The sequence below is a fragment of the Alicyclobacillus acidocaldarius subsp. acidocaldarius Tc-4-1 genome (assembly GCF_000219875.1).
Taxonomy (GTDB): domain Bacteria; phylum Bacillota; class Bacilli; order Alicyclobacillales; family Alicyclobacillaceae; genus Alicyclobacillus; species Alicyclobacillus acidocaldarius_A.
Genome location: NC_017167.1, coordinates 57672 through 173014 on the forward strand (window position 1 = coordinate 57672; position 115343 = coordinate 173014).

Consider the following 115343-nt stretch of genomic DNA (forward strand, 5'->3'; position numbering starts at 1 on the left):
CGAGGTGGTGCATCTTGGTGGCCCCGACAATCGGGGCGGTGACGCCCGGCTTGTGCAGGAGCCAGGCCAGCGCAATCTGGGCGCGCGGAACGCCGTGGCGCTCCGCGAGCTCGCCGACGCGATCCAAAATGGCCTGATCGACCGATGCCATGCGGTCGTACTTGGCGCGCTGCACCTCGTCGGTCTCGGATCGACGCGTCGTCTCAGACGGCCTCCGCGCCAGACGGCCACCTGCGAGCGGGCTGTAGGGGATGACGCCGATGCCCTCCTCGCGGCAGAGCGGCATCATCTCGCGCTCCTCCTCGCGGTAGATGAGGGTGTAGTGGTTCTGCATGGAGACGAACCGGGTGAGCTCGCGCCGATCCGCCACGGCCAGCGCCTTCATGAACTGCCACGCGTACATGGCCGACGCGCCGATGTAGCGGACCTTGCCAGCCTTGACGAGATCGTGCAGGGCCTCGAGCGTCTCCTCGATGGGCGTCTGGTGGTCCCAGCGGTGGATCTGGTACAAATCCACGTAGTCCGTGCCGAGCCGCTTCAGGCTTTGGTCGATGGCCTCCATGATAGCCTTGCGCGACAGGCCGCCGGCGTTCGGCCCTTCGCGGAGCGGGAAAAACACTTTGGTGGCGATCACGACCTGATCCCTCGGCACCGCTTCCTTGAGGATCTTGCCGACGATTTCCTCGCTCGTGCCGATGGAGTAGACGTTCGCCGTGTCGAAGAAGTTGATGCCGAGATCGAGCGCGCGGTGGATGATGGGCCGCGCGTCCGCCTCGTCGAGCACCCAGGGATGGTGCCAGGTGCCGGGCTTGCCAAAGCCCATGCAGCCGAGGCAGATGCGAGAGACCTCAAGGCCAGTTCGGCCGAGTTTGACGTATTCCATCGCTGAAACCTCCTCGTATGAATTGATTTAGACCAAGCTCTTACGTCAACTACAAACACGCAGGGTTCAAGGGTTGAGTCGCTGGGGTATCCCCAGAGACAATGACCTTAAGCGTAGGGTCCGGGGCAGTTCTGGTTCCTCCTGTCGTCACCGCCTGGGTGAACTTCTCGCAAAGACTGTCTCCCCGATGCGGGTGTGTGATCTTTGACTCGCAGGCGGTCCCCCGTCCGTCTTTTGTGCCGTGGGTGTGAGTCCTCCTGGTGCGCGGATGGCTTGGCCTCAGACGTCCAGGTGGCGCGAGCACATCCACTTGACGATCTCGGGGTCGGTATGGGAGAAAAACAGGCTCTTGCCCGTGTCGAGCGCCCGGATTTTGTCCATCTCTTCCGCGGAGAGCTCGAAGTCGAACACGTTGAAGTTCTCCTGAATGCGCTCGGGGCGAACGGACTTGGGGATGACGACGACACCCCGCTGAATGAGCCAGCGCAGGACCACCTGGGCGACCGACTTTCCGTGCCGCTTGCCGATCTCGGCGAGCACGGGGTTTTCAAACAACCCGTTTCTCCCCTCCGCAAACGGGCCCCAAGATTCGATTTGCACACCATACGCCTGCATGATCTTGTGAGCCTCAATTTGTTGGCAGAAGGGGTGCGTTTCCACCTGATTCACCGCGGGCGTGATCTCGTGATGCATGATGAGATCGATCAGCCGATCCGGCGCGAAGTTGCTCACGCCGATGGCGCGGATCTTCCCGGCTTTGTACAATTCTTGCATGGCGCGCCACGCGCCGTACACGTCGCCGAACGGCTGGTGGATCAGATACAGATCCACGTAGTCGAGCTGCAACCGGTCGAGCGATCGCTGAAAGGCCGCCAACGTCGATTCGTAGCCCGCGTGCTCGACCCAAAGCTTGGTGGTGACAAAGAGTTCTTCCCGCGGGACTCCGCTCTTGCGGATGGCTTCGCCAACGGCTTGTTCGTTTTGGTACGATGCCGCGGTGTCAATCAGGCGATAGTCTACGCGGATGGCGTGGAGGACCGAGCGCTCGCACAGGTCCAAATCCGTAATCTGGTACGTCCCGAAGCCCAGCATCGGCATGCGAACGCCGTTGTTCAACGTCACATACTCCATGGGCGGACCTCCTTTCCGTCTATGGAGATTGTCCCACACAGACCGCATCCCGGCGACGCACATTCTCGCGCGGGCTTGCCAGATCCTCGCGCGTGTGAGTAGGAACCGAGCGGCGGAGGTCGAATGCTCATAACAGCAGGTGAGGTGAAGATTATGCAGGAGGTCACCCAACGAGGCGCGAGCGCGCCTGGAAGCTCCGAGCTCCTGGGCCGCATCAGGGCGGTCATGGCAGAAGCTCTCTGCGAAGACGGCGTCCATTCGACGCCTGTGCCGGGTCTCACGCTGTACCGCTGGTCCGAGACGTCCTCCCCGCGGCACGGGGTGTATCGCCCGTCGCTTTGCGTGGTCGCCCAGGGCGAGAAGCAGGTGTGGCTCGGTCAGCAGGTCCTCACGTACAATTCGGCCACGTACCTCATCTCTTCCATCCACGTGCCGGCGCAATCGCGCGTGAGCCGCGCGTCTGCCGCACAGCCCTATCTGGCGCTTCGCATCGAGTTTGATCCGCAGGAGTGGCTGGACCTGTTCGAAGGGGGCGCGTTGGGCCGCGAAGACGAAGTCGAGCCCGAGGCGGGTCTCTGGGTTGCGCGCATGGAGGAACATCTCCTCGATGCCATCGCTCGCTACGTCGATCTGGTGCGCCACCCTGAGGACGTGCCGTATCTCGCGCCCCTCTGGCGCCGCGAAATCTTTTATCGCGTCATTCGCGGCGAAGGCGGCCAGCGGTGGGCGCGCCTCCTCGCTGCGGCCGGCCAGGCCAACCCCGCGCACCGCGCCGTTCGCTATCTCGCGGAGCATTTTCGCGATCACGTCCGCATCGACGATCTCGCCGCTCTGGTGAACATGAGCCCTTCCACCTTGCACCGCCACTTCAAAGCGCTCACGCACATGACGCCCATCCAGTATCAGAAGCGGCTGCGATTGCTGGAGGCCCGCAGGCTCCTCCTCGGCGGCGCGCAATCGGTGACGGAGGCGGCGCTCTCCGTCGGCTATGAGAGCGTGTCACAGTTCACCCGCGAGTACGCGCGCCTCTTTGGCTTGCCGCCGAGCAAGGACGTGGAGCGCCTCCGCCTCGCGCCGTGACGGACAGGCCCGCTTTTCAACAGGCCCGCCGTTCACGCGGCGTTCATCTTGGCGAGGTATCCTCGCGCGTGAGGTGATGAACATGGCGACCATCCTTGTGGCCGACGACGAGCCTCACATCCGCGAACTCGTGCGCAGCACGCTCGAGCGGGAAGGGCATCGGGTGGTGGAGGCGGCGGACGGGCGCGAGGCGGCGGATGCACTGGCCCGTGAGCCCGTGCAGCTCGCCGTGATCGACGTGATGATGCCCGAGGTGGACGGGTTCGAGCTGACGCAATGGTTGCGCGAAGAGCGCGATGTGCCGATTCTGCTCCTGACCGCGCTCGGGGAGACAAGCCACAAGGTGCGCGGCCTTCGGCTCGGCGCGGACGACTACCTCGTCAAGCCCTTCGCCCCCGAGGAGCTTGTGGCGCGCGTCGAGGCGCTTCTGCGCCGTTACCGCATGCGGGCGGACGGCGCGCTCGATCTCGCCGGACTCCGCCTCCTCTCGGACACGTATGAAGTCGAGGCGAACGGGGAGCGCATGGCCCTTCCGCCGAAGGAGTTTCAGCTTCTGTTCACGCTGGCCGCGTCGGCGGGCAAGACGCTCTCCCGCGACAAGCTGATTGAAGAGGTGTGGGGGTACGACTACGCGGGGGACGAGCGGACGGTGGACGTGCACATTAAGCGGTTGCGCGACAAATTCCCCGAGGACATCTACCCGTTTCGCATCCGCACCGTGCGCGGGTTGGGGTATCGCCTGGAGGTGAACGCGTGAAGGAGCGAGCCGCCTCGCGGGGGTATGACGACTTCCGCGCCCGTCACGTGCGCTGGCAGTGGCGCGAAGCGTTGGATAGGCTTATCTGGATGTCGTGTTGGTCGTTCATATTGCTGAGCGCCTCGTACGGCGTCGTGCGCCTCATCGGGCGCGCATTCGGGTGGCGGCCCGTGCCGTACGGCCAGCTGATGATGATTGGCGGCGTGGGCGTGGTGATGCTCGCGCTCGTCGCGCTTCTCTGGAATGCGCTTGGGTTTGATCGCGATGATCGCCTCTTTTTCCGCATTCTCGACTCCTTGCGCGAGATTGGCCGCGGGAATTTCAGCGCTCGCGCCATGCTGGAGGTCCGGCGTGGCTTTCCGGATCACCCCATGAACCAGCTGGTGCTGCACGTTCGCGAGATGGCGGAGGGGCTCGAGCGCATCGAACAGATGCGCCAGGAGTTTGTGGCGAACGTTTCCCACGAGATGCAGACGCCGCTCACGTCCATCCTCGGTTTCGTGAAGGCGCTCAAATCGGAAGGGCTGTCGGAAGGCGAACGGCGCCACTATCTCGACATCATTGAGGCGGAGAGCGAGCGGTTGTCCCGCCTGGCGGACAACCTGCTCAAACTCACCTCGCTCGAATCTGGCCATCACCCGGTGACGCTCAAGCGCTTCCGTCTCGACCGCCAGCTGCGCGAGGTGGCGATTGCGTGCGAGCCGCTCTGGACGGAGAAGGGTCTCCTTCTCGACATGCAGGTGGAGCCCGTCGAGTTGGAAGGCGATGAGGACCTCCTCGGCCAGGTGTGGATGAATCTCCTGTCCAACGCCATCAAGTTCACGGAGCCGGGCGGCCGAATTCAAGTGCGCCTCGAGAAGGAAGACACAGGCGTCTGCGCCTTGGTTGCGGACACGGGCATCGGCATCCGTCCGGAGGATATGAGCCGCGTATTCACTCGCTTCTTCAAGGCGGATAGGTCGCGCGGCAAGCCGGGCAATGGGCTTGGCCTTGCCATCGCCAAGCGCATTGTGGAGATGCACCACGGGGACATCTCGGTCGAAAGCGAGCCAGGGCGTGGGTCGACATTCAAGGTGCACCTGCCGTATACTCAGGGTGGAAGATGAGGATTGGCGTTCCATCGCCGAAGCTCATGAATTCGGGTGTCCTTCGGGGAGGCGTGATGCGTGCTCGCCACCGAAATTCTCCTTCTTCTCCTGTACGCGGCGATTGAATTCGCCGTCGGACTGTTCTTTGCCTGGGCGTTTGCGCGCATGTTTCAGGTGAAGTTGTCGAAAAGGAAGAGGCTGTGGATAGCGACCGCCTGGGCTGTTCTCGGCGTGATTCCCACTGTGCTTGGAATCAACGGAGGATTATGAATCGGTTGAACGAACGCCGGAAAGGAGTTTCGCATGGTCGGCGCGTTTTGGCACGGCCTGATTTTGGCGTTCGCGCTCATCCTGCCGATTGGCATGCAGAACGGATTTCTCCTCAGCCAAGGCGCGCTGCACCGGCGATGGCTGGCGGCCCTGCCGGCCGTGGTAACGGCGGCTCTCTGTGACACGTTTCTCGTGGCGCTCGCGGTCTTTGGGGTGTCGGGCGCCGTCTTTCACATCGTTTGGCTGCGCGTCGCGCTTGGCATCGTGGGCGTGGCCTTTCTGTTGTACATGGGCTTTCAGACGTGGCGCGAGAATCCTGACCATGACGCCGTCACATCCGAGGTCTGGTCGCCGCGTCGGCAGATGGGCTTCGCGATGTCGGTCTCCCTTCTGAATCCGCACGCGCTCATGGATACGCTCGCCGTGATCGGCGGGAGCGCGGCCGTGTACGGCACTTGGGGCGAGAGGGCGTCGTTCGCGGCGGCGTGCGCACTTGTCTCGTGGGTTTGGTTTTTCTTCCTCATGACGCTCGGCCATGTGGCGGGCCGCGCCGCGGCGGGGGTGGGGCTGAAGCGGGTCATCAACCGCATCTCCGCCCTCATGATGTGGTTCTCCGCGGGGCTCCTCATCCACATCCTGCTCACGTTCCGCTGACAGAAGGTCCGGTCTTCGCCCGTCGCGGCGAGCGCATGCCCGTGGGCGACGGGCCCGATGCGCGCATTCGCGCGACGGCAGGAAGCCCGGACGCGCAGATGGCGCCCTTGCGGGCGCCATCCGGCAATGGCCGGGGCGAGCGGGTCAGCTCACGACAAAGTTGACCACGCCGCCGTTGGTGAAGTAGCAGTTGCCCGTCCAGTTGCTCGTGTCAAACGCCTGGAAGTTGAGCGGATACGTGCCTGCGGTCACCGACGACGGCACCTGCCAGGTGGCCGTCACGGTCTGGGTCTGGCCGGGAAGGAGCGTGGTGCTCGGCCAGTACTTTTGGAAGATGGCGCCGCTCTGTCCGTCCACCTCCACGTCGATGAGCCCGTTCTGGAGCGCGTCGGTCGACGAGACGTTCGCGAACGTGGTCTGGATGGTCACCGTGTCACCCGGCGCAATGGAGATGTTGGTTCCTGACGGATAGTGGCCGTTCGCGTCCGGCGCCGGCACGGTGTACGTTGTGCCGTTCACCGTGATGACCGTGTTCTGCGTGACAATGTCGCCGTACTTGGCCGCGGGCGGCTGATTCACGGTCAAGGTTGCGCCCGCCGTATCGGCGTCGTACGTGGCGCCTGTGGCCGGATCGAAGGCGAACGCCTCGACGCTGTAGGTCCCGTTGGCGGATGGGGCCGCGAAGCTCCAGGATTCGCTCGCGGGCGCGCCTGGCGCGATATCCACTCCTGTCACCTGGTGGCTCGCGACGAGATCGCCCGTCGAGTCGTACAGCTCAAGTTCCACCGTCGCGCCGTGCACGGGCCTATCCGAGTTGAACGACGCGGTCACGGTCTCCGAGCCGCCGGCGGTCACGGTGGGCGAGGAGAGCGCCAGGGTGTCCGTCACCGACGCAGCGGCGTGCGGCGCGGGGATGAGCGGATGCAGGACGAGATCCATGCCACTGTACGGCATGAGTTTGACCGAGTGGGCGGTTGGCAGCGTCAGCGCTGGGGTGACGGCACTCGATCCTTCGCCGTACACGAGTGCCTTCGTGATGGCGTAGGGCCCCACGCCGAGCACGTTCAGATTTGCGCTGTAGATGGTCGAAGGGCTGCGGTTGACGAGCATCAGGGAGATGTCGCCGTTTGGTTCCCGCACCGCGTGCACGTCGATGTCGCTCTGGGACGATGCGGAGCCCAGGAAGGTGTCGCCCGGCCGTGCGAAGTCGGACACGAGCTGGAAGCCGTAGTACGGCGGCAGCGGGGTGTACTCAGGCGGCTCCTGAACGCCCTTGGGCGTGGTCTGCCCGGACGACAGCAGCCCGTAATCGCCGAACAGGTTCTGCCCGTAGAGGCTCGGACTTGTGTAGTTGTCCTCGGCGCCGTTCAGGAGGTCCCACCAGTCGACGTTGGCCGCGCCCGCCTGCACGAAGCCGGCGAGATCGTCCGCTAGGAACAGCGCCTCGGGCAGGTTCGTCGACTGCTGCCCCGGATTGTAGGACACGCTGTTGGTCTCGGTCACGAAGATTTGGATATTTTTGCGTTCGATCCGGCGTATGCGTTGATCTCGCGATTGAGTTCCGCCACCATGGCGGGGATCTGATCCGTGTCGGCGAGGAGCCCGGGCGTCGGTCTCCTGGCCGGGGGTCTCAGGGTACCAGTGGACGTCGACGAAGTCGATGTACGGGCCGAGCGCCTTGAGCACGACGGTGTTCCAGTCGTCGTTGCCGTTCACGGTGGCGCCCCAGGGCCAGTTGTACGGCATGGTGAGCACCGCGCCAATTTTGATGTTGGGATCGACGGCGCGCATGGCCTGGATGAACTGCAGGGCGTTCTGGGCGTAGGCCTCCGGGCTCAGGCCAGGGTTGCCCTTCTGCGGCTCGTTCGGGACGGCGTGATCGTCCGCCTCCCAGCCGTTGCCGTTGTAGTAGCCGTTCCCGTAGACCTCGTTGCCGAGCTCCCAATAAAGGACGTTGTCGTGATGGGTGACGTCGGCGTACTTGACCCAGTCGGCTGCGAGTTGGGGCGTGCCGGTGCCGTAGTTGACGGTGATGATGGGTGTGGAACCTACGGCGTTCACGAACTGCATGAAGTTGTCAAAGGTGTCGTTGGGGTTGACGTAGCCGCCGTCGTTGCGCGTGTTGGTCTCCCAGTTGTACACGTCCGAGATGGAGCCGCCGGGCCAGCGGATGAGTGCGGGATGGAGCGCCTGCACCTCGGAGATGACGGTCTGTGAGTTGAGCCCGCTGTCCCACACGGCCGCGTTCAAGCCAAAGGCGGTGGCGGGGACGGTCCGGAGGCGGGCGGCTGCGTTCACGGTGATGTTGGCGCTCGCGGTGGGCGCGCCGAAGCCGAGCGCGTTCGTGCAGATGCGGGTCATGAGCGCGGTCTGCGCGGCGCCCTGCGGATCGACCTGCGTTTCAAAGCTCGACCAAGTGCGGGCGAGATCGGACGGAGACAGCCCATTCTGGCGCAGGTAGGCGGAGATGGTGGGGGACAAGGACGCGGCTTGCGCGAGCGCGTTGCCCACGGTCGAGCTTGAGGCTTGGCCGGCCAAGATGGCTTTGGACGATTGGCCGATCACGGTCAAAAACGATTGATAGAAGAGGCCGACGGCGGGCGACGAGAGCAAGGGAGAAATCGACTGAAGCGTCTGTAAAATCTGTGCGGCGTTGCTCCCGCGAGTCGACACGGCGCCGTACGTGGCCAGGTTGAACAGGTTGGCGACGGCCTGCGCAGCCTGGGACTGCGCGCTCGTCGCCGGGGACGCATTCGGATACAGCCATTGGAGCCACTGCGACGTCGACAGGTTGGACGCTGCCTGCGCTGCGGCCTGGACGGCGTCGAGCTCGGGCACCGTGAGCGCGTCGTGAATGACCTGCATCTCCATGGTCATGGACGTCGACGCGAGGTCGTCGGCGCGCACGCGAGAGGCGAGGCTCGGGCGATGTTGCGAGGCCAGATGGGCCGTGGGATGGGCCGCGGCCCATGTGGGTGACGCCCCGGTCCACAGCGTGATGACGGCGGCGAGCGAAGCGGACCAAGTCTTCTTCAACGTGATCCCTCCATGGACGAAAGCGGTTTCACCAAGATCAAAACGATTTAGTAAAATCGATTTACTTTCGTTATAGCTTCGGTTGTCTATAATGTCAATGAGCATCTTTTTCGCGATTCCAACAGCAGCGGTTTCCGCATTGCATCGCATTCGAGCACCGGGAGGGATTGAATGTGGCCACGGTGAAGGACATCGCGCGGCTGGCCGGGGTCTCGCCCACGACGGTATCCTGGGCGCTGAACGGCAAGCGCGTGAGCGAGGAGTCGCTGCGCAAAGTGCTGGAAGCCGCGCGCGAACTCAACTATCACCCGAAGATGAGCGCTCGAAGTCTGCGCGCGGGCAAGGTCTTTTCCATCGGATTCTACATCGTCAACCCAAGCCTGGATCCGCGCTTGAACGGGTATTTGTTTCCCATGCTCGCAGGCATTTCGAAGGTGCTTGCCGAGGACAACTATGCAATGCAGTTTGACATCGTCACACCCGAGACACTCGATATTTTAGCGAAGAAAGCGCTCGAACATTCTGTCGACGGGATGCTCGTGCTGCCCCAGTTTAGCGGCGTGACGGAGCGGTTGTTGAAGGAACTGCCCGAGAAATTCCCTGTGGTCTATATGCAACAGGACCCGGCGGCGAGCCCCGGGCACTGCGTCGTGATCGATCAAGCCGCGGGCGTGGAATTGGCCATTCGGCACCTGCATCATCTCGGCCATCGCGCCATCGGCGTCATCGCAGGCCCGGCGGAACACGTGGACAACGTGCTTCGCTTACAGGCGGTGCAGGCGGTGTTTCGCGATCTCGGCCTCAGCTGGCGCGAGGAGTGGGTGGCGCACGGGCAGTTCGACATGGAGAGCGGCGAGGCGGGCATGCGCCGGATCTTGGAGGCGCCGGATCGCCCCACGGCGGTCCTTTGCTTCAACGACTATATGGCCATCGGCGCGCTGCGAGCGGCGGCGAGTGCGGGTCTACGGGTCCCAGACGATATCTCCATCCTGGGTTTCGACGACACGGACGTGGCCGAGGCGAGCACGCCCGCGCTGACGACCATTCAGCAACCGGTATTTCAGCAGGGCCAGCAGGCGGCCGCCATGCTCATGCGGCTCATCAAGGGAGAGGAGTTGCCCAAGCAGGTGAAGCGCATCCGGCCTGTGGTGATTGAGCGGTCGTCCGCGGAGCGGAGGCGGGCATGAATCCGTTCGAGGGCCGGCGCGTGCTTCCTGCGGTGCGCAGCCCAAAGGATTTCGAGGAGCTGATGCAGGGGCCGCATCCGGTGGTGGTGCTCTTGGAGACGAATCTCACCGCGCTTCCGAGCCTGATGCGCCTGGCGAACAAGGCGGGAAAGCGTCTCATCCTCCATGCGGACCTGATTCAAGGGTTGAAGCACGACGAAGCGGGGACCCAGTTTCTGTGCCAGATGATCCGGCCGTACGGCATCATCTCCACGCATGCGAGCGTGATTGCGACGGCGAAGAAGCAGGGCGTGATCGCCATCCAGCGCGTGTTTCTCATCGACTCGCACAGCCTGCGCACGAGTTACCGCGTTCTGCAGCAGGCGAAGCCGGATTACCTGGAGGTCCTGCCGGGCGTGGTGCCGCAGCTCATTGCGGAGATTCGCGAGCAGACGGGCCTGCCGGTGCTTGCGGGAGGGTTTGTGCGGACGAAGGAGGACGTGGAGCGGGCCGTCGCGGCTGGCGCGACGGCGGTGACCACCTCCGTGAAGGAACTGTGGCAGATGTAGGTGGGTTGTACGTCGGCCTCACTTGGCGATGCGCTCCGCTTCGCGCGTCGGCATGGCCTGCGGCTCTTGGTACGTGCCTCGAAATATCGAGGCCACTGCGCCAATCACCATGAGGATGGCGGAGATGACAAACGCGAGCGCGAGGCCGGTGTGAAACGGCGACGAGATGAGCGTCGGGAAGAAGTACTTGCCCGTGATCACGGCGGCCTGGGACGCGGGCAGCTTGTTCAGGATGTTGAGGCCGCTTGGGCCGAGCAGGGACTCGAGTGGATTGTACCCGAGGAGCGCCGCGAACAGCGACGAGGTGGGTGGAAGTTTCGCGATGGCCTCCGCCGCCTTGACGGGCACGCCGTGCGCCGTGAGCCCCGACACGAGCGCCTGTGGCAGCTTCGCCGCGAGCCCGGCCACCACGATGGAGAAAAAGATCCCCATGCTCATCATTTGCCCCGCATTGTTGAAGGTGGAGCGCATGCCGGACGCCACGCCCCGGTACTGCGCCGGTACGGAGCTCATGATGGAGGCGTTGTTCGGCGACGCAAACAGCCCCATCCCCACGCCGATGACGAAGATGTCCGCCCAGAACGCAAAGCGGTTGAAATCGATGGGAAGTGCGGCGAGCAGCAAAAATCCCACTGCACTCACCAAGAGGCCGCCCGTCGCGAAGGCGCGCTGCCCGAACTTGTCGGACAAGTAACCGCTAAGTGGCCCCGCGGCAAGAAATCCCACCATCTGTGGCAGCGTGTAAAGCCCCGCGATAAGCGGTGTGTTCTCATACGACACGCCATGCAATGGCAGGTAGATCCCCTGCAGCCAGATGATCAGCATAAAGCTCAGGCCGCCTCGCGCGAGCGATCCCATGAACAGCGCCACGTTACCCAGCGTGAACGGCCGGATCCGGAACAGCTCGAGGCGAAACAGCGGATCTGGCATACGCCGCTCGATCACGGCGAACACGCCGAGCATCACGACGCCACCGACAAGGAGCGCAATGACCATCGGCGACGACCAGCCCATGCTGTGTCCCCCGTACGGCATAATGCCATAGGTCAGCGCGAGCATGAGGGCCAGGACGCCGAGGGCCAAGGTCGCGTTACCCGGGATGTCGAGTTTCGCGTCGCGCTGCGGTTTGGCAATCTCCTTCAGCATCAGGTACGCCCACACGGTCCCGACGATCCCGATGGGCACATTGACGAGGAACACGTAACGCCAATGCCCGGTCGAGGCCAGGATCCCACCCAGCACAAGGCCCACGACGCTGCCCGCCACTGCGGCGATTTGGTTCAGGCCAAGCGCAAGACCGCGTTGGTTGTTGGGGAACGCGTCGGTCAGAATGGCGGCACTGTTGGAAAAGAGGAATGCACCGCCGATGCCCTGGATCATGCGGAAGATGATGAGCTCCAGTTCTCCCGCCCTGCCGTGGCTCCACGTCAGCGAGCAGAGCACCGAGCCGACGGTGAACACCAGGAATCCCAGGTTGTACAGGCGAACGCGGCCGAACATGTCGGAAAGTCGGCCGAACGTCACGAGTAACACCGTCGTCGCAACGTTGAAGCCCATCAGGACCCAGAGCAACAAACTCGTCTGCCCGCTCTGCAGCGGATTGACCTGAATCCCCGCAAAGATGACCGGGAGCGCGATGATGAGAATGGTACCATTGATGGAAGCCATCAACACGCCAAGCGTGGTGTTGGAGAGCGCAATCCACTTGTATGCGGAGCTTCGCGCGTCCAAGGCCATCACCGCCTTTCTTCATCTTCTTGTGCCGCTTGGAGCGCCGATTGTTCGCGCTGAAGGCGATCCCGAATGCGCGTCAACCGATCGACGTAACGCTCGCGCATCGCCGCGAGGCGCGCCATCTTCTCGTCGATGTGGCGGACGACGTCTTCAAGCAGGCGCACCGATTCAGTGAGCATGTGCAAGTTGCATTCGGGCTCGTGTCCTGAAGCGATGCGTTCCCGGTATGCCTTCAGTTGGTCTTCGGTCGCAAGGATGGATCGGATCTCCTGAAGCGAGTAACCGAGGGCGTCCTTGAGGCGAAGAATGTGTTCCATGCGCTCGATGGTTTCCTCGTCGTAGAGCCGGTGGCCTCCCGGGGTGCGGCGGACCTCCGGGATGAGGCCCATCTCCTCGTAATAGTGCAGTGTGCGTGGCGTGACGCCGAGTCGCTCCGCCGCGGCCTCCACGGTCCACAGTTTGTCGCGATCCATCTTCCACCTCCTCGCACCTTGCCGTTCACCAGTCTACGCCGTTTAAAATCTAACGTCAACGTGAGGATTGGATTTGGGGGCGGACTCGAGAACGGACGGGGCGTGGGAGAGGTTCGAGGCTTCCATGCAGACGAAGGGCCAGCTTTGCGCTGGCCCTGTCGCTCACTTCGACATCCAGATGTAATTGTAGAGCGGAACGCCTACCACAGGGTTCATCACGTCGTCGGTGACGTTGTGCACGTTCTTGGCGACGACGCGGATGCCAGCCGGGACGTTGACCCAGAGGACCGGGAGGTCCTTCGCCGCCAACTCCTCGTAGGCGTAGAAGTCGTTCAGCGTTGCCTGCAGCGAGGGTTCGGGACTTGTCGTCTTGTCGATCAGTTTGTCGAGCTGCGGATCGTCAAACCCGAAGTTGTCCAGTCCTCCGGGTTTGAAGAGCAACTCGCCGGATGGGTACGAGCCGCCGTAAATGATGCCCGTGCCGGACGCGGCCTCCCACTTCTTCGGATCGGAGCTCGCCATGACGCTGAACTCTTCGGAGAGCGGCATCTCCTTCAGGTTGGCGATCACGCCGATGCTCTTCCAGTCCTCTTGGATGAGCTCGGCCTCCAGCAGCGCCGTTTGTTCGCCGGACGGCACCAGCATGTCGAACGACAACTGCACCCCGTCCTTGGTGCGAACGCCATTTTGCAGCTTCCAGCCCGCCTGATCCAGGAGTTGAGCTGCCTTCGTGAGATTGAACGGATACAAAGGCTTGGACAGCTTCGGATCGAAGAACTGCGTCCTTGGCGTCGACGGGATGGGTCCGTAGAGCGGAGGCGCGTAGCCGTGGTAGATGTCTTTGTTGATGCTGTCTTGGTCGATGGCCATCTCGAGCGCCTGCCGCACGCGCAGATCCGAGAACGCGCTGTAGAGAGGCGATCCCTTCAGCATGTTCAACTCGATAAAGTCATAGGCAAACGAATAGGCGGGTTGCACCGTGTACCCCTGCTGGATGAGCTGCTGCCTGGCGTTCCACATGCTCCAGTCGAGGTAGCCAATGCCAATGGTGCCCGAGCGGAGGCCGGCGAACTCGGCCGCGGTCGACGCCTCGTACTGGAAGATCAACTTATCCAGTGTGCTCTTGTGGCCCGCGAACGTGGGGTTGGGCACGAGCGTCCAGGCCTGATTTTGTTTCGCGCTCTGCAACATGAACGGTCCGTCGACGACCTTGACAAAGTTCGGATTCTGTGCTTCTTTGCCGAGGTACGTGATCTCGGCGGTCATGTCGTTCGGATACTTGTCCCAGGCGTGCTTTGGAATCGGTCCGAACAGTCCTATGCCGTTGTAAATGAACCACTGCTGGTTGACCGGCTTCTTCAGTGTAATTTGAATGGTGTAGTTGTTCAGCTTCTTCACGCTCTTGATGTTATCCGGAACTCCGCCAGAACCTGCCGCAGTGTTGGGCCAAGGCTTCGGCGCGTTCGGTGCGCTGGTCGCCGCAAACACGTCGTAATCGAAGATCACGTCGTCGGCCGTGACCGGTGTGCCGTCCGACCACTTCCAGTTCTTTTTCAGGTAGATGGTGTAGACCGTGCCGGCAGCGTTGTACGTGATCCGGTCCGCAAACGAATCCTGCCAGTCAATTTTGTATTGGTCGTTGATGTAAAGGAGCCCCGGGTATAGGCAGCTGATGAGCCGAGAGTTGTACAGGCTGTTGTTCGACGCGTTGACGATAGGAATGTACCATGTGATGGAGGCTCCTGCCGGAAGTGCAATGATTAATGTTCCGCCCTTTTGTGGTGCAACCGTGTCAGCGGCAGCCCGAGCAGAAGTCTCGGATGCGGAAGCATTGCCTGCAGAATGCGGGCTTGAACCCGCCACGCCGCAGCCCGCTGCGAGGCCTGCAGCAGTCACTACAGATAGCGCGGAGACCCCCCATGAAAACCGTCTCTTTTTGGACACCTACCAACGACCTCCCTTTGAGATGTTTTTGAGATGACCTCAACGCCATGATAATTATGGTTCATAGTCTTGTAAAGATACTGAAAAAAATAAGATTTCAGCTGGAATTGGCGAGATCGCAGAAATGTAGCGGGATCTCAGGCGCTTGTTCCAAAGTTAAGAAAGATCTTAGAAATGCAGGCGGCATGACCGAGTCGGGGTTGCACCATCTCGAAAAAACCCACGTATCAACTCACGAAAAAACCTTACCGAACGGACGGGCGATCACTCATCATAGAATCTAACTTTCTCCCTTTCTCCTTTCCCAGGAGTGGGAGGGGTGAATGGCCGAAGGCCCGAGGGGAGGAGCGAAGCGGCTTCCCCTCATCGAGCCTGTGGAGTTGTGGGCAACCCGTAGGGTTGTCCATCAAATCCACAGGCCAACTCCGATGGGCAGCGCGGAGGCTCTGGCGTGATCAGAGCCCCATCGGGCCCTTGCGCGACCAGCGTCACGCACCCTTCGGTAAGATTTCGAGATGAGTGATTCAGACCCCTTTCGGTTAGATTTTAGGCGAGTGATTGCGACATGTTCTCAAGTTCACCATGGCGCGCTATAATGTATCTTCTACTCCCAGTCTCAACGTCGTGAGATCTAAGGGGGTGGCCAATGGGTGAGTGTTCTCGTGGTATACGCGCTCGTAGCGGTTTTTGCGGCGCTCTCGGGATTGAATGATGGAGGAAATTTGCTCGCGGTGCTCGCGAGTTCACGAATCCTGCCAGTGGCGGTCGTGATCGCCGAGATGGGCACGTGCATGGCGGCTGCTCCTTTCCTCGTCGGCACGCGCGTGGCTCATACCATTGGCGCTGGCATCCTGCCGCTTCCAGAACTGAGCCTACCGGTGGTGACGGCGGCACTATTGGCGACGCTCCTGACGCTTGCCGCGTGTTACGTGTCAGGGCTGCCGACCAGCATCACGTTTGCGCTCGTAGGCGCAATGGGCGGAGTGGGAGCTGTGATGCTGGGGATGGATCGGGTTCACTGGTTGAGCGTCGGGCGCGTGGCAGGATGGCTCGTCTTGAGCGTGGTCCTGGCAGGGGGTGCGGGATATGCAGTTCACTATGTCGCCAAGGTCCTCCTGGGACGTGTGTCCGCGCGAGCGGGCCGGGCGGCGCTGTGGACGGAGATTGCGACATCGGCTTGCGTATGCATAGGATACGGCGCGAACGATGCGGAGAAGACGCTGGGCCTTTTGGCGCTCGTGACGGGCGTGTCGAATCATCACGTGACTTTTCGCGTGGCGCCGTGGATGGTCGGATTCTCGACCGCAGCCTTTCTGGGGGGGCTTCTCGTGGGCGGCTGGCGCGTGGCTCGCACCATCCAAGGTCACGTCTTTCGTATCCGCCCTATCCACGCGGTCATGAACGAGTTGGCCACTGCGGCGGTCGTGATCGCGGCCTCAAGCCTGGGCGGGCCGGTGAGCACGACGCAGGCGCTCGACAGCTCGCTCGTGGGTGTGGGGGCGAGCGCGCACGCGCGGCGGGTGCGGTGGCGCGTGGTGCGGAAGATGGCCGGGGTGTGGCTCATGACCATGCCGCTGGCATTTCTCGTCGGGTGTGTGACGGGACAACTGTTTGTTTGGGGGGGATACCGATGAGCAAACTGGCGCAGTGGCTTCGCCCGCATGAGTCGAGGTTCTTCGCGCTTCTGGAGGCGCAGGCGCGGCAGGCACAACGAGGCGTGCATTTGCTCGGCGAGATCGTGGAGATGAAGCCGGGTGAGGCCGAGCTGCGCCGGTATGCGGAGCGGATGCGCGCGCTGGAGCAGGAGGGAGACGCCATTCGGCGGAACGTCATTGAGGAACTCATCCGCAGCTTCATGACGCCGATGGATCGGGAGGATATTTACGATCTCTCCCGCAGCCTGGACGACATTCTCGACTATGCGCACACGACGGTGCAGGAGTTTCTGGTGTACGCGATTCCGTTTGAGCCCGCCATTCATGAGATGGCCGAAGCGCTGAAGGAAGGCGTGGATGCCTTGGCCGAGGCGGTGGCCGGGCTCGTGAAGCCGGGGCCGTCTGTGCACGCGGCGATTGTGCGCGCGAAGAAGATGGAGAATCGGATGGAGGAACTGTATCGGGAGTCGAACGCCGAGCTGTTCATGAGCCAGGACGTGCACCACATCTTCCGCATGCGCGAGGTGTACCGGCACCTGAGCAATGCTGCGGATAGGCTCGATAGGGCCGCGGACATGGTGGGGAGCATCTTGATCAAGGGGCTGGGGTGAGGGGGTGGCGCGCGACGGCCCGCAGTCCAACTGAAACCCTTTACAGAATGCGTGCGGCACGGTACAGTGGAGGCAAGTTGAAAGGTTAGCCTCTGAGCGTCTGAGACGGCGGCAATGACGCGTGGTTCGCCATGCGGGCTTTGTCCGCCGTCTGTTTGTATCGACCGCAGACTCGTTTCTTGTGGAGGGTATTATGGGCGCACGAACGTTCATCCTCGCCTTCGATCAAGGCACAACCAGTTCCCGCGCGATTTTGTTCGATCGCGCCGGGCGCATTCACAGCATCGCCCAGAAGGAGTTCACCCAGATCTATCCGAAGCTCGGCTGGGTCGAACATGACCCGATGGAGATCTGGGGAACGCAGAGCGGCGTCGCGCGCGAGGTGCTCGAAAAGGCGGCCGTGTCCCCGGAACAGGTGGCGGCCATCGGGATCACCAACCAGCGCGAGACCACTGTGGTATGGGAAAAGGAGACCGGCAAACCCGTCTACAACGCCATCGTATGGCAAGATCGCCGCACGGCCGACATTTGCGACCAACTGAAGGTGGCCGGGCACGCCGATTTGATCCGCGACAAGACGGGCCTAGTCATCGATGCCTACTTCTCCGGCACGAAGATCAAGTGGATTCTCGATCACGTCGAGGGTGCTCGCGAGCGCGCTGAACGCGGCGAGTTGCTTTTCGGCACCATCGACACCTGGCTTGTGTGGAACCTGACGCGCGGCAAGGTTCACGTAACGGACTACACGAACGCGTCCCGCACCATGCTCTTCAACATTCACACGCTCGACTGGGACGATGATCTCCTGAAGCTCCTCGGCATCCCGCGCGCCATGCTGCCCGAGGTCCGCCCTTCCTCGTCCATCTACGGCCACACCGACGAGCACACGTTTGGCGGCGCGAACATCCCCATCGCTGGCATTGCAGGAGATCAGCAGGCGGCGCTCTTTGGACAGACGTGCTTCGAACCGGGGATGGTCAAGAACACGTACGGAACGGGCTGCTTCATGCTCATGAACACAGGCGAGAAACCCGTGGCATCGCCGTCTGGGCTGTTGACGACCATCGCCTGGGGGCTCGAGGACAAAGTCACGTATGCGCTCGAGGGAAGCGTCTTCATCGCGGGCGCGGCGATTCAGTGGTTGCGCGACGGGCTGCGCTTCTTCGACTCGGCGGCCGACTCGGAATACTTTGCGAGCAAAGTGGAGGACACTGGCGGCGTGTACGTCGTGCCGGCGTTCGCGGGGCTCGGTGCCCCGTACTGGGACATGTACGCTCGCGGCGCCATCTTCGGACTGACGCGCGGAACTCGCAAGGAGCACATCATTCGAGCCACGCTTGAGTCGCTCGCGTATCAGACGAAAGACATCCTGGACGCGATGCAGCGGGATTCCGGTATTGAGCTGAAGTCGCTGCGGGTGGATGGCGGTGCAGTCGCGAACAACCTGCTCATGCAGTTCCAGGCGGACATTCTCGGCGTGCCGGTCGAGCGCCCGCAGATCGCGGAGTCCACGGCTCTTGGCGCCGCGTATCTCGCGGGGCTAGCCGTGGGATTTTGGACAAAGGACGAGATCGCCCGCAGTGGAGACCTCGACCGCAGGTTCGACCCGCAGATGGACTCCGAAACCCGGGCGCGCCTGTATCGAGGATGGCAGCGCGCCGTGGAGCGCACGATGGGATGGGCGCAGGAGGACGTGTGACGGCTCGTAGATCCGCGCCTTCGCGTAAGATATAATAAACTTGACAAGTTCATCAAGCATGGTTGAGACGATGAGAAAACCACAGGTCAGGTGCCTGAGAGAGGCGCTTGGTTTGTGGTTTTTCTCTTGTTCGGAGGTAAAGGAGGCATACAACATGGCGGAGGCGCGGTTTTCGACGATGGCGAGATCGGTCATCAAAGCGGAGATGGCTGGCGAGCCGTTTGATTTGCTCATCATCGGCGGGGGCATCACGGGGGCGGGCATCCTGCTCGACGCGACGGCGCGGGGCATGAAGGCGGCGCTCGTCGAAATGCAAGACTTCGCTGCGGGCACATCCAACCGGTCGACGAAGCTCGTGCACGGCGGCTTGCGGTATCTGAAGCAGTTTGAGATAGGGCTCGTTGCCGAGGTCGGGAAGGAGCGCGCTATCGTCTACGAGAACGGCCCGCACATCACGACCCCCGTGTGGATGCTGTTGCCCATCATCGAGGGCGGCACGTACGGCTGGCTGGCGACGAGCGTGGGCATCTACGTCTACGACAAGCTCGCGGGCGTCAAGCGCTCCGAGCGGCGCAAGATGCTCACCGCCGAGCAGGCGCTTGAGATCGAGCCGCTGCTCCGCCGCGATGGCCTGAAGGGCGCCGGCTATTATGTCGAATACCGGACAGACGACGCCCGCCTCACGCTCGAGATTCTGAAAAAGGCGGTAGAGATGGGCGGTATCGCGCTGAACTACGCGAAGGCCACCGGTTTTCTCTACCATGAGGGCCGCGTCGCGGGTGCCGAAGTCGAGGACGTGCTCACCGGCGAAACGTTCGCCGTCCGAGCGAAGAAGGTCGTCAACGCCACCGGCCCCTGGGTCGATGAGCTCCGGGAGAAGGACGGGTCGAAGTCCGGCAAAACCCTGCATCACACCAAAGGCGTGCACATCGTGGTGGACGGCAAGCGGTTTCCGCTCCGAAATTCCGTGTACTTCGACGTGCCCGACGGGCGCATGGTCTTCGCCATTCCACGAGACGGCAAGACCTACATCGGCACTACCGACACGGATTACCACGGCGATCTCGTCCATCCCCGCATGACCAAGGCGGATCGCGACTATCTCATCGACTGCGTCAACTTCATGTTCCCAAGCGTCAAGCTGACGGCGGCGGACATCGAGAGCAGTTGGGCGGGCGTTCGGCCGCTCATCCACGAAGAAGGCAAAGATCCGTCCGAGATCTCGCGCAAGGACGAGGTGTTCGTCTCGCCGTCTGGGCTTCTCACCATCGCGGGCGGCAAGCTCACCGGCTACCGCAAGATGGCGGAGAAGGTCGTTGACATGGTGGCGAGCCATCTCGCCCACGAAGGGCAGCGCTTCGGACCGTGCACCACGGACAAAATCCCTTATTCGGGCGGGGATTTCGGCGGATCAGACAAGATGCCGGCGTTTGTCGAGGATCGCGTGCAGCGCGGCGTGAAGCTCGGCCTGGCGGAGGAGGATGCGCGGCGCCTCGCCCGCCGCTATGGCACCAACGTGGATGTCGTCTTCAACCTGCTGGTGTCCGGGCGGGATCGCGCAGAGGCGTATGGGCTCAGGCCCGATGTGTACGCGGAATTGGAGTACGGCCTGCGGCACGAGATGGTGGTGACGCCGTCGGATTTCTTCGTCCGGCGAACGGGCGCGCTTTACTTCGACATCGACTGGGTGAAGGAGAATCAGGATTCCGTCATCCGTTACATGGCTGCGGCATGCGGCTGGAGCGATGAAGAGACCGAGCGGCACGCGCGGGAACTTCAGGCGCGCGTCATGGAGGCAACCACGGTGGAAGAAGACATTCCCGCATCGGGCAACCTCGTGGGGGCGTGAGGTTGGTTTGGCGAGTTTTCGCCTAGATCCTCGGCGAGATGGGACGGCGGCGCAAAGTCGAGCGAGTTGCGACTTGCGCCGCTTTCCTGCTTTTTCTACAAAAATCGATGCATTTCGTGGCAGGAATCTTGGCAGGCGTTGCCGAATCCATCCCGCGCAAGCTTCGATTCGGATGTCAGGGGGCGTTCTCGTGGGACTGTGGAAACAACTTGCTTTCGGGCTGCCTGCCGCGCTCGGCATGCTGGCCGTCGGGGTGCCGACCATGGACGCGGACGCTGTGCAGGCGGCGCCGCTCGCCAATCCGTCGACGGAAAACGCGCAGGATCTGGGGCCCGCCAACGCGAGCCAGACCGTCACGGCGTCGGTCATTCTGCGCGTGCAGAACCCGACGGCTTTGCAGAACTATATCCAGCAGACAGAGACGCCGGGCAGCGCGCAGTATCACAAGTTTTTGACGACGAGCCAATTCGCCGCGCAGTTCGCGCCCTCGTCTCAGACCATTCAGCAAATCGAGCAGGAGCTTCAGCAGTACGGCCTGCAGGTGGTGAACGTCAGCGCGGATCATCTGGATCTCCAGGTGCAGGGGACCATCCAGCAGTTTGATCACGCGTTCAACACCGTGATCGACTTGTTCAAGGCAAACGGCCAGGTGTTCCGCGCGCCGAAGAAGCCGCCGCAGATTCCGGTGGCGCTCCTCACCAACGTGCTCGCGGTGGTGGGCCTCGATACGGCGAACGCGGCGCAGTCGCTCACCGTAAAGACGCCGAATGTGTCGGGGATGCCGTCTCCTAAAGCGGTGCTGCCGCAAGGAGGCAGCACGGCGACGGGCACGCCGGGGAGCTACACCGTCGGCGACACGGCGAATCGCTACGACATCAATCCACTCTATCAACAGGGCATCACGGGCAAGGGCGAGACGGTCGGCATTGTGACGCTGTCGAGCTTTAACCCACAGGACGCCTACACCTACTGGAAGGGCATTGGCCTGCACGTGGCGCAGAACCGCATTCAGATGGTGAACGTTGACGGCGGTGGCCAGATGGACGACGGCTCTGTCGAGACGGCGCTCGACGTGGAGCAGGCGGGCGGCATCGCACCGAGCTCCAACGTTGTGGTGTATGATGCGCCAAACACGGATCAGGGCTTTATCGATGCGTTTTACCAGGCCGTTTCCGACAACCAGGTGGACTCGCTGTCGGTAAGTTGGGGGCAGCCGGAGATCGACTATTTGCCTCAGATGAACCAGGGACAGTCGTACGTCGATGAGTTACTCGCATTCACGCAGGCGTTCATGGAGGCGGCGGCTCAAGGCATCTCCGTCTATGCGGCAGCCGGGGATTCTGGTGCGTACGATACGGCTCGGGACTTCCCGCCCTCGCAAGGGTTTTCGACGCCGCTGACGGTCGACTTCCCGGCGTCGGATCCGTTCGTCACGGCGGCGGGTGGCACGACGGTGCCGTTTTCCGCCACCTTCTCGCTCGGCACGGTCAACATCACGCAGGAGCAGCCGTGGTCGTGGCAATACCTGCAGAACCTCGGCTACCAAGGGCTTTTCCCCATCGGTACAGGGGGCGGCGTAAGCGTTATTTTTCCGCGCCCATGGTATCAGTTCGGCGTGAGTGGCGTGCAGAACAGCGCGGCGAATCAGGCCTTCACCGACTCGCAGGGCATATTATACGGTTCTCCTTTCACCTACAACCTGCCGAGAAACTATCCGGGCCGGAATCTGCCGGACCTCTCGATGGACGCGGATCCGGAGACGGGTTATCTCGTGTATTGGAGCGCAGGGGGCGGCTGGCTGGCGGGCTACGGTGGCACGAGTTTTGTGGCGCCGCAGCTGAACGGCATCACGGCGCTCATCGATCAGTACGTCGGCGGCCGCGTCGGCTTCCTCGACCCGGTCTTCTATCGACTCATGCAGCAGAACGGGTATGGTGCGAATCAGCCGTTCAACGACTTGACGACCGGGAACAACTGGTATTGGTCCGCGGTGCCCGGGTACGATCCGGCCTCCGGAATTGGTACGCCGAATGTCGCCAACCTGGCGCAGGCCATCAAGTCGATGGGTTGAGATGGATCACCTCGGGGGCGCCGCTGGCTCCGGAGTCGGCGGCGCACCGCACCGGAGGGTGAGCTATGCGGCGTTTGCTAGGGTATACAAGTATACGATACAATGTCGATCGACTTGAGACTGCGAGGAGGTGGAGGCGTGATCGCGGGTGTGACCTACGGTGTGGCCAAGAAGACGCTCGGAGAACAGGCGTATGAGGCCATCCGCGAGGAGATTTTGTCGCTTCGGCTGCATCCGGGGCAGACGGTCTACGAGTCGGATTTCACGCGCATGTTGAACATGAGCCGCACGCCGGTGCGCGAAGCGGTGCGCGCGCTTGCGATGGAGCGGCTGATTGAGGTGCTGCCCCAGCGGGGCATGAAGGTGGCCCTGATTTCGGAACGGCAGGTGGAAGAGACCCGATTCGTTCGGGAGAGCCTGGAGCTCGCGGTCGTCCGCCGCGTCGCCGAGGACGTCTCGCGGGACGCGTCGGTGCGTGCCCGGCTGGAGAGGGAGATGGCGAGATCGCTCCAGGACCAGCGGGAGGCGGCCGAGGCGGGGGATGCGCTCCAATTTATGCACGCGGACGATGCGTTTCACCAGATCTTTCTGCAGCACTTCGACAACGAGACGCTCTCGGCCATCGTGGCGCAGATGCGGGGGCATCTGAACCGGGTGCGGATGCTTTCGCTCTTCGAGCCGGAGCGGATGAAGCGGCTCGTCGGAGAGCACGAGCGGGTCGCCGAGGCGGTGCTTTCGGGCGACGCCGATAAGTCTGCGGAGGCGATGCACCATCACCTGGCGAAGCTGATGGAGGATCTGCCTGGGATTAAAGCTCGCCATCCGGCGTTCTTTGGCCCCTGACCGGCGCGTGAGGAGGTTTGAACATGCGGTTACAAGATAAGGTGGCGCTCGTGACGGGCGGCGGGCGGGGTATTGGCGCCGCGATTGCGCGCCGATTCGCGCAGGAGGGCGCCGACGTCTGCCTCGTCAGCCGGACGGAGGCCGAGCTCGAGGCACAGGCGCAGTGGATTGCGTCGCAAACGGGGCGCGCCGCGTTGCCTGTGGTGTGCGATGTGTCAAATCCGGCGGACGTCGAGCGCGCGGTGGCGGCCGCCGAGGAGCGCTTTGGCCGGATCGACATTCTGGTCAACGCGGCGGGCATCTCCGTCGCGGCCCCTTCCACGGATCTCTCCTTCGAGCGATGGAAGGCGTGCTTGAACATCAATCTCGACGGGACGTTTCTGTTCTGTCAGGTGGTGGGGCGCGGGATGATTGCGCGCGGGCAGGGCGGAAAGATCATCAACATCACGTCGATTGTGGCGCACGCAGGGATCCCGGAGCGGGCGACGTATGCGGCGAGCAAGGGCGGCGTGCGGCAGCTCACGCAGGCGCTCGCGGTGGAGTGGGCGAAGCACAACATCCAGGTGAACGCCATCAGTCCGGGCTTCATCATGACGGAGATTGTGCGCGATTACATCCAGCGCGGCATTCACAAGCCCGAGAAGCTCGTCGCGCGCATCCCAGCCGGCCGTATGGGCCAACCCGACGACATCGCGGGCCCAGCGGTGTTTCTTGCCTCAAACGATTCCGACTACGTCACGGGCACCATTCTTATCGCCGACGGCGGGTTTCTCGCCAACGGCTACGTGTGAGGTGACGCACCTTGACGAACACCTCTCAGGGCGATCTCGACTACTGCGCTTGGTTGCAGGAGAGCCCTCTGACCCACGGTGTGCCGGAGGCGGCGCGGCGGATGGCGGTGTACGGCCCAGCCGATGATCCGGTGCTTCGCATCGCGGCGGCAGAGTGGGCGCGCGCGGTTCGCGCGGCGTTTGGAGAAAGCCTGGCGCCCTTGGCGGCAGATCCAGGTGGTGTGCCGAGTGCCCCCTGCGTCGCCATAGGGCTTTTGTCGGCGATGCCGCGCGGGCTTCGCGAAGCCGCGCAGGCTGCGCTCGCCGGCGTGCCTTCGGACGAGGCCTACGCCATCTTGCCGGTGGACGGGCAGGGCACCGCAGTCGTGTCGCGGACGCCCGCCGGTGTGCTGTACGGCGTGTTCCACCTGATTCGCCGCCTACGGCTTTGTGAATCGCTCCACGAGCCTTGCGTCTCCTCACCCAAGAACGCCTGGCGGATGCTGGACCACTGGGACAACGCCGACGGCACGATTGAGCGCGGATACGCGGGGAAATCGCTGTTTTTTCGCGGAGGACAAATCGATTTTGACGGGGCGCGCGTGCGGGACTACGCGCGGCTTTTGGCGTCCATCGGTGTGAACGCCATCGCCATCAACAACGTCAACGTGCACGAGACCGAGACGCGCTTCCTCACGGAAGCGCATCTGCCGAGCGTCGCGCGGCTGGCCGACGTGTTTCGTCCGTACGGCATCCGGCTGTTCCTCAGCATCAACTTCGCGAGCCCCGTCGATCTCGGCGACCTGCCGATCGCAGATCCGCTCGATCCGCGTGTCCAGGACTGGTGGTCTGCGGCGGCGGATCGCATCTATCAGCACATCCCGGACTTCGGCGGCTTCCTCGTGAAAGCGGACTCCGAGTTCCGCCCCGGTCCCTTCACCTACGGGCGCGATCACGCCGATGGCGCGAACATGCTCGCCCGAGCGCTGGCGCCTCACGGCGGCGTGGTCATCTGGCGTGCTTTCGTGTACAACTGCCTCATGGACTGGCGGGACAGGCGCGCCGACCGCGCCCGGGCGGCGTACGATCACTTCGTGCCGCTCGACGGCCGCTTTCTGGACAACGTCCTGATTCAGATCAAAAACGGGCCGATGGACTTTCAAGTGCGCGAGCCGGTCTCGCCGCTCGTCGGCGGGCTTTCGGCGACGAACGTGATGCTCGAATTTCAGATCACGCAGGAGTACACCGGCCAGCAGCGCCACGTGTGCTATCTCGCGCCGATGTGGAAAGAGGTGCTCGACTTCGATACGCACGCGCGCGGACCGGGATCGACCGTGGCTGAGATTGCGAGCGGCAGGCTGTTCGGGCGGCCGCACGGGGGCGTGGCGGGCGTCGCGAACGTGGGCGACGATGTCAACTGGACGGGACACTCGCTGGCGCAGGCCAACCTGTACGCGTTTGGCCGCCTCGCCTGGGATCCGTCGCTTGACCCGGCCGAGATCGCGCACGAGTGGGCGCGGCTCACGTACGGCGACGATCCGGATGTCGTCCGCGCGGTGGTGGGCATCCTCATGGCCTCCTGGCCGGCGTACGAGGCGTACACGGCGCCGCTCGGCGTGGGCTGGATGGTAAACCCAGGCCACCACGACGGGCCCAATCCGGAGGGGTATGAGTACTCGAAGTGGGGCACGTACCATTACGCGGATTGGCAGGGCGTCGGCGTGGATCGGACGATGGCCACGGGCACGGGCTACACCGGCCAGTACCACGAGCCGGTGCGAAGCCTGTACGAGCACCTGGAGACGTGTCCCGACGAGCTGCTCCTCTTCTTTCACCACGTGCCGTATACGCACGTGCTGCACTCGGGGAAGACGGTCATTCAGCACATCTACGATGCGCACTTCGACGGCGTCGAGGCGGTGGCCTGGATGATGGAGGCGTGGCGGCGGCTTCAGGGGCGGATCGATCCCGTCCGCTTCGAGCGCGTCCTCGCGCGGCTCGAGGATCAGATGCAGCGCGCCATCGAGTGGCGGGACGTGATCAACACCTATTTTTATCGAAAGTGTGGCATTCCTGACGAACGGGGGCGCCACATCTACCCGTGAGCAGGGATTCAAGCCATCGGCCGAGAAGGATACGGCGGATCTTGGCCGATGGAGGGGTTCTGTGGCGTCGTCTCGAATGAGGAAGAGGTTTGGGTGGGTTGGTGGAGCGGTCTTCTTGGCGGCCGCGCTGTACGTGGTGTACATGGCCTACGAGAGCTTCATCGCGGATCCGGGGGATGTGTCGTTCCTCGCGCACAAGACGGGCCTTCACCGCCATCTGTCGCACGGGGCGTGGCTCGTCGCCCTTCATGTTCACGTCGCGAGCGCACTCGTCGCCATCCTGGCTGGCGCGCTGAATTTCGGCTGGACGCGGGCCCGCGCGCACCCGGTGCTGCATCGCGCCTTGGGCTATGTGTACCTCGCCGGTGTCCTCGGCGTAGACGGGACGAGCGGTTATCTCGCGCCCGAGGCGACGGGCGGAGAGGTGGTCACCGTCGCCTTCAATTTGCTGAACGTGTACTGGTTGGTGACGGCGTTTCTGGTGTACTGGATGGCCCGAAAGCGCCGCCCTGACGCGCACAGGCGATGGACTGTAAGGAGCTACGTGTTTCTCGACACCAACGCGCTGAACCGCGGATTCACCTGGCTCGGCGTGCACGCCGCGGGGCTTTCGTTTGGTGCGGCGTACACCATGGCCGTCTGCCTGAGCATTGTGGTGAACGTTGCACTGGGCGAGGTTCTCGCCCGAACGCTGTATCCCTGCACTTCCACGCGGCGCGTATGAGTTTTGCACTTGCAGAACGAAACGGGGCCCAATGCGGGCCCCGTTTTGCGTGGTGGGTTGTGGCCACCCGATCACGCGGACGCATCCACGTCCAGGCGGTAGTCGGACGGGCTCGTCTCGTCTTCGCCGTTCGACAGGCCCATGGCCCGGAAGATGGCGCTGAGAACGATCACCACGATGACGTTGGCGATGAGCGCCCAGATGCCAGCGTAAGCGGTCACGCCGCCCACCGCGTAGCTTGTGGACTGGTACCCGGTGCTCGCCCACATGAGGAAGCCGAGCACGATGCCCACCAGCCAGCCGAGGAAGAGCCCACGGCGGTGGAACCAGCGCGTGAACAGGCCAAACACGACGGCCGGCAGCGTCTGTAAGATGAGGATGCCGCCCACTTGCTGCATGCTGATGGCGTACTGCTGCGGGAACCCGAGGATGAACACGAGCGCCAAGAGAATGATGATGAGCGACACAATCTTCGCCACGCGTGCCTCGTTTTCATGCGAGGCGTTCGGCGCGAAGAACGCCTTGTAGATGTTGCGCGTGAACAAGTTGGCCGACGCAATGGACATGATGGCCGCCGGAACCAGCGCGCCGATGCCGATGGCGGCAAAGCCAAAGCCTGCGAACCAGGTCGGGAACTCCTTCAGGAACAGGAGCGGAACGGCCTCGCTCGTCGATTTGGTGTGAACGCCCGCGGCGAGCGCCATGTAGCCAAGCAGCGCGATAATGCCGAGCGCAAACGAGTAGGCCGGCAACAGCGCCATGTTCCGCTTCACGACGCGGCGGCTGGACGCGCTGAACACGCCGGTGACCGCGTGTGGGTAGAGGAACAGCGCGAGCGCGGAGCCCAGTGCGAGCGTCCCGTACGTCGCATATAGCTTCGGCGACAGCGCGATGGACCCCGGCGGATGGTGCTTGGCGAGCGCCGCGGCCGACGCGTGGAAGATAGGCCCGAAGCCGCCCAGCTTGATGGGGATGAGGATGACCGCCACGATGATGGTGATGTAGATCATGAGGTCCTTCACGATGGCGATCATCGCCGGCGCGCGCAGGCCGCTCGTATAGGCGAACAGGGCCAGGATGATGAACGCGATGATGAGCGGCCAACTGCCTGGGATGCCCATGGCCGTAATGACGGCCTGCATGCCCGTGAGCTGCAGGGCGATGTACGGAATGGTCGCGACAATGCCCGTCAGCGCTACGACAAACGACAGCAGGCGATCTCCGTAGCGCCCTTGTACGAAGTCGGAGGCGGTGACGTAGCCTTTGGATCTGGCGACGGACCAGAATCTCGGGAGAATCAACAGGAAGATAGGATAGACGACGGTGGTATACGGCACGGCGTAAAAGCCTAGCGCGCCCTTGCCATACATGAGTCCCGGCACAGCGATGAAGGTATAGGCCGTGTACAGATCTCCACCGACGAGGAACCACGTGATGAGCGTGCCAAACCGGCGCCCCGCGAGTCCCCATTCTTCTAGGTGAGACAAATCGCCACGCCGCCATCTTGCCGCGACAAAGCCGAGAACGGCGACAAAGAGAAAGAAAATAATAAAAATAGAGAATGCAGTCCAGTTGATCTGCATGAATTCACCCCCCTACCCTCAGTCGTCTTTCAGGATGTTGTACAGAAATGCGGTGATGATGGCCGCGATGATGATCCAGAGCATCTGGTACCAGTAGAAGTACGGGATGCCCCACAGCTCCGGCTTGAGCGATCCGTACAGGCCCGGAAACAGCGATCCGATGACGGGTGCGAGGATGAGCAGGTACCACCACCGCTTCGCTTTGGTGGACGGCTTCTGGGTGTCGTTCACCGTGTGCACCTCCCTTCCGAATGGCTGGCGCTTGCCCATGTAAACAACCGATTGTTTTGTCTCTCCGGCTGTCAGCGCTTACAGATGGGCAGTGCGACACTATTTATAAGCTACGACAGGCTTGTTTGTCAAAGACATGCATTGGAAAGATGGCGGCAGCCGTGCACGCAAGGTGTGCTCGGCATCCGGGCCACGCGCCTTGCCCAATGTGCGGAAAAGGCGCGTGGCAAAGCGAGTCATCTCCGGAGCGTCGGAAGGTGCACTTCCACCACTGTGCCCGTGGGCGCCTCGGTGCGGCGCAAGTGGATCTGGCCGCCGTGCAGTTGCACGATGCGATGCGCCACCATCAGCCCGAGGCCTGTCCCCTTTTCCCTCGTGTGGTACAGCGGCTCGCCCAGGTGCTCGAGCACGGAGTCCGGAATGCCGGGCCCCGTGTCCTGGATGTGCACGATGGCCTCGGCCTCCGTCGCCGTGACCCACAGAACCACCCGTCCTCGCGTTTCTGCGGCCGCCTCGATGGCGTTTCGCAGGAGGTGAACCATCATTTGCCGCAATTGGCCTGGGTGGCCGAAAACCTGGGCCGGCGGCAGCGGCCCGAGATCGACCGGCACGCCTCGTTCGAGGGCGAGCGGTTCGCACACGCCGGCGGCGGTGCGGGCCATCTCGGCGAGATTGCACGGAATGGGTTTGACGGCCTCGGGTCTGGCGAGCACCATCAGGGCGTCGATCACGTCCTTCATCCGCTCGAGTTCGCCCCAGATGGCCTCGTATGCGCCAGGCGCAAGCTCGTCGAACTGTGAGCGAAACAATTGCACAAAACCCATCACGGTCGTCAAAGGGTTGCGAAACTCGTGCGCGATGCTCGCGGCGAGCTGGCCGACGGCTTCGAGCCGCTCCTCACGACGGCGGGCGGCTTCCCTGCGCAGGCGCGGCGAAAGGTCGCGGGCCTGGAGGATGTAGCTCGCGGAATGGGACGTGCCCGAACGGATGAGGGTGAGGCGCAGCGCGACGTCGACGCGCACACCGTCAATCTCGAGCGCCAAATCGTGCTCCTGGCCGTTTGCGCCGGCCGGCGTGAACAGCTCGTCGAAGCGGGCGAAGTCTTCGGGCGCGACGAGATCGAACACGGAGCGGCCGACGAAGGATTCGCGGCTGAAGCCGGCGGCGGCGAGGAAGCCGGGAGACGCGAAGGTGATTTCGCCGCTCGACGCGGCGATGAGGACGAGATCGGCCGAGTGTTCCGCGATGACGCGGTACGTTTGGCGCGCCGACTCGCATTCGTCGGCGAGGCGCGCGTGGGCGCGGGATAGCCAGAGGAAGCTGAACAAGAGCGCCGCGGTGGGAAGCGTGACGGCCCAATCCGCTTCGTGCGCGGAGAGAAGCGAGGCGAGCGACGCGGGAATGATGAGCGCGACTAGGTGAAGGCTGCGAAGCGCCGCGATCGCCGAGCCGAGTCGGCGCATGGCGCCTTGACCGCACGCGAGCGCGGCGAAGCGAACGAGCTCGAACAGGACGGCGGCGAGGGCGGATCGAATCAGGTAGGGCAGGGAAAGCGCGTCGTGAAGCACGGCGTAAGCTGGGACGAGCGCGAGTTGGCGCGCGCCGAGCGAGATGAGAAGGTGTCTCAAGTGCGTGCCTGTGAGCTTGCCTTCGACAGAACGAAGGAATGCGGCGATGACGCTGAACAAGATGGTGGTGCTCGCCGCCCAGAAGCCAAACTGATGGGCCGCCCACACGTAACAGAAGACAGACGTGGACCACTGCCGCCCGCCGGGAAGATGAAGGGGAAAAAGTTCGAGCGCGCACGCGGCGGCGATGAGCATCCAGATAAGGCTGTGGGTTTGCCCGTACAGGCCCCAGGCTGCGCAAAAAGGCACCGTCATCCCGATGATGAGTAGGGCATAGGGATAGGCGCGGCGAAAGACGTGGTTCAACGCAACAAGCGCTCCTTTGCGCGACGAGAGATTGGGCGCATGGGCGGGTTGTCGACAAGCCCCTGAAAAGCACAGAAAGAATCGGGACGAAGCCCCGATTCTTCCGCGCCGGCCAAGATGTCGAGTGATGCCAATCCCCCATGCATGTCGAAGTGTAGCGCATGGCGGCTGCATTGGAAAGCGAAACATGTCGAAACAAAGGGACAGGCGTCGAGATGAGGTGCAGACGTTCGGGTGGGAACGCCGCCTATGCGGGGTTCAGGCGCCGCGCGGCAGTCTCCACAAGAGCCTGAGCGCGAGCGCAATGGCGCAGCCGAGCAGCGTGTCCCATAGCCGAGCCTGGACGATGGCAGGCGCGCCGAGGCTGGCGTGTCCCGTCTCGGCAATGAGAATGGCGAGCGGCGTGATCAAGATGACCGCGAGGCCGTAGTTTCGCGGAATGAGGAGTTCAGCAACGGTCTGGAGTGCGAAGAGCACGAGCGCCAACTCCATCGGGCGGGGATGGGCGCGCAAGATGGCACCTGCGAGGACGACGCCGAGCGCGCTGCCCAAAGCGCGCTGGATGGCGCGGTGCAACGTGCCCATCACCGTCATGCCGACGAGGGTCGCCGCGCACCCGACGGCCGCCCAATAACTACGAGGACTGCCGATGGCGTGCGCAATCACGGCAGAGGCGAAGAGGCCGACCGCCATCCGGAGGGCGCCCATGAACGCCGTATCGCGGACTCGAAGATGCTTTCTCAACATTGGGGCGATCCGCCGCGCGCTCACGCGGCGAAACCGGCTCGCGTGCACTGGCACATGGCGAGGCCACGTGATGGCGAGGAGGACGGAGAGCAACCAGGCCACGGCCGCTCCGGCGAGGACGAGCGCTATGGACGGGGCTATGGCATGTCCCAGCGGCTGTCCACTCGCGATGGCGGCCGCCATCACAAAAAGAAAGGCCCCGGTGGCGCCATGGCGAGGGCGACGGCGACGTAAGTCGCGACAGCTCCTACGCACGCGAGTGCAGCGGCGCCCCCGTACGGGCTGAAGCTTGTCGCGGCGCCAATGGCAAAGGAGGCTGTGAGCCCCAGGCCGACGGCGGCCAGTTTGGCGGCAAGTCGAACGGCGGGCAAATCCGTCGCATAGATGCCGGTGAAGGCTCCAATGGACGCCAGGAGCCCATCCGCTGGGTGGTGGAACAGCGCGCCGAGCGCCACCACGGCAAACAGGCTGAGGCCGGCGGAGAGCGCTCGCCGCCATGGCCAAGGTGCCTTGCGCAGGAGAAAGGCGTGGTACACGCGCGCTTCGCCCGCATTCCGCGCTTCTGTCGCAAGCTGGGGCGGTGTGCCCCGGCGGATAGGTTGCCGAGCGTCCAACGCGGTCCTCTCCTTTCCCGTCCGGCGCTATGGCGCCGAACGCGTGATGCATCTCGCGCGATGAGACTCTCTTTCAATTTTCGCCCAGGGGCGGAGAGAGCGGCGCATGGTGAAAGCGGTTTGAGGTTGACATTTCGATGAACATCTCTTATGGGCGGCGCATTTCGTACGGCCGCCCCTTCCAGTGATCTCCTGTATGGAACCAGAACCGCCTGGCGGAATCGAGCGTCATGAGCGTGTACAGGAAGCCTGCCACGGGAAGCAGGGCGGATCGCGCCGGCGACAGGTGGTACCAGCGGAGCATCGGCACGAAGGTCGCGGCGAGAATGGCGTATGCGATTCCGCCAAGGCACAAAGCGTCGAGTCCCCCCTGCGCGCCCGCCAGAAGACCTGCGAGGCCGGCGATAAGAGCTATGGGGGGCACGGCGTACAAGAGCAGCATGCCGAGGGCGGTGCCCACGAGCAGCCAGGCGGAAAACCGCAGCTGCACGAACGCGGTGCGCGCAATCATCCGCCAGATCTCGCCGAGGCTTCCGTAGGCACGCACGCTCACCACGTCGTCGCCAAGCCCGAGCCAGAGGCGCCCGCCGCCATCCGCCACGAGCCGAGCGAGCGCACAGTCGTCGATCACGGCATTGCGAATGGGCTCAAGGCCCGGGGGCATGGGCAACAGGCGGCGCCGGACGAGCACGCATCCGCCCGCCGCGGCCGCGGTCCTTCGCCTAGGGTGGGACACCCACGCGAACGGGTACAGCTTCGCGAAGAAGTACACGAAGGCCGGAATGAGGAGCTTTTCCCATGGGCTCTCGGCCCTGAGCCGGACCATGAGCGAGACGAGGTCCAACCCGTCTCGCTCGGCCCGCGCCACGAGGGCCTGGACGCTCGTCGGTGCATGCGAGATGTCCGCGTCCGTGAACAGCACGTACGCCGCATCGTCCGGCACGTGCCTGAGCCCATTCTGCATGGCCCACACCTTGCCCGCCCACCCGGGCGGAAGCGCATCCGCGCGCACCACGCGCAGCCGGTCCGCCAGGCCAAGCTCCGCCGCAATGCGCTCGGCCACCTCCGCCGTGCCGTCTGTGCTGTGATCGTCCACGAGCACGACGTGGAACTCACCGGGATACGCCTGCGAGAGAAGCGTCGGAAGCGTCCTCGACAGGACGTCCGCCTCGTTGCGCGCGGGCACCACGGCCCACACGGCCGGCCACGCGTCGGGCGCCCTCGCCTCGGCCGCCATTCTTGCGGTATTCATGGAGAGCGCCGTGCGCCAATAGAAGCCGCGTCCGACAAGCAGAAAGATCCACGCCACGAGACTTACGGCCGCGGCCCAAGCCAGCGCCGTCATGGGGCAACGCTCCTTCCTTCGCGGCGCCTATCGCCGCGTTGTCCAACGATGCCTGTACAATTGCTTCTGAACTCAGTATACTGATTAGAAACTTGCGTGCGGGGACGGATGCCCGTGAGTCAAATTCGCTTTCACCTGGATCGGCTCCTGTCTGAGCGAAACTGGAAAGTTCCCGACCTGGTGAAACGGTCCGGTGTCAACAAGAACACGCTTTACGCCATGAAGAAAAACGCCATCACCCGCGTGGATCTCCGGGTGTTAGAACGAATTTGCGACGCGCTCGCGTGCAAGCTGTCCGATCTCATGACCTACGAACCAGAGGGGGAGACGCATACGAAGGGCCTGCTCTTCATCCTGTCCGGGCCGTCCGGAGCAGGAAAAAACACGCTCATCAACGCGCTCCGGGATCGGTACGATCTCGGCCTTACGTTCATCCCGTCGTTTTCGACGAGGCCGATGCGGCCGGGTGAGACGAACGGCAATCCCTACTACTTCGTGTCCCGCGAAGAGTTCATGCGCATGGCCGAGCGGGGCGAATTCCTCGAGTACGAAACCATCCATGGGAACTTGTACGGCACGCACCTGTTGAGTTACGAGCGGGCCCTCAACGAGGGCCGCATGATCATCAAGGACATCGACGTAAACGGCGCGCTCAACATGAAGCGCGTGTTTGGCGATCGCGTCATCCTGATCTACGTCCGCCCGACGTGCCTCGACGATCTCGAAGGAAGGCTTCACCACCGCGGCGACAAAGAGGAAGACATACGCATCCGCATGCAGCGTCTCAAGTACGAGGAGTCGCTGTCGGATCAGTTCGATTTCCTCATCTTCAACGATGACGTCGCCACCGCCACGGCGGAACTCGCCCACATCATTCGCACCTGCACGAGAAAGCACGCGTAAAGGCGGGACAGCATGCAGGTCAACGTTCATCCCCGCGTGCGCTTTTCGCTGCGCTACAAGATCATCGCCATCCTCTTTGGCGCCATGCTCGTGGTCCTCGCGCTCGGCGGGACGCTGTTTTACAGCGTCGCCAGGCAGCAGATGCTCAAGAGCGCGGACAAGCAGGCGCAGCTCCTCGCGCAACAGATTGAGCTCGAGGTCGAGTCGAGCGAGGCCGGGCAAGCCTACATCGACAACCTCCTCGGCAACGAGCTGCGCATCGCCTCCATCGCGATTGAAAAGCAACTCCGGCCCCACTGGCGGGACGTGACCAACGCTCAGTTGCGCCAGTTATCCGCAGAGCTCGGCGTGAGCGGCATCACGCTTCTCGCGCCCACGGCCGACGACATCGTGGGCGTGCGCTCGTCGGATCCGCGCGAGATTGGCCTTTCCACGCGCGGCATGGGCAAATGGTACATCGCTTTCCGCGATCTTCTCGCCGGAAGGCCCCAAGCGTCCACGTACGGCACCGCAGAGAAAAACTACTGGTCCGGGCCCTTCGCCAACGCCGCCTCCGATCCGTCCAAGGTCGACAAGTGGGGCTACTACTACGACGGCACGACGGACTACATCATCGATCCGTTTTACGTCCAGACGTCCATCCCCGGCTACGAACAGGTGGTCAGCGTCAACAGCACCATCCGCCACATCCTGGCGACCGAGCCTGACATCCTGTCCATCGCCGTGCTGAACAAGACCTTTGACGAAAAGCCGATTCGTTACTCGTACAAGGGCCTCTCCTGGATCGATATCGCCAATCAGCCCGTCATGTACGGCGCCTATCGGTATGCCGATCACGACCTCGACGTCAAGCTCAAAGACCGCGCTTTGTCCACGGGCCACATGCAGACGGCCCTCGATCACATCGACGGCACGACGGTGATGAAGGCGTTCATCCCCGAGTCGGAGCAGGGGAGTCGATACGTCGTCGAGATCGTGATGAACTACCACCTCATCACGGCACAACTGGCGGATCTTCTGCACGACATGGCCATTCTGGGCGGGGCGCTCCTCGTGCTGACTGGCGTGCTCTCGTTCGTCGGCGCGGAGCTCATCACGCGCCCGCTCAAGCGCATCACCGAGGCGGTGGACGAAATTGCCGACCGGAATTTCGCGGCGCACGTCGAGGTGGCGCGATCGGACGAGATTGGCGTGCTCGCCGCGCACGTGAACGAGATGTCGGAGAAGCTGGTGGAATATTTGCGCGAACTCACGCGCCGGGAGCGCGGCAGGGGCGTCGATTACCTCGTGATGGCTACCCAGGCGCTGGTGCACGAGCTCGGCACGCCGCTCGCCGCCATGCGGCAGATGGCGGAGCTCTTGCCGAGGATCGAGCCGAACCTCGGAGAGAAGGCGCGCGAGATCCTCGAGCGGATGCGATCCGCTTCTGAATACGCGAATCGAATCGCACGAGACTTCACGGCGTTCTTGCGCAACGGCATGCTGACCGTGAGGCGCCGCGACGTGGTGCGGCTGGTGTCGGACGCCGTTGGCCTGTGTTCGTCCATGGCCCAGGCCCGCCATGTGAAGCTCTCGTTTCGAAACGAGACCGGACATCGGCACGTGTACCTCGATGTGGATGAAGACAAGCTGTTTGGCGCCATCGTGAACCTCGTGAGAAACGCCATTGACGCCATTCCGGACGATCGCGCCCGGCGCGAGGTGGACGTGACGGTGAGAATAGAAGCCGAAGAGCTGCACATCGACGTGATCGACAGCGGCGTCGGGATCCCGCGGGACCGCTGGGACCGGATTTTTGTTCCGTACAGTTCCACGAAAAAGGGCGGGCTGGGCCTTGGGCTCACGTTCTGCGGCCTCATCGCCATCGCGCACGGCGGGACGGTGGGCGTGGTCCAGTCCAGCCCTCAGGGCACGCACATCCGCATGCGCCTGCCCCTCAAGCACGAGCCGATTCAGGTGGACGCGTAGATGGTGATGCGCGTGGTGAGCTTGTGCGTCTCGTCGAACAGGGTGGGCGGCACGTCAAACCACGCGTCCTGGGCGGAGCCCCAGGTGGGGTCCACCAGGATGTACCGGTCTTGGTTCGGAATCCACACCTCGTTCCACGCGTGGGACCCTTCCACCCCGCCGGTCACCGCCACGCCCTCGTCGATGCGCACGGTCAGACCCACGGCATGCGCCATGTCCGCATAGAGGAGCGCGTAGTCGGCGCACACGCCCTTTCCGGTCTCGAGCGTGGTGAGCGGGGACTGAGCGTCCCATTTGCCATCGTAGACATAGTCGTCATATTTCTTCCAGTCGTAGTGGATGTGGTGGATCTCCCACTCGTACAAGGCGCGCGCCTTGGCGTACGGAGAGGTTAAGCCGCGCGTGATGGCAAGGGCTTTTTCGGCCACCGGCTTTGGAACGACCAGGATGCCTGTCTCCTCGCCGGGGCCCGTGGGCACGACGAACAGAGAGATATCGGCTGCCACGGTCTGCGCCGCACCTTTGGCCAAAATCGGCATTTCCCGCTCCGCGACGGGCCGAAGCCATGGCGTGTAGACGTGATGCGAAAGCCAGCGGTACGCGGGCGACGCCTGGGCGGCTCGCGCGAGGGCCGGCGCCGAGACGTACTGGAGAACGAGAAACACGCAAGCGCCGGCGGCCGCGGCGCGAACGGCGCCGAGCGCGCCGCCGACCACGAGCCCGCCGGCGCGGCTCAAGGCGCGGACGCGTCCCCGCGGCCGGATCCACCTGGCGAAAAGTGGCGCGAGCAGCGCTCCGATGGCGGACGAGACGATGAGATACGCGGCGAGAAACGCTATCCAGTTGCACAGCCTCGGAGATTGCTGCCAAAACGCGGCGAGATGCGCTAGCCAGCCTGGCACAAAAGCGCGCTGGCCATCCTCCAGGACGAAGTTGCGGATGGAGCGGCTCGCCGCAAAGGCGGATGCGGACGAGGCGACCACCTCGGCGACAAATGCCGCGGTCTGTACAAGCCTCCGCGACTCTCGTTCAAATCCGCGCCGCAAGCCCGACAAGGCCGAAACCGCCACAATCGCCCACAACACCCACTCTAGCCAGTCGTTCACCGGAACACCTCCAGGTCTTCAGTCTATCCCGATTCCCGCCGATGGAGTAGTATGAGGGATAGACATCGGCTGGCGCGGGGGGATGCGTGTGGCATGGACGGCGGATCAGATTCCGAATCTCAAGGGGAAGTGGGCCGTCATCACGGGATCGAATAGCGGCATCGGTTGGCAGGCGGCGCGTTGGCTGGCGAAGCGCGGCGCGCGGGTCACGCTTGCGGTCCGCAACCGCGGGCGCGGCGAAGACGCCAAGGCCCGCATCCTGGCGGAGGTGCCGAGCGCGGAGGTGGACGTGCGCCTGTTGGATCTGGCCGATCTCGACAGCGTTCGGTCGTTCGCGGAGGCGCTCGTGGCGGACGGCCGGCCGCTCGACCTGCTGATCAACAATGCGGGCGTGATGGCCACCTCATACGGCACCACGCGCCAGGGCTATGAGCTTCAGTTCGGTACCAATCACCTCGGCCACTTCGCGCTCACGCTTCAGTTGCTCCCGATTCTCGCCGGGACCACGGGCGCGCGCGTGGTGACCGTAAGCAGCATGGCGCATCAGATGGCGAAGCGCCTCGATCTCGCGTACGTGCGCGGGAGTGGGCGCTATAGGCGATTCCAGAGCTACGCGCAGAGCAAACTCGCGAATCTCCTCTTTGCCTACGAGCTTGACCGGCGCCTCAAGCGCCGCGGACTCCCCTTGAAGAGCATCGCGTGCCATCCCGGGTTTGCCGCAACGTCCCTCGTGGAAAACGGCATGCTGAAGAGTTCCTGGGCCAAGCCGCTGGCTCGGGTGGTGAACCGCTTTGCTCAGCCGAGCGAGATGGGCGCGCTTCCTACGCTGTACGCCGCTACGCATCCGGACCTCGAGGGCGGCGAGTACGTCGGTCCTGACCGGGGATCTCGGGGATATCCCGTCGTCATGAATTCGTCCCCGGCTTCTCGCGATCTCGCCGCAGCGCGCGAGCTTTGGAGCGCCTCGCTCGACATGGCCGGCATTCCGCGCGATGCCTGGTACGCGCTCGAGGACGAATGAATCCGCGCCATCCTGTGCTCCCGGGAGCCAGAAAGAGGGATACACGTGGCGAAGTTGTACTTTCGCTTTGGGCAGATGAACGCCAGCAAGTCCATCCAACTGTTGACCGTTGCGCACAGCTACGAGGAGCAGGGCAAAAGGTGGCGCTTTTACGCCTGCCATCGACGACCGGTACGGGCGCGGCGTCATCGCATCCCGGGTGGGCATTTCGAAGCAGGCCCTCGTCGTCGAGGAGGACACTGACCTCTTCGAGAGCGTGCGCGCGCAGATGCCCGACTGTGTGCTGGTGGACGAGGTTCAGTTTCTCCGCGCCTATCACGTGCAGCAGCTGGCGCGCGTGGCGGACGATCTCGACATTCCCGTGATCATGTACGGCCTGCTCAAGGACTACCGCAACCGCCTATTCGAGGGCAGTGAGGCGGCCATCCTGTGGGCGGACCGGATAGAAGAGATCAAGACCATCTGCGCGCATCCCGGCTGCGACCGCAAGGCGACGATGATTCTCAAGGTCAAGGACGGGCGCCCGGTGTACGAGGGCGAGCAGATTGAAGTCGGCGGGAACGATCTCTACAAATCCGTCTGCCGCAAGCACTACTTTCACCCGGACGTGGAGGGCCTGATGCGCGCCACGGGCCCGTGAGGCAAGCGTTCAGCGGCGCAGTGCTCCGCCCCGGCGCCTCGGTGTCACAGTTCGAGCGAAAGCTGGATGGCGGGCGCCTTCGCCAGGTCCTCTTCCGCCGCGCGAAGACAAGCGGTAAGCGTATAGACGGGCATGTTCAATTGGCATGCCACGTACACTTCCAGTCGGGCGCCGCGCGAGCGTTCCCATCCGGGAAGGGTCACGACGGCGTCCGCATCCATGAGCATGCGGATGTCGCGGCGCATGGCGGCATACCAATCGTCTTCGGGCGAACCATACTCGGCCGGGTTGATGACCTCAAGGCCCCGCGCTCGGAGCGCCTTTGCTGCCTCCAGGAACGCCGGACGATTCCCGTGCGGGAGCCCTGTCATGGGACCGGACAGATAGACGCGCTTCACGTGATCTCGCCTCCCCAGCATCTTGAGTCCAGAATATGCGAACATGTGTTCGGTGTCAAGAGGGTGGCGCAATCTCCTTGGCGAACGTTTTGTCTTTATATACAATGAACGTTCGGATCACGGGGGGCGAAACGGTTCGCCTCAGGCCGCGATAACGAGGAGGATTTCGCATGGCTGAGCACTACGACGTGATCATCGTGGGCGCGGGGCCCGCCGGACTCTACGCCGCCTACGAGTTGGTGGAGAAGGCGCCGAAGCTCAAGGTGCTGCTCATCGACAAGGGCGTGGAGGCGCGGTTTCGCCACTGCCCCATCATGGAGGGGCGGATCGACAAGTGCCCGCCGCCCAACAAGATCAAGACGTACGCGAGCTGCTGGCCCGCGTGCGGCGTCATCAACGGCGCGGGCGGCGCGGGGAGCTTTTCGGACGGCAAGTTCAACATTACCGCCGAATACGGCGGCTACCTGACGGAGTACCTGCCCGCGAGCGAGGTGCTCGGGCTCATCGAGTATGTGGACGCCATCAACCTTCGGCACGGGGCACCCGACGCCGTGACGGATCCGTCCACGCCCGCCGTGGCTGCCATCGAGCGGCGGGCCATGGCTGCCGGGCTCAAGTTGCTTCGCGCGCGAGTCCGCCACATCGGCACCGACAAGAACCTGGAGCTCATCCAGTCGCTGTTCGAGCACCTCGGCCGTCACATCGATCTCCGGTTTCGCACCTTCGTCGAGGACATTGTGGTGGAGGGCGATCGCGTCGGCGGCGTGATCCTGCGCGGGGGCGAGATGGTCCGAAGCCGGTACGTGCTGCTCGCGCCGGGGCGGGACGGGGCGACGTGGCTGTCCGACTTGTTCCGTCGCCACAAGCTCAAGATGACCAACAACCAGGTGGACATCGGCGTGCGCGTGGAGACGTCGAACGTGGTCATGCAGGAGTTGAACGAGCACCTGTACGAGGCCAAGTTCCTGTTCCAGTCGCCTGCGACCGGCCTCATGGTGCGGACGTTCTGCGCGAACCCGTCCGGCCACGTCGTGATTGAAAACCACACGGGCGTCATGGCGGCCAACGGCCACGCGTATCACGATCCGGCGCTGGGATCGCAGAACACGAACTTTGCGCTTCTCGTCAGCCATCGGTTCACCGAGCCGTTCGACAAGCCGAACGAGTTCGCCAAGAGCATCTGCCGGCACGCGAACGAGCTGTCGAACGGGTCCATCATCCTGCAGAAATACGGCGATCTGCGCAAGGGCCGCCGATCCACCCCTCAGCGCATTCGCGAAGGGTTTGTGGAGCCGACGCTCAAGGAGGCCGTACCGGGCGATCTCGGCCTGGTGCTGCCGTACAAGACGATGGTCGCGCTGATGGAGATGATGGAGGCGCTCGACAAGGTGGCGCCTGGCGTCGCGAGCGATCACACGCTGTTCTACGGCGTGGAGGCGAAGTTCTACGCTGCGCGCGCCGAGGTGGGGCCGGATCTGCAGACGAAGATCGACGGGTTGTACTGCGCGGGCGACGGTCCGGGCATCTCGCGCGGAATCTCGCAGGCGGCCTCGTGCGGCGTGCACGTGGCGCGGCAGATCGCAAAGCGCGAGGCGTGATGGGCAGGCGGCGCGTGCCTGACGCGCAAGGGAAAGGCCCAGGGTTGTCTAGGGTCCTGGGCCTTTTCGCCGTGCGCCGGTGTCATCGCGAGACGTGCACCAGCTTGCCGTCCTGGAAGTACAGCCGCGCGCCGTTCGGATACGTCCAGACGGTCTCGGGCCTGCCGTGGTACGTGGTGGACGAGATGGACGACGGCGGTCCCCACTTCGCCCGCGCCTCCGACTCGGAAATCCCGAGCGGCAAGTAGGGATATGTCCTGCCTGAGCTCGCGGACTTCCCGCTTCCGGATGTCCAGGTGTCGGACGTCCCGGATGCGCTCGACAACGGCTGTGCCTTCTGCCAATAATGGGAAAACCATGCCTCTGCCTGCGCACGCACGAGGGGCTGGGTGACGACCATGCCGACCTCCCGGTTGTCGTTGAGCGAGTTGGCGGAGAGGTTCTCGCTGCCGACGAAGACGGCCTCCGTGCCCGCAATGAGTTTCGCGTGCACGTAAGGCGACGACAGAAGGCGCACCTGCACGCCGTGGTTCGCGAGCATGCGCGCGTTCGCCATCTCCTCGCTGTCGATGGAGGACGGGAGCAAGAGCTCGAGCTGGCGGCCTTTCGCCTCCATGGCTGCCATGACGTCCGGGGCGTCGTACAGCTCCTCCTCGGCCATCATGACCGGGCCGGGCTGGCGGATCTGATTGGCGAGCGCCTCAGCCGATCCCGGCGACACAATGAGCGCGGGCGGGAGGCTCGGCCGTGGGCGGCCCGACCAGTCCGCCTGGAACAGGGCGTCGAGATCGGCTGGGAGGATGCCGCCGTCGATCTCGACGTTGTCCTCGAGGTTGGCGCCGCCATCGAGAGCCGAATACGTGGCGTTGGCCGAGCCGACAATGGCGACGCGCCCGTCCACGACCAGGTACTTGGCGTGATCGTAGCTCGTCGCGGAGGGCGACCACGTCTTCACCTGCACCTTCGAGCCGCGGAACATCGCGAGTTCCTTCGAGACAGCGTCCGGGAAGTCGTAGGGGTGGCTGTCCAGGATGACGCGCACCGCCACGCCGCGCGCGGCGGCCTGCTTGAGCGCGTTGGCGATGTTTTCGTCGGTGAGCAGATAGACGTTGTAATCCACGCGCTGGCGCGCCCGACTAATCGCCTTCACCCACGGCGCCGATCCGGCCCCGGGCTCCCCAATCCAGGTGAATTGGCTGGCGGACGCCGCGATGGAAGCGACGCCTTTCGAGGGCGCGGCGCCTGTCGACTTGCCATGGGCAGGTGCGCTGTTCACCGCGTTTTGGGGCGCGACGTTTGCCGGGCCGCACGCCGTCAAGAAAAGCAGGGCGGGTGCCAGCGTGGCGGTCAGCCTGAGCCGAAGCCGACCTTTGTTCACGCGCATCGCTCCCTCTGTGAAATGGTGATCCGATTGTAACAAATCTCTCCCCTGCCATCACGCGGAGGGCGGCGTGGGCGACGGGACAGCCTTGGTGACGGTTTGCCTCAGCCGGAGATCGTCCAGAATGATGCCAGACACCCGGCACGCAAGCGCCCGGTTCACGGCCATCTCGTCCTTCGCGGTCCACGCGTACACGGCGAGGTGGTGGGCTTTGGCCTCGGCCACAAACAGCGGATCCAGGTGTTCGATGTCGGGGTGGAGGCTCTGCGCGCCGAGGCGCTCCGCGAGCTGAATGGGCTCGAGCAGGCGCCCGGTAAAGAGCACGCCGAGGGCGATGTCGCGGTCGAAGCGGCGGATTTCGGCCAGCGCGGCGTGATCGAAGGAGGAGAGGAGGACGCGATCCCGCGCGTTGTGGCGGTAGATAGCGCCAAGCACGCGGCGGATGAGCTGGCGGGTGTGCGCGACGGGACTCGTCTTCAGTTCGATGTTCAGGCACATGTTCGGCACGGTCGCGAACACCTCGTCGAGCGTGGGGATGAGCGTGCCGCGAAAGCGGGCGTCAAACCACGATCCGGCGTCGAGCTTGCGCAAATCTGAGAGCCGCATGTCGGCTATCAGGCCGCTGCCGTCGGTCGTCCGGTCGACCGTCGGATCGTGCAGGACCACGACGCCGCCGTCGCCCGTCAGGCGGACGTCGAGCTCAATCATGTCGGCGCCCAACTCCGCCGCCCGCACGAAGGCGGGCAGCGTGTTCTCCGGGCACTCGGCGGACGCGCCGCGGTGGGCGATATAGAGCGTGTCGTCGCGCATCAGGAGTTCTCGGATCATGCGAAAACCTCCTTGCCATCCAGCGCGGTCATCATCCGAGATTTTGATCGGCGGCTTCTGCGGCCTGATGCATGGTGGCTGCGACGGGCTTACCCTCGTCGAAGATGCCTTGCAGCGCCTGTTGCACCGGCTGCAACACGGCCAGGTACGCGGGGGACGCCGGCGAAGGATGCTCGTACTGAAGCTCCTCGATGGCGGTCCGGTACTGCGGGTGCTGCTTCAGATATGCCTGGTAGACGGGATCCTTCAAGTCCGCCTTTTGCACAGGCAGGTAGCCGGTCTCGGTGGACCATTGGACCGACTGCTTGGGCGAGGTCCACCACTGAATGAACGTCCACGCGGCTTTCTGCTGCGCAGGTGTGGCGTCCTTGAAGATGGCGAGATCGCCACCGCCCGGCGGGACCGCGAGCGTCTTGCTGCGCGGCAGGAGCGCGGTGCCCCACTGGAACTTGTCGCCCACGCCCTTGGTCACCTTGCCCGCGCTGCCGATGGAGTCGATGTCCATGGCCACCTGGCCGTTGATGAAGTCCTGCGTCATGAGGTCCCAGTAGTTCGGCCCCGTCTCCACCTTCGCGTAGCCCTGCTTCACGAGCGACTGCTCCGTCTCCAGGATGGAGAGCGCGGGCGGCTGGTCGAACGTGGCGCGCTTCAAATCGGCCGACAGAATGGAGCCGCCGCCGGACTCCACCGCGTACTCCCACGGCCACCAGTCGACGAGCGGCTCGAAGCCGTAGATTTTGTTCGATCCGGCCCCGCTCGTGAGCTTCTTCGCGTCCGCCGCGAGTTCGGTCCAGTTGGAAGGCGGCGAGGCGATGTGCGCCTTCGCGAAGAGCGTCTTGTTGTAGTAGAGCACCGGAACGCTCCGATTGAACGGCACCCCATAGTACCGGCCCTGGTACTGCGTCGAGACGAGGATACCCGGCAGGAAGTTGGACGGCTTGTCGATGCTCGACGACTGCATTAGGTTGGTGAGATCGAGCAATTGCCCGCTCGCCGCGAACACCGGCATCGCGTGCACTTCAATCTGCGCGATGGTGGGCGGATCGCCCGCCTTGATGGCCGCGAGCAGCTTCTGCTGTTCCTCGCCGCCGCCGGAGTAGCTGCCCTGGTACGTGGCCACGACCTTGATGCCGGGGTGGGTCTTGTTGAACTGCTGCACCATCTGCTGAATGTCTTGGCTGAGCGTCGTGCCGACGCCGTACCAGAAGGTGATGGTCACGGGCTGACTGGATGCCGCTGCCTGGCTGGCACTCGTCGCTGTCTGCCCGCCGCCGTTTGCGGCGGTGCCGCACCCCGTTGCCACGAGTCCGAGCGCCAGGAGCGCGCCGGATTTCCACAGTCGATCTCGCTTCATGTTTTCCCTCCCAATGTATGCGCCTCGAGCGGGCGCCGTGTTTATCCCTTCACGGCCGTCTGGGCCACGCCCTGGACGAAGTAGCGCTGGCCGATGAGGAACAGGATGACGACGGGCGCGATGGCGAAGATGTCAAACGCCATCGCGTAGTTCCACTGCAACGTCTGGCCGGCGTCCTGGGTCAGGAAGTACGACAGCGCCACGGGCACCACGCGCATGTTGGTGGAGTTGGTGGCCACGAGCGGCCAGAACAGGCTGTTGTAGTGGTAGACAAAGTTCAGCAACACGAGCGTCACGATGGTCGGCTTGTTGTTCGGCAGGACGATGCGCGTCAAAATCCACCACTCGCTCGCGCCGTCCACCCGCGCGGCGTCGACGATGTCCCGTGGCAGCGTCAGAAAGCCTTGGCGCATGAGGAAGATACCGAAGGCTGATCCGGCGTACGGCAGGATGAGCGCGCCGTAGGTGTTGATGAGATGCACCGCGGACAGCATGGTGTAGACGGGAACGAACGTCGCCTGCATGGGCACCATCATGGCCACGAGCACGGCGAAGAACAGCCAGCGCTTGCCGCGGAGCGGGATGAAGACGAGCGCGTACGCGGCGAGCGAAGACGTGACGACCTGCAGCGCGACGATGGCGCCGTTGGTGAACACGCTGTTCCACAGGTAGAGGAGGAACGGCTGGGCGCGCCACGCGGCGGCGAAGTTGCTCCACGCGGGGTGCGCGGGCCACAGCGCGGAGGACAAGAGACTGCTCGTCGGCATGAGCGACGTGCGGATCATCCAGTACACGGGCGCCAGGCAGAGCAAGGCCGCGATGGTCAACAGCGCGTACGAGACGCCCTTCAGCAGGGGGTTCGCCTTCACGATTCCTCCACCACCCATCGGCGGCCGAGGCGCATCTGCAGGTACGAGAGGCACGCGAGCACCAGGATCAGAATGACGCTTGCCGCCGAAGACTCCCCGATATTGAACGCCTGAAAGCCTTTCTCGAAGATGTAGTAGGCAAACGTGGTGGTCGCGCCGTCTGGACCGCCTCCCGTCATGACGTACACCTGATCGAAGGTCTGGAACGTCTGGATGAGGCAGATGACGACGGCGAAAAACAGGCTTGGCCCGAGCGCGCGCAGCGTCACGTGCCGAAACACCTGCCAGCGCCCGCCGCCGTCCACCTGGCACGCCTCCATCAGGGACGTCGGCACGCTCTGCAACCCAGCCAGGAAGATGATGGCGTAATATCCGGTGAACTGCCACGCGGTGAGGATGAGCACGGACAGAAGCGCAGTGCGCCCTTGGCCGAGCCAGTTGACCGGCGCCAGGCCGAGGCGCTGCAGGGCCAGATTCACCGGTCCTCCGTCCGTGGAGAAGAGCAGCGAAAAGATGAGGCCTGAGCTCACGAGCGGGATCACGTACGGGCCGAAGATGGCCGTTCGGAATATCGCCTGCCCTCGGATGCGCTGGTTCAGGAGCACGGCGAGGAGGAGCGCGGCGGGTAGCGACAGCGCCATCATGCCGACCGCCAGCCACACCGTGTTCGACGCCGCCTGCCAAAAGTCGGGCGCGGCGAGCAGGTGCGCGTAGTTGGCAAATCCGGCGAACACCGGTTGCGGTGTGTACAGCGTCGACTGGTAGAGGCTCAGGTACACCGCGTAGCCCATCGGCACAAAGACAAACGCGAGCAGAAAGAGAAGCGCGGGCGCCATCATCGCGACGCCGGTGAGTTGAAGCGACACCCGGCTTCGCGCAAAGCGCCTCTCCTCGATGCGCTCTGCGATCACGGCTTCGGCGGCCTTGGCCACGATGGCCCTCCTTTCCAATGCGGGATATTCAAGCGGATGGGCTTCAAGGTGAGTGTAAGCGTCGTCTGTGAATCGCCTGCGAAGGAAGTGTGTCCCTTGTGTGAAGCTCTCGTGAACTCGCGCGATTTGATATAGTGGGGGAGGAGCGTTCGTGCAGAATCGCATTCATGGCTGACAAGGGGAGCGAACGACGTGATCGAACCATTGCGCAAATATGCAGAACTCATCGTGCGGGTGGGGGTGAATCTGCAGCCGGGCCAACCGCTCGTCATTGGCTTCGGATCGCGCCAGGTGTATCCGGACCAGGTGCCGTTTGCAAGGCTTCTCGCGCAGGCCGCCTACGACGCGGGAGCGAGCTACGTGCACATCGACTGGGGCGACGAGTGGTGGCTGCGCGAGACGGTCAAGCGCGCGGATCTCGCCATTCTGCGACAGCGCGCCAAGTGGCAAGTCGAGTGGGTGGAGCGCCTCGCGGAGATGGGCGCTGCGTACATCGCCATGCCGGCGAGCGATCCGGCGCTGTTTGCCGGTATCCCGCGCGATCGCGTCGAGCAGGCGGAGCGGGCGGTGCGAGAGGCCTTCCGGCCATTCGACAATGAGCGCACAAGCGACAAATATCGCTGGACGCTCGCCTCGGCGCCGACGCAGGCTTGGGCCGACGCGGTGCACCCGGAGTTGCCGCGCGAGGAGCGGTTCGAAGCGCTCTGGCGGGATATCCTGCAGGCGTCAAGGGCGACGGGCGAAGATCCCATCGCGGACTGGGAGCAGCACATCGCCAACCTGAAGCGCCGAGCGGCCTGGCTGAACGGCCTCAAGATTCACGCGCTGCACTATCGGGCGCCCGGCACGGATCTCACCATCGAGCTCGCGGAGGGCCACTACTTTGAGGCGGCCGGCCATCCCGACGTCCAGGGACTTCGCTTCGTCGCGAATATCCCGACGGAAGAGGTGTTCACGGCGCCCAAGAAGACCGGCGTGAACGGCACGGTTACGAGCACCATGCCGCTCAATCACGGTGGTTCGCTCATCGAAGGCATCCGCCTGCGCTTCGAAAACGGGCGCATTGTCGAGTACAGCGCGCAGAAGGGCGAGGAGGCGCTCAAGGCCATTATCGAGGCGGACGAGGGCAGCCACTACCTCGGCGAGGTGGCGCTCGTGCCCGTGGACTCGCCCATCGCGCAGATGAACCGGATCTTCTACAACACGCTGTTTGATGAGAACGCCAGCTGCCACTTGGCCATCGGCCGCGCGTATCCGCTCATCGAGGGCGGCCACCAGCTCGCGCACGAGGACTGGGAGGCGCACGGCTTGAACGACAGCCTCATGCACGTGGACTTCATGATTGGCTCGCCTCATCTCGACATCGACGCGGTGCTTCAGGACGGCCGCACGGTGCCCATCTTCCGCGGCGGGCGGTGGGCGAGCGAGGTGTAAGGCCGCTTGCGGCGGAGAGGGGGACGAGAGATGGTAAAGCCTCATTGGGATGCGACGACGTACGAGTTTGCTTCGCGGCGCACGGTCGTGTTCGCCAGGCGGGGGATGGTTGCGACGACGCAGCCGCTCGCCTCTGAGGCGGGGCTCGAGGTCCTTCGGCGCGGCGGCAACGCCATCGACGCGGTGGTGGCGGCTGCGGCTGCTCTCGCCATCGTGGAGCCGACCTCCAACGGCATCGGCAGCGACGCGTTCGCCATCGTTTGGAAAGCTGGCAAGTTGTACGGCCTCAACGCCAGCGGCCACTCGCCCGAGCGGCTGACGCGGGAGGAGCTTGAGCGCCGCGGACTGCGCGAGCTGCCGACGCACGGCTGGCTGCCCGTGACCGTGCCCGGCGCGCCGGCCGCGTGGGCGGCCCTCGTCGAGCGATTCGGCCGGCTGCCGCTCAAGGACGTGCTCGCGCCCGCCGCGGCGCTCGCCCGCGAAGGCTTTCCGGTGCAGCCGGTGACCGCGAAGAATTGGCGCCGCGCGATGGAGGCGCACCGCGGGCGGCTGACGGGAGCAGCGCACGAGCCGTTCTTCCGCCTCTTCGCGCCAGAAGGCGAAGTCCCCGGCCCAGGAGATCTCTTCCGCAATCCGGACGGCGCGCGCACCTTGGAAGCGATTGCTTCGTCCGGCGGGCGCGCATTTTACGAGGGCGAAATTGCCGACGCCATCGACGCGTTCGCACGCGAGACAAGCGGGCTTTTGACCAAGGCCGATCTCGCCGCCTACGCTCCCGAGTGGGTCGATCCGCTCTCGGTGCGCTATCGCGGTTTCGAGGTGTGGGAATTACCGCCGAACGGCCAGGGCATCGTGGCGCTCATGGCGCTCGGTGCACTCGATGGGCTCGATCTCGCCCGCATGGATGAGGCGGATCGCGCCCACGCCATGCTCGAGGCCATCAAGCTGTCGTTCGATGTGGCGCTGCGCGAAGTGGCAGACCCCCGCTTTATGCGCGTTTCGCCCGCGTCGCTCGTGTCAAAGGACCACTTGGAGGCGCTTCGCGCGAAGATCGGCGATGAGGCACACCTGCCTGAGGTGGAGCGCCCGTACTACGGGGGCACCGTGTATCTCTGCGCCGCGGACGGCGAGGGCAACATGGTGTCGTACATCCAGAGCAACTACATGGGCTTTGGCAGCGGCATCGTCGTCCCGGGGACCGGCGTTTCGTTGCAGAACCGCGGGCACAATTTTTCCATGGACCCGTCGCACCCGAACGCCCTCGGCCCCCGCAAGCGCCCGTACCACACCATCATCCCCGGCTTTCTCACGCGCGGGGGCGAGCCCGTGGGGCCGTTTGGCGTCATGGGCGGTTTCATGCAGCCGCAGGGCCACGTCCAGGTGCTCGCGCAGATGCTCGATCTCGCCCGCAACCCACAGTCGGCGCTCGACGCGCCGCGCTGGCAGTGGCTGCAGGGGAAGCGCGTGCTGGCGGAGGCGGCCTTGGGCGAGGACGTGATCGCCAAACTGCGGGCGCGCGGCCACGAGATCGAGGTGACAGACGACGGCACGCCTTTTGGCCGCGGACAGGTCATCTGGCGCCTGGAAAGCGGCGCTTTGGCAGGGGCGACCGAGCCTCGGGCGGATGGGGCGATTGCCGCGTGGTGATGCGCAGGGGCGCGGGTGGGGACTTGGAGGCGACTTCTGTCCCCAGCCCGCGTCCCGCTAGCACTTCGGCACGCCCGCCGGCCCGAGCGCCGAGGCGACGACGGCAAGCGCAGTCCGGACGCCTGCCACCAGGGTGGTGAGCGGCAGGGACGGCGCCTGTTTGTGAAGGACCTGTTCAGTCATGTACGGCACGTGAATAAAGCCTCCGATGATGCCCGGCGACTCTGCGGCGATGAAGTGCATCAGGCGATAGAACGTGTCATTGCACACGAAGGTCCCCGCCGTGTTCGAGATGTACGCGGGAACGCCGGCGCCGCACATGGCTTTGACCATGGCGCGAATCGGAAGCGTCGAGAAGTAGGCGGCGGGCCCGTCCGGCGCGATGGGTTCGTCGATGGGCTTTTGGCCCGCATTGTCCGGGATGCGCGCGTCCATGATATTGATGGCGATGCGCTCCGGGGTCACGTGCGTGCGGCCGCCGGCTTCGCCCAGGCAGACGACGGCGCGCGGCCTGACCTCTCGGATGGCGCTCACGAGTTCCTCTCCGGCCCGGCCGTACACTGTGGGCAGGCGCCGCGCAATCACCCGATAGTGGACGCCCACGGTCTCGCCCGCGAGCGATCTCGCCACCTCCCACGAAGGGTTGAGCGCCTCGCCCTGAAACGGTTCGAATCCTGTCACCAATATCGCGTCCATGGGCCTTCCCCCATCGCCGACCAATTTCCGCGGTGTCGCCGCGGTGTCCTGCGCTAAACTGTTCGCCCTCGTGTCGAGGAAATCCTGTCGGCCGGCGCAAGCGATGCACTTGCAATGACCAAATGACTAAATTAGAATTTTGGTCAGAGCGCCACAGCGCGCAGAAAGCGAGGGATGACCATGCGGGATCGCATTGAGGAGGCCGCCAAGCGCGCGTTCTCCGAATTTGGCTACAAGGGCACGACGATGGATCAGATCGCCCGGCTCGCGGGTGTGAGCAAGGGGGCCATTTATCTCCACTTCCCGAGCAAGGAAGCGCTGTTTCAGCACATGCTGCGCGGGGTCATCGCGCAGGTGCGGGACGCGTTCGAGTCGGCCCAGGTGGATGGCGACGACTACTTTCGCAATCTCGAGCGAGGTCTGCGCGCGCTCATGCGGTTTCGCGCCGATCACGCCATGCTCTCGAAGCTCGTCCAGGAGGTCCGTCAGTTTGGGACGGCGGAGGCACGCGCAGGTCTGCAGGAGCTTGAGACCGCCATCCTAGATTATCTCGCGCGTCATCTGAAGCGCGGCGTGGATCTTGGTGTGGTACGGCCGTGCCGGCTGGACCTCGTGGCGTTCGTCCTGTTGCGCGCGTACACGGCAGTGTTGCGCGACTTTTCGCCTGCGGAAGGTGCGCTCTCGGAAGAGGAGCTGTACGACCTTTTCACGGGCCTGTTTGTCGACGGTTTGCGCCTGAGGCCCGGCGATGGCGAGCCCGCGACCGCGCAGACTGAGCAGGAGAGGTGAGGCGGATGACCAGTGCTTCCGAAGGCGCTGCGCGCGGCAATGTCTTTCAGGAGTTCGCGAGGCTAAGAAAACCCAAGATGATGGTGCAAGCCGTCGGGATCGCGCTCATCCCGGTGTTGTACGCGAGTGCGTTTCTCTGGGCGTTCTGGAACCCGTATGGCCATCTCGACCGCCTGCCGGTGGCCGTGGTCAACGAGGATGCGGGCGCCTCGTTTCACGGCGAGCGCTTGAACGCGGGGCGAGACCTCGTCGAGAAGTTGAAAAGCGATCACAGCCTCGGCTGGCATTTCGTGACGCCGGCCGAGGCCTCGGCCGGGATGGCGGACGGGGCGTACGCGATGGAAATCGTCATCCCGCGCGACTTTTCGAAGCGCGCCGTCAATAGGGCCGAACATACCGGTGCGCCCGCGCCGGAGATCACGAGCGTCACGAATGACCGGTACAACTATATCGAAGGCGTCATGGGGCGGAACGCGGCGGTGAAGCTCGCGTCGGAGACGGCGCTGGGACTTGCGAAGTCCTACACGGCGTCGCTGGTCGATGCGCTCGAAAGCTCGGGCGCGGGGCTTCACAAGGCGGCGAAGGCCGCGGATGCGCTCGCCTCCGGCGGGCGAGAGCTTGAGGCGAAAGGCGAGTTGCTCGTGAGTGGAGCGTCCCAGTTGGCTGCGGGCGCGAATCGCCTGGAAGGTGGACTTTATCAGGCGTCTCAGGGCGCGGGGGCGCTGGCGCAAGGTGCGTCGCAGGCCGTGTCCGGTGCGGACCGCTTGAACGCGGGCCTTTCGCGGCTGAACCAAGGCGCCGAGGCGCTCGCGCAGGGCGCTTCGTCCTGGGCCAACCAAGCGCGCGCCTTCGGCGAGGCAGGGGAGAAGCTTGGCGCAGGGGCTCAACAGGTCGGACAGGGCGCTTCCCAGCTGGCCGCGGGCGCGGGCAAGCTGACGACCAGCCTAGGCCAGTTGGATACCGGCGCGTCTCATCTCGCGTCTGGTGCCGAGTCGCTCGCGCAAAACGCGTCCCAATTTGCACAGGCTGCGAATCAGACCGCGGCGGGATCGCAACAGGTGGCATCCGGTGCAGCACAGTTGGCGGAAGGACTTCAGCAGTTGGCGAAGGCCAATCCGGCGCTCGCCGGGACGCCTGCCTTCCAACAACTCCTCACGGCGAGCGCCGAAGTGGCATCCGGTGCTTCGAAGACCGCGTCGGCCAATCAGCAACTCGCGGCGGGCGCGGAAGGGCTGTCGCAAGGGGCCGCGCAGGTGGCTTCGGGCGCATCGTCGCTTGCGTCTGGGCTGACGCAGGCGGAAGCCGGCGCGGCCCCGCTGCAACAGGGGCTTCAGCGGTTGGCGCAGGGCGCAAGCGGCGTGGCGGAAGGAGGCGCACGGTTGGCGGCGGCGTCCGGCCAACTCGCCTCGGGCGCCGGCCAAATCGCGCAAGGGGCGAAGGGTCTTGCGGCGGGCACAGGCCGCGCGCAGCAGGCTTCGTCCGCGCTGCACGACGGGTTGTTGCAGCTTCAGGCCGGTGCCACCAAGCTCGCGGATGGAAACCACGCTCTCGCGGGCGGCGCGGCCTCGCTCGCAAGCGGCGCCGAGAAGCTTGCAAACGGCCTCGGCGCCTATCAGGCGGGCGTGGGCAAGCTTGCGAGCGGTTCCGCCGATCTCGCTTCGAATCTCACAAGTGGCGCGTCCAAGCTACAGGCGCTCCACGGCGGCGCCGTGCTGACAGCCGTGGCGCACCCGGTTTCCCTGCGCCAGGTGGAGCTCGGCGACATTCAGACGTACGGGAACGGCTTGGCGCCGTATTTTCTATCGCTCGGGCTGTACGTTGGCGTGCTGATGATGAGCGTCATCTTCCCGTTCCGTGAGCCTTACGGCGAACCGAAAAACGGCGTCGCGTGGTTCTTCTCCAAGTGGCTGCTCGTCGTCGCCATTGCGTGGACGCAGGCGCTCATCGCCGACGCTGTCGTGCTCGGCCTCATCGGGGTACACACGGCGCATCCTGTCGAATTTGTGCTGTTTTCGCTGCTTGCGAGCACGACTTTTGCGTCCATCTTGCTCGCGCTGGTGGCGCTGCTCGACAATCCCGGCCGCTTCCTCGGCGTGGTGCTGCTCATTCTGCAGCTCACGTCGACATCGGGAACCTACCCCGTGAACCTGTCCCCCCGCTTCTTCCAGGCGGTGGGGCCCTGGCTGCCGATGAACGCCACCGTGAGCGGATTCCGCTATCTCATCGGCGGCGGCAATCCGCCCCTGATGGCGCGCGATCTCGCGGAGCTCGCCATCTACACAGTGGCGTTTATCGTCATCGGCGTGGTCATTTTCGCGGGTTTCTTCCGCCGCCTTGGGCGCGCGGAGCCCAAAACGGTGTAAACTGATACGGAGAACTCCATCGAGGCGCTCCCCCGCTCCTGACGGGAGCGCCTCCGTCTGTTGAGACGGCGTCGCGCGGACCGCGAAGGTCGTCGCGCCGTTCGCAGAGCGCCACGCCGAAGGAGGAACATCGCATGGAAGGACAACCCTCAGCGCAACACCCAGCATGGCGGGCGGAACAAGCCTACGTCGATCGCGTCGTGGCCGCCATGCGCGCCAAGCTCGCGGAGCTTGAAGGCGTCTTGCGCGGCGTGCGCGGCGAGATCGTCGAATTTCGCCGGCACTTCTGGGACGATGTCACCATCAACCTGAGCACCTTGGACGATCTCGTCGAAACCCACTTTGCCATCCGCCAGCAGGCGGAGGTCCTCGGCGAGCGGGAGCGGCGTCACCAACAGGCGGCGCAGACCAAGCGCACCCTGGAGCGCCAGATTTCGTCGCCGTTTTTCGCGCGAATTGACTTCCAATACGAAGGCGAAAGCGAGGCCGAGCCCATCTACATCGGAATCGCGTCGTTTCGCGATGAGCGAGATCATACCTTCCTCGTGCACGACTGGCGCGCGCCCATCTCGAGCGTGTACTACGACGCACTGCCGGGGCCGGCGTCGTTCAAGGCGCCGGCCGGGATAGTGCGGGGCGAGCTCAAGCTCAAGCGCCAATTCGTCATCCGCGGCGGCACCATCTTGGCCATGTTTGATGCAGGGCTGACCATCGGGGACGAGCTCCTCATGTACGCCCTGTCGCGCCGCTCCGATGCGCAGATGCACAACATCGTCGCGACCATCCAGCGCCAACAGAATGTCGTCATCCGCGACGACGAGTCGCCGGCGCTCCTTGTCACCGGCGCGGCCGGCAGCGGCAAGACGTCGGCCGCTCTCCAGCGCGCCGCGTATCTTTTGTACAAGCACCGGGGCGATCTCGACGCGCGCCAGATGCTCTTTTTCTCGCCGAATCCGCTTTTCATGTCGTACGTCTCGAACGTGCTGCCCGAGCTCGGCGAGGACAACATCGAACAGGCGACATTCTACGACTATCTCTGCGCCAGGCTTCAGGACGAGTTCGTCGTCGAAGATCCCTTCGATCAAATGGAGCGCCTGCTCGAGGCGGGCGAGGACAGTCGCATGGCGAGGGCCGTGCGGTACAAGGCGTCGAAGGCCTTTGCGGACGAGATGGATCGCTACGTCGCCGGCCTCGCGCCGCGGATGCGCTTCCATCCCATTCTGGTGGAGGGGCGCGTCATCGCGACGGCGACCGACGTCAAGGCGGCGTTCGATAGGACGGATCCAAGGCTTCGCCTCCCGCTTCGCGTGGATCTCGTCAAGGACGAACTCTTGCATCGCCTGCGCCAGTTCGAGCGCGACGAGGCGCTTTCCGACTGGGTGCAGAAAGCCGTGGACGGGCTGCCGGACGAGGCGTACCGGCGCGCGGAGCGCACGGCGGCCAAGCGCAAGCGCGAGCGCCCGGAACTGGACGAGCAGGAGGAGGCGCGCCGGCTGCTCGGACGCGAGGTGCTTCGCCGGATGCTTCGGCCCGTGCGCCACTTCGTGGAGACGCTTCGCTTCGTGGACACGGCGGGGATGTACCGCGCTTGGTTCGAACAGGCGGCGTCGAACCCGCCCGAGGGCTTTCATCCGGACGATTGGGCTCAGATCTGCCGCCAGACCGTGCGCGAGATGGACGAGGGCACGCTCTGGTACGAGGACGCGACGCCGTACCTGTATATGAAGGAGCAGATCCTCGGCCGCGCGGTGAGCGCGCCCATCCGGCACGTGTTGGTGGACGAGGTGCAGGACTACTCCGTGCTTCAGTTGCGCCTCATCCGCAGCCTCTTCCCCTACAGCCGCATCACCATGCTCGGCGATCCAGAGCAGCTCGTGTCGCCTCATCTTCCCGGTATCCTCGAGGAGGACGAGATGGCGCGGCTCTTCCCCGGGCTTGTCCGGGTGGCGTTTGGGCAGAGCTATCGCTCGACGAAGCAGATTGTGCTCTTTACGCGCGGCATGGCGCAAAAGGGCGCGGAGATTCAGCCGTTCGATCGCGACGGCGCGCTGCCGCAGCTGGCGGAGGTGTCCGGCGAGGCGCAGCAGGCCGGCGTGATCGCGCGGTGGCTCGGCGAGTTTGCGGATGCGGGGTATCAGACGACGGCGGTGCTGACCAAGACGCAGGCCGAGGCGGAGCGGCTGGCGAAAGCGCTGGAGCGGCTCGGCGTGAAGCTTCGGCGCCTCGACAAGCGCGCGGTGAGCCTCGAGCCGGGCGTCGTGGTGGCGCCGGTGTATCTGGCGAAGGGCGTCGAGTTCGACGGCGTCATCGTCGCCAACGCGTCGCGGGAACAGTACCAAACGGCGTTCGACCGGCAGCTTTTGTATACGGCCTGCACGCGCGCGATGCATGATCTGCGCATGGTGTCCGTGGGGGAGGCGAGCCCGTGGGTCCTCTCGCAGCCCGCAGAAACCTATGAGCGCGTGGACGCAGCAGAGGTGAACGCCACGTGAAGATCTACTTGTTCCGCCACGGGCAGACCGTGTATAACGCGGACGGCGAGCGGTTCTGCGGTACCTCCGACGTGGGACTAACCGCGCTCGGATGGCAGCAGGCCCGCCGCGCCGCGCGGCTCATCCGCGGCGTCCGCCCGGCCGCTATCATCCACTCCGGCCTGCGCCGATCGCTCGAGACCGCAACGGCCATCCGCGAGTCGCTGGAGGGGGCCGAGGACTGCCCGCTTGTCGCCCACGAGGGCTTTCGCGAGGTCGGGTTTGGCGCCTGGGAGGGGTTGACGCGGGCCGAGGTGAATCGGCTGTACCCGGAACTGTACGCCGAGTGGCTCGCACACCCGGAGGAGGTGCGCATTCCTGGAGGGGACAACTTGTACGAGCGCCAACAGGAGGCCGTCGACGCCTTTTTGGACGTCGTGGCGCGCTATCGCGAGGGCGATCTCGTCATCGTCGCCCACAACACGCTCAACCGGCTGCTCATCCTCGGCCTTTTGGGGCTCGACGCGCGCCATTACCGCCGCATTGTCCAGGAGAACGCCTGCCTCAACATCCTGGAGTATCGCGAGGAGGAGGGCGTGCGGCTGCACGCGCTCAACCGAGTGCCGGAGCGGGACGAATAGGCGGCGCGGAATGGTTTGTCCGCGCGTTGTGGTAAGATACTTTCGGAGATTCGCGACGCTAGGAGGGGAAGACGTGATCGAACTATCCCTGGAGAAAGCGAGAAGATGGTTCACGGAGGAACACGAGGCGCGGCTTGCGCCTTTGGCGGAGTTCGCGCTCGGCGAGTTGAATAACCCGAATCGCGACGCCTTCGGGAAAGGGTGGATCGACTGGCCGGCGGCGGATCATAGCGCGCTGTACCGCGATGTGGACGCCATTGCGGCCGACTTTCGCGCGAAGTCGAATGCGACGGTGGTCATTGGCATTGGCGGGTCGTACCTGGGTGCGCAGTCGGCCCTGTCCATGGCGAAGCCCGCGTTCACGGGCGAGGGCGAGGGCGAGCACCAGGTGATTTTCGCGGGCCAGCAGCTTAGCCCGACGTATCACGCGCACCTGCTCCAATACCTGGACAAGCGGGAGGTCACGCTGGTCGTGGTCTCCAAATCGGGCACGACGCTCGAGCCCTCCGCGGTCTTCCACACGTTTCGCGAATACCTGGAGAAGCGGTACGGCGCCGAGGAGGCCAATCGGCGCATCTGCGCCATTACGGACGCCGAGAAGGGCAGTCTGCGCCAGTTCGCGGACGAGCGGAAGTACGTGACCCTGCCCATTCCGGATGACATCGGCGGGCGGTACTCGGTGCTCACAGCGGTCGGGCTATTGCCGATGGCGCTGGCCGGGATCGACTACAAGCGCGTGATGCAGGGCGCGGCGCGCATGCGCGAGGAGCTCTCGAAGCTCAAGGTGGCGGATCACCCGGCGGTGAAGTACGCGCTTGCGCGCCACGTGCTGTATCAGCAGGGCTTCGTGGCGGAAGCGCTTGTCACGTACGAGCCGCGCGCCGCAGATTTCGCCGGTTGGTGGCAGCAGTTGTTCGGCGAGAGCCAGGGCAAGGACGGCACGGGCCTTTTTCCCACGATGCTGCGGTACACGACGGATCTTCACTCCATGGGGCAATACGTCCAAGACGCGCGCAAGATCCTCGTGGAGACGGTGCTCGACGTCCATTTCTCGGACGAGCCGGAGCTCGTGGTGCCGCACGGCCTCGACGAGAAGAACGCGTATCTCAACGGCGTCTCGTTCTCGCGGCTGCAGGAGGTGGCCGTGGAGTCCGTGATGGTGGCCCACAGCGAGGCCGGCGTCCCCAACATCCTGATTCGGGCGAAGGGCGATCCGGAGTCGCTCTACGGGGAACTCGTGTACTTCTTTGAAGTCGCCTGCGCGGTCGGGGGATACCTCATGGGCACCAACCCGTTCGATCAGCCGGGCGTCGAGGCGTACAAGAACGAGATGCGATCGCGCCTGAAGGCGTAAGGGACTAGAGGAGAAGGGGCAACGGATGGAACAGAAGCTTGCGCTTGGCATCGATATTGGCGGCACAAACGTGAAATTGGCCATCGTGCGAAGCGATGGCCGCGTGTTGGCGGACAAGTCCATCCCCACGGCCCCCGACCGGGGGCCGGAGGCCTTCTCCCGCACGGTCGGCGCAGAGGCTCGTGCCATGGCGGACGAGGCGTCCGTGGCGTGGGACTCCGTCGTGGGAGCGGGTGTGGGCATGGCGGGCTTCCTGGACGTGGAGCGCGGATGGGTGGAGGAAGCGGTCAACCTGCATTGGCGAGACGTCCCCCTAGCGGATCTGCTCCAGGCGTCGCTAGACAAACCTGTCCGCGTGGACAACGACGCAAACGTCGCGGCGCTCGGCGAAGTGTGGCTCGGCGCGGGTCAGAACGCGCACACCGCGCTCTGCGTGACGCTCGGCACCGGTGTCGGCGGCGGCATCGTCATTGGCGGGCGCATTCACCGCGGCGCTTCGACCATGGCGGGTGAAATCGGTCACATCATGGTGAAAAACGGCGGGGAACTGTGCAACTGCGGCCACCGCGGCTGCCTGGAGACCCTCGCCTCGGCCACCGCGCTCGTGCGCCACGCTGTGGCGGCGGGCGTCAAGAGCCCGGACGGCGGAGAGCTCACCGCGAAAGACGTCTTTGCGCTGGCAGCAGAGGGCCATCCGGCCGCGCGCGCGGTGGTTGACGACATGATTCATTGGCTTGCGGTCGGGCTGGCGATTGTCGCCAACATCCTGAACCCGGACGTCATCGTCGTCGCGGGCGGGCTCGTGAACGCGGGAGATCAGCTGATGGCGCCGCTCCGCGAGGCATTTCAACGTGAGGCGCTGGCCCGCGTTGCGCGCGCGTGCAGATTGGTTCCGGCGAAACTCGGGGATCAGGCGGGCGTCCTGGGCGCCGCCCGGCTCGTGTTGCAGGATATCGAAAGCCTGTGAGGCAGGCGTTTTCCCCTGCCTCACGTTTGGGCCAACGTCACGCGAAGTCAGCGGAGGTAATCCTTGACGCGATCGTACACGGCTTCAGGCGAAAGGCCGTCCGCGGAGATGACGGGGACCTGCTGGATGGCGCTCTGCATGCCCATGAGGTTCTTGTCGAGCCCCGTGATCACGACGGCGCCGACCGACGGCTCCATGTGGGAGGACATGTCGACCACCTGACAGCCTTGGCGTTGAAGGTACTCTTTGACCGGCGTCAGACCAGGTTCCACAGCCACGGCTTTCATGAAGCATCCCTCCTTGGGCGTTCGTTCACGGCATAGTGTTTGAGGGCGGCTCGAAAATATGCGGGCGGGGTATTGCCTTGGAAGGAGGTGTCACCCAAGTGGGACACGTGCACATGATCTTCGGCGTCATCCTCATCATTCTGGCCATCCTGGCGACGGCGTGGGAAATTGCGACGCAGCGCGGGCTGCCTCGAGCGCTGCGCGGTATCGTCATCGGACTCTTTGACCTGCAGGTGTTGCTCGGCATCATCACGTGGATTGTGCGTAGGCCGAACTGGTCGTTTGTGTTTCACCCCATCATCATGATTGTGGCGGTCATCATCCTGCACGTGATGACGTCGCCGTCAGCGCCGAGGTCTCGCCGGTTGACCGGGTGGGTTGTCGCCACGGTGCTGTTCATCATCGGCGCGGCCATTTACCATCACTGAGGGTCTTGGCCGGAAAGTGGATGGCAGTTCGCGGCCATGCGATCCCGAGAGGCAACAATCACCAGCAGACAATCGGTTCAGATCTTTGTAAAATCGATAGAGAATGGAGATTGGCTTGCCGACAAGGGGCTTGACGCATGGCCGACCGACTGCAGTTGCAAATCCGATACCCGGAACAAGGGCTCACCGAGCGCGAACGACAGCTCGTCGTCTGTCTGGTTCAGCGCATCTGCGTGCACCATCTTCAGCGGCGGCGAGATCGCTCGGTTCACATTCGGCCAGCGAATGTGGATTCCATCCATCTACTCGTGAATCAGGTGATTGAGGTGAACCCGGCTTTGGCCGAAGACGAGCGCGGCGAGATCCTGCGGGCGCTCGTGGAAGACGTGAATCACACGCTGGCGCTCTGCGACATCCGCGGTGACGACATTGTGCGCGTGCACCTGGCGTAGCCAGCCAAACTGGCGCGGAGGGGCGGGCTGGAGTAGAATCGGGATGGGGAGTGAGTGTGGTGAAACTTCACATCTCGACGTTTCAGATGCCCGACGGCATGTACCTGGCGACATGCGCAGAGATCCCTATGTGCCGGGCGCTGCGGCAAAACAAGGGGCACGCGGTACAGGACGTGAAGCAGCAGATCCGGCGCTTTCTCGCGGAGCGGCAGGCGGAGAATCGCCCGTTCGAGCCGGAGCCGCTGTTGGAAATTGAAATGGAGGCGCCGAATGGCGCTTGACGAAAAGGGCATGCTGTGTTATAGTCTAAAGCGTTCGCCGCGTTAGACGAACGGCAAAGCAACCTCGCGGGGTGGAGCAGTTGGCAGCTCGTCGGGCTCATAACCCGAAGGTCGCAGGTTCGAGTCCTGCCCCCGCAACCAGATGGAGCCGTGGTGTAGAGGCCTAACATGCCTGCCTGTCACGCAGGAGATCGCGGGTTCGAATCCCGTCGGCTCCGCCAAAGAGGACCGCTCTAACGAGCGGTCCTTTCACTTTGTATGGGACCAGCTTCCGGCGTTGTGCGCTAGGTGCCCCTCGGCCACCGCGCCGCGTCTCCGAGAATCGCGGTGATGGCGGGGACCATCCAGGGCCGCACCACGAAGGTGTCCAGCAGCACGCCGATGGCCGTGACCACGCCAAATTGCAGCAGCACCTGGATGGGCAGCGACGCGAGCATGGCAAACGTGCCTGCCAGGATGAGACCGGCGGAAGTGATGACGCTTGCCGTGTCGGCGACGCCCCGTTCCACGGCGGCGTGAGCCCGTCCCTGGTGCCAGACCTCCCAGATGCGCGACATGACGAAGATGTTGTAATCTTCCCCGAGTGCCACCAGAAAGACGAACGCGTAAAGCGGGATAGCCCCCTGCATGGCGGGCTGATGGAGGACCTCACGAATCACGAGCCAACCAAGGCCCATGGCGGCGCCGTAGGAGAGCACGATGGTCGCGAGGAGATAGAGCGGCGCGACGACCGACCGCAAATAGACGAGCAGGAGGAGCCCAATGGCGACAAGCACAATGGGGATGACCACCCGCGTGTCTCGAGCCGTGATCGCTCGCGTGTCTTCTTGCGCGGCGGTTTCGCCGGCCAGGTAGACGTGCGCGGCTTGCCCGCCCGCTGAAGCGCCCTTAGCCGCAGCTCGCTCGATGGATGGCAGCGCCGCCATGGCGGTTTCGCTATAAGGGTTCGTTCGCAGCTCCACCTGCATCAAGGCCACGTGGGCATGGTCACGGACCGCCACCAGGTGCACCTGCTCGACGGCGGCGAGCGATTGCACGGCGCGGACGGCACCTTCGGGGCTGCCGCCCTCGACCAGCACGTCGATGGGCGCGAGCGCACCAGGGCTCTCGTGGGCCGACAGCACGGCGTAGCCTTCGCGCGAAGGCATGTCCGCCGGGAAGGACGAGAGCAGGTCGTAGCTGGTGCGCACGTGTGGCAGAGCGAGGCAGCAGGCGGCGAGGGCGAGCGAGCCAAGGACGGCCACCGGCGTGCGGCGCCGCACCGCTGTCCGCCCGAGCCAACGCGAGACGCGTCCTGGTTGCCCTGCGTCCGGCGCATCTGGTTCATAGCGGGGAATTCGCGGCCAAAACGCCGCGCGCCCAAGCGAGCCAATGAGCGCCGGCACGAAGGTGATGGCGACGAGGGCCATCACGAATACCGCGACGCTGAAGGGGATCGCGAACTCGTGAAACGACGGCGATCGCGCCGCCAACAGCGAAAGCAGCGAGGCGGACACCGTCAGGCCGCTCATCAGAATGGCACCTGCCGCACCCTTGTAGCTAGCCCGCAAGGCGTCGATCGGCCGCCCATGACGCCGCAGCTCCTGGCGGTAGCGGGCGATGAGGAACAGGCAGTAATCCGTTCCGGCGCCAAAGAGTAGCACCGTCAGGATAGACAGGGTCTGCGCGTCGAAGGTCAGGCCCCCGTAACGCGCCCACGCGCCAAGCAGCGAGCTCACGACGGTGTATGCAATCCCGACGCTCACGAGCGGCACCAAGGCCAGGATGGGCGAGCGGTAAAGAACGATCATGAGTGCCAGCACGAGCAACGTCGTCGCGATGAGTAGGGCGAGATCCGCATGCTGGAACAGATGCGTGGCGTCGACCGCAATGCCTACTGGCCCCGTCACGTAGGCGTGCAGGCCGGGACGGTCCGGTGCGCGATTGAGCGCGTCGGCGCCGACGGCGCGGCGGAGGTCCTGATCGATCTCGTCCACGGCTTGATTCAGCTGGTCCTGCGATGCGTCCGCGCGCAGGAGCACCGGGAAGCTCACCACTTTGCCGTCATCCGAGGCGAAGCGCGCCGCAGCTCCGGGCGGGAGCGCATCGAGCTGGGGCACCTGCGTTTGAGCCGTCACGGGATGCGTGCGAAGTTCGCGCACGGTGCGGCGAATGGCAGCCCAATCGGCGGAGGAGATGCCGGTCGGATTGTAGAAGACGAGGATGGCGGGCGTGCCGGACGATGCGGGGAACGCATCCCGCACTCGGACGGCTGCCATCTGGCTGGGAGCCGAGGCGGGCAGAAGCGTGGAGCGGTTGATCTCCTCTTTGGACGCCGCGGGGAAGACCGCGGCGAGTAAGGCAGCGGCGAGGAGCCATGCGAGGATAGCCGCCGCGCGCCAGGTCCGGCTCCACGTTCGGACTTTCGGTTCGAATCGATGCAATCTCGTCGACCTCCTTTCAGCGATGTCGTAATTATATATACTGGATAGTTAATTTGTAAATGTGCTTTGCTCGCCGTGCAAAATCCGATACCATCGAAGGCGATGTCGATGGGAAGGTGAGACCATGCGGAACGCGAGGAGCCGGCGACCTGGGCGCCCGCCGCAGGTGGAAATGGACGAGCCGACGGCTGAAAAAATTCTCCGCGCGGCTGCTGAGTGCTTCATGGATCAGGGATTCGCGGCGGTTTCGATGGACGACGTCGCGGAACGAGCTGGCGTCACGAAGGCCGTCGTGTATTACTACTATGGTTCCAAGACGGAGCTGTTTCAGCGCGCGATGATGGAGGTCATGCGCGCTTCCCGCGAGCGCACGCAGGCCATTCTGCGCGAGGACGGACCCCTGCGCGAGCGGCTGCAGAAGCTCACGCGAACCCGCCTTGCCATTCCAGCGACGCTCGACATGAACCACATCCTTCGAGGCAGTCAACGCGCGCTTCGCCAGGATCAACTGGACGAGATGCACCGGGCGGAAGAGCAACTGGTGGAAGTCATCGCCCAAGCATTGCACGCGGAGATGGCAGAGGGGCGCTTGCGGCCGGTGGACGCCGTGTTCGTGGCGAGATCGTACCTTGCGCTGCTCGGCATGGGACAGGCGGAATTGCGGCGCCGCGGCGGGGGACAAGCCGCCATCGACGAGATTGCGGCAGACATCGTGGATCTGCTCTGGCGCGGCATCGAGCCGGGGTGAAGCCGGGCGTGACGCGCGCCCATCTTGCCAAAACCGGGCGAACGTCTAGGCTGACGGGCGATGCGCCACATACCGTATAGCGAACGCTCGCGAGAAGGAGGAGGATGTTCATGTACGGTGTGTTTGGTGGGTACACCCGTTGGGCGGTCGTGTTCCTGATCATCTTCGTGCTGTTCTTCCTGTTTGTCCCGGCTGCGCCGGTTGCGACGGCGTCCTGCTGAGCGGCAAGCCGTCGGGGCGGCGGCTTGGCCGGGCCGCCGCCCGCCGCGCGGACGATCGGCTTGCGGACCGAGGTCCGTCACGGCTGCGTGGACATGAAAGAAGGCGGCGATGCCGGCCGCCCGTGCATGCGCGCGATCACGCCTGTTGAAATGCGGGATCTTCGTACGGGTGCGCGACCCATCCCGCCGGATCGATGAACAGGCGGACAGCCACCACTTTGCGCTCGTCTGTGAGCGTGAAGAAGTGCGGGTTGCCCTCCGGCACCGAGATGACGTCACCGGCGCTAAGCACCACGTCGAAATAGCCCCCGTCCTTGCCCTTGATGATGAAAATACCGCTCCCCGACACAATGGCGCGGACCTCGTCCTCGGTGTGCGTGTGCACCTGTTCAAACTTCTTTAGGAGTTCATCCAGATTCGGCGTCGACTCCGACAGCGAAATGACGTCCCACTTCACGTAGCCGCGCTTGCGGGAGAGGTCCTGGATTTCCTCCTGCAGCGCCTGAAGAATCTCATCCTTCTCCGCATCCGAGAGATCGAACTTGCCCTTGAGCGCGTCCGGGAGCCTCCGATCCACATCCCAGTGATCGTAATAGACCTCATTGCGGTTCAGAAATTCGCGCACCTGGTCCTCGCCGTGGATCTCTTCGCCCGTGTTGCGAATCCGTACGTATGCCACCACGCCGACCTCCTTGTATGCTTCTCCATGTCCGCGGACATCCGCCGCTTGCGTATATCGTAGAATTCCGCCCGGCATTTGTCCACAGGCAGGCGACTCGGCAGCAGGGGCCTCATCTCAGCTCAGGCTGAGCCAGGCGCTTGTGCCCAACATCGCGGCGCCTGACGTGGCTTGGTAGATGACCCGGATTTGGCCCACCTGACCCTTCATCCACGGCGCATACACGAAGGTCATGGACGCCTGATTCGGATAGGCGAGAAACCCGGGTGCCGTGGCGTGCGCTTCGGCGCGAGCGACGGCCTGCGTCCACGTGTCAAACACGGCGTCGCCCTGCTTCGGGATCCACTCGATTTCTTCCAACCGGTACCCCTTCGGCGCATTCGCAATATGAAAACTCACGGTGTGTTCGCGCTCACTCGGCGGGCGGTCGATCACGACGCCCGGAGCCGGCTGGGTCGCCGCCATTAGGTCCACCGTGCCCTGGGGCCAAAAGACCGAGACGTGATCGACCGTGGGCCCGCGGCTGCCATTCGGTAGCCTCGAGAACACCCATAAAAGCTGGTAGTCAGGCCCTGCTGGATAGAGGTAGATGTAGGAGTCCTGCGTATACCGGACGCTGCCGGGCGTGCCGAGGACGCCGGCGATTTCATGGTACGTGAGCGTGCGCAGCGCCTGCGCGTAGGATCGCACGTCGAAAATCTGTTCCCCTTTGTTGAGGCCAAACGCCACATCCTTCGCGCGGTACGTGAAGTAGACGCCGGCGCCCGCATACGCCTGCTGATCATGAGACGATCCCGCCGCGCACGTTGTGACAGATCGCTGCCGCACCCTACCTCTCGCCGCCGTTGGCCTGCTGTCCACATGTTTATCCACAATTTCATCCCCAATATCCACAGGCTACTGTGGAAAACCGCGTGTGGCGTGCGATCCCGCTTGTGTATAATGGCGGATGGACTACCCACAGGGATGTGGATGACTCGGCCCGAGTTCCACGCTGACACGAAACGAGGTGGCCTTTGAGATGGTGAACCATGATCCTTCCCCTCGCGATGCGGTGGTCGCCACCTATCGCCTGCGGGATCGCAAGGACAAGCTCGAGGCAAGAGCCGAGGGCATTGCCGTCGGCCTGACCATCGGGACCTGGACGGACCTCCCCGCCGCGCGCAAGTCGGAAGTGGAGAAGCACTGCGGCCGCGTGGAGGGCATTCGCGTGCTCGAGGAGCGGCCGGAGGGAGACGTCGTCGCCGAGATCGACATCGCGTATCCGGTGGCAAATCTGAATGGCACCTTTGCGTCGCTGCTCGTGACGGTGTTTGGCAAGCTGTCGATGGACGGCGAGATTCGGCTCGAACGGCTCCAGATGCCGGACTCGCTCGTGCGCCAGTTCCCCGGGCCGAAGTTTGGCGTCGAGGGCGTCAGGCAGCGCCTCGGCGCGTACCATCGCCCGCTCGTCATGAGCATCTTCAAGGCGTGCGCGGGGCTCACGCTGGACGAACTCGTGGAGGCGTTCGGCGAACAGGCCGAGGGTGGCGTCGATCTCGTCAAGGACGACGAGATCTTCTTCACGGAGGCGTACGCCACGCCAGAGGATCGCGTCCGCGCCTACGCGGCGAAGGCGGACGAGATCGCCCAGCGGACGGGGCGAAGGACCGCCTACGCCGTCAACCTGACCGGGCCGGTGCACAGCCTGCGTGAGAGGGCCCGCCGGCTCGCGGACCTCGGCGCTGGCGCGCTGCTCGTCAACGTGGTGGCGTACGGCTACGACGTGGTGGCGGATCTCGCCCGAGACCCCGAGGTCCACGTGCCCATCCTCGCGCACCCGGCCGTGTCGGGGGCGCTGTACGGATCGCCCAACTACGGCATCGCGGCGGACATCGTGCTCGGGCAGCTCATGCGGCTCGCGGGCGCGGATATCGGCATCTTCCCGTCCATGTACGGCAGCGTGACGCTCGGCCGCGAGGCCACGGACCGGCTGCTTCAGCACCTGCGGGCGGAAGGGGTGCACAAACCCGTCCTTCCCGCGCCGTCCGCCGGCATCTACCCCGGCCTCGTGCCGCGGCTGTATCAGGACTTCGGCGTCGATCTCGTCCTGAACGCCGGCGGCGGCATTCACGGCCACCCGGGCGGCGCGCGCATGGGCGGTCGCGCGTTCTTCGACGCCATCTGGGCCGTCGAGCACGGCGTGCCGCTTGAGGAAGCCGCGAAGGATCGCCCGGCCCTGCGCCAGGCGCTGGAGAAGTGGGGGATGCCCTCGTGACGGTGCGCGTGATCTGCGACTTTGACGGCACCATCTCCGAGCGGGACATGATTGTGAGCATCATGCGCCACTTTGCGCCCGAGGCAAGCGAGCCCATCATCCAGGCCGTGCGCGCCGGCGAGCGATCCGTCAAAGACGGCGTCGAGGCGATGTTCGCCCTGATCCCGTCGAACCAGTATGGCGCCGTGGTGGCGTACGCCCAGGCGGCGACCGCCGTGCGCCGGGGTTTTCCACAATTCATCCACACCTGTGAACAACTCGGGTGGAAAGTCGCGATAGTCAGCGGCGGATTCGACTTTTTCGTAGAGCCGGTTATCCACAACTTATCCACAGCGTCTGTGGATATCTATTGCAACCGCATCGACGCAAGCGGCTCTCACCTGCGCGTGATGTGGTCAAAGCCCTGCGACGAGGCGTGCGACGGCGGCTGCGGCCTCTGTAAGCCGCGCGTCATCCGGGAGATGGTGCAGCCGAGCGATCACGTCATCGCCATCGGCGACGGGGTCACGGATGTCAAGGCGGCGAAGATGGCCGATTTCGTCTTTGCGAGAAGTGATCTCCTGCGCCTGGCGCGGGAGTTGGGCCTGCCCCACCTTCCGTTTGAGACGTTTGACGACATCACAGCGGCGATTCTGGATAAGGGGAGCGAACTGTATGCCCACCTTTCATGAGGCGCAGACGAGCGTGATGGAGCTTGCCCAGTTCGCGGCGAGCCGTGGCTGGTTGCCCGCGACGAGCGGCAATCTCTCGGTGCGGGTGTCGGATCAGCCGCTCACGTTTGCCATCACGCGAAGCGGCGCGGACAAGTCCCGCCTCCGGCCCGAGGACGTGCTGCTACTTGACGCGGACATGCGCGCGCAAGGCGATACGCCGTACAAGCCTTCCGCGGAGACCACGGTGCACGTGGCGCTGTACCAGAAGTTCCAGTGTGGCAGCATTCTCCACGTTCACACGGTCTACAACAACCTGGTGAGCGAGCTGTATGCGGAGCACGGTTTCATCGAAATCCGCGGCCACGAGCTTGTGAAGGCGCTCGGCCACTGGGAGGAAGGTGCCGCCGTCCGCATCCCGATTGTGCCCAACTGGGCGGACCTTCATCGGCTCGGCTCAGCGGTGGCCGAGGCAGCGCAGGCCGACGTTCCCGCCGTCTTGGTGCGCGCGCACGGCGTGTACGCGTGGGGGGACACGCCGGACGATGCGCGCCGGCACCTGGAAGCCGTCGAGTTTTTGTGCGAATACATGTACAAGCTCCATCTCGCCTGGGGGCGCGGCGCCGTATAACCGTAAGGCGTTCGGCGCACACTAGCCGCGGAAAGCGGGGTGGAGCGCCGTGGGCCCTGAATTTGCGTCATGGTTTCAAGGTCTTGATTCCGAAAGCATCATGTGGATGATCATCCTTTCGGTCATGCTCATGCTCGTCGGCGGAGGACTGCTGTATTGGGATCACGTGATGCGCCAACACGACGAACCCGTGCACCCGCTTGATTCTCCTGGAGAGCGGCGCTGAGGCCTATGAAGGCCTTCGGCGCCACTTTTCTGTTCACGAAAAACCGCGGCGATTCCATCTCGCCGCGGAGAGCGTCGTGGGCAATTCGGGGACACCCGTGCGACCCAGCCGCATTCGGTGACGCAAACGGTTCGAGCGGCGGCCGGACCGGTTTCATTGACCGTGCAGAGTTCGGTCAAGTCCGAGACCGTCGAAACCGAGCTCCACGACCGAAATCTCGAAACGGGAGCGGATCGCGTCGTCCTGATAAGCGCGGCGCAGGGGCGAGAGGAGGTCGCGACGGACTTCGCCGTCGTCGATGGCTCGACCGTCGCCGTGATCGGAGAACGCGCGCAGGACGTCTTGCGCGTCCCGATGAAAATCCCGTTCACGCTTGAGCTCGACGATCTCGCCCACCATCGCGCTGTCACGGTGGCGCACGGGGAGAACGAGAATCCCACCACCCTGTGCGCGGCAAATGGCATTTACGCGTGGTCGTCCAACGCGGCGGGCGTCATGGCCTACGTGTCAGCGACCGGCCAGACGCTGCACATCTCCTCCACGCCGTCCTACGTGTACACCTTCTCGCCGAGCGCTTGACGGGACGCGCCCTCTTGGTCCCTTGCGCGAGCGGGCCGAGCTAACGCCCTCGGCCCGTCTTCGCGTCGTGCCGCCGCACGCGGATGTCCACCACGGCCCACGCCGCAGCGATGCCCACGACAAACGCGAGTCCCCACAGCCAGTCAGGTACCACGGTGACCAGCCTCCTTCGGTCTCCCGCTAGCGTGTGCGAAAGGCGGAGGCCCTATGCGCGGCGCGCGTTCAAGTCGTCCGTCGGAGCCTCGGCCCGGCTTTAGGTTGGGCGCAGCTGTCTCACATGACCCGCACGCGGTACGCCTTCATCCACTCGTTCACTTCCCACAGGTAGTGGAACATCTGAGCCGTGCCCATGATCTGGCCGAACCACGGCCGGTGCTCCATGGGATGCTTGCTCATCTCCGCCAAGGCGCGAATGGCGTTCGAATCGACAAACGGCAGGATGGGCGAGGACGGATCGTCCAGCATATCGAGGGCCCGCTGGCGCACAAGGGCCAGATACGCCGGGTGGGGCGTGGAGGGGTACGGGCTCTTCTTGCGGTACAGGGCTTCGCGCGGCAGGAAGTCCTCCATGGCCAGCCGCAGGATGCCCTTCACCTCGCCGCCCGCCGTCTTCAGCTCCCACGGAATGTTGAACACGTATTCCACTAGCCGGTGATCGCAGAACGGCACGCGCACCTCGAGGCCGGACGCCATGCTCATGCGGTCCTTGCGGTCGAGCAGCGTGGGCATGAAGCGCGTGATGGACAAATAGCCAATCTCACGCACGCGCGCGGCGCGGCCCGTCTCTCCAGGCAGGCGCGGCACCTCGTCGAGCGCCTCGTGGTAGCGTTCCCTGACGTACGACTCGGGGCGGATGCGGTGCTTGAGTTCATCCGACATGATGGCCATGCGCTCGTACAGCCTGAGCGACCATGGAAACGTGTCCGCGGCGAGCGCGTCCTCTCGGTGAAACCACGGATAACCGCCGAACACTTCATCCGCCGCCTCGCCGGACAGGGACACGGTGACGTCTTCCTTCACGCGCTTGCAGAAGAGGTAAAGCGACGTGTCGATGTCGGCCATGCCGGGGAGATCGCGCGCGAACAGCGGATCGGCGAGGTGGCGCTCCAAATCCGGCGTGTCAAAGGCGATGGGGTGGTGGATGCTGCCAATGTGCTCGGCAATCATCTTGGCCCACGGGCCGTCGAGGCTCTTCTGGAACGCGTTGGCCTGGAAGTACTTCTCCATGTCGACGAACTCGATGGCGTACGTGTGCAGGGGATCGCGCCCCATCCGCTGATAGTAGCGCGCCGCAACGGCCGAGACCGCGCTCGAGTCGAGGCCGCCCGACAGAAACGTCCCGAGCGGCACGTCGGAGACCAACTGGCGCTCGACGGTGTCGATGAAGAGGTGGCGCACCGTCTCCACGGTCTTCTCCAGCGAATCCGTGTGTTCGCGGCTCTCGAGCTTCCAGTAGCGCCGGACGGAGATCCCCTCGGGCCGCGCGATGAGGAGATGCCCCGGTTTCAATTCCTCGATGCCCTTGAACACGCCGAACCCGGGAGTGCGCGCGGGGCCGATGGCGAAGATCTCGGCAAGCCCCATCTCGTCAATGGCGGGCTCCACGCTCGGGTGCGCGAGGAGCGCCTTGATCTCGGATCCAAATGCCAATCCATCCCCGATGCGCGTGAAAAACAGGGGTTTTACGCCCAACCGATCTCGCCCGAGCACGAGCTTCTCCTCGGCCTGATCCCAGATGGCAAACGCAAAAATGCCGTTCAGCCGTTCCACGCACGCCTCGCCCCAAGCGATGTACGAGACGAGCAGCACCTCGGTGTCCGAATAGCCATCGAAGCCGTAGCCGCGCGCGGCGAGATCGCGCCTCAGGTCTTCTGTGTTGTACAGCTCGCCGTTGTACACGATGGTGTAGCTGCGTCCGTTCACCGTGCGGGTCATCGGCTGCTTGCCGCCGTCCGGATCGACCACAATCAGCCGGCGATGGGCGAAGAGCGCGTGCGCCGCCGCAAACCAGCCGCTAGCGTCGGGACCGCGCGACGCGAGCGCCTGTCCCATTTGTTTCACGATGTCGATGTCCGGCCGCAGATCGCGCGTCCAATCGACCCAGCCAGCAATTCCGCACATGGGCAGTTCCTCCTCGCATGACGCCACTTGGCGTAGATCACGAAATCGCCATACCTTATGCGGGCGGGGCGGGGTAGGTGCCCAGGAGTTCGGCGCGGCCTCGTCGCGGTTTTGATATACTGGGGCGAGAAGGCGTTGCGCGAGGAGGAGATGCGGATGCCCATCGTCAATATGACCGAGGTACTGGCGAGGCAGATCTTGAAGGATCCGGAGCTTCAGAAACTGCTCCCGTGCCATTGCCATCAATGCCTCGATGACGTTCTCGCGATGGCGCTGAATCACTTGCCTCCGCGCTACGCCACGACGGATGAGGGGCAGCTCTACGTCCAGGTGGAGTATCTGCGGCCTCAGCTTCGGTCTGACATTCTCCGCGAACTGGCCCAGGCAGCGCTCTGGGTGTCGAGCCACCCGCGCCATGCGAGCGCCGAGTCCGACGCTGCGGGTGGCGATTCCGCGCCGATGGAAAGGGAGGGCGGATCACACCCATGAACGACCAGGCGGCCGACGAGCGGTTCATGCGCCGGGCACTGGAACTGGCGAAAGAGGCGGCTCGCTGGGGCGAAGTACCCGTGGGCGCCGTGGTGGTGGAGAACGGGCGCATCGTCGGCGAGGGCTTCAATCGCCGAGAGACGTGGCGGGATGGGACGGCACACGCGGAGATGCTGGCCATCGAGGAGGCGAACCGCCGTTTGGGCGGCTGGCGCTTGACAAATTGCGTTTTATATGTCACACTTGAGCCTTGTCCGATGTGTGCCGGAGCCATCGTCCTCTCTCGGTTGCAGCGCCTCGTGTACGGCGCGACGGATGCGAAGGGAGGGGCTGTGGCCTCCAAGGTCCGGCTTCTGGAGCCAGGGCTCTGGAACCACACGCCGCAAATTACCTCTGGCATTCTGGCGGACGATTGTGCTAAACTGTTAACGGACTTCTTCCGGAAGCGTCGGCCGAAGCGGCGCGAGGGAGAAGTGTCTTGAGACCATCGCGGAGAGATGTCTGAGTGGTCGAAAGAGCCCGCCTCGAAAGCGGGTAGGTCCGCAAGGGCCTCGTGGGTTCGAATCCCACTCTCTCCGCCACGACGTGTCGGTGTCCGGCGAGCCGGACACCGATTGTGCCAAAATGGGTAAAAACGCGGCTTTGGACCAAATCCTGATTGGGTCCCGCGCGGCGAAAACTCCCGAACCGTGTCAGGTCCTGACGGAAGCAGCACTAAGGGAGACCTTTCGGGCGACGCGGGGGTGCCTGATCGGGGTTTGGTTCAAGGTCGCGTTTTGCTATGTCCTCCGCGGGCCTGCCATCCGCCCGTGTCGAAGGTCGTCGAATCTCAGGATCTTTCGTCGAGGGTGCAGGATTTGCTCTTGGCGCTACGAATACACCCAAGACAACGACTGCGACACAGAGTGGGTGATGCTAGTGCGCGGCGCACGCAAGTCGAGCGCGGTTCGCGAATCGCACGCTGGGCAAGTGAACCTCATCCACGCGGGTGTGGTGTTTCTCTCAAAAGACCTGCGGATCCGGCTGGAGAACCGGCTCGCCAAGGACTTGTTCGGCTGGACAGAAGATCGATGCTTGGCGCCTCTTGGCGAGGTCCTGTCCACCGACTCAGAGGAGTATCAGTTGTTGTGCCGCATCGTCGCGGAGGACTGCGAGTATCGCGATGCAGTCGTCAAATGGGAAGTGGGCGGCGCGGTACGCCACGTACTTTTGGATTCGTTCGTCGCCCGCCACGCGGAGACGGACGAGGCGGGCGTGTACATTGTGTTGCGGGATATGGGCAACTTCGCGCTGCTCAACGAGCACACGGAGCGGGTGGAGCGGATTGCGACCATCGGGCGGCTGGCGGCCGGCGTGGCGCACGAGATTCGCAATCCACTCACGACCATTAAGGGATTCCTGCAACTGCTGGAGCAGCGCCTCGAGCGCGCGGACATGCTCGACGAGATTGCGTACATCCGCGTGATGATGCAGGAAATTGAGCGGGTGAACGCACTCGTGACGGAGCTGCTGCTGCTGTCAAAGCCGCAGGACATGGCGTGGACGGACGTCTCCGTCGCCGAATTGCTGGCCGGCTTGCGCCCCTGGCTAGACGAGGAGGCCCGTAAGCGCGGCGTGGAGACGGTGTACGACGTTCCAGCGGATCTTGAACTGCAGGCGGACCGCGGCATGATGGAACAGCTCTTCGTGCACCTCGCGCGGAACGCCATGGAGGCGATGGAGGCGGGCGGGCGGCTGACCATTCGCGCTCGCGCGGAAGAAGGGCGCGTCGAGCTTGAGTTTTCCGACACCGGTCCGGGGATTCCGTACTACCTCTTCGACCGCATTTTCGATGTGTTCTACACCACGAAGGAGAAGGGCACCGGCCTCGGGCTCGCCATTTGTCAACGCATTGTGGCCGATCACGGCGGCCAAATCCGCGTGAGCTCGAAAGGGTTCGGCACGACGTTCACAGTGTCGCTGCCTAAGACGAGATCGTCGTCCGTTCGGGTCATCCAGCAGCGCCAATCCTCCTGAGTCAGAAGTTGCTCACAGTCCAAAATAGCGCGGCGCCCCATGCGTTGCGCGACCACTTCGTGATGGATTGCGTGATGCAGAACAGGATGCCAATCGCGACATTCGGCCAGGCGCGACCCCAGGGCACGTGGTAGGCCACCACCTGGACGGCCGCGTGAAGCGCACCGAACCACGCGCCGCCAAGCGCAAGCCCCAGCCAAGACGGATGGGGGCGGCGAAGCGCGCCGAGGTCGAGATAGGCGTACACGTAAGCCATCCACAGGGCCTCGAGGAACCCCCACAGCGGTACGTAGAGCGCAAGGACGACAGGGAGGCCGAGGGTGCGGCGGGCCAAATCGAAATGCGAGACGTGGAGGCCCGCCCGCTGGGCTGCGAACAGAAGAAGCAGGTACACCGCGCTGTAGGCGATGCAGAGCCCAAGGGAGGCGCGTGCGCCGGCGCGCTGGAACAGGAGGTTTCGCCAGCGCACCGGGCCCCACCAGGTGGCGGCGAGCGGCGCGGCGATGAGGGCGCACTGCACGACGAGCCCGCGCCAGAACCCAAGCGGCACGGCTGTCCCGGGAACCAGGTTCGAACAAAGCGCGCCGACGATGGGCGCGAGCAGGACGAAAACAGGCGCCACAACATCGCCTCCCAGCAAGCGTCCCAGCACAGCATATCGTATGAATAGTTGGTGTATTCGGTGGATCGCGCGGATTTCCTGTCCGGGCTTCGGCCAGAGTCCCCTTCCCGGCTCATGCGACAGCGTCCCGTGAAACGGGCCTCCGCCTATGGTAGAGTATCGGTGGAAGGAGGCCGAGCATGGCGTACCAGGCACTCTACCGCGCGTATCGCCCGCAGACGTTCGAGGACTTGGTCGGGCAGCCTCACGTGCGCCAGACCTTGACCAACGCGCTGAAAAGCGGCCAACTGGCACATGCCTACCTGTTTTGCGGGCCACGCGGTACGGGAAAGACGAGCACCGCGAAGCTCTTGGCCAAGGCGGTCAACTGTCTGAAGCCCAAGGACGGCTTCGAGCCTTGTAACGCCTGCGAGGTCTGCACGAGCATCCAGCGCGGATCCAACGTGGACGTGCAGGAAATTGACGCCGCGTCCAACCGCGGCGTGGATGAAATTCGGGACTTGCGCGATCACGTCCATTACCTCCCCACGATGGCGAAGAAGAAGGTCTACATCGTGGACGAGGTCCACATGCTGACGCCGGAGGCGTTCAACGCGCTCCTCAAGACGCTGGAAGAGCCGCCGGCGCACGTCTTGTTTGTGCTCGCCACCACCGAGCCCCACCGCCTTCCTGCGACCATCATCTCGAGGTGCCAGCGATTCGATTTCCGCCGCATCGCGCCGGAAGCCATTGTGGAGCGCCTGCGCCTCGTGGCGCAGAGCCAGGGGATTGAAGCGGCCGATTCCGCGCTGTGGCGGCTTGCCGAAGCGGCCGACGGGGGATTGCGCGACGCGCTCGCACTGTTTGAACAGGCGGCGGCGTTTGGGAACGGCCGGATCGACGACACCACCGTTGCCGATGTCGTGGGCAGCGTCGACATGAGCTCGCTCGTGGCGCTCGTGGGCGATCTCGCCGAGCGCTCGTTTCTCTCGGCCCTGGACAGGCTCGGGCGCTGGTACGCGTCGGGCAAGGACGCGAGCCGCATCGTGCACGACTTGTTGCAAGTGGTGCGGGATTTGTTTATCGTCAAGCTGTCGCAAAGCCCGGACGCGCTCGCCGGCAAGCCGGTGGCCCCCTATCTGCCGGTGGCGTCCCGCGACGACGTCACGGTGGACTGGCTGCTTGCCGCCATGCGCAGGCTGGGGGAACTGTACACGCAACTTCGGTATGTGGAAGAGCCTCGCCTGGCGCTTGAAGCGGTGCTGATGGGGCTCGCGGCCGAGGTGCAATCCAAAGACAGCGTGAATGCGCTCGAATCCGTCGATCCGGCGCGCATGGGTGTCGCCGTCCGGCCGGAGGGACGCCCACCTGAGCAGCCGGCTCAAGCCCCCGATGTGCCCGTTCAGGCATCTGCTCCGGCGCCTCCGGCGCCTGAAGGGGCGCAGAGCACGCCGGACGCGTCCCAGATGGGCAGTCGCCCCGCGCCCGCCCGCGCGGCCGCGCACCGCAAGCGCGAGACGCTGGCGCGGCTGTATCGTGAGAGGGATGAGGCGCTCGAGGCGCGACTGCGGGAGATGTGGCAGGACGTGCTCGTGTCCGTGAAGGCGAAACGCGTGCAGACGCACGCTTGGCTTTTGCACGGGGAGGTGGCGCTCGCCACGCCGCGCGCCGTGGTGCTTTCGTTCAAGAGCCGCATCCACCGAGAGGCCGTCATGAAACCGGCGGATCGCGCCGCCGTCGAAGCCGCGCTCGCAGAGGTGCTCGGACAACCTGTGCAACTCTTTGCCATCCTGCAGGCCGACTGGGAGGAGTTTGCGGCGTCGCTGGCTCCGGCCCTCGCCGAGCAAGCCGGATCGCGCGAAGCGGGAGAGGCGCCGCCGGTGGATGTGGTGCAGTTGGCCATCGACCTGTTTGGAGCTGACAAAGTGACGGTGGAAGACGAGGGAGACGACCGATGAAAAACATGAACCAGTTGATGCGCCAGGCGAAAAAGATGCAGGAAGAAATCCTGAAGGCCCAGGCGTCGCTCGCGGAAAAAGTGGTCGAGGGGACGGCGGGCGGCGGCGCTGTCAAGGTCCGGATGAATGGCCACAAGGACGTGGTGGCGGTCGAGATCGACAAGAGCGTCGTGTCGCCGGAGGACGTGGACATGCTCCAGGATTTGATCCTTGTGGCTATTCAGGACGCTTCTCAGAAGGCGAACGATCTCGCCGAAGAAGTCATGGGCAAGTACACGCGCGGCCTCAACTTGCCGGGGATGTTCTGACGATGTACGGGTACCCGGAGCCGGTGGCGCGGGCCATCGAACATTTCATGAAGCTTCCCGGCGTGGGGCCGAAGACGGCCGCGCGCCTGGCATTTCACGTTCTGGAAATGAGCGAGGCCGACGTCAAAGCCTTTGCCAAGGCGCTGATCGATCTCAAGACGGCGCTCACCGAGTGTGCCGTCTGCTGTAACATCACGGAAGCGTCTCCGTGCGCCATCTGCCGAGACCCGCGCCGAGACCGGCGCGTCATCTGCGTCGTGCAGGAACCGCGAGACGTGATCGCCATGGAGCGCACGCGCGAGTATCATGGGCTGTACCACGTGCTGCACGGCGCCATCTCGCCGATGGAGGGCGTGGGCCCGCAGGACATTCGGATTCGGGAACTGGTCACCCGAGTGGGCGAGAACGAGATTGAGGAAGTCATCCTCGCCACGAACCCAAACGTCGAAGGCGAGGCGACGGCCATGTATATCTCGCGCCTGCTGAAGCCGTTCCAGATCAAGCTGACGCGCATCGCGCACGGTTTGCCGGTGGGCGGCGATCTCGAGTACGCGGATGAGGTCACGCTCGCGAAGGCCCTGGAGGGCAGGCGAGCGCTGTAGCGCGGCGCTTGGACGAGGGCGGCCTCGCCGCGCTTCGAACGAGGATGTTCAGGAGGTGCGGTTGTGCTTCGGGAGTTTTTCAAGGACTTTCGAGCGTTTATCCGGCGTGGGAACGTGATAGATCTGGCCGTCGCTGTCATCATGGGCGGGGCGTTTGGACAGATGGTCACCACGCTCGTCAATGACGTCATCATGCCGCCCATCGGGCTTTCACTCGGCAAAGTCGATTTCAGCAATCTGTACATCAATCTGTCCAAGAAGCATTATCCCTCTCTCGCCGCTGCAAAAGCTGCCGGCGCCCCTATCATCCAGTACGGGTTGTTCCTCAACACGGTCGTCAATTTCCTGATTGTCTCGCTGGTCATCTTTATCGCCATTCGGCAACTCAGCCGGCTGAAGAAGCCGGAACCTGTGAAGGCTCCGAACACGAAGATCTGCCGTTTTTGCCGATCCGAGATTCCGCTCGACCCACATTTCGCGCCCGTTTTTTGGGCTTGTGTTCATTTTCGACAGGAATTTTGATTCCACACGTGGAATTGGATAGCCCGTCGTATCTTCGTGCGGGAGGCTTTCCAGTTGTTCGGTCCAGTTCGCTCGTATGTCATGGGGCCTGCGCCCGTTTTAGCCAGACTGATCGACGAATTGAAGTGGGTAGAGATCATCGACGAGTTCGTGCCACGTCCGGATAGCAAACTGTCCATCGGGTTGCGTACCAAGGCGTTGCTAGTTCATATCGGCACGAACCGCGAAGCCCTCTACCGAGTGGAGGAGTTCTACGCGCAACGGGATGTGGAAGTCCTGCTTGGAAACGGCGTCTCCGCAGACGATCTCCATGATGACGCTTTGGCCCGGGCTCTGGATGCCTTGTACGACGCAGGTCTCGAGGCATTATACGCGCGTATCGCCCTACACACGCTACGCAGACTCCGGGTGCTCAGCGATTCCAACGAACTCATCCCCATCCATGCGGATACCACGTCGCTCTCTGTGACAGGCGAGTACCTGGACCAAACAGCGTTTCGCATTGACCGGGGATTCTCCAAGGACCACCGGCCTGATCTCAAGCAAATTGTGTTTGGACTTTGCACCGTCCATGGTCTGGGGCTATGCGCGAACGTCAACCCTGGGAACTTGGACGATCACACATGGAATTTCGAGAACATCCAGCAACTCCTGAGCCAGCTCGATGAGGAGACGCGAAAGAGAAGCGTCTACGTCGCGGACGCGGCGTTGGTGACGAAGGACAACCTTGAGCTTTTGGCGGAGGAAGACATCCATTTCATCTCACGACTGCCGGGGACGTATAAGCTGTCCGAGGACCTGAAGAGAGCGGCATGGGAGAAAGAAAACAGCTGGAAAGAAGTCGGTCGGCTCGCTGAGGCGGAAGACAGCGCCCATTACAGGATCCAGGCCTTCCGTCGCACGCTGTACGGGCGAACGTATCGATTCGTGGTGGTGCGCTCCTCCAGCCTGGATACCCGGAAGGAGCGCAAGCTCGAAGAGGTGCTCAAGCGTGAGAAGGCTGCGCTGGAGAAAGCGGCCAAGGCGATGAACCAAAACGTCTACAGTTGTGAACAAGATGCACAGATGGCCATGCAGACCTTCATGCACGAACACCGTGCCACTTTGCATCCCATCTCCGCCCGCATATGTGCCGAGCAGGTGCAGGAAAAACGCGCGCGCCGCGGTCGCCCGCGCAAAGATGACCCGCCACCGCCGGTGCATACACAGTACCGTGTGGAAGTGGAGATCTTACCGCCTTCTGAGGAGCGGGTTCAGCAGTGGCGAGAGAAGGAAGCGACGTTTGTGCTCATCACCGACATCCGCGATGATCAGCGTGTGTCAGATGAACAGATCCTCCGCCTGTATAAGGAACAACACGAGGTGGAGGCGCGTTTTCGATATCTGAAAAGCCCGTATCACGTGGGTCCCATCTACCTGCATAAGCCGACACGGGTGAAAGCGTTCGGTTTCGTCATGCTGTTATCCCTACTCTTGTATAGTGTATTGGAATATCTCATCCGAGAGAAGATGAAACGGGAAACGGAACCGCTCATGCTGCCAGGCAAACGAAAGAGTTTTCGTCCAACAGGGTTGGCCATCCTCGAGATGCTGGATGGAATGACGACCGTGCACATGCAGGTCGGCGACACGTGGCAGCGAGTACCTGCAACGCCTCATAATCCTCAGATCATGAGGGTTCTTAAGCTGCTGAACATGGACCTGAGCATCTACACGGAAGCGCAAAAGACGGCTTGATCAACGTTTGGGGCCGTGTGCACAGGGTTTCCAAAACTGAACATTTCTCAAAAAGATCGCGCTTTCGATATCCTACACCCTTCCAGCCCCACAGTCGTCGGACGCTCAGATGGCTACCTCGCTCGAGTTTCCAGCTAAGTTTCTGTCGCTCGGCGCGAAATGTGGGATGAAAGCCATGTGGGTCTCAGTTTACGCTTACCTTTTAGTAGAGTGCACTCGATGGCTTTCTCGTCAAGATCAAGCCTCAGAATTTACACCACCAATTGAGACTTTAACCTCGAACGCTGGCATGACACTGAATGCTCAGATCTCAATTAAGGCATGCGCTGTTTCCACGTGCTTCCTAGCGCCGAACGATGCAAACTGACACTGATACTTGTTGCAAATGCGAGTGCCGCGAGGATAACTCCTATGTAAAATGCTCGATCAAAGGCCGTGACGAGACTGTGGGAATTCGCCATTCCACTACCATTCACGTGACTGACGGTCAGTTCTGCCGACGAGACCGCTATGCCCACAAGGCGGCCAAGATTTCGCACAAGCGCCAGCAAGCTCCCGACTTCGCCGCTATGTTGAGGTGGGACTGCCGCTAACACGAGTGCGTTATTCGGCGCGGTGAACAGGCTGAGCCCAAGGCCGAAGAGAAACAGATCGATCGTTGTATAGGCAAGCGGCGTATGCGCAGATAACGAGGAGAAAACGGCTACTGAAATGCCCACCATCACCATGCCTATCACAGGCCAAGCACGCGGGCCATATCGATCACTTAGCCATCCCGCGACTGGTGAGAATACCAACATACTCAAGGATTGCGTCATCAAGACGAGCCCCACACGAGTGGCCGATTCACCTTGCACATCTCGTAGAAAAATGGGAAGCAGGAATTGGGGCATCATCATGAGCACGTATGAAAGAAAACTTGAAATCACAGAGAGACCAAATGACGGAATACGAAAGTATGTCAATTGAATGAGCGGGGCTGGTGTGTGTCGCTCGTGAACCAGAAAGAGCAAGAAACATACGACGCCCGTGACGAGAAGCACAATGCTTGGAGCACTCGTCCATCCCCAGGACCCTGCCTCACTGAATTCGAAGAACATCGCTGCTACTGCAGCAGTAATCCAGATTGCGCCCACAAGATCGAGTGGTTGTTCCTCCTTTGAAGTCCTGAGCGGTGGAAGATGGACAATGCTAAGCGCTAGCGAAATCATCCCAATGGGGATGTTAATCCAGAAAACAGATCGCCATCCAAACAAGGAAAGAAGGACACTCCCCAGACCAGGACCGATGATCGTGCCTAATGCCACGATGCTGTTGACATATCCGAGTGGTTTTCCGCGCCTTTCTGGCGGGAAAGTGAACGTAATGATGGACATCACGTTCGCCATGATGAGCGCCCCGCCCAACCCTTGTATCATCCGAAAGATGATAAGCTCTATGAGATTTGTAGCCATGGCACACAGCGCGGAGGAGATTGTGAAAAGGGCAACACCCATAAGGTAATACTTCTTTCGGCTGCCACGATCGGACAGTGCGCCGAGAAGCGGGAGAAGTGTAGTCACCACGAGAAGATATGCGGAGACCGCCCATTGAAGCAATGATGGTGGACGGTGAAAAGCACGCTCAAGCGTAGGGATCAATACATTGACCACGCTGCTATCGATATTGACCATCAATGTCCCTAAAACAACGCTGGTGAAGATCCACCACATCTTCCGATATTCTAGCCGGGAAGAATGTTGCCCTCGGCGAAACCCCGGCATAAAGGTTCTGAGATTACGCATCTTCATGCAATCTCCCCGAACGCACATGCTCATCAAATCGGCTGAGAAAAATCTCTAGACTTTGTTTTCGCAGCAAAATATCGTTTCGCCACTCGTACAATTCTTCCAATCCTTTCTGAGTGATAGCGTATACGCGTTTTGGGGGACCGGATTCTTCGGTCATCCATCGTGATGAAACAGCTCTACGTTCCTCAAGATCACGTAAAGTGCGATATACAGCGCCACTGTCGATATTCCATTGTTCTGGGAGAAGCGACTTCAGTTTTGACCAAAGGGTTCCTCCGTGCGCTTCACCGTCCAACAACAACAACAGCAAGAAAGCTGGCAAGTGACGATTTTGCTTCTGCATCACGGATACCATTTTCCCCTTCTTTATCAATGTGGAAGGCGCCAGATTGGCGCCTTCTCAACGTTCACCGTTTGACTTCCGCAAACTCCCGCATCCGTTCCTGAATCTGCGTAAACGCTTGGTCAGGTAACCGCTTCTCTCCGCCTAGCATACGGGCATTCAGTACGATTTCTGCTGCTTCATCAAGGGTCGCCAAAAGTTGAACGGTTTCGGTGATCGTACGCGAGAATGCAAGCACGCCATGATTGGCCAAAAGAACCGCCCATACACCTGGTCGCTCTTTCACGATTTGAACAATGCCTTTGACTGAGGCGTCCGAACCGCGTGGCGCCCAAGGGACGACCGGAATATCCTCTGTTACACCAAAGCGGACGAGTGGCTCATACACAACAGGGATAGGTTGCTGAGCCACCGCAAACGAGGTCGCATGTGGCGCATGCGTGTGAATCACGCAACCTACGGACGGACGTTCACGGTATACACCAGCGTGCATCTGAATGATTTCAGCCATAACGGGTGCGATATCACCCTCGATCACCTGTCCGTCCAAGCGAATAAGTGCAAAGCCGTTTTCATCCAAACGTTCGACGCTACCGCCGCTGGTGAGAATCATGGTGTCCTCTGAAATGCGTGTTGACAGATTGGCGTGATATCCGCGGAACAATAGCCCCGCTTCCTTCAGCTTGTGTGCTGCCTCCATCAGTTCTCGCTTCTTCTGTTGCACCTGATCCATGATACTCACTCCCTGTTTATCAATCTATACTGCACATTACAGTATAGTGTCACGAAAAGCAAGCTGTTATTCACGAATCTGTGCCCCTTCGTGGAATCCGTAAATATCAAACGCAAAAGGCGCTCGACGTCGTTTGTCTCGCGCCTTTTCAAGCGTGTCGATGTTGTCACGTATGATGAATGGCACAACGGTTTGGCCCAATTTCCAATTCGGTCGCCTTTTCAGGGGATACCGATAGCACACCGCGATTGATGCTAACAATATCCTCATAGTTAGGCGGAGTGGCACCGACCGAATTCGCGACTGTCTCCGTGAACGTTTCGCGATCTTCGGTACGCATGATTTCGTTCTTACGACGAATCTCTCCCAGTGTTTCTCCGACATAGCCGGACGCGTTGATTTCTTGGATATCCGCATAATGCGCGGGGAGGACGAGCACGTCGTCAGAAAGCTGAGCTATCGTGCGAAACACCGTATCGTACAAGGCTTGTGCCCATTCGCGGGCCTTGCCACCGAGGTCTGGACGACCGAGTCCGCCCACAAAAATCGTGTCCCCTGACAGCAAGAACTGATCGTTGACCAAGAAGGACATGCTTCCAGGTGTGTGACCCGGCGTAGGAATGGCCAAGACCTTGACATTCACTTGGCCAAATTGAATCACGCTGTGCTTTTCGAGTGGTTCATAGGGTCGGTCTGAACCTTGCATTTCACTGGCCGAGATGTAGTACGTAGCACCTGTTTTCTGCGCGAGTTCGGGCCCTCCTGTGATGTGGTCCGCGTGCAGGTGAGTGTCCATGATGTGCTCAATCTGTGCCCCTTCCTGCTCGGCGACTCGCAAATACTCATCTACATGTCGACTCGGGTCGACGACAAGGGCTTTTCCGTCGGAAATCACCATATAGGATAGGCAACCCTTCGCCAGACGATTGAACTGGATAAGCTTCAAGTTTTCATCCTCGACAATCGTCACCGGCACGTAAAACTGACTCCAAGCGAGCATGCCACCTTCCAGAACGCTCACATCGTAACCACGTTGCTCAAGCAGTTCAGCCACCATTTGAGCAGACCCGCCTTTTGCGCATACCGTGATGATCTCAGTGTCTTTCGGAAGGTCAGCATAGAGCGCGTCATTGTCATCCAGGAAATCAAAGTACGGAATGTTGATGGATCGCAATTGGTTACCTTCGATTTTCCAATCCTGATACTCCTCAGGGTTGCGAACATCCAAGATGAACAGTGATTCTCCAGAGTCCATTTTGCGATGAAGTTCAGCGGCAGAAATCGTGCGGATCGCCATAGATGCTACTCCCTTCCTTCGCGGTTCAGGATTAGATTTACCGATAAGCTTTTGTGGCATCCCTCTCTGTGCAGAGGAGAGGCCGGTGAATACCCACACGGGTATATACCCTAATGGGTATCTTAGAGAGAAGGGGTGGAGTTGTCAAGATTTCATTATCAAATGCAACAGGTAATACTTATGATTCGTCGTATATAGGCTCGTTCGATATAGGCTCGTTCTACTGAAAGAGAGAAAGGAATTCTAAGAAGAATGGCGAATGTATCTTTAGACCTGGATAGAGGTTTGCATTTGCTTGGGTATGTCGAATCGTAAGAGATGATGTCGATAAAAAACATGGGCAAGCAATGGAATCCGAGGACAATGAACCATATACGAGGCGTTTCAGGGCAAACCAACGGAAACGTTGGGACGCAAAGCTACGGGTCTACGGGGACTTGGACCTAAGACCGCCGGGCTGCCGCTTTCACGAATGGGAACATGGGGCAGCTTGCTGGGGCGAGCTGTTCCTTTTGTGATGTGGGAAGACGGGGGAAGAGTAATGGAAAAAAGTAACGTAGAAAATAAACCCTTTCCGGGGGGGGGGGGGGGGGGGGTATAAATATCCTCTAACTCCAGATAATGAATTCTCATATCTCGTTGAAGCGATTGACCAAGCGCTTCACACCCGTGTTCTCGAGTTTGTCTATCAACCGATTGTGAACCACGTTCGTGGAGAGGTTTGTGCCCACGAGGCCTTGAGCCGTCCTCGGATTGACGGCCGCGCAATTGCGCCGGATGTGTGGTTTCGTGCAGCGGTCGCGTGTAATCGGGCCCGAGAAGTGGACCAACTTGTTGTGACCCTCAGTATGCAATCTTTCGCCCTAGCGTGGTCCGAAACACCTCCTACTCCCTTATTTGTAAACGTAACTCCGAGCAGCTTAACGAATAATCTTTTTATAGAATATTTGGAAAGTTTATTTGAAAAAGGTATCTGTTTCCCTGAACAATTGGTTATCGAAATCGTAGAGTACATTCCCTATGATGTCACTCACTTGTCTGCGGTTATTCAAACAGTTCGCTCACGAGGTGTGCGAATTGCATTGGATGATGTAGGGATAGGTTCAAATACTTTCTCTTCGGTCGCCGTATTAGAACCAGACTGGGTCAAAGTAGACCGGACATTGATTCGCGGAATTTCAGGAACGCCAGCTAAGCAAGAGTTCTTATCACGACTCGTTCAAATCATGGGGTCAGGTGAACGGATTATTGCGGAGGGTATAGAGACGCATGAGGATTTAGAAACGATTAGATCTATGGGTATCTTCAAGAGTCAAGGATACTATTGGTCCGCGCCCTTGTCGGTACCGCAGATTCGGTCTTTGCTTCAAACCATCGAACAAAAACGACATGAGTTACTTAAACTCGTGGAAACCACTGTATGGACCGATCCGACGGTACTAGCGAAGAGTGAGGAGATCGACCGATTGGTGACGTTATATTACCGACTGTGGAACAAAGTGAGGAATCCCGATCGTAGTTTATCCTAAATTATAGTTTTAAAAGGAATATAGATATATTTTTGGCTTTGCACCGAGTTGAACACCGAGGTCAGGCTTACGAATGAGTTGGGGGTTTATCATGTCGGTGATTGATTCCGCAAAAGAGTCTATCGATCGCACGTTTCATTCGATGACGCAAAAAATGATGAACATGTTTCCTTCGATGCGCATTCGCCAAAAATTCCTGATGAATACCGGACTCGTGACGGTCCTTCTTATCGCAATGGGGGTTCTCAATGCGATCCTAATCACCAAAATACATCAATCGGTGAATCAATTAGAACAAGCTGCGAAAGTATTAAATCTTGTCCGCAAGTTTGACTATGATATCGTCACATCCGATAACGATGGAGCTCTGTATCTGCTGTCACCAAACGGACAAAACGCACAATACAACCTTCAAGATTACCAGAATGATTTAGCTCAGGTAAAACAAGATTTATCCTTATTGGAATCTTATCCGATGGCTGTGACGGATAAAGCCATTCTCAATTTGTTTAGTTCGCAGTGGCAGCAAATCCTTGACCAGAACGCGAGTGCGTTTCGATTGGCCTCAACGAGTCTGTCGGACGCACAAGCAATGTTCACCAGCAACACGTTACAACCGCTGATTCAAAGTCTTGCACAGTTAACGAGCGATGAAGAAAGCGTGAAAAATGCCGCGGTTGCAAACGTCAACCATTTGCTTGCGCAAACTTTGATTTGGGATATGATCATAGCCTTCGTTGCCATGATGATGGGCCTCATAGGGAGTACGACACTCTCCGTGTCCATATCTCGGCCTATCATGCGCCTAAGGCAGGTCGCGGATGAGATCGCACGCGGGAATTTGCGTGTCGATTCGGTCGAGGTACATACCCGGGATGAACTGGAGGATTTGGCGCGCGTCTTTAACGAGTTGGTCGCGAATCTGCGTTCACTGATAAAGGCGATTGCAGATGCATCGGAACACGTAGCTGCCAGCGCAGAAGAGTTGTCGGCGAGTACGGACGAACTCATGAAGGCGTCCGAGGAGATTACGCATTCTATCGAGCAAGTAGCCGCGGGCGCCGACAAGCAAACGAGGCAAATGCACGATACTTCTGAGGCAGCAAGAAGTGTACGAGATGAGATCAATCAGGTTTCCGAGTTGGCCGATGCGCTGAACAACACGGCAAGCCGAACAGAGCAAGAAGCTGAAAAGGGCATGAAGGTTATGGAAGACATGGAGTCGCAAATGAAGACGATCCGAAGTCGAACGACGGAAGCTGTAGACGTAATGAGCCGTATGGAAAGAGAATCGGAGAACATACGTCAAATTGCATCGACTATCATGCGAATCGCAGACGAGACCAATTTGCTCGCGCTCAACGCATCCATTGAAGCCGCTCGAGCGGGTGAGCACGGCCGCGGGTTTGCCGTTGTAGCAGATGAAATCCGTAGTCTCGCCAATGCTTCAGCTGATGCTGCACGAGAGGTTCAAGAAATTGTACGAACGGTGATACAATCGGTATCCAACGTGTCTCAATCCATCGAAGCGGTCACAACGGAGGTTCAAGAGGGGGCGGCAGTAGCAGATGAAACGAAACGAACCTTCTCAAGCATTCGCCACTCGATGGGGGACCTGACGTTGCGTATCAAGGATGTGGTTGACGTCACACGAAATATCGTCACTCAAGCCGAACATATGACACACGATATGGCGGTTGTCGTGGAATTGGCGGGACAAGCGGCGTGTGAATCCGAAAGTGTGGTGGCATCTGCACAACAACAGGCCGGCTCCATGCAAGAAATCGCGTCGACCGCTGCATCGCTGAGTCAACGCGCGCAGGAATTGCAGACGATGATTGGGCAGTTCCGAGTGTAGGATCCGTGTGGTTCGAGATCGTCGACAAGACTGTTGTACAAAAATAGCGTCACGAGCAGGGTTACGAACGAGCCAGGGATACATAGAATTGGTTTTGTAATTTTTTATATAAATTCAGCTAGATAGGGTGAAAAGTTTATGGCGCGTATTTTGGTCGTCGATGATGCTGCATTTATGAGGATGATGATTAAGGATATTCTCGTGAAACATGGACACGAAGTGGTTGGAGAAGCCTCTGACGGCGAACAAGCAGCGAAGCTATACCAAGAATTGCACCCCGATTTGGTCACCATGGATATCACCATGCCGAATGTGGACGGAATTGAAGCAGTCAGGAGAATACGAGCGATGGATCCGCAGGCTCGTATCATCATGTGTTCAGCAATGGGGCAACAAGCGATGGTACTGGACGCAATTCGGGCCGGGGCGAAGGATTTTGTTGTGAAACCCTTCCAAGCAGACCGAGTGATAAACGCTGTCGAAAAGGCCTTACAGTAAGGCCCGCAGATACACTCTGATATCTCTTGCGCTCAGAGAGTGGCAAAACGCGATAGTGAAACGAAGACTACTTGGCGGCAGGCTGCGCAACGGTCATGTGGGGTTTATGTTGATACATCAAGGAGGTTTCGTAGGTGCCACAAGCTGTGTTACCTGAGGTATTGAATACGTCGTTTGAAGCTGCAAAAGTAGTATTTCCTGTACCTTTTGTTAGAGAGAAATTGGAGGTGGTCAATCAATATATCCATAGCGAAGAACTTGGAGTGCTGATTGGCCTCACGCACGATCTGCAGGGCCGGCTGATTATCGAAGGTCGTGCGCCCGTGTTTCAAGCCTTAGGTGTCGCGATGTATGGGATGGAATTAGCGGACACCATGTTGGAATCTTTTGTTGGCGAAATTGGAAATATGGTGGCGGGTAATATGTCGACGCGTCTAGCGGAGAATGGGATTCATGTGGAAATTAGTCCGCCAACCGTCATAGTGGGTCCCACCAAGCTGACGGGGTTCGTTACGGCAGCGAAGGTTCCTCTACATCTGGAGAACATCGGGCTCATTCATGTGATTCTCATATTGGACGAATCAGAGTAAATGGACAGGCTATTCGTTGAGCAGAGGACCGAGAGGAGATCACGCGGGTGTTTCTCAGGCAAAAGACGAATGTTGTTTTCGCTACGGAAAACAAAGATGACTATGTACATACAGACCTAGAAGCATTGAATGAAAAGCTGTCTTTTCTACGAGTCACACAAGAGGATCTTGCTCGAGTTCGAGATGTCTCTTCATTGATAGAGCCTTATCTTGAACAGATCGCAAAGCGACAATACGACACCATTGAGAAGTTCCCCAACCTGAACAAGATCATCGTAGAACATAGTCACAGGGAGCGTCTGGAACGTACCTTTGTCGATTATTTCAGAAGGCTATTTCGTGCGGATGTCGCGGACAGCGTATTTTGGCAAGAGAGAAAACGAATAGGTCGTGTTCATAGCCGTATTCACGTGACCGCGGACTGGTACATTGGTTCCTACATGCGGTTGTTTGAATATCTCATTCCGGCAGTCGTGAATCAATGGCACGGGAAACCGCGAGAACTGTCGGATACCTTGCTGGCGTGTTTGAAAATGGTATTCCTTGATATGCAGGTCATCATGGAAGCGTATGAAGAGGAAGAACTACAAGTTGGATATATAGAAAATGTATCAAACGTGTTAGAGCTCATTTTAGGAATCGAGGACATTCTCCCAACAAAACATGCGATTGAGCAAGTCGCTTCGGATTCCGAGAATATCTCGGCTGCAACAGAACAACTATCTGCTTCTGTTCGCGAAGTGGCGGATTACGCGGTGAAGGCCGCGGAACACGGGGACCGGGTTATGCGGGACGCGCAAGCGGGCGGTGAAGTCGCGCGTACCGCTTTGGAAGGGATTGTTGCATTACGGCAAACGTTCGACCAGTTGCAATATCAATCGACTGCAGTGGTTTCGGCAGCTGAACGCATTTCAAGTGTCTTGGAGCTGATTCAAGAAATCGCAGAACAAACGCATGTCCTTTCGTTGAATGCCGGAATTGAAGCCGCAAGAGCAGGCGAACACGGCCGTGGTTTTCAGGTCATTGCCTCAGAAGTACGGGCTCTTGCAAATCAAACGAGAGACTCGATTCAGGAAACGATGGATGTCATTCAGAACGTCCAAGACGCAGCTCGAACGATGAACCAGGTCACCCAAGCGGTCTCCATGGAGCTGGTCGATAAAGTGGGTACAGCCCAACAGGCAATGGGAGTGATTGAGAACATCGTTTCTGAAATCCACCACATCGTTGAATACATGGGGAATATTGCGGCGAGCGCCGAAGAACAAGCTGCAGCTACGGAAGATATTGCTTCACGTGTGGTCGATATCATGGACGGGGTGACCGATGTAAATCAAAGGATAGATGGGCTAGGGAAAGGCATGTATCGAACCGGTGTGCAAGTGAACGATTTGCGTAATGCGATGGTCGAACGCATCGCGAATGCCCATCACGATCGGATGCTCCTTCGGATTGCCAAGACAGACCATCTTTTGTGGAAGTGGTGGTTGCACAACTATATGATGGGCTACCACGCCATGGAGGAGAAGCAACTGAAAGACCACCACGAATGTCGTTTAGGGAAATGGTACGATGCGGCAAAGGGACATTCCAGTTTCGCAGCTAATCCGTTATTCCAACGTCTTGACGAACCTCATCAAAGGATGCATCAACTGGCATCCGAGATCTATCACGCTCTTCAGCAGGACATCCGTTCAGACGTCAGTGCGAAGCTGCATGACTTGGAGGAAGCTTCACAAGAAGTTGTCCGGCTCTTGGATGCCCTGTATGAAGAACTAGAGAGGCAATGATTATCATGATAGATACAGTCGTCAAACTCAGAGGTTTTATCGTTACTCGACTGTTGCTCCATCTGGGGGGAGCCATGTGAACCGTGAATACCTGGACGCGTTCTTGGCCGAGTCGACGGAAAATGTCGAGAAACTAGAAGATGGGTGTCTGGAGCTTGAACGCCAAGGTCCGGAGCCTAACCTTGTTGCTGAGCTTTTTCGAGCGGCGCACACACTAAAAGGCATGAGTGCCACGATGGGATTTTCTTGCCTGGCGGAGCTCACACATCGAGTCGAGGATGTGTTCGGTTTGTGGAGAGATCATCCTGAGAGCTTTCAGCCAGAGCAAGTGGATATCCTGCTCCAAGCGATTGACCGAATGCGGGTTCACCTCGAGGCCATTTCGACGTCTGGGAGTGAGCCTGATCTCAAAGACGACGATGTGATGGCTTCTCTACAAACTGCTTTCCAAGCAAGAGAACCATTGCACCCGAGTCAAAGAAACGGGCTAGAAGAGGACATAGCGCGGTATGCAACGGAAGCCGAACGACAAGGCAAGGTCGCCTATCGGCTTCACATTCAACTCACCTCTGATTGCATGATGCCTGCCGTTCGGCTTGCGATGGTGTACCAGACGTTGAAGGATTCCGCGGACATCGCCGCAGCGGAACCGACAGAAGATGCGGTGTGGGCAGGAGATGTGCAAACGACAGAAGCGTATGTCGTCATCTATTCAGAACGCGACGAGATCGAACAGATTCAGAAAAAAGTGCTCGACATCACGGATGTCGCTCGCTGTGATGCTGAAAGATTGGTTACATCAAGCGGAAGCTCAAATCGGAAAGATTCACACGGAGAATTAGGTTCTCAAGAAACCCAGTTCCAATCGATGTCGACAACTCCCACAGAATCCGCGGCTCGTCCTAGGAGCAACGATAGCCGCCCCGATAGGTCGATTCGCGTTTCCGTGCGTCGGATGGACGCGCTTCTGAACACCATGAGTGAGATGGTTATCGCGAAAACCCGTCTGGATACGATTGCGGCTGCCTCGAACGATCCGGCGTTGCGGGAGGCCGTGGAACGCTTGGATCGATTGACGAAGGACCTTCAGGATGAGGTGATGCAGCTGCGGATGGCTCCGGTTGAGTCGGTGTTTCATCGTTATCCGCGAATGATGCGAGACCTGGAGCGGAAGCTGAATCGGGAGTTCGACTTTGTCATGACGGGGCTTGAGACGGAAATGGACCGTATCGTGCTTGAAGAGATGGGCGAAGCCATTGTCCATTTGTTGCGCAACGCGGTTGATCACGGTCTTGAGCCTCCAGAGGTGCGTGAACAACGGGGAAAGTCGCGTCGTGGAACCATTCGACTGTCGGCCTATGCGTCTGGCGGACACATCTACATCGAGGTTGCGGATGACGGATCGGGTATCGATCGAACTCGCGTTCTTCAATCCGCGATAGCAAAAGGTGTGATCACATCCGAGGAAGGCGCGACCATGTCCGACGAGGCCGTGTATGAGCTGCTGTTTCGATCTGGATTCAGTACGGCGAAAGAGGTGTCGGACATTTCCGGTCGGGGCGTCGGCCTTGACGCGGTGCGCGATAAAGTGGAGTCGCTCGGTGGGAAAATCCGCATCGATACGGAACTCGGTCGCGGCACGACGTTTGTGATCGAATTGCCACTTACACTCGCGATTCTTCCGGCGCTTCTCGTCTCCGTGCGAGGGCAGACATTTGCGATTCCCATGGCGAATGTTGACGAGGTGGTGCGACTCCGAGAAGCAGACGTACGGTATGTGCAAAACGAGCCTGTATATCCAAGTGGGGACAGGATTGTGCCGATGGTCGACGTGGCGGAGTGGCTTGGACTTGGCGTGAGACGGTGGGTGTTTCCGCAGACTGCGGTGGTATGTCGGAATGGGAAACAGAAGTTTGTGATGGTCGTCGATAAGGTTCTGGATGAATTGGAGATTGTGAACAAGCCTCTTGGTCGTTACCTGGAGGGTGTCCGTGGTTTTTCAGGAGCGACCATTCTCGGCGACGGCAAAGTGTCGCTCATTCTCGACGTGCGGTCCATTGGGCAATCCGCATGAGGGAAATCGAATGGGATCAAGGAGGGATGCATGGTGGAGTCCTATGTGATCATGCGGGTGGGTGAAGAACGCTATGGCGCGCATGTGTCGCAAGTGCAATCGGTGGAACGGCTCGGGGAGATCACGCCTGTCCCGCGCACGTTGAGCTTCATCAAAGGCGTGATCCACTTACGCGGTTCAGTCGTGCCAGTGATCGACCTCGCAGAACGCGTGGGATTCACGCATCGAGCGCAGGACGCCAACGAAATGCGTGTTGTGATCGCAGAAGTCGAAGATAGAGTCGTTGGCATGATTGTCGATGGCGTGGAAGACGTCGTTCAGATTCCACCAGAGACCATTGAACCTCCACCGGCCGTGGTAGGTGGTTTACAGGCGGTGTATCTCAAAGGCGTAGCTCGCGTAGGAAATGACCTGTTGGTTCTTCTCAACTTGAATCGCGTCTTTTCTGCGGCCGAATCGGAACAGCTGAAGCAGATTGAACAGTTCATCACGAGTTAAACCGCACCACATGTTTCGCAACAGATGGAGATACATAGTATGGGGGTTTAACATGGCTCAACAACCATTCTCACGACGCCAACTACATCAGCAATGGCAGTCCGTTGAACGGGCCGCTCGAGAGGTCGAACGACTCATCACACATCATGGGGGACTGACGGACCAAGCTAAGCACGATATCCGAGCGAAACTAGATGAACTCTTAGGCAATCTGGAGTATTTCTTTCTCATTCGGCGAGATGGATATGCGGAAGTGCATACGAATCGATTACGAGAAGGTGTCTATTTTACGGACGAAGTTGGGTTGAAGTGTGCCTCTATCACGGAGACCACCGCATTTGATTATCCCCGTAACACGGGAGAACGGATTATTGATATCTCCACACCGGTTTATGTCAACGGACAATCACCTTATGTACTTCGTTCTGGACGTGTATTCCCAACTTTGAGTCGACAATTCAAAGGGCCTATCCCTTTTTCTTAGCCCAATTAGCCGGCATTACATGCGCTCTTGTTGATCCTTCCATGCGTGCCGTATCTGTCGGGCTGTTTGGTGTTGCGACTGTTTTCGCGCTCATAGAGTTTGTTCGATTCGAAGTTCATTATAAGAGCTGGATCAAGTTCATGCGTGAAATCAGTCATGGTCGTCTCGGCAAACGTATGCATCCCAAGACACGTGATGAGTATGGACAATTGGCGTTTGAACTGAATAAACTGGCGATCGGATTCGAAGATATGCTCCGTAGGATGATGAATGCCTCAAATCAATTGATGGATAGTGCTCAAGAACTCGAAAGCAGTGCGCAGCAAAGTACTGCCGCTCTGCAAAGCATTGCCGCTTCCATGCAAACCACCAGCGTCAGCGCTGAAGAACAAACGCAGCATATGCGGGACACGATGACCGAGGTGCACCATGTTCAGAAACAAATTCAGGAGCTCAACGACTTTATACAAGCTGTAGCGTCTACGGCAAAAGATGCAATGCAGCGAGCGGAAGAAGGAAACGCTTCGTCTGCACGTTGGGTAGAACGTTTGCAAGCCATTGTGGACCAAGCCACGAGCCTTTCGCAATCCATTGACTCTCTCGATCACATTATGTCCGTGATGGCGGATGCTCTCTCGACGATTCAGAAGATCACGCGGGACACGCATCTATTGGCCCTCAACGCATCCATTGAAGCCGCTCGAGCCGGCGAACATGGGAGAGGCTTCGCAGTTGTCGCAACGGAAGTGCGTAGGTTAGCCAATCTGTCCTCAGAACATACCAAGAAAATCGAGACGCAGGTTGCTCAAATACCCAACATTCTTGAGCAGGTACGCAATAACATGAGTCAAACAGCGACGTCTATCCAAGAGGGTATGACTGCCGCCATCGAAACAGGTAGTGTCCTGACAAATATTCATCACGCGATCTCAGATGTTGCAGAGGATACAGCGCATCTTCGCTCAGTGATTCACGATATATTCCAAAGCGGAAAAAATATGATCGAGATCTTAGAAAGCACTCATGCACTCTCGAACGTCGTACGAGAACAAACCGAGTCAGTCAGTGCATCAACCGAAGAACAGTATGCGATTACGGAGGAAGTCGCACGAGCGGCATCGGTGGTATTCCAGTCAACGCGAGATCTACGTGCTATCATTGAGCGTTTTGAGTTTCAATCGCCATAATGCATAGTTTACAGGATGCTAGTAATTGCCAGGGCTAGCGGCAAAGCACTGCCCCGAGAATAGATGGATGTAAAGGAAACCGGAGGGATAGGAGTGGCGCTTGCCAACTGCCGCCGATGTGGGCGACTCTTCAATAAGACGAGCCACGATGTATGTCCGAGTTGTATCCATGAAGAAGAAAACAAAATCGCCGAGATCCGCGACTACCTGAGAGAACACCCTCTAGCCAACATCTACGAAGTCTCACAAGGCACTAGTGCAACATATGAAGAGATCGTCGATCTCATCCGTAGAGGCAAGCTTTTGCTACGTCAATATCCGAACATGACGTACCCATGTGAAAGATGTGGTGCACCAACGCAATCTGGGCGGTTGTGTATGAATTGCGCACAAGAATTAAGCTCAGAGATTCAAATGGGCGAGAGAACATATTCTGCGAACAAACCATATAAAGAGAACCATAACAGGGGGTTCTATAGTCGGGAATGACCTTCCCTGAGGGAGATTATTCATGAACCAGAGATACACTGAGGAACCCGATGGTCGGAATCAGTGCCGCTGGTGTCTGTTAGATAACACTTAACCTACGCTCTGGCGTTCTACATGTGTGCGTAAAATCTCCTCGAGTGCTTGGGAGGATACCTGAAACGTGATGTTTCGCCTACGCAAGTGACGTATGAACTGAATCTTGCTATCTCCAAGCAAAAAAGCAGTGAGGGAAAATGTGCGACTTCCTTCCTTGATGTGTATGTTTATGGGGTTATAATTTGATCCAGTAAATTCCGGCCGTTCAGTAAGATAGATGGCTTGATTCCAGGCTTGAATAAACTGCAGGCGTTCATCAGAAGACAGTTCTGCGCCATTCAAAGACACAGACTGAGTTTTAGATGATTCCAAGGTCGGATAAATTGACACGGACGATAGCCATCGATTAACCCATGCACTCGCTGGATTGATTACAAGCACCAGAACGGGGATTACCACTGCAGCTAAGTATGCTATCCAGGCTGGAATCGCCAAGTTCATAACTCCTTTCGGTACATACATGAGTCTTTGAGACGTAAAATGCCCCTTTCTCCTAGTTGCTAGCAAGGTAAATATAGGCATTCAAAGAAAACGCGTTCAAGATGAGTTGCGTTGATAATTCTTTACTGTGTTTGCTAACGTAAAAGTTGACCACGTGGGGGTACATTGACAACCAAAAAGTTGACCACCCCGGCACCTCTGTCCTGTACCCTGGAGTTTGGTCCGAACTCTGGGGAGACAGGAGGAGGTAGGTAAGCGTCTGTCAACATCGGTTGTAAAATCCCCAATAACATCGGATGAGAATTCCCCAAGATCATCGGCCTCAATTCCTCAAAATCATCGGGATGAATTCCCCACCCCCATGTCGAATCGTGGCACCTGTCATCCATTCATGGGAGGTGCCCGTCATGAGGGAGGACGAGAGGATGAAAGCCATGTGGGTCTCAGTTTACGCTTACGAAGAGCGCGTTAGGACGGGCGGTGAATTATGGCCTGAAGCAGTGGCCCAAGCTGATTCGGTACGTCGAAGACGGGCATTTGGAGATCGACAACAACCGATGCGAGCGGTCATTGAAGCCGTTTGTGATCGGACGGAAGAACTGGCTTTTTGCCAATACGCCGCGAGGAGCACGGGCCAGTGCTGTGACATACAGCATCGTGGAGACAGCGAAGGAGAATGGACTGAATCCGACCGCGTATTTGACGTATCTCTTTGAACGGATGCCGAACATGGACCTCAAGGATGAAGCGGCGTTCGAGGCATTGTTGCCTTGGTCAGAAGGGCTCCCTGATGGGATTCGAGTGAGAAATTGAAAATTACAAAGGCCCTGCCCGATTGACGGCAGGGCGTCTTCGTGAATGCGATGCGCAAGGTGTGGTTCGGTTGACGCGTAAACGTCAACCGAACTACACCTTGACTCATGTGTCAGGCGTGGGGCTGAGCATCCGCCCGGCTCCGCATGGGTGCTCAAGGACTCGTCCTTCCATACGAAAGGCCCGCCGTCGCCGGCAGGGCCTTCGCTGATGAATTTGAAATTTCACCTCTTCACTCGAATCCCTTCCGGAAGCCCTTCTGACCAGGGCAACAATGCCTCGAACGCCGCTTCATCCTTGATGTCCATATTCGGCATCCGTTCAAAGAGATACGTGAGATACGCGGTCGGATTCAGTCCGTTTTCCTTCGACGTCTCCACGATGCTGTATGTCACAGCACTGGCTCGCGCTCCACGCGGCGTATTGGCAAAAAGCCAGTTCTTCCGTCCGATCACAAACGGCTTCAATGACCGCTCGCATCGGTTGTTGTCGATCTCCAAATGCCCATCTTCGACGTACCGAATCAGCTTGGGCCACTGCTTCAGGCCATAGCTCACCGCTCGTCCTAACGCGCTTTTCGGCAACACCTGCTGTTCCTGCTTTTCAAGCCATGCCAAAAACGCGTCCAGGATGGGCTTACTTTTGGCCATCCGCACACGTTGCCGCTCTTCGGCGCTTGCGTTCTTCAGCTTCTTCTCCACCGCATACAGCGCGTTGCAGAAGGACAGTCCTTCTTCCGCCGCCGTCTTGCCCTTTCGCTCCTTGGGAGGCACTGCCTTGAGGGCTTCGTCAAATTTCCGCCGCGCATGTGCCCAACATCCGACAAGGGTGACATCCGGTAAGCCCTCATATCCCGCGTATCCATCCACGTGCAGATACCCTTGAAACCCTGCCAAGAACCGCCGCGGATGGTCCGCACTTCGCGTTTCCTGGTAATCGTACAGGACAATGGGCGGTCCATTCATACTGCTGCGATATACCCACATGTACGACTGGGTCTGCGCTGCGCGCCCGGCTTCATGTAACACTTGCAGGGTCGTTTCGTCCGCATGTAGATAGCGCTGAGCCAAGAGCACTTGGCGCAATTTCGCATAGAGCGGCTCTAACCATGTCTCCGCCGCGTGCACCACCCAATTCGCCAGCGTCTGGCGGGACAGCGGATACCCGTGCCGCGCAAACTGTTGCTCTTGCCGATACAGCGGCATCCCGTCGACAAATTTCTTCGTCATCACATAGGCGACCGCTTCCGGCGTCGCGAGACTTTTCGCCTGCACCGGCTTCGGCATCGGCGCGCGCACTACGGGGGTCTCCACGTCTTGCGCTTCACAGTGCCGGCAGGCGTACACGTACCGCACGTACTCGACTTTTTTCATCTGCGCCGGGATGATTTTCACGCGCCGCGTGACCTCACGGCTCATCTCGTGAAGCTCACCCGCACATTTCGGGCAGACTCGCTCGTCATCTGACAGTCGGTATTCGACGACCTCGTCTGCTTCGCCCTGATACAGCCAGGCGTCACGCTCCCGCGCCGCACGAGGCTTCCGGCGCTTATACGTGATGGTCTCCGTCTCCACGCCTTCTGACGTCGCGTCCGTATCGCTTTCCTCGGTCTCCTCAGAAGCTGTGGCGTCCGCCTCGACTTCGGCTTCGTTGAACAGCGAGAGCTGGACGCTGTCCGACTCAGCCTGGGTCTTGCGGCGCTTTTCACTGGAAGGCCCAAACAGACGATGACGGAGCAGATGGATCTGCTCCTCCAAGTAGGCCACCTGTTGGCGCAATTGCTCCTTTTCCCGCTGAAGGGCCTCGTATTCTTGTTCGGTCATGGTGATGGTGCCGTTCTCGTGCGTCATGCCCTAAGCATTCGACAACGTGGATCCGATTCCTCCTTGTCCCGTTCAAATCGCAGAACGGGCAGGCACAGCTCGATGCGCTTTGGGCTGCTCGAGTGGAAGGCCATCCAGGAGCCAGTTCAGCTCTCGCCGTGTAATCACCATGGTCTTGGCATCGCCAGTCTCTGGCCAATCGAATCGACCGCGCTCTAAGCGCCGATAGTACAGCCAAAAGCCGTTGTGCGACCAGTGCAGGATTTTGAGTTTGTCCCGTTGCCGATTGCAGAAGACAAACAGGCATGGCGAAAACGGATCGAGTTGAAACGACGCCTGAACGAGTGCGGCAAGTCCGTCAATGGATTTGCGCATGTCCGTGGCGCCGCAGGCGAGATACACGCGGTGATCCGAAATCCAGTCGAAGGCTAGCAAACGTGCATCACGAGCCGAATGAGCTCAGCAAGTGTCGAGGCGTCGTAGCCGGGACGGACGTCAATCTCGACCGAACCAATGCGCAGGGTCAGGGGCGAACGGCTTACATCCGAAGGTGATGAGGCTGTCACGACCGATACGAACGTCGCGTCATGCGTGCCAGGTGCGGTTTCGTTTCGTAGTCGGCGAAGCCAGTACCAGAACTGATGGGGTTTCAGACCGTGCTCAGCGCAAAACTGACTGGCGGACTGGCCGCTGTCGTAGAAGGCAGCGATACGTTCACGCCAAAGTTCACGACGCTCCTGGTGAGATATGTGCTCTCGCATACAAGAACCCTCCCGATGCTTGATGAGCCCATTTTCAAGCAGCAGGAGGGCAAACACCATGTGGGTTTGGTTTGACGCTTACGTTGACGCTTACGGCTCAAGCGCAAGATCTCTTAAGCATCCAATTGTTTCCCCGCTCGTGTCTCATCCTGGACATCGCCACCAGTCATATTCCGCGTCCCTCTCGTCTATGATGTACTAACTTGGACAAGGGAGGGACCGGAGCGTGATGCCATCGGACCCCAAACCGTCTCCACAAGCTTCTGCTGCGCACACGGTTCTGCCGTGGGCGCGAAGGCGATCCGGCACTTCCACCCTGTCGGAGACCGAACGCTGCGTGCGACCGGACCAGCCGGATTCCATGGATCGGCAGCGTTTTCTCCGCGAGGTTCTGAAGAGCTGGCGCGAGCTCGAGATCGCGAGGCGGCAGTTCGAAAGCGTCTCGGATCCACTGCTCATCGACCACGTCGTGTTTCGCATGAGCGCCGCCGAACGCCAGCTCAATTACCTATTTCGGCTTGCGCGGGAATACGGGATCTCGTTCGACGGCCCCGAGTTCGACTGGACCTCCGACGAGTGGCGCGTCGAGTGACGCGAGGAGGATCGCCCATGCATGTATCATCCGTTTGGCTTTGGTGCGGCGCCGTGGTACTCGGCGCCTTCATGGCAAGCCAATTTTTCCAAAAGCCCAGTCGCGCGCTCCTGTGGATGCTACGCGGGCTCCTAATTGGATGTCTGCTCATGGCAGTGGTCGACGCCATAGGCAGTTACCTCGGCTTCCACTTGCCTCTCAACCCCATCACCGTTCTTGCGGCTGGCTTTCTCGGACTGCCGGGGCTCGCCGCGCTTGTCGTACTTCACTTATGGGTACTTGCGTAGCCGCTCTGTGCCAGGCCGCCGGGGCGGCTTGCGCAATCTGCGGGCCATTTTGCCGAGATACTTGCCGACGCCCGGCACGCTGCGAAACTCTTCCTCCGTCATCACGCCGGATCGCGCCACGAGCAGCAGGTAGACGAGCGCGCCCACTCCTCCCGCGACCAAGAGCTCGATCACGGCCGCCAACCGCCCCTCCACGCCGTGCCCCGCATGCAGCAACCGCCCAAGTCCGTAGTCTGCGCCAAACATCGCGATGGCCGCGACGAGCGCCGACCGGAAGAAGGGACGCATGAGGCGGCGCAGCGAGAAGTGCACTTGACCATACTTGCGCACCGCGGCCACGTTGAGAAGAGACGAGACGATGTATCCGCATGTCGTGGCAAGGGCCGCGCCGAGCGCGTTGTGCAAGCCCAAAATCAGCGCGAAGTTCAGCGCAGTTTTGATGCCCAGGCCGAGGAACATGTTCCGCACGGGGCGGTACATCTTGCCGAGGCCTTGCAGCACGTAGGTGGAGATGAGCTCCATGCTGGCGAAAATGCTCATGAACGAAACCGTCGAGATGATGTCCGATCCGGCCGTTGTCCCGAACAGAGCCAGGTTAATCGGGCGACTGAGGACAAGCAGTGCCGCCGACGTGGGAAAGCTCATGAGGAACATCGTTCTCAGTGTGAACGTGATGTTCATCTGCAGGTCCGCCTGGCTTCGTTTCGCTTTCGCTGCTGAAACGCTAGGTAGCACCGATACGCCGATGGCGTAGGCGAAGGACATCGGCAACATGACGAGGTACATCGCCTGACGTGTCAGGATGCCGTAGTTGGCGACTGCCTGGGCGTAGCTCTCGCCGCTCACTTGGAGAAGATTGGTGACTGTCCACGAGTCGACTAAGTTGGCGATGGGAACGACTAAGCCGCCCAGGCTGACGGGAAGCGCAATGTGGTACACCATGCGCAGGATCTGCCTGCTGCGAAATGGGCTGTCGTCGTAGCCTAGCGGTCGCTCGCGCCTCCGAATCGGAAGGGCAAACGCCACGAGCAGAATGAGGCCCGCTAGTCCGCCCACAAACCCTCCGAACGTCGCCGCCGCTGCACCGTACACCGCGCGATCCCGGTGCCACACATCCACTACGAGATAGGCGCCTACCACCATCGCGATGACGCGGAACAATTGTTCGAACGTCTGCGAATACGCGGGCCCTTCGAGGCGCTGAAAGCCCTGGAGATAACCGCGCAGACCGCTCATCGCGGGGATGACAAGCAACATAAGCGACACCGCGCGCAGACTTGGCACGTTTTGCTCCACGGACGCCGCGCTGTCCTTGAGCGACACCATGTGCGCGAAGATCGGCGCTCCGAACCACATCACCGCGAAAGCGCAGACACTAAAGATCATGAGGGAGCGCATTGTGACGCGGTAAATGTGTTCCACCACCGCGCGTTCCCCACGCGCTCTGCGTTCGGCAATGAGTTTTCCCATGGCGAGCGGAAAGCCCGAGGTCGCAAGTTGCTGAAGAATATTGTAAACGGCGTAGGCGTTTCCGTAGATGCCGTTGCCTGTCGGTCCGATGATCGCGGTCACCGGAATGACCCAGACGAGCCCCAACACCTTCGCCAGGGCCACACAGATGACATACAGAGAGGTTCCGCGAGCCAGTTTGGCCGTACCCGATCCGGGCGAGTTCACCTCTCCACCCCCATTTCGAAGAGATTATAGCACGGAGCCTTACCCGAAGCCCGAATCTGTGGCTAGCTTCGGACCCACGCGCGTGACACGACATACGGTGGGAGTGTGGCCATGGAAACGAACGTCGCGGACTGGCGTATGCGGAGGCGGATTTCGTGCAACAATGGACATGTGCGGGCGACAAAATGGCCTCTCTGAGAAGGTGATGGTGCGATGAGAGAAATGGCGGATCTCGAGGAGCTTTGGGGTACGGCTCTTCCCTCGGACAACTGCATCATCTGCGGCCGTACTGGACAAGAGGGCATGCGGGTGTGCGGGCAACTGATTTGCCACGCGTGTGAGCGCGAGATCGTCCAGACAGATGTCGAGGACGAGGCCTATCGCCGCTATGTGGAGCAGATGAAGCTGATTTGGCTATCGGCTTTGTCGCTGTGAACGTGAGTTTTCGGCTCCTGCGGGGGCCGCGGGCGCATCGCAGCTGCGGTGCGCCTTTCGCGTCTGCAGATTTCGATGCGGCGGATGGCCTGGGCTGGAGCGCTTCGCGGTCGGCCGGCGAGCCATGGTACAATGAGAACATCCTTCGGAGGCACGAAAAGGAGCGTTGAAACGGCTTGAACAAGGTCATCTGGCCGCTTTTCGGCCTGCTGTACGCCATCGCGAGCGCAGGCGCGCTCGGTTGGCTCGTTCGGCACGAGGTTCGCAGGAGGGCCGACCTGTTTCGCCGCGGAGGTTCGGGCGAGTGAAGAGGAGCAGGGAACTCGGCTCTGTCGAGACGCCCATCCTGGATTGCCTGATGCGCCATGCGGCGCGAGAGCGGGCGTCCTTTCACGTGCCGGGACATCACGGCAGATATCTGCCCCAGCCGCTATCGGCGTGGTTGGGACAGGCCATCAAGCTCGATCTGACGGAGCTCCCGGGGCTCGACAACTTCCACAGTGCGAGCGAGTGCATTGCCGCATCTGAGAAACTTTGTGCGCGCCATTACGGCGCTTACCGAACCTATTACTCTGTCAACGGCGCTACAGCGTGTGTCATGGCGGCGCTCAAGGGCGCGTGTCCGGTGCCCGGCCAGCGCGTCCTCATCGCAGGCCCGTGCCACATGAGCGTCTGGCGGGGGCTGGTGTATGCGGACGCATCCCCCGTCTTTGTGCCAACTCGTTGGCATGCGGAGCGGCAGGCGTTCGATCCGCCCTCGCCCGCTTTGCTCGAGGTGGCGCTCCGCAGGTGTGCAGACGTGCGGGCCGTCTTCGTGACGAGTCCCACGTATCAGGGTTTGGTGGCGGATGTACGCGGGCTTGCCGAAGCCGCGCACCGCCACGGCGCGCTCCTTCTCGTGGACGAGGCGCATGGCGCGCATTTCGGGCTCGATCCGCGCCTGCCTCCTCACAGCGTAGCGGAGGGAGCGGACGTGGTCATCCAGAGTCCGCACAAGACGCTGCCTTGCCTGACCCAGGCCGCGTGGGTGCACGTGATGCGCCCGGAACTCGCGGACGCGATTCACGAGGCGCTTCTCTTTCTCCACACTACCAGTCCGTCCTACTTGCTCTTGGCCGCTCTCGATGCCGCGCAAGCTTTTCTGCGATCCGGCCAAGACCTGGTCAAGGAGACGCTGGATCGGCTGCAGGCGTACCGCGCGTTTGACGCCGGTACCGATCCGATGCGGCTCTGGATTCCGACGGGTTCCAAGGCGCGGGGCGCCCAACTCGCCAAGCGGCTCGAAGACGCGGGCATGTTCCTGGAATACTGGGACGCTTCGGGCGCACTGGCGCTGTTTGGCTTTGGACAGACGGAGCGAGAGGTGGCCCGCTTCTTTGAGGTGTATCGGACTTGGCGCGAGGAGGCGGGGGAAGTGACAAGTGACGGCGGGTGGGCGGGCGCCGACCTCTACGAGGCGCCCGCGGAACTCGCTGTGCGCCCGGGTGTGATTCACCACGCGCCAGGGCGGCGCGTGCCGCTGCGCGAGGCCGTGGGGCACATCGCCAAGCGGCCCGTCGCACCGTACCCTCCGGGCGTGCCGGCCCTCTGGCCCGGACAGGTCGTCTCCGAACGACACGCCGAGCTTCTGGCGCGGCTGTGGGAGGACGGCCACGACGTGGTGGGCGTGGGGGCAGACGGAACGATTGAGGTGTGCGATGCGTAAGGGGCTCCTCATCACGTTTGAAGGCATCGACGGCGCAGGAAAGACGACTCAACTTCTCCGGCTCGCATCCTGGCTGGAGGCGCAAGGGCTCCCCGTGGTAGTCACCCGGGAGCCGGGTGGCACGCGCATTGGCGACGCGGTCCGCGCCATTTTGCTCGATCCGCGCCATCAGGAGATGGCGCCGCGGACGGAAGCGCTCCTGTACGCCGCTTCCCGGGCGCAGCACGTCGAGGAGCTTATCAGGCCCGCCCTGGCGCGGGGCGAAATCGTCCTGTGCGACCGGTTCGTGGACGCGTCCATCGCCTACCAGGGCGCAGGGCTCGGCCTCGGAGAGGCTTGGGTCGAGGCGCTGAACGAGTACGCCCTTGGCGGCCTGCGCCCAGATTTGACGCTTTGGTTCCATCTCGATTGGGCAACGGCGCGATTGCGCCTTCGGGCCCGCGCGGAGGGTGCTGGACTCGACCGGATCGAGCGCCGGGACGAGGCGTTTTTCGAGCGCGTGGCGGACGCGTTCGAGCGGCTGTGGCGTGCGGCGCCGGAGATGCGCAAGCGGATCGACGCGTCGAGATCGCCGGACGACATCGAGCAGGAGATCCGGGCGCTGGTATGGAATCTCATCCAACAACACTTGTAGAGGTGGGTGAGCCCACATGAAGCTCGTGATCGCCGTGGTTCAGGATAAAGACAGCAACAAGCTGGCGCAGAACCTCGTCAAGGAGGATATCCGCGCGACGAAGCTGGCGTCCACCGGCGGCTTTTTGCACGCGGGCAACACGACGTTTCTCATCGGCGTGGAAGACCATCTGGTGGACCGCGTGATGCAGATCATTCAGCGGTCCTGCAAGGCGCGCGAGCAGGTGGTGGCTCCCATGTCGCCGATGGGGGCGAGCATGGAGTCGTACATTCCCTATCCGGTCAATGTCCAGGTGGGCGGCGCGACGGTGTTCGTGCTCGACATCGAGCGGTTCGAGCAGTTCTAAAGTTGGGAAAGGCGGTCGACGGCTTGGAAGCGTTCAAAGCGAATGGCTGCCTGGATGAGGCGGTCGGGCTGCCGGAGGTCCTCGTGAGGCGGCTTCGCTCAGGTCAGCTCTGGCACGCGGTGCTCTTGGTGGGCGAGCCGAGCCAGGCCGAGAGGGTGTCGAGGTGGCTCGCCCAAGCGCTGCTCTGCGAAGCGCCGCGGGCGGATGCGCCGTGCGGGCGGTGCCGAAGTTGCGCGCAGTTTTCGGCCGGATCGCACCCCGACTTTTGGGCTTCGGGAGAAGAAGGGCTCAAGGCGGGCGACGTGGAGGCGCTGCAAGCGTGGCTTGCGACCAAAGGCCATGGGACGCGCAAGGTGTACGTTCTCCACGGCGCCGATGAAATGACCCCCGTCGCGGCCAACCGCATGCTCAAGACCCTCGAGGAGCCCGCGCCGGAGACGTACGCGATTCTGACCGCGAAGAGCCGTCAAAGAGTGCTGTCCACGCTTCGATCCCGCTCGTTCACCTGCCTCCTTTCTGCCTCGCCTCCTTTTCTCTCCACGGATCCGACGTCCATCTCGGTCGTGGCGCGCGCCGCAAGTGCGGAAGATCCTTCGTTTGCCGGGCTCATGGAACGGGTGATAGAATGGACGGAGACGTGGCTCACCGGTGGCGCGTCGCCCTGGGAGATGGCCGCGTCTTGGCAGTCGATGACAAAGGATGTCCCCGCGGAAGACGGCCTCTTGCTCCTCGCCGAGTGGCTCCGCGAGCTCATGCGGGTTCGCGCAGGTGGCCAGGCGGAGCGGTTTGCGGAGTGGCAAGAGGTCGCGAGGCGCATCGCTCCCATTCTCGAGGTGGAGCAGTATGCGGCGTGTGTTCAGGCGGTGATGGAAGCGAGACTGCGCCTTCAGTCGCACGTCGCTTGGCTGCTCAACCTTGAGCAGATGTGCGTCCGTTTGCGGGAGGTTACAACCTCATGGTGACGATAGTCGGCGTGCGCTTCAAACCGGCCGGGAAGATTTATTATTTCGATCCCGGCGATCTTCCGATAGAAAAGGGCGCGGACGTGATCGTCGAGACCACGCGCGGCATCGAGTGCGGGCGCGTGGTGGTGGGGCCGAAACAGGTGGCGGAGGATGACGTCGTCCTGCCCCTGAAAGAGGTCATGCGGATTGCCACGGACGCGGACCGAGCGGTGGTGGAGGAGAATCGCCGGCGCGCCAAGCAGGCGATGGGGGTGTTTCGCGAGAAGGTGGCGAAGCACGGCCTGGAGATGAAGCTCGTGGACGCGGAGTACACGTTCGACCGGAACAAGCTCATCTTCTACTTCACCGCCGACGGGCGCGTGGATTTTCGCGAACTGGTGAAAGATTTGGCCAGCGTGTTCCGCTTGCGAATCGAACTCCGGCAAATTGGCGTACGGGACGAGGCGAAGATCCTCGGCGGAATCGGCCCGTGCGGGCGCCTGCTGTGTTGTTCGACCTGGATGGGCGAGTTCGATCCCGTCTCCATCCGGATGGCGAAAGATCAGAGCCTGTCGCTCAATCCGTCCAAAATCTCGGGCCTGTGCGGCCGCCTGATGTGTTGCTTGAAGTTCGAGAACGACGCATACCACGACCAGGACGCGATGGCGTAAAGAGGTTGGTGTCCAGGTATGGACAAACAATCGCTGTTTGTGCAGGTTGCGAATTTGGAGGCGCGCATCGGCGAGCTGTACGAAGAGCTCGGATCGCTGAAACACCAGATTCAGGAGCTCATCGAGGAGAATCAGCGACTGCGGCGAGAAAACGAGCATTATCAGGCGCTGACGATGGGAAAGGGCCTTGCGGAGTCGGGCTCGGCGCAGGAGAACCTGCGCCGCATTTATCGAGAAGGATTTCACATCTGCAACGTCAAATATGGGAGCCTGCGCACAGACGGGGAATGTCTGTTTTGTCTGGCGTTCATCGAACGCGCTTGACGGCAAGGGCCCGTTCGGCGCGCCTGCGGGCGCGATCGAGCGGGCTTTTTTCGCAGGATGCAGCATGGAGGAGAAAAGGCGTTGGGAGACCAGATGACACCCGAAGGCGGATGCCTGTACGTGTGCAGCACGCCCATCGGCAATTTGCGCGACGTCTCGCTGCGGCTGTTGGACGTGCTCCGCGAGGCGGACATCATCCTGTGCGAGGACACGCGGCAGACCCGCAAGCTCCTGAGCCGCTACGAGATTCCGGCTGGTGACAGGCTTGTGAGCTTTCACGAACACAACGAGGCGGCGCGCATCCAGTGGCTCGCGGACCGGCTGCGCGAGGGGAAGCGTGTGGCGCTCGTCAGCGACGCCGGGACGCCGCTCATCTCGGATCCCGGCGATGCGGCCATCGCCGCCGCGCTCGAGGCCGGCGTGCCCGTTGTGCCGGTGCCTGGCCCGAGCGCCTTCCTCGCCGCGCTGATGGCGAGCGGGCTGCCCGCCACGCCGTTTATGTACCTTGGCTTTCCGCCGCGATCGCGCTCGGACTTCGCGCGCTTCCTGGCGCCGTATCGCCAGCTTCCGGCCACCCTCGTGATGTACGAGGCGCCGCACCGCGTGGCGAATCTGCTTCACTGGCTCGTCGAGGAACTCGGGGATCGGCCGGCGGTGCTGGCGAAGGAGATTACGAAGCTGCACGAGTCGTTCTGGCGCGGAACGCTTCAGGAGCTCGAGAGCCGGTTGGCAGCGGAAGGGGCGCGCGGAGAGTACGTGGTCGTGATCGACAACCGGGGCGCGCAGGCGGAGCATGAGGGGCATGAGAGCGAGGCGGCGCGCTGGGCCGCGGCCGTGCGCGAGGTGGAACGGCTGATGGAAGAAGGGTGCTCGCATAAAGAGGCGGTCAAGCGGGCGAGCGAAGCGCACGGCGTCAAGCGGCGGGAGCTGTACAACCGCACGCTCGGCGAGTGAGCCCGCAAGAAACGAAACAAGCCGCAGCGCAAATTTCTTTGCCGCTGCGGCCTCACGTTATCGACGATTTACGCGTGCTGCATCTCGGCGATGCAGGACGGGCAGATGTTCTTGCCCTTGAAGTGGATGATCTCATCCGCCTGACCGCAGAAGATGCAGGCCGGCTCGTACTTCTTGAGAATGATGCGATCTCCATCGACGTAGATTTCGAGCGCATCCTTCTCGCCGATGCCGAGCGTGCGGCGCAACTCGATGGGAATGACCACCCGACCGAGTTCGTCCACCTTGCGGACAATACCTGTAGACTTCACTGTACCATCCCCGTTTCTTTAAAATTTTCTGTATGTCTCACAGAAATATCCGCACGGCCAACCAGCGAGACGCCTGCGTCATGCACGCCGCTTCGTCGCTATCACGCCATGCAAATACTTCTATACTCTTACTATAATGGATGCGCGGAGTTTTGCAAGACCTTACAGTTCTGATCCTGGCTGTTCCACGATTCCGATTTCTAAAAAACCGCGAGATGATGCGGTTTTTGGCGAACAAAAAATTTTTTTGTGCGCGCTGTTCCACATTTGCGTTTTGCGGCTCCATTGCGTAAGATCAAACATCATGTTCGTTCCGTGACAAGTGCATCCGGCGCGGTGAAGGAAGGGTACCCAGTGACGCGGTTTCCAGCGAGCCGGGAGGGTGGGAGCCGGCAACAGAGCGGCTGGGGAGTATGATTCTGGAGCGCCGCTCGTCGAGCCTGGGCAGGCGTCCGGTGAGGCGAGCGCGGGAGTTCCCGTTATCGAACAGGCCGGGCCATGTCGCGCTCGGCCGCAACGAGGCGCGTTCTTTTCGCGCGAAGTTGGGTGGTACCACGAGTAATCCTCGTCCCAATGCGGGACGGGGTTTTTTTATGAGCCGCGCGGCGCCGTCCGCGCGAGCACAGGATTGAAAGGCGGGGATGTGCGTGAAACCGACCTTCTACGTCACAACGCCCATTTATTACCCGAACGACAAGCTTCACATCGGCCACGCGTACACCACCGTGGCCGCCGACGCCATCGCGCGTTACAAGCGCCTGCGGGGCTACGACGTGTTCTTCCTCACCGGCACCGATGAACACGGCCTCAAGATCCAGCAGCGCGCGGAGCAGGCCGGGCTCGAGCCGAAGGCGTTTCTGGATCCCATCATCGCCTGGATTCAGGACCTGTGGAAGAAGCTCGACATCTCCTACGACGATTTCATTCGAACCACGGAGGCCCGTCACGAGCGCGTGGTCGAGCAGATCTTCGAGCGCCTGCTTCAGCAGGGCGACATCTACCTCTCCGAGTATCAGGGGTGGTACTGCACGCCTTGCGAGTCGTACTGGGCGGAGCGCGAACTCGTGGACGGCAAGTGTCCGCAGTGCGGGCGCGAGGTCCAGTTCGTCCGCGAAGAGTCGTATTTCTTCCGCATGAGCAAATACGTGGATCGCCTGCTGCAATACTATGAGGAAAACCCGGGCTTCATCGAGCCCATCTCGCGCAAGACGGAGATGATCAAGAATTTCATCGAGCCTGGGTTGCAGGATCTCTGCGTCTCGCGCACCTCGTTCGACTGGGGCGTGCACGTGCCCTCCAATCCGAAGCACGTGGTGTACGTGTGGCTCGACGCGCTCGTCAACTACATCTCGGCCATCGGCTATCTCTCGGACGACGCGGATGAGCGCGCGAAGTTCGAGCGCTACTGGCCTGCGGACGTCCACGTCGTCGGCAAGGACATCGTCCGCTTCCACGCGGTCTACTGGCCCATCATCCTCATGGCCCTTGGCCTGCCCCTGCCGAAGAAGGTGTTCGGCCACGGATTCTTCCTCGTCAAGGGCGGCAAGATGTCGAAGTCGAAGGGCAACGTGATCGATCCGCTCTCGCTCGTGGATCGGTACGGGCGGGACGCGTTCCGCTACTTCCTGCTGCGCGAGATCCCGTTCGGGCAGGACGGGACGTTCACGCCCGAGGGCATGGTCGAGCGGCTCAATTACGATCTCGCCAATGACTTCGGCAATCTCGTCCACCGCACCGCCGCCATGCTGAACCGGTTCAACGACGGCGTGGTGCCCAAACCGGGATCGCTCACGGACGTCGATCGCGCCCTTCGCGATCTCGCCGCCGAGGTCAAGGCGAAGGTCGAGGAGAACATGGACCAGCTCCAGTTCTCGGTGGCGCTCGCGGAGCTTTGGAACCTCGTGCGCGCAGCCAACAAGTACATCGACGACTGCCAGCCGTGGAAGCTGAATAAGGAGGGCGAGCGGGAGCGGCTCGCGACAGTGTTGTACCATATGGTCGAGGCCATTCGCGTCTCCACCATCCTCGTGCAGCCCTTCATGACGGATGCGCCGAAGGCCATCCGCGAGCAATTCGGCTGGGGAGACGAGGCGTTTGCGTGGGACAGCGCCGAAATGGGCGTCGGCCCGAGCGGGCAAAAGGTGGCCGAGCGGGAGCCCCTGTTCCCGAGACTCGATGTGGAAAAGGAGATTGAGATCTTGACGGAGATGACAGGTTCAGCCCAGCAGGCCAGCGCGGAATCGAAGCTCGAGGAGCCCAGCAACGTGGTGCACAAGGACGAGATCACCATCGACGTCTTCGACAAAGTGGAGCTGCGCGTCGGCCAGGTGCTCGCCTGCGAGAAGCACCCGAACGCCGACAAACTGCTCGTGCTTCAGGTCGATCTCGGCGGTGAAACGCGCCAAATCGTGTCCGGCATTGCGAAGTATTACAAGCCCGAGGAGCTCGTGGGCAAAAAGGTGGTCGTCGTGGCCAACCTGAAGCCGGTCAAACTGCGCGGTCAGGACTCGCTCGGCATGATCCTCTGCGCGTCCGAGGGAGATACGCTCTCCATTGTGACGGTGCCGGACACCATGCCGAACGGAGCGATTGTGAAGTGAGGCTGTTTGACACCCATTGCCACCTAATGGACGGCCGCTTCGCGGACGATCTCGACGATGTCCTGTCGCGCGCGCGCGAGGCGGGCGTGGAGCGCATCGTGGTGCCGGCGGTCGATCTCGCCACCAGCCGCGAGGTCATCCGCATCGCGGAGGCGCACGACGGCGTGTACGCGGCCGTCGGCATCCACCCCGAGTCGGCGGGCGACGTGCCGGAAGGTGCGTACGACGAGATCGAGCGGATGGCGCAGCATCCGAAGGTGGTGGCCATCGGCGAGATAGGCCTCGACTATTACTGGGACTCCGCGCCGCGCCCCGTGCAGCAGGAGGTCATGGAGAAGCAAATCGAGCTGGCCAAGCGCGTGGGGCTGCCCATCATCGTGCACAACCGCGAGTCGACCGAGGACGTGTTGGCTCTGTTGGCTCGCACCCGGCCCGGGGACGCGGCGGGCGGCGTGATGCACTGCTTCAACGAGCGCGAGGAAGTCATGCGCCGGGCCGTCCAGCTCGGCATGTATATCTCGTTCGCAGGCCCCGTCACCTACAAAAAGTCGGACGATCTCCGGGCGGTAGCGGCCATCGTGCCGGAGGACAGGCTGCTCATTGAGACCGACAGCCCGTATCTTTCACCGCACCCGTTTCGCGGCAAGCGCAACGAGCCTGCGCGCGTGGCGCTCGTCGCCGAGGCGCTCGCCGCGAGCCGCGGCGTGCCGGTGGACGAGATCGCCGAAATCACGTGGCGGAACGCGCATCGCCTGTTCGGGAAGGTGGAAGCATGACCGATTCGCGCCCGAAGCTGCGCGAGGTCGTGGTGGTGGAGGGGCTGCACGACAAACAGCGGGTGGACGAGGCGGTCGACGCCGAGGTGCTCATTCTGGGCGGCGATCGCGTCAGCCGCCGCACGGTGGATCTGCTCCGGCGCGCAGTCGAGGTGCGCGGCGCCATTGTGCTGACGGACCCGGACGGTGCGGGGGAGCGCCTCCGGCGCCGGTTGGACCAGCTGGTGCCGGGCCTCCTGCACGCCCATGTTCGCAGAGCGAGCGCCGCGTCGAGTCGCGGCATCGGAATTGAGCACGCGAGCGCCGAGGACGTTCGCCAGGCGCTCATCGAGGCGCGCGGTCGCGAGACGCCCCCGGCTGAGCAAAGTTCCGGTGAGACGCCCGAATTCACCTTGGACGATCTCGTCCGCCACCGGCTCGTCCATCATCCCGATGCGGCCAGCCGGCGCGAGAGGCTCGGGGAGTGGCTTGCCATCGGCTACGGCAACGCGAAGGCGTTTTTGCACAAGCTGAACGCGTACGGCGTCACGCGCGAAGCGTTTGAAGAGGCCGTCAGGAGGTTGGATGGATGACCGCAGTGTCCGCGCGCGAGGTAAAGGAACTGCTGCGCCGGCATGGCGTGATCGCGAAGAAGGGCTATGGGCAAAACTTTCTCGTGGACGCGCGCGTGCTGGACGGCATTGTGCGCGCGGTGGAACCGGATGCGCGCACGGTGGTGCTTGAGGTGGGGCCGGGACTCGGCGCGCTGACGGCGGCGCTGGCCGAACGGGCGAAGCGCGTGGTGGCGATTGAAAAGGACGGGAGCCTGCGCCCGGTGCTGGACGAGGTGCTCGCTCCACATGGGAACGCCGAGGTGGTGTACGATGATTGCCTGAAGGTGGACCTCCGAGCGCTCGTTGCGCCGCGGCTCGATGAAGGGGATCGGCTGGTCTTCGCGGCGAACCTGCCGTATTACGTGACCACGCCCATCCTGTTTCAGGTGCTCGAATCGGGGTTGCCGGTGTCGCGCGCCGTGGTGATGGTGCAGAGGGAAGTGGCGGACCGCATGGTGGCCAGGCCTGGCGGCAAGGACTACGGCGTGCTGTCGGTCGGCGTGCAGTATCGCGGGGAGGTGCGGCGGCTGTTCAATGTCCCGCCGAGCGCCTTTATGCCGCAGCCGGGGGTGGACTCGGCTGTGGTCGAGATCGACTGCGACAAGCGCCCCGCGATGCGCGCGGCGGACGAGGAGGCGCTGTTTCGCGTCGTGCGAGCGGCGTTCGGGACGCGGCGCAAGACGCTAGAGAACGCCTTGGCCGCAGGGCTCGGCATGCCGAAGGAGTGGGTGCGCCAGAAGGTGGTCGCGGCCGGGATTGACCCTGGAGCGCGCGCCGAGCAACTGTCGCTCGCGGACTTCGTGCGGCTCGCGGACGAGATGGAAAAGTAGAGAGGGATTCGCGGGCGCCTCATGGCAGAGGCTCTCCTGACATGGCTTGACGCTGGCGTCCGCGCTGCGCTCTTTGCGAAACGCAAGCTCGAGCAAGCCATGTTTGCCAGAGCGCTGAGAGCGATCACCCAGTCAAGTTTGACGGGCGCGGGGAATGTGGCCGTCCATCCCCTCTTCGCGGCGTACGTGAAGCGCCGGCTGACATGACGTGTGATGGGACGGTGATCCTGCTCAAAAGAAGAGCTGAACGGCAGGCGTTCAGCTCCGGATTTGGGGATGGAGAGCCAGAGGCCGTGAGAGGCACGGCCACACAGGTTAGGAGGCCGCGCCAGACTTCGCCGACGCGGCCAGGCGATCACTGCTCGACGCCGACGGTCTCCTCGGTGTAGTAATAGATTTCATCGACAGATTTGCCGCGGGCGCGCTGCAGGACGCCGAGGCGAGTGGCAAACTGCTTCTGCGCGTAGGCCACAAATTCGTCTGGGTTTAATCCGAATGGCACGTCGGTGATGCCGAGCTCCTCGGCGAGCTTTTGTGCTTCCTCCGTGTCGAGTTCGGCGTTCAGATCCTGGACCACCCCGATGGCGTGCGGCAACAGCAGGTTGATCCGCCGGTTGACGACGTCCCAGATATGGGCGTTCTCGCTGATGAGCCGCGACAGCAGGTATGTGCCGTAGCCGATGTGCCGGGACTCGTCGCGCTGCAGCAGACGGATGGCTTGGATAAGTCCGGGCAACTTGTTTTCCTTTTGCAGCGCGGTGTAGAACGCGTAGTAGCCGGTCTCCGCGAGTACACCCTCCACCACCATGTTGTAGGTGACAGAGGCTTCCGCCTGCGCTTCGGGGGATGGATCATGCACTAACCGGCCCATGGCCTGCGGCAGGTATTCATAGAAAATCTTGCGGTAATGGTCTTTGTGAAAAACGGACAGATCCGACGTTTCACCAGCCACTTCGTCGAGGAAACGACGAAACACTTCCGTGTGTTTGGCCTCTTCGAAGAGGAACGTCGTGAGGTACATCTCTTCCTCCAGGCGCCCTTCGCGCGCCACCGCCATGATGAGCGGCAACAGGTCGAGTGTAACCGCTTCCTCTCCGGCCACAAACAACGAGCACAGGCGGAGGATGACGCGGCGCTCGGCTTCGTTCATCCCCTGCCAGTCTTCCTTGTCCTTCGTGAAATCGATGTCCCGCGGATCCCACGTGCCAAGCTTCTTCGCCTTGTGATACAACCGCATGGGCAGAATGCTGTGGTTCAAGCGCTTCTCGCTCGTCGTCTGAAAAACGCGTGGCGTTTCCGTCAATGCCATGGGTGTCGCCTCCAGTGGATCGAATTCTACCCCTACCATACGGGGCAGGTCTGGAGGCAGCCATCCCTGACTTCGCGGTGAATCGAAGCGTTGAACCCCAGAAGCCAGGGATCAGGGGAGCACGGAAGCACAGAGATCGGCCACCTTGGGGTCGGAGACGAGATGAAGGTGATTGTGGTCGGCGAGATCGGCCAAGTGTTGGCTTTCCGGGCAGAGCGCGTGGTCCACAGGGACGAGTCCATCCGACGAGCGGCGCATAAAAAAATGGTACAGGGTGCCGATGAACAGTTCGCCGCCTACCCCCCAGCTGACGCCGCGGTGAATACCGCGCACGGTGTAGAGGGGGACGCCGCTCGGCCACGGGTGTCGCCGGACAAAGTCCTGGACAAACCGCGGGGTCAGATTGCGGAACGCGCGGCCAGCGCCCACGCAGTAGCCGAACCACAGGAAGTCCCGCGCCATGGGCGCTCCGCCGTAAGGCGTTCCAAGCGTCACAGCCGCTGCCACGTCGCTCGGGAACTCGCTCGCGTACCTTCTCAGCACGAGCCCTCCCATGCTGTGCGCGATCACGTCGAACGGGCGGGTGAGCCCGCACTGGGCCTCCAGGAGATCGAGCTTGCGGCACAGGTACTCGAACTGCCGCTCCACAGTGTCGCAGCCGGCCCCTTGGTGAAGGGTCCCGGCGAAATGCACGTATCCCTCGGGGTATTCCTCGCTCCAGACGCGATCGCTTCGGTTCAAATGCACCACAAAGACGCGATCCGACCCCCAGATGGCCAGACATCGCCGCAAGAACGCCTCCGTCCAGCGGTGTGCGTTCCGAAGGCCGTGGATGAGGACCAAGGGATAGGTCTTCGGCGCGATCGTCTTGACAGATTCAGAAGATTGGAGCGATAGTGTCACTAAGAATCCCTCCTCTCAACACTATTGTCAGGATGTGTCGAACCGGGGCAACCCCTTATTTCTCGGAGTAAAGTTCCCACGCCGAAGGGATGGGGGGAGCGCTCGCCGCGTATTAGCATAAGTTCAAACCCCGCGATTCACCGAGCTGAGGTTGCAGGCGCGTCGAGCGAGAGCACCCGGATTTCGGGGATTCAGGCGATCGAGGGGGTTGAGACCAATGGCGACCGCGAATCCAAACGAAGGCGAAGGCGCCCGCAGCGCGGAAGCCGCGGGGGATGGCCAGGCGCAGCCGAAGCCGCACGTGCTTCAGTACGCCATCACGCCCACCCGTTGGCCGGGGCCCGATCCATCGGCCATGACGGAGTGGCGTGAAAACGTATTCTTGCAGCTCGGTACGCGTGCTGCGGATGGTTCATCGGCCGCGACGGAGGCGCGGCGGTCGGGTTCCGAACCGCTTTCAACGGCGGTCGACAGTGAAAAGCGCCCGCCGTCGGATGAGGCAGAGGGCCGTGCTCCGCAGCAGGCGTCGGCAGGCGTGCAGGAAGGCGAACGCGCAATTGCAGCCGGCGAAGTCCTGGGTTCGCCGAATCCGCCGGAGGAAGATGCCGCCACTGCACCGGCCGAGGTGCAACGCCCGCGGAGGAGGCGCCATGAGGCGGTCGACCCGGCGCTTTTGCTCCCAGCCGCCGCGAAGGAGCATGCGCAGGAGACTGCCAAAGCCCAAGAGGGGGGCGATGACGGGGATTCTGCCGGTCCAATCGAAAACGCTTGCAACAACGATTTGGAAGACGTGCCGCCAGGCGCGCTGACGCCCACTCAGATTGTGCGCGGCGATCCGCTCCGCCTGCCGGACGAGGATAGGCGCCGCAAGGGAAAGCGAGTGCAGGCGACGCCGCGAAGAGGAGGAATGGTTGCCATGGAGCCGGAAACGGTGTCGGTCACGCCCGCGCCTGAGTCCAGCCCCAAGTCGCGAGAGACTGCCGTGATTGTCGACGTGGAAGCGACGGAAACCACGCCAGTGCAGCCCGCGCGCAAGGGCTTTCGCCATTGGCGGCGAACGCGCCCGTTCACAGCGGGGTTGCTCTCGATGCTCGGGGGCGCCATCGTGGCCGCAGGGCCGGTGAGTCTGTTGCATGTCGTCGCGTTTTCGCAGTCCAGTGTGCCCATCGGCGCGGCAGTCGGCATCCTGATTTTCATCATGGGCCTGTTGGAATGG

At 61.8% G+C, this 115343-nt stretch carries 108 protein-coding genes, 3 tRNA genes, 1 other RNA gene, 3 pseudogenes and 1 riboswitch (2 of these 116 cut by a window edge); of the genes and pseudogenes, 77 read left to right on the forward strand and 38 right to left on the reverse strand.

Translation table 11 applies throughout. The features are described from left to right. Both TC41_RS00245 and TC41_RS00250 read right to left on the reverse strand, forming a co-directional pair. Nucleotides 1-883 carry the 5' portion of an aldo/keto reductase gene (locus tag TC41_RS00245; protein WP_014462954.1) on the reverse strand. Its footprint begins 113 nt before the window's first position, so 883 of the gene's 996 nt are visible here — the first part of the coding sequence; the start codon lies at nt 881-883; its stop codon lies beyond the left edge, outside the window. 279 nt (nt 884-1162) lie between these two features. After that, the gene (locus TC41_RS00250) at nt 1163-2014 is read right to left on the reverse strand and encodes an aldo/keto reductase (protein WP_014462955.1); all 852 of its coding nucleotides are present in this window, start codon (nt 2012-2014) and stop codon (nt 1163-1165) included. A 153-nt stretch (nt 2015-2167) separates the two neighbouring features. Between TC41_RS00250 and TC41_RS00255 the strand changes: the two genes are divergently transcribed. From TC41_RS00255 to TC41_RS00275, 5 genes are all read left to right on the forward strand, one after another. Beyond that, on the forward strand, nt 2168-3094 hold the full coding sequence (locus tag TC41_RS00255; RefSeq protein ID WP_049784301.1) for an AraC family transcriptional regulator: 927 nt from the start codon (nt 2168-2170) through the stop codon (nt 3092-3094). A gap of 82 nt (nt 3095-3176) precedes the next feature. Next, nucleotides 3177-3851, forward strand: coding sequence for a response regulator transcription factor (locus TC41_RS00260; RefSeq protein WP_041694820.1), 675 nt, complete (start codon nt 3177-3179; stop codon nt 3849-3851). Further along, entirely contained in the window at nt 3848-4957 is a 1110-nt protein-coding gene (locus tag TC41_RS00265; protein ID WP_014462958.1) for a sensor histidine kinase, read from the forward strand. Before TC41_RS00260 ends, TC41_RS00265 begins: the two co-directional genes overlap by 4 nt. 60 nt (nt 4958-5017) lie before the next feature. Continuing rightward, nucleotides 5018-5209 (forward strand): hypothetical protein, encoded by a 192-nt coding sequence (locus TC41_RS00270; protein WP_014462959.1) that lies wholly within the window; start codon nt 5018-5020, stop codon nt 5207-5209. A 33-nt stretch (nt 5210-5242) separates the two neighbouring features. Continuing rightward, nucleotides 5243-5863, forward strand: coding sequence for a LysE/ArgO family amino acid transporter (locus TC41_RS00275; RefSeq protein WP_014462960.1), 621 nt, complete (start codon nt 5243-5245; stop codon nt 5861-5863). A 144-nt stretch (nt 5864-6007) separates the two neighbouring features. On the opposite strand, the gene TC41_RS00280 is transcribed toward TC41_RS00275, so the two are convergent. Further along, nucleotides 6008-8899 carry an alpha-L-arabinofuranosidase gene (locus TC41_RS00280; protein WP_158306701.1) on the reverse strand — a complete coding sequence of 964 codons (2892 nt, stop codon included), beginning with the start codon at nt 8897-8899 and terminating at the stop codon, nt 6008-6010. Nucleotides 8900-9072: 173 nt separating this feature from the next. On the opposite strand from TC41_RS00280, the gene TC41_RS00285 reads away from it, so the two are divergent. Together TC41_RS00285 and TC41_RS00290 are read left to right on the forward strand one after the other, a co-directional pair. Next, the gene (locus TC41_RS00285) at nt 9073-10086 is read left to right on the forward strand and encodes a LacI family DNA-binding transcriptional regulator (RefSeq protein WP_014462962.1); all 1014 of its coding nucleotides are present in this window, start codon (nt 9073-9075) and stop codon (nt 10084-10086) included. Then, the gene (locus tag TC41_RS00290; protein ID WP_014462963.1) at nt 10083-10634 is read left to right on the forward strand and encodes a glycerol-3-phosphate responsive antiterminator; all 552 of its coding nucleotides are present in this window, start codon (nt 10083-10085) and stop codon (nt 10632-10634) included. The genes TC41_RS00285 and TC41_RS00290 overlap by 4 nt, the downstream gene beginning before the upstream one ends. Nucleotides 10635-10652: 18 nt before the next feature. Here the strand turns inward: TC41_RS00290 and TC41_RS00295 are convergent, their stop codons facing one another. The 3 genes from TC41_RS00295 to TC41_RS00305 form a co-directional block, all read right to left on the reverse strand. After that, complete coding sequence (locus tag TC41_RS00295; protein WP_014462964.1) at nt 10653-12371, reverse strand: MFS transporter; 1719 nt, start codon at nt 12369-12371, stop codon at nt 10653-10655. Continuing rightward, nucleotides 12371-12841, reverse strand: coding sequence for a MerR family transcriptional regulator (locus tag TC41_RS00300; RefSeq protein ID WP_014462965.1), 471 nt, complete (start codon nt 12839-12841; stop codon nt 12371-12373). Before TC41_RS00300 ends, TC41_RS00295 begins: the two co-directional genes overlap by 1 nt. Nucleotides 12842-13003: 162 nt before the next feature. Further along, nucleotides 13004-14737, reverse strand: a complete 1734-nt coding sequence (locus tag TC41_RS00305; protein ID WP_237699984.1) for a peptide ABC transporter substrate-binding protein — start codon at nt 14735-14737, stop codon at nt 13004-13006. A 698-nt stretch (nt 14738-15435) separates the two neighbouring features. Here TC41_RS00305 and TC41_RS00310 point away from each other — a divergent pair. The 9 genes from TC41_RS00310 to TC41_RS00350 all read left to right on the forward strand — a co-directional run bounded on the left by TC41_RS00310 (nt 15436) and on the right by TC41_RS00350 (nt 27112). Continuing rightward, nucleotides 15436-16419 (forward strand): inorganic phosphate transporter, encoded by a 984-nt coding sequence (locus TC41_RS00310; protein WP_041694821.1) that lies wholly within the window; start codon nt 15436-15438, stop codon nt 16417-16419. Then, nucleotides 16416-17051 (forward strand): DUF47 domain-containing protein, encoded by a 636-nt coding sequence (locus tag TC41_RS00315; protein WP_014462968.1) that lies wholly within the window; start codon nt 16416-16418, stop codon nt 17049-17051. The genes TC41_RS00310 and TC41_RS00315 overlap by 4 nt, the downstream gene beginning before the upstream one ends. A gap of 193 nt (nt 17052-17244) precedes the next feature. Beyond that, nucleotides 17245-18750, forward strand: coding sequence for a glycerol kinase GlpK (gene glpK, locus TC41_RS00320; protein ID WP_041694822.1), 1506 nt, complete (start codon nt 17245-17247; stop codon nt 18748-18750). A 154-nt stretch (nt 18751-18904) separates the two neighbouring features. Then, nucleotides 18905-20599 carry a glycerol-3-phosphate dehydrogenase/oxidase gene (locus TC41_RS00325; protein ID WP_014462970.1) on the forward strand — a complete coding sequence of 565 codons (1695 nt, stop codon included), beginning with the start codon at nt 18905-18907 and terminating at the stop codon, nt 20597-20599. Nucleotides 20600-20789: 190 nt separating this feature from the next. Beyond that, the gene (locus TC41_RS00330; protein WP_041694823.1) at nt 20790-22670 is read left to right on the forward strand and encodes a S53 family peptidase; all 1881 of its coding nucleotides are present in this window, start codon (nt 20790-20792) and stop codon (nt 22668-22670) included. Between the two features lie 138 nt (nt 22671-22808). Further along, entirely contained in the window at nt 22809-23513 is a 705-nt protein-coding gene (locus TC41_RS00335; protein WP_041694824.1) for a GntR family transcriptional regulator, read from the forward strand. Between the two features lie 23 nt (nt 23514-23536). After that, complete coding sequence (locus tag TC41_RS00340; RefSeq protein WP_041694825.1) at nt 23537-24304, forward strand: SDR family NAD(P)-dependent oxidoreductase; 768 nt, start codon at nt 23537-23539, stop codon at nt 24302-24304. 11 nt (nt 24305-24315) lie between these two features. Continuing rightward, the gene (locus tag TC41_RS00345) at nt 24316-26388 is read left to right on the forward strand and encodes an alpha-glucuronidase (protein ID WP_014462974.1); all 2073 of its coding nucleotides are present in this window, start codon (nt 24316-24318) and stop codon (nt 26386-26388) included. A gap of 115 nt (nt 26389-26503) precedes the next feature. Next, nucleotides 26504-27112 (forward strand): DUF2306 domain-containing protein, encoded by a 609-nt coding sequence (locus tag TC41_RS00350; RefSeq protein WP_014462975.1) that lies wholly within the window; start codon nt 26504-26506, stop codon nt 27110-27112. 71 nt (nt 27113-27183) lie between these two features. Here the strand turns inward: TC41_RS00350 and mctP are convergent, their stop codons facing one another. The 6 genes from mctP to TC41_RS00380 all read right to left on the reverse strand — a co-directional run bounded on the left by mctP (nt 27184) and on the right by TC41_RS00380 (nt 33566). Further along, on the reverse strand, nt 27184-28695 hold the full coding sequence (gene mctP, locus TC41_RS00355) for a monocarboxylate uptake permease MctP (RefSeq protein ID WP_014462976.1): 1512 nt from the start codon (nt 28693-28695) through the stop codon (nt 27184-27186). Nucleotides 28696-28713: 18 nt separating this feature from the next. Further along, a complete protein-coding gene (locus TC41_RS00360) occupies nt 28714-28926 on the reverse strand; it encodes a DUF3311 domain-containing protein (protein WP_008337877.1) in 213 nt (70 codons plus the stop codon). Between the two features lie 236 nt (nt 28927-29162). Beyond that, entirely contained in the window at nt 29163-30860 is a 1698-nt protein-coding gene (locus TC41_RS00365; RefSeq protein WP_014462978.1) for a two-component system sensor histidine kinase NtrB, read from the reverse strand. Nucleotides 30861-31118: 258 nt separating this feature from the next. Further along, nucleotides 31119-31790 (reverse strand): FUSC family protein, encoded by a 672-nt coding sequence (locus TC41_RS16365; protein ID WP_158306702.1) that lies wholly within the window; start codon nt 31788-31790, stop codon nt 31119-31121. Then, nucleotides 31790-32221 (reverse strand): hypothetical protein, encoded by a 432-nt coding sequence (locus TC41_RS16370; RefSeq protein ID WP_014462980.1) that lies wholly within the window; start codon nt 32219-32221, stop codon nt 31790-31792. The genes TC41_RS16365 and TC41_RS16370 overlap by 1 nt, the downstream gene beginning before the upstream one ends. Nucleotides 32222-32369: 148 nt before the next feature. Then, the gene (locus tag TC41_RS00380) at nt 32370-33566 is read right to left on the reverse strand and encodes a glycosyltransferase (protein ID WP_014462981.1); all 1197 of its coding nucleotides are present in this window, start codon (nt 33564-33566) and stop codon (nt 32370-32372) included. Nucleotides 33567-33674: 108 nt separating this feature from the next. On the opposite strand from TC41_RS00380, the gene gmk reads away from it, so the two are divergent. Together gmk and TC41_RS00390 are read left to right on the forward strand one after the other, a co-directional pair. Next, on the forward strand, nt 33675-34469 hold the full coding sequence (gene gmk / locus TC41_RS00385; RefSeq protein WP_014462982.1) for a guanylate kinase: 795 nt from the start codon (nt 33675-33677) through the stop codon (nt 34467-34469). Nucleotides 34470-34481: 12 nt separating this feature from the next. Beyond that, a complete protein-coding gene (locus tag TC41_RS00390) occupies nt 34482-36437 on the forward strand; it encodes a sensor histidine kinase (RefSeq protein WP_014462983.1) in 1956 nt (651 codons plus the stop codon). On the opposite strand, the gene TC41_RS00395 is transcribed toward TC41_RS00390, so the two are convergent. Continuing rightward, complete coding sequence (locus TC41_RS00395) at nt 36422-37543, reverse strand: transglutaminase-like domain-containing protein (protein WP_014462984.1); 1122 nt, start codon at nt 37541-37543, stop codon at nt 36422-36424. The genes TC41_RS00390 and TC41_RS00395 overlap by 16 nt on opposite strands. 82 nt (nt 37544-37625) lie before the next feature. Between TC41_RS00395 and TC41_RS00400 the strand changes: the two genes are divergently transcribed. Next, on the forward strand, nt 37626-38564 hold the full coding sequence (locus TC41_RS00400) for an oxidoreductase (RefSeq protein ID WP_014462985.1): 939 nt from the start codon (nt 37626-37628) through the stop codon (nt 38562-38564). A 45-nt stretch (nt 38565-38609) separates the two neighbouring features. Then, nucleotides 38610-39204: pseudogene (locus tag TC41_RS00405) on the forward strand (thymidine kinase). A 44-nt stretch (nt 39205-39248) separates the two neighbouring features. Here the strand turns inward: TC41_RS00405 and TC41_RS00410 are convergent. After that, a complete protein-coding gene (locus tag TC41_RS00410) occupies nt 39249-39602 on the reverse strand; it encodes a DUF4406 domain-containing protein (RefSeq protein WP_041695582.1) in 354 nt (117 codons plus the stop codon). 170 nt (nt 39603-39772) lie between these two features. Here TC41_RS00410 and TC41_RS00415 point away from each other — a divergent pair, with 170 nt between their 5' ends. Beyond that, entirely contained in the window at nt 39773-41200 is a 1428-nt protein-coding gene (locus TC41_RS00415) for an NAD(P)/FAD-dependent oxidoreductase (protein WP_014462988.1), read from the forward strand. A gap of 82 nt (nt 41201-41282) precedes the next feature. Here the strand turns inward: TC41_RS00415 and TC41_RS00420 are convergent, their stop codons facing one another. The 5 genes from TC41_RS00420 to TC41_RS00440 are packed head-to-tail and all read right to left on the reverse strand — an operon-like array spanning nt 41283 to nt 46564. Further along, entirely contained in the window at nt 41283-42584 is a 1302-nt protein-coding gene (locus tag TC41_RS00420) for a phospholipase D-like domain-containing protein (protein WP_014462989.1), read from the reverse strand. Between the two features lie 51 nt (nt 42585-42635). Beyond that, nucleotides 42636-43409, reverse strand: coding sequence for a glycerophosphodiester phosphodiesterase (locus tag TC41_RS00425; RefSeq protein WP_014462990.1), 774 nt, complete (start codon nt 43407-43409; stop codon nt 42636-42638). A 31-nt stretch (nt 43410-43440) separates the two neighbouring features. Then, nucleotides 43441-44763, reverse strand: coding sequence for an ABC transporter substrate-binding protein (locus tag TC41_RS00430; protein WP_014462991.1), 1323 nt, complete (start codon nt 44761-44763; stop codon nt 43441-43443). Nucleotides 44764-44804: 41 nt separating this feature from the next. Further along, nucleotides 44805-45632 (reverse strand): carbohydrate ABC transporter permease, encoded by an 828-nt coding sequence (locus TC41_RS00435; protein WP_014462992.1) that lies wholly within the window; start codon nt 45630-45632, stop codon nt 44805-44807. After that, nucleotides 45629-46564: a carbohydrate ABC transporter permease gene (locus tag TC41_RS00440; protein WP_041694827.1), complete on the reverse strand. Its 936-nt coding sequence runs from the start codon at nt 46562-46564 to the stop codon at nt 45629-45631. Before TC41_RS00440 ends, TC41_RS00435 begins: the two co-directional genes overlap by 4 nt. A 192-nt stretch (nt 46565-46756) precedes the next feature. Between TC41_RS00440 and TC41_RS00445 the strand changes: the two genes are divergently transcribed. Then, on the forward strand, nt 46757-47998 hold the full coding sequence (locus TC41_RS00445) for an aminopeptidase (RefSeq protein WP_014462994.1): 1242 nt from the start codon (nt 46757-46759) through the stop codon (nt 47996-47998). A gap of 30 nt (nt 47999-48028) precedes the next feature. After that, a complete protein-coding gene (locus tag TC41_RS00450) occupies nt 48029-49645 on the forward strand; it encodes a gamma-glutamyltransferase family protein (RefSeq protein ID WP_014462995.1) in 1617 nt (538 codons plus the stop codon). Nucleotides 49646-49702: 57 nt separating this feature from the next. Here TC41_RS00450 and pcp read toward each other — a convergent pair whose 3' ends face one another. Continuing rightward, complete coding sequence (pcp, locus tag TC41_RS00455; RefSeq protein ID WP_014462996.1) at nt 49703-50341, reverse strand: pyroglutamyl-peptidase I; 639 nt, start codon at nt 50339-50341, stop codon at nt 49703-49705. A 180-nt stretch (nt 50342-50521) separates the two neighbouring features. On the opposite strand from pcp, the gene TC41_RS00460 reads away from it, so the two are divergent. From TC41_RS00460 to TC41_RS00485, 6 genes are all read left to right on the forward strand, one after another. Continuing rightward, the gene (locus TC41_RS00460; protein WP_237699985.1) at nt 50522-51130 is read left to right on the forward strand and encodes a TetR/AcrR family transcriptional regulator; all 609 of its coding nucleotides are present in this window, start codon (nt 50522-50524) and stop codon (nt 51128-51130) included. A 5-nt stretch (nt 51131-51135) separates the two neighbouring features. Then, nucleotides 51136-53493, forward strand: a complete 2358-nt coding sequence (locus TC41_RS00465; protein WP_014462998.1) for a YhgE/Pip family protein — start codon at nt 51136-51138, stop codon at nt 53491-53493. A 134-nt stretch (nt 53494-53627) separates the two neighbouring features. Beyond that, nucleotides 53628-55985, forward strand: coding sequence for an RNA polymerase recycling motor HelD (gene helD, locus TC41_RS00470; RefSeq protein WP_014462999.1), 2358 nt, complete (start codon nt 53628-53630; stop codon nt 55983-55985). After that, a complete protein-coding gene (locus TC41_RS00475) occupies nt 55982-56605 on the forward strand; it encodes a histidine phosphatase family protein (protein WP_014463000.1) in 624 nt (207 codons plus the stop codon). Before helD ends, TC41_RS00475 begins: the two co-directional genes overlap by 4 nt. Before the next feature lie 73 nt (nt 56606-56678). Continuing rightward, complete coding sequence (locus TC41_RS00480) at nt 56679-57959, forward strand: glucose-6-phosphate isomerase (protein ID WP_014463001.1); 1281 nt, start codon at nt 56679-56681, stop codon at nt 57957-57959. Between the two features lie 25 nt (nt 57960-57984). After that, entirely contained in the window at nt 57985-58926 is a 942-nt protein-coding gene (locus TC41_RS00485) for an ROK family protein (protein WP_014463002.1), read from the forward strand. Nucleotides 58927-58973: 47 nt separating this feature from the next. Here the strand turns inward: TC41_RS00485 and TC41_RS00490 are convergent, their stop codons facing one another. Next, on the reverse strand, nt 58974-59213 hold the full coding sequence (locus TC41_RS00490; RefSeq protein WP_014463003.1) for a YkuS family protein: 240 nt from the start codon (nt 59211-59213) through the stop codon (nt 58974-58976). A 98-nt stretch (nt 59214-59311) separates the two neighbouring features. Between TC41_RS00490 and TC41_RS00495 the strand changes: the two genes are divergently transcribed. The 5 genes from TC41_RS00495 to TC41_RS00515 all read left to right on the forward strand — a co-directional run bounded on the left by TC41_RS00495 (nt 59312) and on the right by TC41_RS00515 (nt 60595). Further along, on the forward strand, nt 59312-59641 hold the full coding sequence (locus TC41_RS00495) for a hypothetical protein (RefSeq protein WP_014463004.1): 330 nt from the start codon (nt 59312-59314) through the stop codon (nt 59639-59641). A 137-nt stretch (nt 59642-59778) separates the two neighbouring features. Continuing rightward, a complete protein-coding gene (locus tag TC41_RS00500) occupies nt 59779-60093 on the forward strand; it encodes a hypothetical protein (RefSeq protein WP_041694828.1) in 315 nt (104 codons plus the stop codon). Nucleotides 60094-60152: 59 nt separating this feature from the next. Next, nucleotides 60153-60374, forward strand: a complete 222-nt coding sequence (locus TC41_RS00505; RefSeq protein WP_148260080.1) for a hypothetical protein — start codon at nt 60153-60155, stop codon at nt 60372-60374. A gap of 65 nt (nt 60375-60439) precedes the next feature. Beyond that, a tRNA-Met gene (locus TC41_RS00510) sits at nt 60440-60515 on the forward strand. A 3-nt stretch (nt 60516-60518) separates the two neighbouring features. After that, nucleotides 60519-60595 (forward strand) — tRNA-Asp (locus TC41_RS00515). A gap of 63 nt (nt 60596-60658) precedes the next feature. On the opposite strand, the gene TC41_RS00520 is transcribed toward TC41_RS00515, so the two are convergent. Beyond that, on the reverse strand, nt 60659-62797 hold the full coding sequence (locus TC41_RS00520; RefSeq protein WP_014463008.1) for an MMPL family transporter: 2139 nt from the start codon (nt 62795-62797) through the stop codon (nt 60659-60661). Nucleotides 62798-62921: 124 nt separating this feature from the next. Here TC41_RS00520 and TC41_RS00525 point away from each other — a divergent pair, with 124 nt between their 5' ends. Beyond that, nucleotides 62922-63545 (forward strand): TetR/AcrR family transcriptional regulator, encoded by a 624-nt coding sequence (locus TC41_RS00525; protein ID WP_041694829.1) that lies wholly within the window; start codon nt 62922-62924, stop codon nt 63543-63545. Between the two features lie 357 nt (nt 63546-63902). Here TC41_RS00525 and TC41_RS00530 read toward each other — a convergent pair whose 3' ends face one another. Beyond that, the gene (locus tag TC41_RS00530) at nt 63903-64445 is read right to left on the reverse strand and encodes a 1,2-dihydroxy-3-keto-5-methylthiopentene dioxygenase (RefSeq protein ID WP_041695585.1); all 543 of its coding nucleotides are present in this window, start codon (nt 64443-64445) and stop codon (nt 63903-63905) included. A gap of 117 nt (nt 64446-64562) precedes the next feature. Then, the gene (locus TC41_RS15310) at nt 64563-65273 is read right to left on the reverse strand and encodes a YjgB family protein (protein ID WP_014463012.1); all 711 of its coding nucleotides are present in this window, start codon (nt 65271-65273) and stop codon (nt 64563-64565) included. A gap of 193 nt (nt 65274-65466) precedes the next feature. Between TC41_RS15310 and TC41_RS00540 the strand changes: the two genes are divergently transcribed. From TC41_RS00540 to TC41_RS00555, 5 genes are all read left to right on the forward strand, one after another. After that, nucleotides 65467-66702, forward strand: coding sequence for a 2,3-diketo-5-methylthiopentyl-1-phosphate enolase (locus TC41_RS00540; protein ID WP_041694830.1), 1236 nt, complete (start codon nt 65467-65469; stop codon nt 66700-66702). Next, complete coding sequence (locus tag TC41_RS00545; protein ID WP_014463015.1) at nt 66699-67373, forward strand: MtnX-like HAD-IB family phosphatase; 675 nt, start codon at nt 66699-66701, stop codon at nt 67371-67373. Before TC41_RS00540 ends, TC41_RS00545 begins: the two co-directional genes overlap by 4 nt. After that, the gene (gene mtnB, locus TC41_RS00550; RefSeq protein ID WP_014463016.1) at nt 67357-67983 is read left to right on the forward strand and encodes a methylthioribulose 1-phosphate dehydratase; all 627 of its coding nucleotides are present in this window, start codon (nt 67357-67359) and stop codon (nt 67981-67983) included. Before TC41_RS00545 ends, mtnB begins: the two co-directional genes overlap by 17 nt. Nucleotides 67984-68083: 100 nt before the next feature. Beyond that, nucleotides 68084-68209 (forward strand): hypothetical protein, encoded by a 126-nt coding sequence (locus TC41_RS16985; RefSeq protein WP_014463017.1) that lies wholly within the window; start codon nt 68084-68086, stop codon nt 68207-68209. Between the two features lie 162 nt (nt 68210-68371). Beyond that, a complete protein-coding gene (locus TC41_RS00555; protein ID WP_014463018.1) occupies nt 68372-68788 on the forward strand; it encodes a hypothetical protein in 417 nt (138 codons plus the stop codon). A gap of 273 nt (nt 68789-69061) precedes the next feature. Here TC41_RS00555 and asnB read toward each other — a convergent pair whose 3' ends face one another. Then, a complete protein-coding gene (gene asnB, locus TC41_RS00560; RefSeq protein WP_041694832.1) occupies nt 69062-70909 on the reverse strand; it encodes an asparagine synthase (glutamine-hydrolyzing) in 1848 nt (615 codons plus the stop codon). A 156-nt stretch (nt 70910-71065) separates the two neighbouring features. Between asnB and TC41_RS00565 the strand changes: the two genes are divergently transcribed. From TC41_RS00565 to TC41_RS00580, 5 genes are all read left to right on the forward strand, one after another. Beyond that, nucleotides 71066-71398, forward strand: coding sequence for a late competence development ComFB family protein (locus TC41_RS00565; protein ID WP_049784303.1), 333 nt, complete (start codon nt 71066-71068; stop codon nt 71396-71398). Next, the gene (gene tadA / locus TC41_RS00570; protein ID WP_014463022.1) at nt 71395-71880 is read left to right on the forward strand and encodes a tRNA adenosine(34) deaminase TadA; all 486 of its coding nucleotides are present in this window, start codon (nt 71395-71397) and stop codon (nt 71878-71880) included. Before TC41_RS00565 ends, tadA begins: the two co-directional genes overlap by 4 nt. 9 nt (nt 71881-71889) lie before the next feature. Beyond that, nucleotides 71890-71979 (forward strand) — tRNA-Ser (locus tag TC41_RS00575). Between the two features lie 2 nt (nt 71980-71981). Beyond that, an RNA gene (gene ffs, locus TC41_RS15505) (signal recognition particle sRNA large type) lies at nt 71982-72183 on the forward strand. A gap of 127 nt (nt 72184-72310) precedes the next feature. Beyond that, complete coding sequence (locus tag TC41_RS00580; protein WP_041695588.1) at nt 72311-73414, forward strand: two-component system sensor histidine kinase NtrB; 1104 nt, start codon at nt 72311-72313, stop codon at nt 73412-73414. Between the two features lies 1 nt (nt 73415). Here TC41_RS00580 and TC41_RS00585 read toward each other — a convergent pair whose 3' ends face one another. After that, nucleotides 73416-74036 carry a hypothetical protein gene (locus tag TC41_RS00585; protein WP_014463024.1) on the reverse strand — a complete coding sequence of 207 codons (621 nt, stop codon included), beginning with the start codon at nt 74034-74036 and terminating at the stop codon, nt 73416-73418. A gap of 179 nt (nt 74037-74215) precedes the next feature. Between TC41_RS00585 and dnaX the strand changes: the two genes are divergently transcribed. From dnaX to TC41_RS00610, 5 genes are all read left to right on the forward strand, one after another. Next, nucleotides 74216-75973, forward strand: a complete 1758-nt coding sequence (dnaX, locus tag TC41_RS00590; protein ID WP_014463025.1) for a DNA polymerase III subunit gamma/tau — start codon at nt 74216-74218, stop codon at nt 75971-75973. Beyond that, nucleotides 75970-76281 carry a YbaB/EbfC family nucleoid-associated protein gene (locus TC41_RS00595; RefSeq protein WP_014463026.1) on the forward strand — a complete coding sequence of 104 codons (312 nt, stop codon included), beginning with the start codon at nt 75970-75972 and terminating at the stop codon, nt 76279-76281. Before dnaX ends, TC41_RS00595 begins: the two co-directional genes overlap by 4 nt. A gap of 2 nt (nt 76282-76283) precedes the next feature. After that, nucleotides 76284-76883: a recombination mediator RecR gene (gene recR / locus TC41_RS00600; protein WP_014463027.1), complete on the forward strand. Its 600-nt coding sequence runs from the start codon at nt 76284-76286 to the stop codon at nt 76881-76883. 63 nt (nt 76884-76946) lie between these two features. Further along, nucleotides 76947-77405 carry a large conductance mechanosensitive channel protein MscL gene (gene mscL, locus TC41_RS00605; protein WP_014463028.1) on the forward strand — a complete coding sequence of 153 codons (459 nt, stop codon included), beginning with the start codon at nt 76947-76949 and terminating at the stop codon, nt 77403-77405. Nucleotides 77406-77441: 36 nt separating this feature from the next. Beyond that, nucleotides 77442-79142 (forward strand): IS1634 family transposase, encoded by a 1701-nt coding sequence (locus TC41_RS00610; protein ID WP_014462923.1) that lies wholly within the window; start codon nt 77442-77444, stop codon nt 79140-79142. Between the two features lie 314 nt (nt 79143-79456). Here TC41_RS00610 and TC41_RS00615 read toward each other — a convergent pair whose 3' ends face one another. From TC41_RS00615 to TC41_RS00625, 4 genes are all read right to left on the reverse strand, one after another. Next, on the reverse strand, nt 79457-80854 hold the full coding sequence (locus TC41_RS00615; RefSeq protein ID WP_237699986.1) for an MFS transporter: 1398 nt from the start codon (nt 80852-80854) through the stop codon (nt 79457-79459). Between the two features lie 64 nt (nt 80855-80918). Then, on the reverse strand, nt 80919-81275 hold the full coding sequence (locus tag TC41_RS15510; RefSeq protein ID WP_237700065.1) for a PadR family transcriptional regulator: 357 nt from the start codon (nt 81273-81275) through the stop codon (nt 80919-80921). Between the two features lie 64 nt (nt 81276-81339). Further along, nucleotides 81340-82008: a class II aldolase/adducin family protein gene (locus tag TC41_RS00620; protein ID WP_014463032.1), complete on the reverse strand. Its 669-nt coding sequence runs from the start codon at nt 82006-82008 to the stop codon at nt 81340-81342. A 166-nt stretch (nt 82009-82174) separates the two neighbouring features. After that, the gene (locus TC41_RS00625; protein WP_014463034.1) at nt 82175-83305 is read right to left on the reverse strand and encodes an MBL fold metallo-hydrolase; all 1131 of its coding nucleotides are present in this window, start codon (nt 83303-83305) and stop codon (nt 82175-82177) included. Nucleotides 83306-83683: 378 nt separating this feature from the next. Beyond that, nucleotides 83684-83770: riboswitch (cyclic di-GMP riboswitch) on the forward strand. Between the two features lie 233 nt (nt 83771-84003). On the opposite strand from TC41_RS00625, the gene TC41_RS15515 reads away from it, so the two are divergent. The 9 genes from TC41_RS15515 to TC41_RS15520 all read left to right on the forward strand — a co-directional run bounded on the left by TC41_RS15515 (nt 84004) and on the right by TC41_RS15520 (nt 94302). Next, nucleotides 84004-84834 carry an EAL domain-containing protein gene (locus TC41_RS15515; RefSeq protein ID WP_237699987.1) on the forward strand — a complete coding sequence of 277 codons (831 nt, stop codon included), beginning with the start codon at nt 84004-84006 and terminating at the stop codon, nt 84832-84834. 91 nt (nt 84835-84925) lie between these two features. After that, nucleotides 84926-86692: a methyl-accepting chemotaxis protein gene (locus tag TC41_RS00635; protein ID WP_049784396.1), complete on the forward strand. Its 1767-nt coding sequence runs from the start codon at nt 84926-84928 to the stop codon at nt 86690-86692. A gap of 138 nt (nt 86693-86830) precedes the next feature. Further along, nucleotides 86831-87190: a response regulator gene (locus TC41_RS00640; RefSeq protein ID WP_014463038.1), complete on the forward strand. Its 360-nt coding sequence runs from the start codon at nt 86831-86833 to the stop codon at nt 87188-87190. Between the two features lie 134 nt (nt 87191-87324). Continuing rightward, complete coding sequence (locus tag TC41_RS00645; protein WP_041694834.1) at nt 87325-87780, forward strand: chemotaxis protein CheX; 456 nt, start codon at nt 87325-87327, stop codon at nt 87778-87780. 47 nt (nt 87781-87827) lie between these two features. Beyond that, nucleotides 87828-89570 carry a protoglobin domain-containing protein gene (locus TC41_RS00650; protein WP_014463040.1) on the forward strand — a complete coding sequence of 581 codons (1743 nt, stop codon included), beginning with the start codon at nt 87828-87830 and terminating at the stop codon, nt 89568-89570. A 76-nt stretch (nt 89571-89646) separates the two neighbouring features. Continuing rightward, nucleotides 89647-91644, forward strand: coding sequence for a chemotaxis protein CheA (locus TC41_RS16990; RefSeq protein WP_014463041.1), 1998 nt, complete (start codon nt 89647-89649; stop codon nt 91642-91644). A gap of 30 nt (nt 91645-91674) precedes the next feature. Next, nucleotides 91675-92142: a chemotaxis protein CheW gene (locus TC41_RS00660; protein WP_014463042.1), complete on the forward strand. Its 468-nt coding sequence runs from the start codon at nt 91675-91677 to the stop codon at nt 92140-92142. A 525-nt stretch (nt 92143-92667) separates the two neighbouring features. Then, the gene (locus TC41_RS00665) at nt 92668-93813 is read left to right on the forward strand and encodes a methyl-accepting chemotaxis protein (RefSeq protein WP_014463043.1); all 1146 of its coding nucleotides are present in this window, start codon (nt 92668-92670) and stop codon (nt 93811-93813) included. 63 nt (nt 93814-93876) lie between these two features. Beyond that, the gene (locus TC41_RS15520) at nt 93877-94302 is read left to right on the forward strand and encodes a TIGR03826 family flagellar region protein (protein WP_237699988.1); all 426 of its coding nucleotides are present in this window, start codon (nt 93877-93879) and stop codon (nt 94300-94302) included. Between the two features lie 90 nt (nt 94303-94392). Here TC41_RS15520 and TC41_RS16080 read toward each other — a convergent pair whose 3' ends face one another. Then, nucleotides 94393-94833 carry a YfmQ family protein gene (locus TC41_RS16080; protein ID WP_158306703.1) on the reverse strand — a complete coding sequence of 147 codons (441 nt, stop codon included), beginning with the start codon at nt 94831-94833 and terminating at the stop codon, nt 94393-94395. A 459-nt stretch (nt 94834-95292) separates the two neighbouring features. Between TC41_RS16080 and TC41_RS00670 the strand changes: the two are divergent. Next, a pseudogene (locus tag TC41_RS00670) lies at nt 95293-95652 on the forward strand (IS66 family transposase); the annotation flags it as partial. Nucleotides 95653-95876: 224 nt separating this feature from the next. On the opposite strand, the gene tnpC reads toward TC41_RS00670, so the two are convergent. From tnpC to tnpA, 3 genes are read right to left on the reverse strand one after another with little or no spacing between them, the layout of a single operon-like run. Beyond that, a complete protein-coding gene (tnpC, locus tag TC41_RS00675; RefSeq protein WP_014463046.1) occupies nt 95877-97502 on the reverse strand; it encodes an IS66 family transposase in 1626 nt (541 codons plus the stop codon). Nucleotides 97503-97547: 45 nt separating this feature from the next. Further along, complete coding sequence (gene tnpB / locus TC41_RS00680; RefSeq protein ID WP_014463047.1) at nt 97548-97910, reverse strand: IS66 family insertion sequence element accessory protein TnpB; 363 nt, start codon at nt 97908-97910, stop codon at nt 97548-97550. After that, on the reverse strand, nt 97904-98236 hold the full coding sequence (tnpA, locus tag TC41_RS15525) for an IS66 family insertion sequence element accessory protein TnpA (RefSeq protein ID WP_148260084.1): 333 nt from the start codon (nt 98234-98236) through the stop codon (nt 97904-97906). The genes tnpB and tnpA overlap by 7 nt, the downstream gene beginning before the upstream one ends. 229 nt (nt 98237-98465) lie before the next feature. On the opposite strand from tnpA, the gene TC41_RS00690 reads away from it, so the two are divergent. Both TC41_RS00690 and TC41_RS00695 read left to right on the forward strand, forming a co-directional pair. After that, nucleotides 98466-98828 (forward strand): DUF2508 family protein, encoded by a 363-nt coding sequence (locus TC41_RS00690; RefSeq protein ID WP_237700067.1) that lies wholly within the window; start codon nt 98466-98468, stop codon nt 98826-98828. A 71-nt stretch (nt 98829-98899) separates the two neighbouring features. Continuing rightward, nucleotides 98900-99115, forward strand: a complete 216-nt coding sequence (locus TC41_RS00695; RefSeq protein ID WP_237700068.1) for a pro-sigmaK processing inhibitor BofA family protein — start codon at nt 98900-98902, stop codon at nt 99113-99115. On the opposite strand, the gene TC41_RS00700 is transcribed toward TC41_RS00695, so the two are convergent. Continuing rightward, nucleotides 99098-100792, reverse strand: a complete 1695-nt coding sequence (locus TC41_RS00700) for a putative polysaccharide biosynthesis protein (protein WP_014463051.1) — start codon at nt 100790-100792, stop codon at nt 99098-99100. The two genes, TC41_RS00695 and TC41_RS00700, sit on opposite strands and share 18 nt — an antisense overlap. Before the next feature lie 213 nt (nt 100793-101005). Here TC41_RS00700 and TC41_RS00705 point away from each other — a divergent pair, with 213 nt between their 5' ends. From TC41_RS00705 to rsmI, 9 genes and pseudogenes are all read left to right on the forward strand, one after another. Next, on the forward strand, nt 101006-101227 hold the full coding sequence (locus TC41_RS00705) for a sigma factor G inhibitor Gin (protein ID WP_014463052.1): 222 nt from the start codon (nt 101006-101008) through the stop codon (nt 101225-101227). Between the two features lie 176 nt (nt 101228-101403). Then, nucleotides 101404-101535 (forward strand): hypothetical protein, encoded by a 132-nt coding sequence (locus TC41_RS16995; RefSeq protein ID WP_014463053.1) that lies wholly within the window; start codon nt 101404-101406, stop codon nt 101533-101535. Beyond that, a complete protein-coding gene (locus TC41_RS00710) occupies nt 101532-102932 on the forward strand; it encodes an aminotransferase class I/II-fold pyridoxal phosphate-dependent enzyme (RefSeq protein WP_014463054.1) in 1401 nt (466 codons plus the stop codon). The genes TC41_RS16995 and TC41_RS00710 overlap by 4 nt, the downstream gene beginning before the upstream one ends. Then, nucleotides 102925-103566, forward strand: a complete 642-nt coding sequence (gene tmk, locus TC41_RS00715) for a dTMP kinase (RefSeq protein ID WP_014463055.1) — start codon at nt 102925-102927, stop codon at nt 103564-103566. The genes TC41_RS00710 and tmk overlap by 8 nt, the downstream gene beginning before the upstream one ends. 16 nt (nt 103567-103582) lie before the next feature. After that, a complete protein-coding gene (locus tag TC41_RS00720) occupies nt 103583-103912 on the forward strand; it encodes a cyclic-di-AMP receptor (protein WP_008337998.1) in 330 nt (109 codons plus the stop codon). Nucleotides 103913-103935: 23 nt separating this feature from the next. Next, on the forward strand, nt 103936-104874 hold the full coding sequence (locus TC41_RS00725; RefSeq protein ID WP_148260085.1) for a hypothetical protein: 939 nt from the start codon (nt 103936-103938) through the stop codon (nt 104872-104874). Further along, nucleotides 104868-105503 (forward strand): annotated as a pseudogene (locus TC41_RS00730) (PSP1 domain-containing protein); the annotation flags it as partial. The gene TC41_RS00725 and the pseudogene TC41_RS00730, both read left to right, overlap by 7 nt. A gap of 42 nt (nt 105504-105545) precedes the next feature. Further along, nucleotides 105546-105851, forward strand: coding sequence for an initiation-control protein YabA (locus TC41_RS00735; RefSeq protein WP_008338013.1), 306 nt, complete (start codon nt 105546-105548; stop codon nt 105849-105851). 81 nt (nt 105852-105932) lie between these two features. Beyond that, nucleotides 105933-106805, forward strand: a complete 873-nt coding sequence (rsmI, locus tag TC41_RS00740) for a 16S rRNA (cytidine(1402)-2'-O)-methyltransferase (protein ID WP_148260086.1) — start codon at nt 105933-105935, stop codon at nt 106803-106805. A gap of 68 nt (nt 106806-106873) precedes the next feature. Here rsmI and TC41_RS00745 read toward each other — a convergent pair whose 3' ends face one another. Next, nucleotides 106874-107116 (reverse strand): AbrB/MazE/SpoVT family DNA-binding domain-containing protein, encoded by a 243-nt coding sequence (locus TC41_RS00745; protein ID WP_012809578.1) that lies wholly within the window; start codon nt 107114-107116, stop codon nt 106874-106876. Between the two features lie 641 nt (nt 107117-107757). On the opposite strand from TC41_RS00745, the gene metG reads away from it, so the two are divergent. Genes metG through TC41_RS00770 form a run of 5 tightly spaced genes read left to right on the forward strand, consistent with a single transcriptional unit; the run spans nt 107758 to nt 112122 of the window. Then, nucleotides 107758-109716, forward strand: a complete 1959-nt coding sequence (metG, locus tag TC41_RS00750) for a methionine--tRNA ligase (RefSeq protein ID WP_014463060.1) — start codon at nt 107758-107760, stop codon at nt 109714-109716. Further along, nucleotides 109713-110492: a TatD family hydrolase gene (locus tag TC41_RS00755; RefSeq protein WP_041694837.1), complete on the forward strand. Its 780-nt coding sequence runs from the start codon at nt 109713-109715 to the stop codon at nt 110490-110492. Before metG ends, TC41_RS00755 begins: the two co-directional genes overlap by 4 nt. Then, nucleotides 110489-111064: a ribonuclease M5 gene (rnmV, locus tag TC41_RS00760; RefSeq protein WP_014463062.1), complete on the forward strand. Its 576-nt coding sequence runs from the start codon at nt 110489-110491 to the stop codon at nt 111062-111064. Before TC41_RS00755 ends, rnmV begins: the two co-directional genes overlap by 4 nt. Continuing rightward, complete coding sequence (rsmA, locus tag TC41_RS00765; protein ID WP_041694838.1) at nt 111061-111915, forward strand: 16S rRNA (adenine(1518)-N(6)/adenine(1519)-N(6))-dimethyltransferase RsmA; 855 nt, start codon at nt 111061-111063, stop codon at nt 111913-111915. Before rnmV ends, rsmA begins: the two co-directional genes overlap by 4 nt. 21 nt (nt 111916-111936) lie before the next feature. Continuing rightward, nucleotides 111937-112122: a hypothetical protein gene (locus TC41_RS00770; RefSeq protein WP_014463064.1), complete on the forward strand. Its 186-nt coding sequence runs from the start codon at nt 111937-111939 to the stop codon at nt 112120-112122. Nucleotides 112123-112270: 148 nt separating this feature from the next. Here TC41_RS00770 and TC41_RS00775 read toward each other — a convergent pair whose 3' ends face one another. Together TC41_RS00775 and TC41_RS00780 are read right to left on the reverse strand one after the other, a co-directional pair. Further along, on the reverse strand, nt 112271-113224 hold the full coding sequence (locus tag TC41_RS00775) for a R2-like ligand-binding oxidase (RefSeq protein ID WP_014463065.1): 954 nt from the start codon (nt 113222-113224) through the stop codon (nt 112271-112273). Nucleotides 113225-113335: 111 nt separating this feature from the next. After that, nucleotides 113336-114127: an esterase/lipase family protein gene (locus tag TC41_RS00780; protein ID WP_014463066.1), complete on the reverse strand. Its 792-nt coding sequence runs from the start codon at nt 114125-114127 to the stop codon at nt 113336-113338. 217 nt (nt 114128-114344) lie between these two features. Here TC41_RS00780 and TC41_RS00785 point away from each other — a divergent pair, with 217 nt between their 5' ends. After that, nucleotides 114345-115343, forward strand: the 5' portion of a protein-coding gene (locus tag TC41_RS00785; protein WP_014463067.1) for a DUF6114 domain-containing protein. Its footprint extends 219 nt past the window's final position; the window shows 999 of its 1218 coding nt (coding positions 1-999); its start codon is at nt 114345-114347; its stop codon lies beyond the right edge, outside the window.

Coding starts and splice junctions, on each gene's coding strand:
- helD (WP_014462999.1), top strand. CDS start 53,628: ATGGAAGGACAACCCTCAGCGCAACACCCAGCATGGCGGGCGGAACAA.
- TC41_RS15510 (WP_237700065.1), bottom strand. CDS start 81,275: ATGCAGAAGCAAAATCGTCACTTGCCAGCTTTCTTGCTGTTGTTGTTG.
- TC41_RS00525 (WP_041694829.1), top strand. CDS start 62,922: ATGCGGAACGCGAGGAGCCGGCGACCTGGGCGCCCGCCGCAGGTGGAA.
- TC41_RS00705 (WP_014463052.1), top strand. CDS start 101,006: ATGAGAGAAATGGCGGATCTCGAGGAGCTTTGGGGTACGGCTCTTCCC.
- tnpA (WP_148260084.1), bottom strand. CDS start 98,236: ATGCGAGAGCACATATCTCACCAGGAGCGTCGTGAACTTTGGCGTGAA.
- TC41_RS16985 (WP_014463017.1), top strand. CDS start 68,084: ATGTGGATGATCATCCTTTCGGTCATGCTCATGCTCGTCGGCGGAGGA.
- TC41_RS00690 (WP_237700067.1), top strand. CDS start 98,466: ATGCCATCGGACCCCAAACCGTCTCCACAAGCTTCTGCTGCGCACACG.
- TC41_RS00400 (WP_014462985.1), top strand. CDS start 37,626: ATGCGTGTGGCATGGACGGCGGATCAGATTCCGAATCTCAAGGGGAAG.
- TC41_RS00465 (WP_014462998.1), top strand. CDS start 51,136: ATGACCAGTGCTTCCGAAGGCGCTGCGCGCGGCAATGTCTTTCAGGAG.
- TC41_RS00580 (WP_041695588.1), top strand. CDS start 72,311: ATGCTAGTGCGCGGCGCACGCAAGTCGAGCGCGGTTCGCGAATCGCAC.
- TC41_RS00695 (WP_237700068.1), top strand. CDS start 98,900: ATGGCAAGCCAATTTTTCCAAAAGCCCAGTCGCGCGCTCCTGTGGATG.
- TC41_RS00540 (WP_041694830.1), top strand. CDS start 65,467: ATGGTGAACCATGATCCTTCCCCTCGCGATGCGGTGGTCGCCACCTAT.
- TC41_RS00635 (WP_049784396.1), top strand. CDS start 84,926: ATGTCGGTGATTGATTCCGCAAAAGAGTCTATCGATCGCACGTTTCAT.
- TC41_RS00490 (WP_014463003.1), bottom strand. CDS start 59,213: ATGAAAGCCGTGGCTGTGGAACCTGGTCTGACGCCGGTCAAAGAGTAC.
- TC41_RS16365 (WP_158306702.1), bottom strand. CDS start 31,790: ATGGCGGCCGCCATCGCGAGTGGACAGCCGCTGGGACATGCCATAGCC.
- glpK (WP_041694822.1), top strand. CDS start 17,245: ATGGGCGCACGAACGTTCATCCTCGCCTTCGATCAAGGCACAACCAGT.
- rnmV (WP_014463062.1), top strand. CDS start 110,489: ATGACCGATTCGCGCCCGAAGCTGCGCGAGGTCGTGGTGGTGGAGGGG.
- TC41_RS00770 (WP_014463064.1), top strand. CDS start 111,937: ATGGCAGAGGCTCTCCTGACATGGCTTGACGCTGGCGTCCGCGCTGCG.
- TC41_RS00735 (WP_008338013.1), top strand. CDS start 105,546: ATGGACAAACAATCGCTGTTTGTGCAGGTTGCGAATTTGGAGGCGCGC.
- TC41_RS00430 (WP_014462991.1), bottom strand. CDS start 44,763: ATGAAGCGAGATCGACTGTGGAAATCCGGCGCGCTCCTGGCGCTCGGA.
- TC41_RS00615 (WP_237699986.1), bottom strand. CDS start 80,854: ATGTGGTGGATCTTCACCAGCGTTGTTTTAGGGACATTGATGGTCAAT.
- tadA (WP_014463022.1), top strand. CDS start 71,395: ATGAACGACCAGGCGGCCGACGAGCGGTTCATGCGCCGGGCACTGGAA.
- TC41_RS00640 (WP_014463038.1), top strand. CDS start 86,831: ATGGCGCGTATTTTGGTCGTCGATGATGCTGCATTTATGAGGATGATG.
- TC41_RS00260 (WP_041694820.1), top strand. CDS start 3,177: ATGGCGACCATCCTTGTGGCCGACGACGAGCCTCACATCCGCGAACTC.
- TC41_RS00315 (WP_014462968.1), top strand. CDS start 16,416: ATGAGCAAACTGGCGCAGTGGCTTCGCCCGCATGAGTCGAGGTTCTTC.
- TC41_RS00420 (WP_014462989.1), bottom strand. CDS start 42,584: ATGCGCGTGAACAAAGGTCGGCTTCGGCTCAGGCTGACCGCCACGCTG.
- tnpC (WP_014463046.1), bottom strand. CDS start 97,502: ATGACGCACGAGAACGGCACCATCACCATGACCGAACAAGAATACGAG.
- TC41_RS00775 (WP_014463065.1), bottom strand. CDS start 113,224: ATGGCATTGACGGAAACGCCACGCGTTTTTCAGACGACGAGCGAGAAG.
- TC41_RS00620 (WP_014463032.1), bottom strand. CDS start 82,008: ATGGATCAGGTGCAACAGAAGAAGCGAGAACTGATGGAGGCAGCACAC.
- TC41_RS00665 (WP_014463043.1), top strand. CDS start 92,668: ATGCGTGCCGTATCTGTCGGGCTGTTTGGTGTTGCGACTGTTTTCGCG.
- TC41_RS15520 (WP_237699988.1), top strand. CDS start 93,877: ATGGATGTAAAGGAAACCGGAGGGATAGGAGTGGCGCTTGCCAACTGC.
- TC41_RS00500 (WP_041694828.1), top strand. CDS start 59,779: ATGGCCGACCGACTGCAGTTGCAAATCCGATACCCGGAACAAGGGCTC.
- dnaX (WP_014463025.1), top strand. CDS start 74,216: ATGGCGTACCAGGCACTCTACCGCGCGTATCGCCCGCAGACGTTCGAG.
- TC41_RS00625 (WP_014463034.1), bottom strand. CDS start 83,305: ATGGCGATCCGCACGATTTCTGCCGCTGAACTTCATCGCAAAATGGAC.
- TC41_RS00450 (WP_014462995.1), top strand. CDS start 48,029: ATGGTAAAGCCTCATTGGGATGCGACGACGTACGAGTTTGCTTCGCGG.
- tmk (WP_014463055.1), top strand. CDS start 102,925: ATGCGTAAGGGGCTCCTCATCACGTTTGAAGGCATCGACGGCGCAGGA.
- metG (WP_014463060.1), top strand. CDS start 107,758: ATGTGCGTGAAACCGACCTTCTACGTCACAACGCCCATTTATTACCCG.
- TC41_RS00380 (WP_014462981.1), bottom strand. CDS start 33,566: ATGACGGCGCTGGCTTGGGCCGCGGCCGTAAGTCTCGTGGCGTGGATC.
- TC41_RS00255 (WP_049784301.1), top strand. CDS start 2,168: ATGCAGGAGGTCACCCAACGAGGCGCGAGCGCGCCTGGAAGCTCCGAG.
- TC41_RS00340 (WP_041694825.1), top strand. CDS start 23,537: ATGCGGTTACAAGATAAGGTGGCGCTCGTGACGGGCGGCGGGCGGGGT.
- TC41_RS00425 (WP_014462990.1), bottom strand. CDS start 43,409: ATGATCCGAGAACTCCTGATGCGCGACGACACGCTCTATATCGCCCAC.
- mctP (WP_014462976.1), bottom strand. CDS start 28,695: ATGCAGATCAACTGGACTGCATTCTCTATTTTTATTATTTTCTTTCTC.
- TC41_RS00460 (WP_237699985.1), top strand. CDS start 50,522: ATGCGGGATCGCATTGAGGAGGCCGCCAAGCGCGCGTTCTCCGAATTT.
- TC41_RS00390 (WP_014462983.1), top strand. CDS start 34,482: ATGCAGGTCAACGTTCATCCCCGCGTGCGCTTTTCGCTGCGCTACAAG.
- rsmA (WP_041694838.1), top strand. CDS start 111,061: ATGACCGCAGTGTCCGCGCGCGAGGTAAAGGAACTGCTGCGCCGGCAT.
- pcp (WP_014462996.1), bottom strand. CDS start 50,341: ATGGACGCGATATTGGTGACAGGATTCGAACCGTTTCAGGGCGAGGCG.
- TC41_RS00415 (WP_014462988.1), top strand. CDS start 39,773: ATGGCTGAGCACTACGACGTGATCATCGTGGGCGCGGGGCCCGCCGGA.
- mtnB (WP_014463016.1), top strand. CDS start 67,357: ATGCCCACCTTTCATGAGGCGCAGACGAGCGTGATGGAGCTTGCCCAG.
- TC41_RS00485 (WP_014463002.1), top strand. CDS start 57,985: ATGGAACAGAAGCTTGCGCTTGGCATCGATATTGGCGGCACAAACGTG.
- asnB (WP_041694832.1), bottom strand. CDS start 70,909: ATGTGCGGAATTGCTGGCTGGGTCGATTGGACGCGCGATCTGCGGCCG.
- TC41_RS00250 (WP_014462955.1), bottom strand. CDS start 2,014: ATGGAGTATGTGACGTTGAACAACGGCGTTCGCATGCCGATGCTGGGC.
- recR (WP_014463027.1), top strand. CDS start 76,284: ATGTACGGGTACCCGGAGCCGGTGGCGCGGGCCATCGAACATTTCATG.
- TC41_RS00595 (WP_014463026.1), top strand. CDS start 75,970: ATGAAAAACATGAACCAGTTGATGCGCCAGGCGAAAAAGATGCAGGAA.
- TC41_RS00300 (WP_014462965.1), bottom strand. CDS start 12,841: ATGGATCGCGACAAACTGTGGACCGTGGAGGCCGCGGCGGAGCGACTC.
- gmk (WP_014462982.1), top strand. CDS start 33,675: ATGCCCGTGAGTCAAATTCGCTTTCACCTGGATCGGCTCCTGTCTGAG.
- TC41_RS00565 (WP_049784303.1), top strand. CDS start 71,066: ATGCCCATCGTCAATATGACCGAGGTACTGGCGAGGCAGATCTTGAAG.
- TC41_RS00720 (WP_008337998.1), top strand. CDS start 103,583: ATGAAGCTCGTGATCGCCGTGGTTCAGGATAAAGACAGCAACAAGCTG.
- TC41_RS00660 (WP_014463042.1), top strand. CDS start 91,675: ATGGTGGAGTCCTATGTGATCATGCGGGTGGGTGAAGAACGCTATGGC.
- TC41_RS00290 (WP_014462963.1), top strand. CDS start 10,083: ATGAATCCGTTCGAGGGCCGGCGCGTGCTTCCTGCGGTGCGCAGCCCA.
- TC41_RS00275 (WP_014462960.1), top strand. CDS start 5,243: ATGGTCGGCGCGTTTTGGCACGGCCTGATTTTGGCGTTCGCGCTCATC.
- TC41_RS00295 (WP_014462964.1), bottom strand. CDS start 12,371: ATGGCCTTGGACGCGCGAAGCTCCGCATACAAGTGGATTGCGCTCTCC.
- TC41_RS00325 (WP_014462970.1), top strand. CDS start 18,905: ATGGCGGAGGCGCGGTTTTCGACGATGGCGAGATCGGTCATCAAAGCG.